The sequence below is a fragment of the Jatrophihabitans sp. genome (genome assembly GCF_036000465.1).
In the GTDB taxonomy this organism is placed as follows: Bacteria; Actinomycetota; Actinomycetes; order Mycobacteriales; family Jatrophihabitantaceae; genus Jatrophihabitans.
In genome coordinates this window covers 1-112,473 of the sequence record NZ_DASYFV010000006.1, presented here as the reverse complement: position 1 = coordinate 112,473, position 112,473 = coordinate 1, and the positions used below count along the sequence as shown (strand labels likewise).

At 72.0% G+C, this 112,473-nt stretch carries 110 protein-coding genes and 1 pseudogene (1 of these 111 only partly in view); 51 read left to right on the top strand and 60 right to left on the bottom strand.

The annotated features are described in order from the left end of the window. The 4 genes from VGN18_RS01860 to VGN18_RS01845 all read left to right on the top strand — a co-directional run. Positions 1-343: the 3' end of an ABC transporter substrate-binding protein gene (locus VGN18_RS01860; RefSeq protein WP_327537924.1), read on the top strand. 1,016 nt of this gene lie to the left of the window's left edge; 343 of the gene's 1,359 nt are visible here — the last part of the coding sequence; its start codon lies off the left edge, out of view; it ends in the stop codon at positions 341-343. 84 nt (positions 344-427) lie between these two features. Continuing rightward, positions 428-1,402 (top strand): sugar ABC transporter permease, encoded by a 975-nt coding sequence (locus tag VGN18_RS01855; protein ID WP_327537923.1) that lies wholly within the window; start codon positions 428-430, stop codon positions 1,400-1,402. Next, entirely contained in the window at positions 1,399-2,310 is a 912-nt protein-coding gene (locus VGN18_RS01850) for a carbohydrate ABC transporter permease (RefSeq protein WP_327537922.1), read from the top strand. Before VGN18_RS01855 ends, VGN18_RS01850 begins: the two co-directional genes overlap by 4 nt. Then, complete coding sequence (locus VGN18_RS01845) at positions 2,307-3,749, top strand: beta-glucosidase (protein WP_327537921.1); 1,443 nt, start codon at positions 2,307-2,309, stop codon at positions 3,747-3,749. Before VGN18_RS01850 ends, VGN18_RS01845 begins: the two co-directional genes overlap by 4 nt. A 3-nt stretch (positions 3,750-3,752) precedes the next feature. On the opposite strand, the gene VGN18_RS01840 is transcribed toward VGN18_RS01845, so the two are convergent. The 4 genes from VGN18_RS01840 to thrS form a co-directional block, all read right to left on the bottom strand. Next, on the bottom strand, positions 3,753-5,066 hold the full coding sequence (locus tag VGN18_RS01840) for an MFS transporter (RefSeq protein ID WP_327537920.1): 1,314 nt from the start codon (positions 5,064-5,066) through the stop codon (positions 3,753-3,755). A gap of 74 nt (positions 5,067-5,140) precedes the next feature. After that, on the bottom strand, positions 5,141-6,217 hold the full coding sequence (locus VGN18_RS01835) for an amidohydrolase family protein (protein ID WP_327537919.1): 1,077 nt from the start codon (positions 6,215-6,217) through the stop codon (positions 5,141-5,143). 4 nt (positions 6,218-6,221) lie between these two features. Next, the gene (locus VGN18_RS01830) at positions 6,222-6,695 is read right to left on the bottom strand and encodes an HIT domain-containing protein (RefSeq protein WP_349259810.1); all 474 of its coding nucleotides are present in this window, start codon (positions 6,693-6,695) and stop codon (positions 6,222-6,224) included. Between the two features lie 65 nt (positions 6,696-6,760). After that, the gene (thrS, locus tag VGN18_RS01825) at positions 6,761-8,806 is read right to left on the bottom strand and encodes a threonine--tRNA ligase (protein WP_327537917.1); all 2,046 of its coding nucleotides are present in this window, start codon (positions 8,804-8,806) and stop codon (positions 6,761-6,763) included. Positions 8,807-8,933: 127 nt separating this feature from the next. On the opposite strand from thrS, the gene VGN18_RS01820 reads away from it, so the two are divergent. After that, entirely contained in the window at positions 8,934-9,464 is a 531-nt protein-coding gene (locus tag VGN18_RS01820) for a gamma carbonic anhydrase family protein (protein WP_327537916.1), read from the top strand. A 50-nt stretch (positions 9,465-9,514) separates the two neighbouring features. Beyond that, the gene (locus VGN18_RS01815; RefSeq protein ID WP_327537915.1) at positions 9,515-10,342 is read left to right on the top strand and encodes a phospholipid scramblase-related protein; all 828 of its coding nucleotides are present in this window, start codon (positions 9,515-9,517) and stop codon (positions 10,340-10,342) included. A gap of 1 nt (position 10,343) precedes the next feature. On the opposite strand, the gene VGN18_RS01810 is transcribed toward VGN18_RS01815, so the two are convergent. Continuing rightward, complete coding sequence (locus VGN18_RS01810) at positions 10,344-10,934, bottom strand: nucleotidyltransferase family protein (protein WP_327537914.1); 591 nt, start codon at positions 10,932-10,934, stop codon at positions 10,344-10,346. A gap of 50 nt (positions 10,935-10,984) precedes the next feature. Between VGN18_RS01810 and VGN18_RS01805 the strand changes: the two genes are divergently transcribed. From VGN18_RS01805 to VGN18_RS01775, 7 genes are all read left to right on the top strand, one after another. Beyond that, complete coding sequence (locus VGN18_RS01805; protein WP_327537913.1) at positions 10,985-11,857, top strand: MoxR family ATPase; 873 nt, start codon at positions 10,985-10,987, stop codon at positions 11,855-11,857. A 10-nt stretch (positions 11,858-11,867) separates the two neighbouring features. Beyond that, the gene (locus VGN18_RS01800) at positions 11,868-12,992 is read left to right on the top strand and encodes a vWA domain-containing protein (protein ID WP_327537912.1); all 1,125 of its coding nucleotides are present in this window, start codon (positions 11,868-11,870) and stop codon (positions 12,990-12,992) included. Then, complete coding sequence (locus tag VGN18_RS01795) at positions 12,985-14,121, top strand: XdhC/CoxI family protein (RefSeq protein ID WP_327537911.1); 1,137 nt, start codon at positions 12,985-12,987, stop codon at positions 14,119-14,121. Before VGN18_RS01800 ends, VGN18_RS01795 begins: the two co-directional genes overlap by 8 nt. Positions 14,122-14,208: 87 nt before the next feature. After that, a complete protein-coding gene (locus VGN18_RS01790) occupies positions 14,209-14,697 on the top strand; it encodes a (2Fe-2S)-binding protein (RefSeq protein WP_327537910.1) in 489 nt (162 codons plus the stop codon). Next, positions 14,694-17,165 carry a xanthine dehydrogenase family protein molybdopterin-binding subunit gene (locus tag VGN18_RS01785; RefSeq protein WP_327537909.1) on the top strand — a complete coding sequence of 824 codons (2,472 nt, stop codon included), beginning with the start codon at positions 14,694-14,696 and terminating at the stop codon, positions 17,163-17,165. Before VGN18_RS01790 ends, VGN18_RS01785 begins: the two co-directional genes overlap by 4 nt. Next, entirely contained in the window at positions 17,162-18,019 is an 858-nt protein-coding gene (locus VGN18_RS01780; RefSeq protein WP_327537908.1) for a xanthine dehydrogenase family protein subunit M, read from the top strand. The genes VGN18_RS01785 and VGN18_RS01780 overlap by 4 nt, the downstream gene beginning before the upstream one ends. A gap of 8 nt (positions 18,020-18,027) precedes the next feature. Continuing rightward, positions 18,028-18,837, top strand: coding sequence for an SRPBCC family protein (locus tag VGN18_RS01775; RefSeq protein WP_327537907.1), 810 nt, complete (start codon positions 18,028-18,030; stop codon positions 18,835-18,837). A gap of 52 nt (positions 18,838-18,889) precedes the next feature. On the opposite strand, the gene VGN18_RS01770 is transcribed toward VGN18_RS01775, so the two are convergent. Further along, positions 18,890-19,594 carry an SIMPL domain-containing protein gene (locus VGN18_RS01770; RefSeq protein WP_327537906.1) on the bottom strand — a complete coding sequence of 235 codons (705 nt, stop codon included), beginning with the start codon at positions 19,592-19,594 and terminating at the stop codon, positions 18,890-18,892. Between the two features lie 67 nt (positions 19,595-19,661). Here VGN18_RS01770 and VGN18_RS01765 point away from each other — a divergent pair, with 67 nt between their 5' ends. After that, a complete protein-coding gene (locus VGN18_RS01765) occupies positions 19,662-20,015 on the top strand; it encodes an MmcQ/YjbR family DNA-binding protein (RefSeq protein ID WP_327537905.1) in 354 nt (117 codons plus the stop codon). A 4-nt stretch (positions 20,016-20,019) separates the two neighbouring features. On the opposite strand, the gene VGN18_RS01760 is transcribed toward VGN18_RS01765, so the two are convergent. Next, positions 20,020-20,742: a class I SAM-dependent methyltransferase gene (locus tag VGN18_RS01760; protein WP_327537904.1), complete on the bottom strand. Its 723-nt coding sequence runs from the start codon at positions 20,740-20,742 to the stop codon at positions 20,020-20,022. Positions 20,743-20,855: 113 nt separating this feature from the next. Between VGN18_RS01760 and VGN18_RS01755 the strand changes: the two genes are divergently transcribed. Next, positions 20,856-21,500, top strand: coding sequence for a helix-turn-helix domain-containing protein (locus VGN18_RS01755; RefSeq protein ID WP_327537903.1), 645 nt, complete (start codon positions 20,856-20,858; stop codon positions 21,498-21,500). A gap of 12 nt (positions 21,501-21,512) precedes the next feature. On the opposite strand, the gene VGN18_RS01750 is transcribed toward VGN18_RS01755, so the two are convergent. Genes VGN18_RS01750 through VGN18_RS01740 form a run of 3 tightly spaced genes read right to left on the bottom strand, consistent with a single transcriptional unit; the run spans position 21,513 to position 25,833 of the window. Next, complete coding sequence (locus tag VGN18_RS01750; protein ID WP_327537902.1) at positions 21,513-22,325, bottom strand: HAD family hydrolase; 813 nt, start codon at positions 22,323-22,325, stop codon at positions 21,513-21,515. Beyond that, positions 22,322-24,676 carry a phosphoribosyltransferase gene (locus tag VGN18_RS01745; RefSeq protein ID WP_327537901.1) on the bottom strand — a complete coding sequence of 785 codons (2,355 nt, stop codon included), beginning with the start codon at positions 24,674-24,676 and terminating at the stop codon, positions 22,322-22,324. The genes VGN18_RS01750 and VGN18_RS01745 overlap by 4 nt, the downstream gene beginning before the upstream one ends. Beyond that, positions 24,673-25,833, bottom strand: coding sequence for an HpcH/HpaI aldolase/citrate lyase family protein (locus tag VGN18_RS01740; RefSeq protein WP_327537900.1), 1,161 nt, complete (start codon positions 25,831-25,833; stop codon positions 24,673-24,675). Before VGN18_RS01740 ends, VGN18_RS01745 begins: the two co-directional genes overlap by 4 nt. Positions 25,834-25,889: 56 nt before the next feature. Here VGN18_RS01740 and VGN18_RS01735 point away from each other — a divergent pair, with 56 nt between their 5' ends. Together VGN18_RS01735 and VGN18_RS01730 are read left to right on the top strand one after the other, a co-directional pair. Continuing rightward, positions 25,890-26,204, top strand: a complete 315-nt coding sequence (locus tag VGN18_RS01735) for a TerD family protein (protein WP_327537899.1) — start codon at positions 25,890-25,892, stop codon at positions 26,202-26,204. 25 nt (positions 26,205-26,229) lie between these two features. After that, positions 26,230-27,501 (top strand): TerD family protein, encoded by a 1,272-nt coding sequence (locus VGN18_RS01730; protein ID WP_327537898.1) that lies wholly within the window; start codon positions 26,230-26,232, stop codon positions 27,499-27,501. A 10-nt stretch (positions 27,502-27,511) separates the two neighbouring features. Here VGN18_RS01730 and VGN18_RS01725 read toward each other — a convergent pair whose 3' ends face one another. Continuing rightward, positions 27,512-28,666: a glycoside hydrolase family 3 N-terminal domain-containing protein gene (locus tag VGN18_RS01725; RefSeq protein WP_327537897.1), complete on the bottom strand. Its 1,155-nt coding sequence runs from the start codon at positions 28,664-28,666 to the stop codon at positions 27,512-27,514. A 42-nt stretch (positions 28,667-28,708) separates the two neighbouring features. Between VGN18_RS01725 and VGN18_RS01720 the strand changes: the two genes are divergently transcribed. Further along, positions 28,709-29,251 (top strand): GNAT family N-acetyltransferase, encoded by a 543-nt coding sequence (locus VGN18_RS01720; RefSeq protein ID WP_327537896.1) that lies wholly within the window; start codon positions 28,709-28,711, stop codon positions 29,249-29,251. Here the strand turns inward: VGN18_RS01720 and VGN18_RS01715 are convergent. The 10 genes from VGN18_RS01715 to VGN18_RS01670 form a co-directional block, all read right to left on the bottom strand. Then, the gene (locus tag VGN18_RS01715) at positions 29,229-30,458 is read right to left on the bottom strand and encodes an LCP family protein (protein WP_327537895.1); all 1,230 of its coding nucleotides are present in this window, start codon (positions 30,456-30,458) and stop codon (positions 29,229-29,231) included. The two genes, VGN18_RS01720 and VGN18_RS01715, sit on opposite strands and share 23 nt — an antisense overlap. A gap of 108 nt (positions 30,459-30,566) precedes the next feature. Beyond that, entirely contained in the window at positions 30,567-31,580 is a 1,014-nt protein-coding gene (locus tag VGN18_RS01710; RefSeq protein ID WP_327537894.1) for a hypothetical protein, read from the bottom strand. A 27-nt stretch (positions 31,581-31,607) separates the two neighbouring features. Next, positions 31,608-32,171 (bottom strand): TerD family protein, encoded by a 564-nt coding sequence (locus tag VGN18_RS01705; RefSeq protein WP_327537893.1) that lies wholly within the window; start codon positions 32,169-32,171, stop codon positions 31,608-31,610. 23 nt (positions 32,172-32,194) lie between these two features. Then, entirely contained in the window at positions 32,195-32,683 is a 489-nt protein-coding gene (locus VGN18_RS01700; protein ID WP_327537892.1) for a hypothetical protein, read from the bottom strand. Between the two features lie 25 nt (positions 32,684-32,708). Then, complete coding sequence (locus VGN18_RS01695; RefSeq protein WP_327537891.1) at positions 32,709-33,980, bottom strand: toxic anion resistance protein; 1,272 nt, start codon at positions 33,978-33,980, stop codon at positions 32,709-32,711. A 75-nt stretch (positions 33,981-34,055) separates the two neighbouring features. Continuing rightward, positions 34,056-34,739, bottom strand: a complete 684-nt coding sequence (locus VGN18_RS01690; RefSeq protein ID WP_327537890.1) for a hypothetical protein — start codon at positions 34,737-34,739, stop codon at positions 34,056-34,058. 13 nt (positions 34,740-34,752) lie between these two features. Beyond that, positions 34,753-35,859: a DUF475 domain-containing protein gene (locus tag VGN18_RS01685; protein WP_327537889.1), complete on the bottom strand. Its 1,107-nt coding sequence runs from the start codon at positions 35,857-35,859 to the stop codon at positions 34,753-34,755. Between the two features lie 16 nt (positions 35,860-35,875). Beyond that, positions 35,876-36,454 (bottom strand): TerD family protein, encoded by a 579-nt coding sequence (locus VGN18_RS01680; RefSeq protein WP_327537888.1) that lies wholly within the window; start codon positions 36,452-36,454, stop codon positions 35,876-35,878. Between the two features lie 115 nt (positions 36,455-36,569). After that, a complete protein-coding gene (locus VGN18_RS01675; RefSeq protein WP_327537887.1) occupies positions 36,570-37,145 on the bottom strand; it encodes a TerD family protein in 576 nt (191 codons plus the stop codon). A gap of 46 nt (positions 37,146-37,191) precedes the next feature. Further along, entirely contained in the window at positions 37,192-37,809 is a 618-nt protein-coding gene (locus VGN18_RS01670) for a hypothetical protein (RefSeq protein ID WP_327537886.1), read from the bottom strand. A 269-nt stretch (positions 37,810-38,078) separates the two neighbouring features. Here VGN18_RS01670 and VGN18_RS01665 point away from each other — a divergent pair, with 269 nt between their 5' ends. Continuing rightward, a complete protein-coding gene (locus tag VGN18_RS01665) occupies positions 38,079-39,122 on the top strand; it encodes a peptidoglycan-binding protein (RefSeq protein ID WP_327537885.1) in 1,044 nt (347 codons plus the stop codon). A 4-nt stretch (positions 39,123-39,126) separates the two neighbouring features. On the opposite strand, the gene VGN18_RS01660 is transcribed toward VGN18_RS01665, so the two are convergent. Continuing rightward, the gene (locus VGN18_RS01660) at positions 39,127-39,336 is read right to left on the bottom strand and encodes a hypothetical protein (protein ID WP_327537884.1); all 210 of its coding nucleotides are present in this window, start codon (positions 39,334-39,336) and stop codon (positions 39,127-39,129) included. A 183-nt stretch (positions 39,337-39,519) separates the two neighbouring features. On the opposite strand from VGN18_RS01660, the gene VGN18_RS01655 reads away from it, so the two are divergent. Continuing rightward, on the top strand, positions 39,520-39,690 hold the full coding sequence (locus VGN18_RS01655; protein WP_327537883.1) for a hypothetical protein: 171 nt from the start codon (positions 39,520-39,522) through the stop codon (positions 39,688-39,690). A gap of 51 nt (positions 39,691-39,741) precedes the next feature. On the opposite strand, the gene VGN18_RS01650 is transcribed toward VGN18_RS01655, so the two are convergent. Then, entirely contained in the window at positions 39,742-39,948 is a 207-nt protein-coding gene (locus tag VGN18_RS01650; protein ID WP_327537882.1) for a CsbD family protein, read from the bottom strand. Continuing rightward, positions 39,948-40,205 (bottom strand): hypothetical protein, encoded by a 258-nt coding sequence (locus tag VGN18_RS01645; protein WP_327537881.1) that lies wholly within the window; start codon positions 40,203-40,205, stop codon positions 39,948-39,950. Before VGN18_RS01645 ends, VGN18_RS01650 begins: the two co-directional genes overlap by 1 nt. Before the next feature lie 122 nt (positions 40,206-40,327). On the opposite strand from VGN18_RS01645, the gene VGN18_RS01640 reads away from it, so the two are divergent. The 3 genes from VGN18_RS01640 to VGN18_RS01630 all read left to right on the top strand — a co-directional run bounded on the left by VGN18_RS01640 (position 40,328) and on the right by VGN18_RS01630 (position 43,303). After that, a complete protein-coding gene (locus VGN18_RS01640; protein WP_327537880.1) occupies positions 40,328-41,602 on the top strand; it encodes a competence/damage-inducible protein A in 1,275 nt (424 codons plus the stop codon). Positions 41,603-41,767: 165 nt separating this feature from the next. After that, positions 41,768-43,018: an EAL domain-containing protein gene (locus VGN18_RS01635; RefSeq protein WP_327537879.1), complete on the top strand. Its 1,251-nt coding sequence runs from the start codon at positions 41,768-41,770 to the stop codon at positions 43,016-43,018. Positions 43,019-43,087: 69 nt separating this feature from the next. Further along, on the top strand, positions 43,088-43,303 hold the full coding sequence (locus tag VGN18_RS01630) for a dodecin (protein WP_327537878.1): 216 nt from the start codon (positions 43,088-43,090) through the stop codon (positions 43,301-43,303). 9 nt (positions 43,304-43,312) lie between these two features. Here the strand turns inward: VGN18_RS01630 and VGN18_RS01625 are convergent, their stop codons facing one another. Beyond that, positions 43,313-43,858: a dihydrofolate reductase family protein gene (locus VGN18_RS01625; protein ID WP_327537877.1), complete on the bottom strand. Its 546-nt coding sequence runs from the start codon at positions 43,856-43,858 to the stop codon at positions 43,313-43,315. Positions 43,859-43,969: 111 nt separating this feature from the next. Here VGN18_RS01625 and VGN18_RS01620 point away from each other — a divergent pair, with 111 nt between their 5' ends. Beyond that, on the top strand, positions 43,970-44,329 hold the full coding sequence (locus tag VGN18_RS01620; RefSeq protein ID WP_327537876.1) for a YciI family protein: 360 nt from the start codon (positions 43,970-43,972) through the stop codon (positions 44,327-44,329). Between the two features lie 20 nt (positions 44,330-44,349). Here VGN18_RS01620 and VGN18_RS01615 read toward each other — a convergent pair whose 3' ends face one another. Genes VGN18_RS01615 through VGN18_RS01605 form a run of 3 tightly spaced genes read right to left on the bottom strand, consistent with a single transcriptional unit; the run spans position 44,350 to position 46,265 of the window. Beyond that, positions 44,350-45,060: a hypothetical protein gene (locus tag VGN18_RS01615; protein WP_327537875.1), complete on the bottom strand. Its 711-nt coding sequence runs from the start codon at positions 45,058-45,060 to the stop codon at positions 44,350-44,352. Continuing rightward, the gene (locus VGN18_RS01610) at positions 45,057-45,992 is read right to left on the bottom strand and encodes an aminotransferase class IV (RefSeq protein WP_327537874.1); all 936 of its coding nucleotides are present in this window, start codon (positions 45,990-45,992) and stop codon (positions 45,057-45,059) included. The genes VGN18_RS01615 and VGN18_RS01610 overlap by 4 nt, the downstream gene beginning before the upstream one ends. A gap of 45 nt (positions 45,993-46,037) precedes the next feature. Beyond that, positions 46,038-46,265, bottom strand: a complete 228-nt coding sequence (locus tag VGN18_RS01605) for a hypothetical protein (protein WP_327537873.1) — start codon at positions 46,263-46,265, stop codon at positions 46,038-46,040. Between the two features lie 74 nt (positions 46,266-46,339). Between VGN18_RS01605 and VGN18_RS01600 the strand changes: the two genes are divergently transcribed. Then, positions 46,340-47,518: an acyl-CoA dehydrogenase family protein gene (locus VGN18_RS01600; RefSeq protein WP_349259807.1), complete on the top strand. Its 1,179-nt coding sequence runs from the start codon at positions 46,340-46,342 to the stop codon at positions 47,516-47,518. Here the strand turns inward: VGN18_RS01600 and VGN18_RS01595 are convergent, their stop codons facing one another. From VGN18_RS01595 to VGN18_RS01565, 7 genes are all read right to left on the bottom strand, one after another. Beyond that, a complete protein-coding gene (locus tag VGN18_RS01595; RefSeq protein WP_327537871.1) occupies positions 47,519-48,700 on the bottom strand; it encodes a CaiB/BaiF CoA-transferase family protein in 1,182 nt (393 codons plus the stop codon). Then, positions 48,697-49,542 (bottom strand): FAD:protein FMN transferase, encoded by an 846-nt coding sequence (locus tag VGN18_RS01590; protein WP_327537870.1) that lies wholly within the window; start codon positions 49,540-49,542, stop codon positions 48,697-48,699. The genes VGN18_RS01595 and VGN18_RS01590 overlap by 4 nt, the downstream gene beginning before the upstream one ends. Beyond that, positions 49,539-50,297: a hypothetical protein gene (locus tag VGN18_RS01585; protein ID WP_327537869.1), complete on the bottom strand. Its 759-nt coding sequence runs from the start codon at positions 50,295-50,297 to the stop codon at positions 49,539-49,541. The genes VGN18_RS01590 and VGN18_RS01585 overlap by 4 nt, the downstream gene beginning before the upstream one ends. Before the next feature lie 25 nt (positions 50,298-50,322). After that, entirely contained in the window at positions 50,323-51,678 is a 1,356-nt protein-coding gene (locus VGN18_RS01580) for a ferredoxin reductase family protein (protein WP_327537868.1), read from the bottom strand. Next, on the bottom strand, positions 51,678-54,200 hold the full coding sequence (locus VGN18_RS01575; protein WP_327537867.1) for a fibronectin type III domain-containing protein: 2,523 nt from the start codon (positions 54,198-54,200) through the stop codon (positions 51,678-51,680). Before VGN18_RS01575 ends, VGN18_RS01580 begins: the two co-directional genes overlap by 1 nt. Position 54,201: 1 nt before the next feature. After that, positions 54,202-54,948 carry a hypothetical protein gene (locus VGN18_RS01570; protein WP_327537866.1) on the bottom strand — a complete coding sequence of 249 codons (747 nt, stop codon included), beginning with the start codon at positions 54,946-54,948 and terminating at the stop codon, positions 54,202-54,204. A gap of 124 nt (positions 54,949-55,072) precedes the next feature. Then, on the bottom strand, positions 55,073-56,524 hold the full coding sequence (locus tag VGN18_RS01565) for a glutamate synthase subunit beta (protein ID WP_327537865.1): 1,452 nt from the start codon (positions 56,522-56,524) through the stop codon (positions 55,073-55,075). Positions 56,525-56,629: 105 nt separating this feature from the next. Here VGN18_RS01565 and VGN18_RS01560 point away from each other — a divergent pair, with 105 nt between their 5' ends. Together VGN18_RS01560 and VGN18_RS01555 are read left to right on the top strand one after the other, a co-directional pair. Beyond that, the gene (locus VGN18_RS01560; protein WP_327537864.1) at positions 56,630-57,250 is read left to right on the top strand and encodes a maleylpyruvate isomerase family mycothiol-dependent enzyme; all 621 of its coding nucleotides are present in this window, start codon (positions 56,630-56,632) and stop codon (positions 57,248-57,250) included. Positions 57,251-57,336: 86 nt separating this feature from the next. Continuing rightward, a complete protein-coding gene (locus VGN18_RS01555) occupies positions 57,337-59,514 on the top strand; it encodes an ATP-dependent metallopeptidase FtsH/Yme1/Tma family protein (RefSeq protein ID WP_327537863.1) in 2,178 nt (725 codons plus the stop codon). A gap of 3 nt (positions 59,515-59,517) precedes the next feature. Here the strand turns inward: VGN18_RS01555 and VGN18_RS01550 are convergent, their stop codons facing one another. Together VGN18_RS01550 and VGN18_RS01545 are read right to left on the bottom strand one after the other, a co-directional pair. Then, complete coding sequence (locus tag VGN18_RS01550; protein WP_327537862.1) at positions 59,518-60,909, bottom strand: amidase; 1,392 nt, start codon at positions 60,907-60,909, stop codon at positions 59,518-59,520. 45 nt (positions 60,910-60,954) lie between these two features. Beyond that, a complete protein-coding gene (locus VGN18_RS01545) occupies positions 60,955-61,827 on the bottom strand; it encodes an alpha/beta hydrolase (protein ID WP_327537861.1) in 873 nt (290 codons plus the stop codon). Positions 61,828-61,861: 34 nt separating this feature from the next. On the opposite strand from VGN18_RS01545, the gene VGN18_RS01540 reads away from it, so the two are divergent. From VGN18_RS01540 to VGN18_RS01520, 5 genes are all read left to right on the top strand, one after another. Continuing rightward, positions 61,862-62,401 carry a 2'-5' RNA ligase family protein gene (locus VGN18_RS01540; protein WP_327537860.1) on the top strand — a complete coding sequence of 180 codons (540 nt, stop codon included), beginning with the start codon at positions 61,862-61,864 and terminating at the stop codon, positions 62,399-62,401. A gap of 21 nt (positions 62,402-62,422) precedes the next feature. After that, a complete protein-coding gene (locus tag VGN18_RS01535; protein ID WP_327537859.1) occupies positions 62,423-63,259 on the top strand; it encodes a GNAT family N-acetyltransferase in 837 nt (278 codons plus the stop codon). 76 nt (positions 63,260-63,335) lie between these two features. Next, the gene (locus tag VGN18_RS01530) at positions 63,336-65,702 is read left to right on the top strand and encodes a phosphoketolase family protein (protein WP_327537858.1); all 2,367 of its coding nucleotides are present in this window, start codon (positions 63,336-63,338) and stop codon (positions 65,700-65,702) included. A gap of 3 nt (positions 65,703-65,705) precedes the next feature. Beyond that, the gene (locus VGN18_RS01525; protein WP_327537857.1) at positions 65,706-66,809 is read left to right on the top strand and encodes an acetate/propionate family kinase; all 1,104 of its coding nucleotides are present in this window, start codon (positions 65,706-65,708) and stop codon (positions 66,807-66,809) included. A 14-nt stretch (positions 66,810-66,823) separates the two neighbouring features. Further along, positions 66,824-68,290: an AMP-binding protein gene (locus tag VGN18_RS01520; protein ID WP_327537856.1), complete on the top strand. Its 1,467-nt coding sequence runs from the start codon at positions 66,824-66,826 to the stop codon at positions 68,288-68,290. 1 nt (position 68,291) lies between these two features. Here the strand turns inward: VGN18_RS01520 and VGN18_RS01515 are convergent, their stop codons facing one another. Next, positions 68,292-69,119, bottom strand: coding sequence for a PIG-L family deacetylase (locus VGN18_RS01515; protein ID WP_327537855.1), 828 nt, complete (start codon positions 69,117-69,119; stop codon positions 68,292-68,294). Between the two features lie 73 nt (positions 69,120-69,192). Here VGN18_RS01515 and VGN18_RS01510 point away from each other — a divergent pair, with 73 nt between their 5' ends. Next, the gene (locus VGN18_RS01510) at positions 69,193-70,038 is read left to right on the top strand and encodes a class II aldolase/adducin family protein (protein WP_327537854.1); all 846 of its coding nucleotides are present in this window, start codon (positions 69,193-69,195) and stop codon (positions 70,036-70,038) included. Between the two features lie 4 nt (positions 70,039-70,042). Here VGN18_RS01510 and VGN18_RS01505 read toward each other — a convergent pair whose 3' ends face one another. From VGN18_RS01505 to VGN18_RS01495, 3 genes are all read right to left on the bottom strand, one after another. Beyond that, positions 70,043-70,453 carry an STAS domain-containing protein gene (locus VGN18_RS01505; RefSeq protein ID WP_327537853.1) on the bottom strand — a complete coding sequence of 137 codons (411 nt, stop codon included), beginning with the start codon at positions 70,451-70,453 and terminating at the stop codon, positions 70,043-70,045. Positions 70,454-70,934: 481 nt separating this feature from the next. After that, positions 70,935-71,129: a hypothetical protein gene (locus tag VGN18_RS01500; RefSeq protein ID WP_327537852.1), complete on the bottom strand. Its 195-nt coding sequence runs from the start codon at positions 71,127-71,129 to the stop codon at positions 70,935-70,937. Between the two features lie 113 nt (positions 71,130-71,242). Next, positions 71,243-72,427: an HNH endonuclease signature motif containing protein gene (locus tag VGN18_RS01495; RefSeq protein WP_327537851.1), complete on the bottom strand. Its 1,185-nt coding sequence runs from the start codon at positions 72,425-72,427 to the stop codon at positions 71,243-71,245. A 295-nt stretch (positions 72,428-72,722) separates the two neighbouring features. On the opposite strand from VGN18_RS01495, the gene VGN18_RS01490 reads away from it, so the two are divergent. Beyond that, positions 72,723-73,031, top strand: coding sequence for a hypothetical protein (locus tag VGN18_RS01490; RefSeq protein WP_327537850.1), 309 nt, complete (start codon positions 72,723-72,725; stop codon positions 73,029-73,031). 13 nt (positions 73,032-73,044) lie between these two features. On the opposite strand, the gene VGN18_RS01485 is transcribed toward VGN18_RS01490, so the two are convergent. Genes VGN18_RS01485 through VGN18_RS01475 form a run of 3 tightly spaced genes read right to left on the bottom strand, consistent with a single transcriptional unit; the run spans position 73,045 to position 76,001 of the window. Further along, positions 73,045-73,896: an ABC transporter permease gene (locus VGN18_RS01485; protein ID WP_327537849.1), complete on the bottom strand. Its 852-nt coding sequence runs from the start codon at positions 73,894-73,896 to the stop codon at positions 73,045-73,047. Next, complete coding sequence (locus VGN18_RS01480) at positions 73,883-74,860, bottom strand: ABC transporter ATP-binding protein (RefSeq protein ID WP_327537848.1); 978 nt, start codon at positions 74,858-74,860, stop codon at positions 73,883-73,885. Before VGN18_RS01480 ends, VGN18_RS01485 begins: the two co-directional genes overlap by 14 nt. 4 nt (positions 74,861-74,864) lie before the next feature. Further along, entirely contained in the window at positions 74,865-76,001 is a 1,137-nt protein-coding gene (locus VGN18_RS01475; RefSeq protein WP_327537847.1) for a LolA family protein, read from the bottom strand. 91 nt (positions 76,002-76,092) lie between these two features. Between VGN18_RS01475 and VGN18_RS01470 the strand changes: the two genes are divergently transcribed. The 3 genes and pseudogenes from VGN18_RS01470 to VGN18_RS01460 all read left to right on the top strand — a co-directional run bounded on the left by VGN18_RS01470 (position 76,093) and on the right by VGN18_RS01460 (position 77,990). Further along, positions 76,093-76,407, top strand: a complete 315-nt coding sequence (locus VGN18_RS01470) for a PadR family transcriptional regulator (protein WP_327537846.1) — start codon at positions 76,093-76,095, stop codon at positions 76,405-76,407. Continuing rightward, positions 76,407-77,267: a hypothetical protein gene (locus VGN18_RS01465; RefSeq protein WP_327537845.1), complete on the top strand. Its 861-nt coding sequence runs from the start codon at positions 76,407-76,409 to the stop codon at positions 77,265-77,267. Before VGN18_RS01470 ends, VGN18_RS01465 begins: the two co-directional genes overlap by 1 nt. Then, positions 77,264-77,990: pseudogene (locus tag VGN18_RS01460) on the top strand (uridine kinase). The gene VGN18_RS01465 and the pseudogene VGN18_RS01460 overlap by 4 nt, the downstream one beginning before the upstream one ends. Here VGN18_RS01460 and VGN18_RS01455 read toward each other — a convergent pair. The 4 genes from VGN18_RS01455 to VGN18_RS01440 form a co-directional block, all read right to left on the bottom strand. Continuing rightward, positions 77,991-79,223 carry a hypothetical protein gene (locus tag VGN18_RS01455; RefSeq protein WP_327537843.1) on the bottom strand — a complete coding sequence of 411 codons (1,233 nt, stop codon included), beginning with the start codon at positions 79,221-79,223 and terminating at the stop codon, positions 77,991-77,993. It abuts the pseudogene before it with no gap. Positions 79,224-79,319: 96 nt separating this feature from the next. Then, positions 79,320-82,706 (bottom strand): S8 family serine peptidase, encoded by a 3,387-nt coding sequence (locus VGN18_RS01450; RefSeq protein WP_327537842.1) that lies wholly within the window; start codon positions 82,704-82,706, stop codon positions 79,320-79,322. Between the two features lie 200 nt (positions 82,707-82,906). After that, positions 82,907-84,151, bottom strand: a complete 1,245-nt coding sequence (locus VGN18_RS01445) for an arginine deiminase (protein ID WP_327537841.1) — start codon at positions 84,149-84,151, stop codon at positions 82,907-82,909. After that, positions 84,148-84,816, bottom strand: coding sequence for a response regulator transcription factor (locus tag VGN18_RS01440; RefSeq protein ID WP_327537840.1), 669 nt, complete (start codon positions 84,814-84,816; stop codon positions 84,148-84,150). Before VGN18_RS01440 ends, VGN18_RS01445 begins: the two co-directional genes overlap by 4 nt. Before the next feature lie 139 nt (positions 84,817-84,955). On the opposite strand from VGN18_RS01440, the gene VGN18_RS01435 reads away from it, so the two are divergent. Beyond that, on the top strand, positions 84,956-85,243 hold the full coding sequence (locus VGN18_RS01435) for a GlsB/YeaQ/YmgE family stress response membrane protein (protein WP_327537839.1): 288 nt from the start codon (positions 84,956-84,958) through the stop codon (positions 85,241-85,243). Between the two features lie 146 nt (positions 85,244-85,389). Here the strand turns inward: VGN18_RS01435 and VGN18_RS01430 are convergent, their stop codons facing one another. Continuing rightward, positions 85,390-86,919, bottom strand: coding sequence for a nitroreductase family protein (locus VGN18_RS01430; protein WP_327537838.1), 1,530 nt, complete (start codon positions 86,917-86,919; stop codon positions 85,390-85,392). Here VGN18_RS01430 and VGN18_RS01425 point away from each other — a divergent pair. Beyond that, positions 86,909-87,817: a DMT family transporter gene (locus VGN18_RS01425; protein WP_327537837.1), complete on the top strand. Its 909-nt coding sequence runs from the start codon at positions 86,909-86,911 to the stop codon at positions 87,815-87,817. The two genes, VGN18_RS01430 and VGN18_RS01425, sit on opposite strands and share 11 nt — an antisense overlap. On the opposite strand, the gene hpnH is transcribed toward VGN18_RS01425, so the two are convergent. From hpnH to VGN18_RS01390, 7 genes are read right to left on the bottom strand one after another with little or no spacing between them, the layout of a single operon-like run. Further along, the gene (hpnH, locus tag VGN18_RS01420) at positions 87,780-88,793 is read right to left on the bottom strand and encodes an adenosyl-hopene transferase HpnH (RefSeq protein ID WP_327537836.1); all 1,014 of its coding nucleotides are present in this window, start codon (positions 88,791-88,793) and stop codon (positions 87,780-87,782) included. The genes VGN18_RS01425 and hpnH overlap by 38 nt on opposite strands. After that, positions 88,793-90,304 carry a 4-hydroxy-3-methylbut-2-enyl diphosphate reductase gene (gene ispH, locus VGN18_RS01415; protein WP_327537835.1) on the bottom strand — a complete coding sequence of 504 codons (1,512 nt, stop codon included), beginning with the start codon at positions 90,302-90,304 and terminating at the stop codon, positions 88,793-88,795. The genes hpnH and ispH overlap by 1 nt, the downstream gene beginning before the upstream one ends. Beyond that, positions 90,301-92,199 carry a squalene--hopene cyclase gene (gene shc / locus VGN18_RS01410; RefSeq protein WP_327537834.1) on the bottom strand — a complete coding sequence of 633 codons (1,899 nt, stop codon included), beginning with the start codon at positions 92,197-92,199 and terminating at the stop codon, positions 90,301-90,303. The genes ispH and shc overlap by 4 nt, the downstream gene beginning before the upstream one ends. A gap of 28 nt (positions 92,200-92,227) precedes the next feature. After that, on the bottom strand, positions 92,228-93,253 hold the full coding sequence (locus VGN18_RS01405) for a polyprenyl synthetase family protein (RefSeq protein WP_327537833.1): 1,026 nt from the start codon (positions 93,251-93,253) through the stop codon (positions 92,228-92,230). After that, complete coding sequence (gene hpnE, locus VGN18_RS01400) at positions 93,250-94,608, bottom strand: hydroxysqualene dehydroxylase HpnE (RefSeq protein ID WP_327537832.1); 1,359 nt, start codon at positions 94,606-94,608, stop codon at positions 93,250-93,252. The genes VGN18_RS01405 and hpnE overlap by 4 nt, the downstream gene beginning before the upstream one ends. Continuing rightward, entirely contained in the window at positions 94,601-95,491 is an 891-nt protein-coding gene (locus VGN18_RS01395) for a squalene/phytoene synthase family protein (RefSeq protein WP_327537831.1), read from the bottom strand. Before VGN18_RS01395 ends, hpnE begins: the two co-directional genes overlap by 8 nt. After that, positions 95,488-96,345 carry a squalene/phytoene synthase family protein gene (locus VGN18_RS01390; protein WP_327537830.1) on the bottom strand — a complete coding sequence of 286 codons (858 nt, stop codon included), beginning with the start codon at positions 96,343-96,345 and terminating at the stop codon, positions 95,488-95,490. Before VGN18_RS01390 ends, VGN18_RS01395 begins: the two co-directional genes overlap by 4 nt. A gap of 167 nt (positions 96,346-96,512) precedes the next feature. On the opposite strand from VGN18_RS01390, the gene VGN18_RS01385 reads away from it, so the two are divergent. Further along, positions 96,513-97,904 carry an aspartate aminotransferase family protein gene (locus VGN18_RS01385; protein ID WP_327537829.1) on the top strand — a complete coding sequence of 464 codons (1,392 nt, stop codon included), beginning with the start codon at positions 96,513-96,515 and terminating at the stop codon, positions 97,902-97,904. Between the two features lie 26 nt (positions 97,905-97,930). Here VGN18_RS01385 and VGN18_RS01380 read toward each other — a convergent pair whose 3' ends face one another. Then, positions 97,931-98,635, bottom strand: coding sequence for a DsbA family oxidoreductase (locus VGN18_RS01380; protein ID WP_327538036.1), 705 nt, complete (start codon positions 98,633-98,635; stop codon positions 97,931-97,933). Positions 98,636-98,753: 118 nt separating this feature from the next. Between VGN18_RS01380 and VGN18_RS01375 the strand changes: the two genes are divergently transcribed. The 11 genes from VGN18_RS01375 (at position 98,754) to VGN18_RS01325 (ending at position 110,123) form a co-directional block, all read left to right on the top strand. Further along, positions 98,754-101,186 carry a putative bifunctional diguanylate cyclase/phosphodiesterase gene (locus VGN18_RS01375; protein ID WP_327537828.1) on the top strand — a complete coding sequence of 811 codons (2,433 nt, stop codon included), beginning with the start codon at positions 98,754-98,756 and terminating at the stop codon, positions 101,184-101,186. A gap of 75 nt (positions 101,187-101,261) precedes the next feature. Next, entirely contained in the window at positions 101,262-102,467 is a 1,206-nt protein-coding gene (locus VGN18_RS01370) for a DUF6544 family protein (protein WP_327537827.1), read from the top strand. A gap of 54 nt (positions 102,468-102,521) precedes the next feature. Then, positions 102,522-102,977 carry an SRPBCC domain-containing protein gene (locus tag VGN18_RS01365; protein WP_327537826.1) on the top strand — a complete coding sequence of 152 codons (456 nt, stop codon included), beginning with the start codon at positions 102,522-102,524 and terminating at the stop codon, positions 102,975-102,977. Beyond that, a complete protein-coding gene (locus tag VGN18_RS01360) occupies positions 102,974-103,312 on the top strand; it encodes a metalloregulator ArsR/SmtB family transcription factor (protein WP_327537825.1) in 339 nt (112 codons plus the stop codon). The genes VGN18_RS01365 and VGN18_RS01360 overlap by 4 nt, the downstream gene beginning before the upstream one ends. 26 nt (positions 103,313-103,338) lie before the next feature. Further along, complete coding sequence (locus VGN18_RS01355; protein WP_327537824.1) at positions 103,339-103,782, top strand: SRPBCC domain-containing protein; 444 nt, start codon at positions 103,339-103,341, stop codon at positions 103,780-103,782. 104 nt (positions 103,783-103,886) lie between these two features. Then, the gene (locus VGN18_RS01350; protein WP_327537823.1) at positions 103,887-104,321 is read left to right on the top strand and encodes a T3SS (YopN, CesT) and YbjN peptide-binding chaperone 1; all 435 of its coding nucleotides are present in this window, start codon (positions 103,887-103,889) and stop codon (positions 104,319-104,321) included. A gap of 67 nt (positions 104,322-104,388) precedes the next feature. Then, the gene (locus tag VGN18_RS01345) at positions 104,389-105,210 is read left to right on the top strand and encodes an SDR family NAD(P)-dependent oxidoreductase (protein ID WP_327537822.1); all 822 of its coding nucleotides are present in this window, start codon (positions 104,389-104,391) and stop codon (positions 105,208-105,210) included. 333 nt (positions 105,211-105,543) lie between these two features. Continuing rightward, entirely contained in the window at positions 105,544-108,321 is a 2,778-nt protein-coding gene (locus tag VGN18_RS01340; protein WP_327537821.1) for an ATP-binding protein, read from the top strand. Between the two features lie 110 nt (positions 108,322-108,431). Then, on the top strand, positions 108,432-108,722 hold the full coding sequence (locus VGN18_RS01335; RefSeq protein WP_327537820.1) for a nickel-binding protein: 291 nt from the start codon (positions 108,432-108,434) through the stop codon (positions 108,720-108,722). Positions 108,723-108,732: 10 nt separating this feature from the next. Continuing rightward, positions 108,733-109,365: a hypothetical protein gene (locus VGN18_RS01330; protein WP_327537819.1), complete on the top strand. Its 633-nt coding sequence runs from the start codon at positions 108,733-108,735 to the stop codon at positions 109,363-109,365. Between the two features lie 125 nt (positions 109,366-109,490). Further along, entirely contained in the window at positions 109,491-110,123 is a 633-nt protein-coding gene (locus tag VGN18_RS01325; RefSeq protein WP_327537818.1) for a hypothetical protein, read from the top strand. A 96-nt stretch (positions 110,124-110,219) separates the two neighbouring features. Here the strand turns inward: VGN18_RS01325 and VGN18_RS01320 are convergent, their stop codons facing one another. From VGN18_RS01320 to VGN18_RS01310, 3 genes are all read right to left on the bottom strand, one after another. Further along, positions 110,220-110,354: a hypothetical protein gene (locus VGN18_RS01320; RefSeq protein WP_327537817.1), complete on the bottom strand. Its 135-nt coding sequence runs from the start codon at positions 110,352-110,354 to the stop codon at positions 110,220-110,222. After that, positions 110,351-111,010, bottom strand: coding sequence for a hypothetical protein (locus VGN18_RS01315; RefSeq protein WP_327537816.1), 660 nt, complete (start codon positions 111,008-111,010; stop codon positions 110,351-110,353). The genes VGN18_RS01320 and VGN18_RS01315 overlap by 4 nt, the downstream gene beginning before the upstream one ends. Before the next feature lie 196 nt (positions 111,011-111,206). After that, positions 111,207-112,448 carry a phosphatidylserine decarboxylase family protein gene (locus tag VGN18_RS01310; protein WP_327537815.1) on the bottom strand — a complete coding sequence of 414 codons (1,242 nt, stop codon included), beginning with the start codon at positions 112,446-112,448 and terminating at the stop codon, positions 111,207-111,209. Between the last annotated feature and the right edge of the window lie 25 nt (positions 112,449-112,473).

Here is a 112,473-nt window from a genome sequence, read left to right as displayed (position 1 = left end):
GCACCAGGCCGCGGCCGTGGCCTTCGTGAAGTGGGCGACCAACGCCACCCAGCAGGTCACCATGTGGACGGCGAAGGCGCAGGGCGGGCACTGGCCGTCGAACAAGCTGGCCGCCGAGCAGCCCGGCGTGCGCAGCGCGACGAGCGCCTACTTCAGCAACGCGCCCGTCGGCACGCTGTTCGGCTCGATCGCCGCGTCGATGAAGATCCCGCCGATCGGGCTGTACGACACCCCGATCCAGAACGCCTTCACCACCGAGCTCACCAACGTGGAGACGAAGGGCACCAAGGCCGACAGCGCGTTCAGCAGCGCTCTCGACCAGATCAAGCAGATCACCGGCTGATCAGGGACTGCGTCCGGGCCGGACCCGCCCATCCCCCGGCCCGGACGCTCCCCGCCCCTCACCCCGGCCCCACGGAGGATCCGCATGGCGATCACCGCAGCGCGACCGGCTCCGGTCCGGCGCCGCCGCCTGCCCGGCCAGCGCGCGGCCTACGCCTACATCGCCCCGTTCTTCCTCGTCTTCGGCGCGTTCAGCGTCTACCCGTGGCTCGACACCGCGTGGGTGTCGCTGCACGACGTCAGCCTGAGCACCTACGACCAGCAGACCTGGGTCGGGCTCGGCAACTACCGCAACCTGTTCACCAACGAGTTCTTCTACAACGCGCTGCGCAACACGATCACGATCGGGATCATCTCGACGGTGCCGCAGCTGTGCCTGGCGCTCGGCATCGCGCACCTGCTCAACCACTCGCTGCGCGGGCGCACGTTCTTCCGCGTCGCGCTGCTCATGCCCTACGCCACCAGCCTGGCCGCGGCGACCGTCATCTTCGTCGAGCTGTTCGGCTACGACTACGGGTTGATCAACTGGCTCGTGCACGACCTGGCGCACCTGCCGCGCATCGACTGGCAGGGCAACAAGTGGGCCAGCCAGATCGCGGTGTCGACGATCGTCACCTGGCGCTGGACCGGCTACAACGCGCTCATCTACCTGGCCGCGATGCAGACCATCGACACCTCGCTCTACGAGGCGGCGGTGCTCGACGGGTCCTCGCGCTGGCAGCAGTTCCGCTACGTGACGCTGCCCGGGCTGCGGCCGACGATCCTGTTCACCATCGTGGTGTCGACCATCGGCGCCTCGCAGCTGTTCGGCGAGCCGCTGCTGTTCGACCCGACGCATCAGCCCAACGGCGGGTCGTCGCACCAGTACCAGACCCTGGGCCTGCTGATGTACCAGCAGGGCTGGGCCTACGACCACCTCGGCCTCGCGTCGGCGACGGCCTGGACGATGTTCGTCCTGATCCTGCTCGCCGTCGGGATCAACAGCTGGCTGGCCCGGCGCCGCGAACGCCGCGACGGACGGACCTCGCCGCTGGCCGTCACGCCCGGAGCGAGCGCATGACCGCGACCGTCCGCGAGACCGCGAGCGCCGTGGTGGTCGCCCCGGCGACGAACCCGGCGACGCGTTCGAACCGCCGGCGGTCGAGCGTCGGAGCGCTGCGACCGAGCTGGGTCACCTACCTGCTCGTCTCGATCGTCACCCTCGTCTCGGTGCTGCCGCTGTACTACACGATCGTCATGGCCTCGCACACGAACGCCGAGATGGCGGCCAAGGTGCCGCCACTGCTGCCGAATGGCAGCCTGTTCACCAACCTCAAGGCCGCGCTCAAGCTCGCGCCGCTGAACCAGGGCCTGGTCAACTCGGTGCTGGTGTCGAGCGCGGTGACCGTCGCGACGGTGGCGTTCTGCACGCTCGGCGGCTTCGCCTTCGCCAAGCTCCGCTTCCGCGGTTCCCGCGCGCTGCTCGCGTTCTGCATCGCCACGATGATGGTGCCGACGCAGATGGGGATCATCCCGCTGTACATGCTGATGGCCCGCCTCGGCCTGGCCGGTCACCTGCAGTCGGTGATCCTGCCGACGCTCGTCACCGCGTTCGGCATCTTCTTCATGCGGCAGTACCTCACCGGGGCGATCCCGGACGAGCTGATCGAGGCCGCGTACGTCGACGGCGCCGGGTCGTTCCGAGTGTTCCGCTCGATCGTGCTGCCGGCGGCGCGACCGGCGATGGCCGTGCTGGCCATGCTCACGTTCCTGACGACCTGGAACGACTTCTTCTGGCCGATCATCGCGCTCAGCTCGCAGAACCCCACCGTCCAGGTGTCGTTCCAGAGCCTCGCGACCGGCTACGCCCCGCAACAGTCCGTGATCATGGCCGGAACGCTCTACGGCGTGCTCCCCGTCCTGATCGTCTTCACCCTGCTCGGCAAGCACATCGTCGGCGGCATCATGCAAGGAGCGGTCAAAGGATGACATCGACCCAGACGCGCGCGAGCGCCACACCGCAGCTCGCGTTCCCCCCGGGATTCGTCTGGGGCAGTGCCACCGCGGCCTACCAGATCGAGGGAGCCGCGACCGAGGACGGCCGCGGACCGTCGATCTGGGACACCTTCAGCCACACCCCCGGCCGCATCGTCGACGGCACGACCGGCGACCACGCCTGCGACCACTACCACCGCCTCGACGAGGACCTCGATCTCATCGCCGACCTCGGCCTGGGCGCATACCGCTTCTCGATCGCGTGGCCGCGCATCGTGCCGTCCGGGTCGGGTGCGGCGAATCCGGCCGGGCTCGACTTCTACCGCCGCCTCGTCGACGGCCTGCTCGAACGGGGCGTCACGCCGGTCGCGACGCTCTACCACTGGGACCTGCCGCAACCGCTGCAGGACGCCGGCGGCTGGACCAACCGCGAGACCGCCCACCACTTCGCCGAGTACGCGCACATCGTCGGCACCGCCTTGGGCGACCGGGTGCCGATGTGGACGACGCTGAACGAGCCGTGGTGCTCGGCGTTCCTCGGCCACGCCTCCGGGGTGCACGCGCCGGGCGTCACCGACAACGAGGCGGCCCTGACCGCGGCGCATCACCTGCTGCTCGCTCACGGGCTCGGCACCGCCGCCCTGCGCTCGGCGCTGCCGGGCGAGGCGAGCGTGGCGATCACGCTGAACCTGGCCGTGGTGCGGGCGGCGTCCGACTCGGCCGCCGACCGCGACGCGGCCCGGCACGTCGACGGGCTGGCCAACCGGCTCTTCCTCGATCCGGTGCTCAGCGGGCGCTATCCGGCCGACCTGCTCGACGACCTGCGCCACATCACCGACTGGTCGTTCGTCCGGACCGGTGACGAGTCGATCATCAACGCGCCGATCGACCAGCTCGGCGTGAACTACTACTCCCCCACGCTCGTGGCCGCGCCGACCGACGAGCTGCGCGCGCGCGTGGCCGGCGGCTGGGTCAACGACCCGCAGGCGGCCGAGGGCCCGACGCCCTACCCCGGCACCGACCTCGCCCTGTCGATCCCGCAGGCCGGGCCGTACACCGCGATGAACTGGCGGGTCGAGGCGCCGAGCCTGACCGAGCTGCTGCTGCGGGTGCACCGCGACCATCCCGACCTGCCGTTGATGATCACCGAGAACGGCGCGGCGTTCGACGACGTCGTGGCCGCCGACGGAGCCGTCGACGACCTCGACCGGCTCGACTACCTGCGCGACCACGTGGCCGCCGTGCACGCCGCGATCGAGCAGGGCGTCGACGTGCGGGGCTACTTCGTCTGGTCGCTGCTCGACAACTTCGAGTGGGCCTGGGGGTTGTCGAAGCGGTTCGGCATCGTGCACGTCGACTTCGCGACGGGCCGGCGGACGCTCAAGCGCTCGGCCCACTGGTACCGCGAGGTCGTCGCCGACAACGGGTGGTGAGCCTCAGACCGGCAGATCCCACCGATGCCGGATCACGGTGACCGGCACGTCGCGGCCGTGGCGCTGCTCGGTGAGCGCGAAGTGGCGCACCCGGCGCCACCAGACCGCGAGCCGGATCGCGCCGAGGAGCTGGACCGCGACGGCGACGAGCACGGCCCACCGCAGGTTGTGCGGGGTCGTGCCGCCCATCGCATCGAGCACCCAGCCGATACCGAGCGCGATGATCACGGTGGCGACGAAACCGCCGACGTTGACCACGCCCGACGCGGTGCCGAGCGTGCGGGCGTTGTTGTAGTCGCGGGCCAGCGCGAAGGCGGCCATCGACACCGGGCCGCCCACGGTCATGACCACGAACAGGGTGACGACGTACGCGCGTGGGGGGTGATCGCCGAAGGCGGTGGCGAGCACGACGAAGCCGGTGATGGTCAGGCCGCACATGGCGAGGCAGATCGGCACCCGCGCGATCGGGCGCACCCCGATGAGCCACCCGAACACCGGCGAGACGACCGCGGCCAGGATCACGCCGCACATCAGCACCGCCCCGGCCCCGGACGGGCTGAACCCGGCCGATCGGATCAGGTACGGGCTGCCCCAGAGCACACCGAACGCGGTGGCCGTGGACATGCTGGCGAAGTGCACCCAGAAGCCGAGGCGGGTGCCGGGCAGCGACCACGCCGACCGCACCCGGGTGCCGACGGCCCGCACCCCGATACGCAGCTCGGCGAACCCGTGCACCGCCCGCGGCGGCGGCGTCGAATCGGGCAGCAGGGCGAACACGGCCGCGGCCGCGACGAGCGACAGCACGGCGGCCGACCCGAACCCGTAGGTCCACCCGGCGCTGTGCAGCAGCAGTGCGAGCGGCAGGGTGGCGACGATGTTGCCGAGCGTGCCGAGCATGCCGGTACCGGCGACGATCAACGGGAAGCGGCGCGGATCGAAGTGCGTCGCGGCGAAGCGGACGACGCTGATGAAGGTCAGGGCGTCGCCCGCCCCGAGCAGGGCCCGGGCCACGAGGGCCGCCGGGTAGCTCGGCACGGTGGCGAAGATCAGCTGGGCCGAGCCCATGATCAGCGAGGCGGTGACGAGCAGCCGTCGCGGGCCGTAGCGGTCGACCATGATGCCGGTCGGCACCTGCATGGCCGCGTAGACGCCGAGTTGCACGAAGATGAAGACAGACAGCTGGGCCGGGGTGATGCCGAAGCGCTGCTGCGCGAGCAGCCCGGCCACGCCGAGCGACGTGCGATGCAGCAGGGCCAGGAAGTAGACCGACGACGCGAGCAGCCAGCCCGGGAGGGCGGAGCGCGGCTCGGCTGTCATGGCGGGTCGAGCTTAAGCCACCGCCTCCCCTCGGCCCGACCCCGGAAACGGGGCTGACGGGAGGGAAGGCGGGATCAGGCGACGACGGCGCCGCGCAGCACGGTGCGCTGCGGGCTGTACAGGGTGCCGAGGTCGCGCCGCGGGTCCGCGGCGTAGACGACGAGATCGGCCGGGGCGCCCTCGACGAGCCCGGGCAGCCCGAGCCACTCGCGCCCGCGCCACGAGGCCTGGGCGACGACGTCGGCCTGGGGGATGCCGGCTCCGACGAGGGCCCGGATCTCGTCGCGGATCAGCCCGTGCGGCAGGGAGCCGCCGGCGTCGGTACCGGTGTAGAAGGGCACGCCGGCCTCGTACGCGGTGCGGATCCGCTCGCGCGAGCTCGCGAACAGCGCCCGCATGTGCGCGGCGTAGGCCGGGAACTTGGCCTCGCCGCCGAGCGCGATCTGCGGGAAGTTGTCGATGTTGATCAGCGTGGGGACGACGGCCGCCCCGGCCGCCGCGGCGGCCGCGATGTTGTCGTCGTCCAGGCCGGTGCCGTGCTCGATGGAGTCGATGCCGGCGGCGATGAGGCCGGGGAGGGCGTCCTCGCCGAAGACGTGGGCGGCGACGCGCGCGCCCAGCTCGTGGGCCCGCCCGATGGCCGCGGCGAGCACGTCGTCGGGCCAGAGCGGCGCGAGGTCGCCGAGGCCGCGGTCGACCCAGTCGCCGACGAGCTTGATCCAGCCGTCGCCCTGAGCGACCTGCTTCTCGACCTCGGCTACGAGGTTCTCCGGCTCGACCTCGATGCCGAGCTCGCGGATGTAGCGCCGGGGCGCGGCGATGTGGCGGCCGGCGCGGATCAGGCGGGGCAGGTCGTCGCGCTGCTGGACGCCTCGGTTGTCGACCGGCGAGCCGGCGTCGCGCAGCAGCAGCGCGCCGGCGCCGAGGTTGAGCCGGGCCATCGCGGCCTGGTCCTCGTGCTCGGGGAAGAACCCGTTCGGGCTCATGCCGATGTGGCAGTGCGCATCGACGAGGCCGGGGATGATCCAGCCGCCGGAGGCGATCGTGTCGGCGTCCCCGCCCGGCCGGTCGAAGGTCAGCCGCCCGTCGACCACCCAGGCGTCGCGCTCGGTCTCGTCGGGCAGGAACACGCCGCGCAGGTGCAGGGCCACGTCGTCAGTCCTTCGCCCACTCGGCGCAGAGCTCGTCGCGGGCGTCGGCCAGCAACTGCGGTAGCACGCGGGTCTGCCCGATGACCGGCATGAAGTTGGTGTCGCCGCCCCACCGCGGCACCACGTGTTGGTGAAGGTGGGCCGCGATGCCGGCGCCGGCGACCGGACCCTGGTTGATGCCGAGGTTGAAGCCGTGCGGCGCCATCACCGCCCGGATCACCCGCATCGCCTTCTGGGTGAACTGCGCGAGTTCGAGGGTCTCGTCGTCGTCGAGTTCCGGATAGCCGGCGACGTGCCGGTACGGGACGGTCATCAGGTGCCCGGAGTTGTACGGGTACAGGTTCAACACGGCGTAGACGTGCGCGCCCCGCGCGACGATCAGGCCGTCCTCGTCGCTGCGCGCAGGTGCGGCGCAGAACGGGCAGTCGTCGCCGGCGTCGTCGTGCGAGGGCTTGCCCTCACCCTTGATGTAGACCATCCGGTGAGGGGTCCACAGGCGACCGAAGCTGTCCGGCTCGCCTGCGAACTGCCCGGCGTCCTCGGTCACGACTCCTCGGACGTCGCGGGCTCGACCGCCGGGGCGTAGTGCTCGGCGCTCGGCGACTCGTTGACCCGGCGGGCGACGATGTCGGCGACCTCGTCGATCGCCTGTGCGATCGGGATGCCGTTGCGCTGGCTCCCGTCGCGGTAGCGGAACGACACCGCGCCGGCCTCGACGTCGGTGGCGCCGGCGATGAGCATGAACGGCACCTTGGACTTCTGCGCCGTGCGGATCTTCTTCTGCATCCGCTCGTCGGAGGTGTCGACCTCGACCCGCAGGCCGCGGGCGCGCAGCTGGGCCGCGACGTCGGCGAGGTAGTCGTTCTGCTCCGAGCTGATCGGGATGCCGATGACCTGGACCGGTGACAGCCAGGCCGGGAAGGCGCCCGCGTAGTGCTCGGTGAGCACGCCGATGAAGCGCTCGATCGAGCCGAACTTGGCCGAGTGGATCATCACCGGCTGCTGGCGCGAGCCGTCGGCCGCCTGGTACTCCAGCTCGAAGCGGGCCGGCTGGTTGAAGTCCAGCTGCACGGTCGACATCTGCCAGGTGCGACCGATCGCGTCCCGCGCCTGGACCGAGATCTTCGGGCCGTAGTAGGCGGCGCCGCCCGGGTCGGGCACGAGTTCGAGGCCAGACGCGACGGCGGTGTCCTCGAGCACCTTGGTCGCGCTCGCCCAGTCCTCGTCCGAGCCGATGAACTTGTCCGACGCCGGGTCACGGGTCGACAGCTCGAGATAGAAGTCGTCCAGGCCGAAGTCGCGCAGCAGGCCGAGGATGAAGTTCAGCAGCTTGCGGATCTCGTCGGGCGCCTGCTCGGGGGTGCAGTAGCTGTGCGAGTCGTCCATGGTCAGACCGCGCACGCGGGTGAGGCCGTGCACGACGCCCGACATCTCGTAGCGGTACACCGAGCCGAACTCGAACAGCCGCAGCGGCAGCTCGCGGTAGGAGCGTCCGCGGGAGGCGTAGATCAGGTTGTGCATCGGGCAGTTCATCGCCTTGAGCCGGTACTCCGACCCCTCCAGCTGCATCGGCGGGAACATGGTGTCGGAGTAGTAAGGCAGGTGGCCCGAGGTGTGGAACAGGCCGTCCTTGCTGATGTGCGGGGTGTTGACGAACTCGAAGCCCTCGTCGATGTGGCGCTGCCGCACGTAGCCCTCGAGCTCGCGCCGCAGGATGCCGCCCTTGGGGTGGAAGATCGCCAGCCCCGACCCGAGCTCGTCGGGGAAGCTGAACAGGTCGAGTTCGACGCCGAGCTTGCGGTGGTCGCGCTTGGCGGCCTCCTCGAGCCGGGTGAGGTAGGCCTTGAGGTCGTCGCGACTGGCCCACGCGGTGCCGTAGATGCGCTGCAGCTGCGGGTTCTTCTCGCTGCCGCGCCAGTAGGCCGCGGCGCTGCGCATGAGCTTGACCGCCGGGATGCGCCGGGTGCTGGGCAGGTGCGGCCCGCGGCAGAGGTCGGTCCATACCCGCTCGCCGGTCTTGGCGTCGAGGTTGTCGTACATGGTGAGCCCACCCGCACCGACCTCGGTGGCCTCCTCGCCGGATGCGGTGGACTTCAGCCCGATCAGTTCCAGCTTGAACTTCTCGTGCGCGAGCTCCATGCGGGCCTGGTCGTCGTCGATCGGCCGCCGGTGGAAGCGCTGGCCCGCCTTGATGATCTCGCCCATCTTCTTCTCGATGGCGGCGAGATCCTCGGGGGTGAACGGACGGTCGGGCAGGAAGTCGTAGTAGAAGCCGTCCTCGATCGGCGGGCCGATGCCGAGCAGGGTGCCCGGGAAGAGTTCCTGGACGGCCTGGGCCATCGCGTGCGCGGCCGAGTGGCGCAGCACGGCCAGACCGTCGGGCGACTCGGCCGCGACCGCCTCGACGTCGGTGGCGGTGTCGGGCGCCCACTCGAGGTCCCGCAGCACGCCGTCGGGGTCGCGCACGACCACGGCGCCCTGCGCTCCGGTGAGCTCGACCCCGGCCTCGCGCAGCGCGTCGAGCGCCGTCTCGCCGGCCGCCACCGGGACGACTCGGGCGGATTCGGCTGGACTGACGCTGGCGGTCAACGGGGCTCCTTCGCGACGACAGCCGGTGGGCTGCGTGGTGGACTGATCTGTCCCCAGGGATGCTAGTGCGGGCGCCCGGGGCGCCCGACCGCTTATCCCCCGAAACCCCCGCAGCCGGAAGGATCCGATGAACCTCTTCGAGTACGAGGGCAAGCGTCCGAGCATCGCCGAGGACGCGTGGATCGCGCCCACCGCCACCATCATCGGCGACGTGACGATCGAGTCCGGCGCGTCGATCTGGTACGGCGCGACGCTGCGGGGCGACGACGGCCCGATCATCGTGCGCGGGGGCGCGAACGTCCAGGACGGCACGGTCATCCACACGACCCCGGACGTCACCACCGAGATCGGCCCGCGGGCGACGATCGCGCACCAGTGCATGGTGCACGGCGCGTTCGTCGAGGAGGAGGCGCTGGTCGGCAACGGCTGCGTCGTGCTCGACGGGGCGCGGATCGGCGCGCGGTCGATGATCGCGGCGATGTCGCTGGTGCCGCCGGGCAAGCAGATCCCGCCCGGCGTGCTGGCCATGGGCGTCCCGGTCGCCGTCAAGGGCCCGATCGACGGCACACCCGCCGAGTTCTGGGTGAAGATGAACCCGGTCTACTACCCCGAGCTGGCCAAGCGGCACGCCGTCGGCACGCACCGGATCGAGAACTGACCCGGCAACCGACCCAGTGCACGGCTATCAGCGGGCCCTAAGGTGTGCGCATGACGCAGCCGACGCCCGCCGGGTGGTACGCCGACCCGTCCGGAAGACACGAGAAGCGCTACTTCGACGGGCAGCAGTGGACCGAACACGTCAACTCGCACGGTCGCCCGGGCATCGACCCGCCGGGCGCCCCGAGCCACGTGCCGACGGTGCAGCGCGCGCCGGAGAAGATCCAGCGCGACGTCCAGCGCGCCGGCACCGCAGGAGTGGCCGCCTTCGCGGGCGGCGGTTCGCTGTTCACCGAGCCGGTGCTCGTCGTCAACCAGAAGGCGAAGCTGCTCGAGATCAACAACGAGTACGCCGTCTACGACCAGCACTCGAACCAGATCGGGGCGGTGCGCGAGGTCGGGCAGAGCAATCTGAAGAAGGCCGCCCGCTTCCTCACCTCGCTCGACCAGTACATGACCCACAAGCTGCAGATCGTCGACATGCAGGGCACGCCGGTGCTCGCACTGACCCGGCCGGCCAAGTTCGTGAAGTCGCGGATCATCGTCGAGGACCCGGCCGGGCGCGAGATCGGGCAGATCGTGCAGCAGAACGCGATCGGCAAGATCCGCTTCGGCCTCGAATCGGGCGGCCACACCTACGGGATGATCCAGGGCGAGAACTGGCGCGCCTGGAACTTCTCGATCAAGGACCACACCGACACCGAGGTCGCTCGCATCACCAAGACGTGGGAGGGCCTGGCCAAGACGATGTTCACCACGGCCGACAACTACGTCGTGCAGATCCACCGCCCGCTCGAGGAGCCGCTGCGCTCGCTCGTCCTCGCCGCCGCGGTGTCGGTCGACACGGCCCTCAAGCAGGACTCGCGCGGCTTCGGCTGAGTCACTCCCCCGCGTCCGCCTCCCCTCTCGTCGACCGCGTATCCGGGGCAGACGAGAGGAAGTGGGCGAGGTCGTCGGGGGTGTCGAGGTCGGACGGGTCGCCCGGCACCGCGATCTCGTCGACCAGGTGATGCTTGATCCGCATCAGCAGCCGGGCCCCGGAATCGTCGACGGCGTGCCCCAGCCCCTCGCGCCAGAGGGCCCGGTCCATGACGATGGGATGGCCCCGGCCGCCGCGGTACCTCGCCCGAGCGATCCGCCCGGGGCGCCAGCCGGCCAGCACGGTCCGCACGGCTTCGGTACCGATGCCGGGCGTGTCGACGAGCAGCACGGCGAGGGCGTCGCAGCCGGCCGAGGCGTCGACCGCGAGTTGCAGTGACGAGCGCTGCCCCCGGTCGGGGTCCGGGTTGACGACGGCGTTCGCGCCCGCTACCGAGACGCCTTCGCGGACGACCGCGATCACCGGGTCGCAGCCGGCCTCGACGAGCGTCCGGACCGCCCGGTCGAGCAACCGCTCGCCGGCGACCACGAGCTCGCCCTTCGGCCGGCCCATGCGGGTGCCCGAACCGGCGGCGAGAACGGCTCCGGCCACGCGTATCACGCTCGGAGTGTAGGTAGGCCACCCGTCAGTACGCTCGAAGGATGCAGGCCGCCGCGTTCGCCGATCCCACCGCCGTCTCCGAGGCGCTCGACGCCGCGGGCTACCTGCCCGACAGGGGTCTGGCCACGGCGGCGTTCCTGGCGATGCGGATGAAGCGGCCGCTGTTCCTCGAGGGCGACCCGGGCGTCGGCAAGACCGCGCTGGCCCAGGCGCTGGCGAAGATCACCGGAGCGACCCTCCTGCGGCTGCAGTGCTACGAGGGCATCGACGCCAGCCAGGCCCTCTACGACTGGGACTTCCCGCGGCAGATCCTGCACCTGCGAGCTGCCGGCGACGCCGCCGACCGCGCCCAGCTCGAGGCGTCCCTCTACGACCGCAGGTTCCTCGTCGCCCGGCCGATCCTGCAGGCCCTCGAGCAGCACCCGGCCACCCTGCTCATCGACGAGATCGACCGCGCCGACGACGAGTTCGAGGCGTTCCTGCTCGAGGTGCTGGCCGAGAACTCGGTGACGATCCCCGAGCTGGGCACCATCACCGCCGAGGTGCCGCCGCTGGTGATCATCACCTCGAACCGCACCCGCGAGGTGCACGACGCCCTGAAGCGCCGCTGCCTCTACCACTGGGTCGCGCACCCGGACTTCGCCCGCGAGGTCGCGATCGTGCGCCGCCGCCTCCCCGAGGTCACCGAGCAGCTGGCCCGCCAGGTCGCCACCGCGGTCGGCCGCCTGCGCGAGTCCAACCTGCTCAAGCCGCCGGGCATCGCCGAGACGATCGACTGGGCCCAGGCGCTGCACGTGCTCGGCGCCGCGCAGCTCACCGCCGAGAACGCCGAGGAGACGCTCGGCGCCGTGCTGAAGTACCACGAGGACATGGCCCGGGTGCAGCGCGAGCTGGCCTCGCTGCTGGGCGGCTGAGGTCCGCCCGGTGACGCAGGTCGAGGTGCCGGATCCGGTCATCACCATGACCGGCTTCGCCCGCGCGCTTCGGGCCAACGGCATCGCCGCCGACGCGACCCGGCTCACGACCGCACTCGACGCGCTGACGCACGTCGACCCGATGGACGCCGAGCAGGTCTACTGGGCCGGCCGGGTGACCCTGTGCGCCGAGCCCGACGACCTGCCCCGCTACGACGCCGTCTTCGACGCCTGGTTCCGCGGGCGCGTGCCGCCGCTGCCCGGACCGTCGTCTCAGGGGCCGCCGGCCCAGGTGCTGCAGCTGCGCCCGATCGGCGGCAACGATGGGCAGGGCGACGACGCCGAGCCCGACGACGAGCAGCTGCGCACGGCCGCGAGCGACACCGAGATCCTGCGCCACCGCGACGTCACCGGCCTCACCGAGCTCGAACGCGACGAGATCAACCAGCTCATCGCCCTGCTCGCCCCGAAGGTCGGCTCGCGCCGCACCCGGCGGCGCCGCCCGCGCGGCCGCGACCACGTCGACATCTCGCGCACCGTGCGGACGATGCTCCGCGACGGCGGGGAGCCGGCCACGCTCGCTCGCTTCCGTCCCCGCGTCAAGCCGCGCCGCCTCGTCCTGCTGCTCGACGTCAGCGGATCGATGTCGCCCTACGCCGACGTGCTGCTGCGCTTCGCCCACGCCGCCGTGCGGGTCGCCCCGAACAGCACCGAGGTCTTCACGGTCAGCACCCGCCTCACCCGCATCACCCGGCAGCTGCGGCTGCGCGATCCCGAGCAGGCCCTGGCCGCCGCCGGCAGCGCGGTGCCCGACTGGAGCGGCGGCACCCGGCTCGGCGAGTCGCTGCGGGCGTTCCTCGACCTCTGGGGGCAGCGCGGCACGGCCCGGCGTGCGGTCGTGGTGCTCGCCTCGGACGGGTGGGAACGCGGCGACGCGGAGCTGCTCGGCGAGCAGATGGCCCGCCTGGCCCGGCTGGCTTACAAGCTGATCTGGGTCAACCCGCACCGCGGCAAGGAGGGCTTCGCGCCGGCCACCGCGGGCATGACGGCCGCCCTCCCGCACCTGGACGAGCTGCTGGCCGGCCACACCCTGGACGCGCTACATACCCTGGCGGATGTGATTGCTGATGCGTGACGTGCTGAGCGACCTCGAGACCTGGTGGCAGTCCGGCGACACGGTCGGGCTGGGCACCGTGGTGGGCACCTGGAAGTCGGCGCCGCGCCAGCCCGGCGCCTCGATGCTCGTCGGCCCCGACGGCACGGCCGTCGGCAGCGTGTCCGGCGGCTGCGTCGAGGGCGCGGTGTACGAGCTCGCCGAGAGCACCCGCGAATCGGGCGAGGCGGTCCTGCAGCGCTACGGCGTCAGCGACGACGACGCGTTCTCGGTCGGCCTCACCTGCGGCGGCATTATCGACATCTTCGTCGAGCGCGTCAACCGCGAGACCTTCCCGGAGCTGGGCGCGATCGCCGAGGACATCCGCGAGGGGCGCCCGGTGGCGGTGGCCACCGTGATCAGCGGCCCTGCTGCCGACCGCGTCGGCCGGCGGCTCGTCGTGCGCCCCGACGCCGTCACCGGCACGCTCGGCAGCGACCGGCTCGACGCCGCCGTCGGCGACGACGCCCAGGGCCTGCTGCGGCAGGGCAACACCGGGGTGCTGCACTACGGCCCCGACGGCGAGCGGCGCGGCGACGACATCGCGGTCTTCGTCGCCAGCTACGCCCCGCGCCCCCGCATGATCGTGTTCGGGGCGATCGACTTCGCTGCCGCCGTCGCCCGCATCGGCTCGTTCCTGGGCTACCGGGTGACGGTCTGCGACGCCCGCCCGACCTTCGCCACCAAGAAGCGGTTCCCGGAGGCCGACGAGGTCATCGTCGCCTGGCCGCACCGCTACCTGGAGAAGACCGAGGTCGACGAGCGCACCGTCGTGTGCGTGCTCACCCACGACCCCAAGTTCGACGTGCCGCTGCTCGAGATCGCGCTGAAGATGCCGCTGGCCTACCTCGGCGCCATGGGCTCGCGCCGCACGAACGACGACCGCGCCGCCCGGCTGCGCGAGCTCGGCTTCACCGACGACGACCTCTCCCGCCTGCACGCCCCGATCGGCCTCGACGTCGGCGGGCGCACCCCGGAGGAGACCGCGGTGTCCATCGCGGCCGAAATCATCGGTTCCCGGTGGGGCGGCACGGGCACGCAGTTGCGGTTCATCGAGGGCCCGATCCACCGCAACGTCGGAACAGCAGATCTGGCCCTGGAACGTAACTAGCCGTTTGGCCAGGAAAGTCAGACTCCCGCGTGACGGGCCGTCACGGTAGCGTCGAATTTCGTCGTTGATCCTTTGCGTGGAGGCAGCATGACCAAGATCGATGTCACGGTTGACGGAGTCAAGTACACCGACGACGTGGAGCCGCGAACCCTGCTCGTGCACTACCTGCGAGAACAGATCGGCAAGGTCGGCACGGTGGTCGGCTGCGACACGAGCAACTGCGGTGCCTGCACCGTCGATCTCGACGGGCAGAGCGTGAAGAGCTGCACCGTGCTGGCCGTGCAGGCCGACGGCAGCGAGGTCACCACGATCGAGGGCCTGGCCGACGAGGACGGCAACCTGCACCCGATGCAGACCGCGTTCCACGAGCAGCACGCCCTGCAGTGCGGGTTCTGCACGCCGGGGATGATCATGGCCTGTCGGGACCTGTTGAAGAACAACCCCAACCCGTCCGAGGAAGAGATCCGGGCGGGCATCGAGGGCAACCTGTGCCGCTGCACGGGCTACCAGAACATCGTCAGGGCCGTGCAGGCGGCGGCCGGCAATGTCACCACAGGAAGCGGAGTGTCGGCATGACCGCAGTCGAAGAGAAGCCGGCCACCCTCCAGATCGGCCAGCCGCGCAAGCGCAAGGAGGACCGTCACCTCATCACCGGGCGGACCACCTGGTGCGACAACATGGTGCTGCCGGGCATGCTGCACCTCGCCATCCTGCGCAGCCCGATGGCCCACGCCACCATCACCTCGATCGACACCACTGAGGCCAAGACCCGTCCGGGCGTCGTCGCGGTCTACACCGGCCAGGACTTCAAGGACACCCAGGGCAACCTGCCCTGCGCGTGGCCCGTCACCCCCGACATGGTCAACCCGGGCGCGCCGTCGCTGGCCGTCACCCAGGTGAACCACGTCGGTGAGTGCGTCGCCGTCGTCGTCGCCCGCACCAAGGCGGCGGCGCAGGACGCCCTCGAGGGTATCGACGTCGAGTACGAGCCGCTGCCCGCGATCCTCGACATGGAGGACGCGATCAAGGAGGGCTCGCCGCTCGTCCACCCGAACACCGCGTCGAACAAGTCCTACACGTGGGCCTTCGAGGCCGGCGCCGCGGGCACCGGCGCCCCGATCGACGACGCGCTGGCCAACGCCGAGGTCACCGTGAAGCGCCGCTTCATCCAGCAGCGCCTCATCCCGGCGTTCATGGAGCCCCGCTCCACCGTCGTCCAGCCGATCGGCGAGGGCGTGCTCGTGCACTCGGCCACGCAGATCCCGCACATCCTGCGCACGATGCTCGCGCTGACCCTCGGCATCGAGGAGCAGAAGGTGCGCGTCGTCGCGCCCGACGTCGGCGGCGGCTTCGGCGGCAAGATCCCGGTGACACCCGAGGAGGTCATCACCACCCTCGTCGCCCGCAAGCTGAACAAGCCGGTCAAGTACACCGAGTCCCGCTCCGAGTCGCTGATGTCGGCCCACCACGGCCGCGACCAGATCCAGGACATCACGATCACGGCCAAGCGCGACGGCACGGTCACCGGCCTCGACGTCCACCTGCTCGCCGACATGGGCGCCTACCTGCGCCTCGTCGGCCCGGGCGTGCCGATCCTCGGCGCGTTCATGTTTCCGGCCATCTACAAGATCCCGGCCTACCGTTTCGTCTGCGACGGCATCTTCACCACGAAGACGGCAACCGACGCCTATCGCGGCGCCGGCCGGCCCGAGGCCACCTACGCGATCGAGCGGATCATGGACGAGCTCGCCGCCGAGCTCGGCATGGACCCGATGGAGCTGCGCCGCAAGAACTGGATCACGCACGAGGAGTTCCCGTACACGATGGTGGCGGGCCTGACCTACGACAGCGGCAACTACGAGGCCGCCACCGACAAGGCCCTCGAACTCATCGGCTGGGACGAGTTGCGCGCCGAGCAGAAGCAGCGCCGCGAGAGCAACGATCCGGTGCAGATCGGGCTCGGCATCTCCACGTTCACCGAGATGTGCGGCCTCGCGCCGTCGCGGGTCCTCGGCTCGCTGGCCTACGGCGCCGGCGGCTGGGAGAGCGCGTCGGTGCGCATGCTGGCCACCGGCAAGGTCGAGGTCGTCACCGGCGCGAGCGCGCACGGGCAGGGTCACGAGACGGCGTTCAGCCAGATCGTCGCCGACCAGCTCGGCGTCGCCTTCGAGGACGTCGAGATCATCCACGGCGACACGCAGTCCTCCCCCAAGGGTCTCGACACCTACGGCTCCCGCTCGCTGGCCGTCGGCGGCATCGCCATCGTCAAGGCCACCGAGAAGGTCATCGAGAAGGCCAGGAAGATCGCGGCCCACCTGCTCGAGGCCAACGAGGACGACCTCGACTTCGCCGCCGGCTCCTTCTCGGTGAAGGGCTCCCCCGGCTCGGCGGTGTCCATCGGCGAGGTCGCGTTCGCGACGTTCATGGCCCACAACCTGCCCGACGGCGTCGAGCCCTCGCTCGACTCCGACGCGGTGTACGACCCGGAGAACTTCTCCTTCCCGCACGGCACGCACCTGTGCGCCGTCGAGATCGACACCGAAACGGGCTTCACCAAGATCCGCAAGTACGTCTGCGTCGACGACATCGGCAACCCGATCAACCCGATGATCATCGAGGGTCAGGTGCACGGCGGCCTGGCGCAGGGCATCGCGCAGGCGCTGTTCGAGGAGGCCGTCTACGACGACGACGGCAACCTCACCACCGGCACCTTCGTCGACTACACGCTGCCGTCGGCGGCCGACCTGCCCTCGTTCGTCACCGATCGCACGGTCACGCCGTCGACATCGAACCCGCTCGGGGTGAAGGGCGTCGGCGAGGCCGGCACCATCGCGTCCACGCCGGCGGTCATCAACGCCGTGGTCGACGCGCTGCGCCAGTACGGCGTGAACGACATCCAGATGCCGGCCACCCCCGAACGGGTCTGGCGGGCGATCCACGGCGGCGACACCGCCAGCGGTGGCGGCGGCGCGCACCGGGCCGAGGGCGGCACGAACGCCTACGGCGGAGCCAGTACTTCCACCTCGGACGGAGCCAACTCATGATTCCCGCGGCCTTCGACTACGCCCGGCCGACCACGGTCGCCGAGGCCGTCTCGGCCCTGGCCGAGGCCGGCGAGGACGGCAAGATCCTCGGCGGCGGCCAGTCCCTGATCCCGGTGCTGCGGCTCCGACTGGCCTACCCGTCGACCATCGTCGACGTCAGCCGGGTCGAGGAGATGCGCGGCGTGAGCGACGACGGCGACGCCATCGTCATCGGCGCGATGACCACGCACCACGAGGTCATGCACGACGCGCTCGTGGCCGAGCACGCACCGCTCATCGCGCAGGCCACCGGCACGGTGGCCGATCCGCAGGTGCGGCACCGCGGCACCTTCGGCGGCGCGCTCGCGCACGCCGATCCGGCGGGCGACCTCGGGGCCGTCGCGCTCGCGCTCGGCGTCGAGTTCGTGGCCACCGGCTCGGGGGGCGAGCGCCGCATCCCGGCGAGCGAGTTCTTCCTCGACTACCTCACCACCGCGCTCAGCCCGGACGAGGTGCTGACCGCCGTCCGGGTGCCCAAGCTCGGGGCGGGCTGGTCGTCGCACTACGAGAAGTTCAACCGGGTCGCGCAGGCGTGGTCGATCGTCGCGGTGGCCGCGCTGGTCAAGCGGGAGAACGGCTCCATCTCCGAGGCCCGCATCGGGCTGACGAACATGGGCTCGACCCCGCTGCGGGCGGCCGCGGTCGAATCGGCGCTCGCCGGCGCCGACGCGAGCGCCGCGGCCATCGGCGCCGCGGCCGAGCACGCCGCCGAGGGAACGTCGGCACCCTCGGACCTGTCCGGCAAGTCGGACTACCGTGAACACCTGGCGAGGGTATTGACCAAGCGGGCCGTTCTGGCCGCATCTGGAAGTTAGGGGAACACGTGAAACTCGAGCACTCCTTCACCGTCCCGGTCGGCATCGACGAGGCGTGGAAGATCCTGCTCGACATCGAGCGCATCGGCCCGTGCATGCCCGGCGCGGCCATCGACTCGGTCGACGGCGACGACTTCACCGGCACGGTCAAGGTGAAGCTGGGGCCGATCGGTCTCACCTACAAGGGCAAGGCCAGCTTCATCGAGAAGGACGAGGCGGCCCACCGCGCGGTGATCGACGCGCGCGGTCGCGACGCCCGGGGCAACGGCACGGCGGCGGCCAAGGTCACCGCCGTGCTCACCGAGCAGGGCGGCGGCGAGACGAAGGTGCTGGTCAACACCGACCTCGACATCACCGGCAAGCCGGCCCAGTTCGGCCGGGGCGTCATGGTCGACGTCGGCAACAAGCTGATCGGGCAGTTCGCCGACCAGCTGGCCGCCACCATCACCGAGGGCGACGGTGCGGCCGAACCCGCGGCCCCGGTGAAGGCTCCTGCCCGCAAGCGGGCGGCCAAGGCCCCGGCGGCAGCGGCCGAGGACGCCGGGTCGTCGACGGTCGGGGCGGCCCCGGCCGGCGCCGACCAGCCGATGGTCGAGGAGGCCGCGCTCGAGGCGGTCGCCGAGGCGCCGGCGGCGTTCTCGGCCCCCTCGGAGCCGGCGGTCGACGGCCAGCCGAAGCGGGCGTACACCCCGCCGCGGGAGGTCGAGCCGATCAACCTGATCGAGCACGCCGGCCCGGCGGTGGCCAAGCGCCTGGCCCCGGTGGTCGCGGTCCTGGTGCTGATCCTGATCGTCATCCGGCTGCGCAAGCGCTCGTAGGTCCGCACGTCCCCGACTGCCCCCGCTCGCTCGAGCGGGGGCCGTCGGCGTCTCAGCGCCCGGGCAGCGCCCCGATCGTCGCGGTGAACCGGGCATCGATGACGGCCCGGAGCACCTGCGGCACCGGGTCGAGCGTGAGGTCGTCCGGGCTCCTCGAGCCGCTCGTCAGGCTGAAGGCGGCGGCGCGCTCCGGCCGGAACCCGCCGGTCTGGTCGCCACCGAGCAGCCCGGCGTCGGCCACGTGCTCCACCGAGATCACCGACCCGCCCAGCGCGGCCGCGTAGTCGTCCCCCTTGCGCAGGGCGGCCTCGATGGCGTCGGCCCGCACCAGGGCCCACGTGGCGTTGTCGTCGTCGACGCTCCAGTGCACCGAGTTGACCCGGGTGAACTCGGAGCCGGTCAAACGCTCCGTCACGGCGGCGAGGACGTCGAAGTCGCGGGCGAGCACCTGCAGGGTCAGCTCGCAGACGTGCCGCCCGGTCGGTCCCGGCCCGGACTTGTCCCAGTCCTCGTGCGTGTTCATCGACGGCACCGACCAGGCCAGCGGAGCGCGCAGCGTTTCCAGCGTGAGGGCGACGCCACCGAGGTCGGCCAGCGCCCGCAGCAGTTCGGCCGCCGCCTGCCGGGCCGCGGCGGTGGCCTCGGTCCTGGATCCGCCGATGCGGACGACCGTCGTGTAGATCTGCGCCTGGTCGGGCGCGACCGTGCGCTGGGCGTCGCCGCGCACCGAGATCGTGGTGGTCGTGGGTGCCGTCATCGGGACACTGTAGGCGCGCTGTCGGTGCCGCCGCCTAGCCTTTTCGCCATGGGCGAGAGGCAGCGCGATGGCTGACGCCGACGACATCCGCGGCGTGGCCCTTGCGCTGCCCGAGGTCGAGGAGGTCGAGAGCGACGGCTTCGACTTCCGCGTCGCCGGCAAGGGATTCGTCTGGTCGTATCCCGAGCGCGCCCCCGGGCGGCGGCGGGTGATCCGCACCGATGTCGCGGTGCTCTACGTCGGTGACGAGGCCGAGAAGCAGGCCCTGCTGCTCGGCGAACCCGACCTGTTCTTCACGACGCCCGGCTACGACGGTTGGCCGCTGGTCATGCTGCGACTGCCCGCCGTCACCGTCGACCGGCTGGCCGAACTCGTCACCGACGCCTGGCGCATGCGGGCGCCGCAGGAGATCGTTCCGTGAGGCGTCACCGGCGGGCCACGAACACGAACTCCTCACCCGGGCGGTCGGGGGCGTCGCGGACGTCCTCGACGACGAACCCGGCGGCCTGGAGATCGGCCTCGACCTCGTCCCGCTCCCGGAAGCGCAGCGTGGAGTCCGACGTGAGCACAGCGCCGTCGGCGACGAAGGCGAAGGTCCAGCGGAAGGTGACGAGGGGCAGCGCGACGTCGATCAGTTCGACCCAGCTGCGCACCGGGCCGACCCCGGCGATCTCGGTGCGGGCCTCCGACGCCGCCCGGTTCCAGCGCTCCCACGCCCGCGCCGCCGGCACCCGGGTCTCGAACACCAGGTGACCCACGGGGCGCAGCGCGTCATGCACCCCGGCGAGCGTGCCGGCCCAGTCGCCGGGTTCGACGATTGCCTGGGCGACGTTGGCCGTCATCGTCGCGAGATCGACCGCCGGCGGCGGCAGGTCGGTGGCGTCGCCGTCGATCCAGCGGACGTGCTCGGACCCCGGTTTCGCCCGCGCGACGTCGAGCGAGGCGGCGGCCGGGTCGACGCCGATGACGTCGAGCCCCCGCGCGGCGAGCAGCAGCGCGAGGGTGCCGGTGCCGCAGCCGACGTCGAGCACCCGCCGGGCCCCGAGCTCCGCAGCCAGGGCCAGGTAAGGCTCCAGATCGCTGCGATCGGGGTCGAGCGCGTCGTAGATCGCGGCGAGACGGGCGTCGGCGAAGATCGGGTCGGGCACCACCGAGACGGTAGGCGGCGCCGCATCGCCGGTCGACCGCATTCGTCGCGACTTCGCGGCCGCGCCCGCGGGGCGACGTCGCGGTCGGGCGCGCCGTGAGCGACGATGGGCGGATGACCGCCGCACCGGGCAAGCGCGCCCTCGCCAAGGACAACACCCGGCGGCGGCTGCGCCGGGCCGCGATGGGGCTGTTCCTCGAGCGCGGCTTCGACGCGGTGACGACCGTCGAGATCGCCGAGGCGGCCGAGGTCTCCGCCGCCACCCTGTTCAACTACTACGCGACCAAGGAGGACCTGTTCTTCGGGCAGGTCGAGGAGCTCGAGCACGCCCTGGTCGAGGTCGTGCGCGCGTGCCCGCCGAACGAGTCGATCCTGCGCGCCCTGCAGAAGCACGTCCTGTTCGAGCTCACCGCCGGGCGCGACCGCACCGATCCCGCCTCGGTCGCCCCGTTCCACCGGCAGGTCATGCTGAGCCCGCGGTTGCAGGCCCGCGAGCACGAGATCTACGACCGCCGCGAGCTCGTCCTGGCCGATGCCATCACCCAGGCCCAGCACCTCGAGCCCGGCACCCTGCGGCCGAGGGTGGCCGCGCGGCTCTACGTCGCGGCCGAGAAGCTGATCGCCGACGAACTCCGCCGACAGCTGACCGAGGTCGACACCGCCACCGCCCTGCGCGATGCCCGCAGGTTCATCGACGACGTCTTCGCGATCCTCATCTCCGGGCTCGGCCACCTGCCCGCGGCGGCCCCGCCGACCTGACCCTGATCGGCGTCAGCCGGCCAACCGCTCGCGGGCCGTCTCGCTGAACCACGCCACGATCTCGGCACCGGCGCGCACCCCGCTCTCGGTCGTCACCTCGACGTGCGACGCGCTCCACCCGCTGCTGACCAGCTCCCCGTGCCGCGCGGCGATGCCGGCGTCGGCCGCGAGCAGCAGGTCGGCGTCGAGCAGCGAATCCCCGGCGGCGAGGACGGTGCCGGCGCCGGTGCGCCGCGCGATCTCGGCCACTGCGGCGCCCTTGGTGAGCGAGCGCGGCACCCAGTAGAGCTTGCGGCCCTGCATCGACAGCTGCCAGCCGCGGGCGTCGGCCCAGGCCGCCGCCTCGGCCAGGAAGCCCTCAGGGATGCGGCGCCGATGCAGCACCGCGTAGCAGAACAGGCCGCGGGCGTTGCGCAGCTTGACCGTCCACTCGGGGCGGCACACCTGGCCCATGTGCTCCCACACGTCGTCGAGCGGCGCCGACCAGGCGAGCTCGGCGGTGACGGCGCGCTGCCAGTCGCGGTCGATAACGCCGTCGACGAGCAGGATGCCGCCGTTGGCCGTGATCGCGTAGCGCGGCGCCGGGCCGGGCAGCGTGATGCGGTGCCACTGCTCGGGCGTGCGGGTCGTCGTCGGCACCACCAGGGCGTCGCGGTGCAGGGCGGCGAACTCGGCCGCGGCCGCGGCCGTCATCCACGACGCGTCCTTGTTCTCGTGCCGCTCGACCGGCACCAGCGTGCGGCGCTCGTCGCCGTGGGCCTCGATGGCCCCGCGGGAGTAGATGAGGGTGCGGTCGAGGTCGGTCGCCACGATCACCGCGGTCACGAGACGGCCTGCCCGTCGGCCCCGGTGGCGCCGCGGGTGAAGCGCGGGTGGATCAGCCCGACGCAGCTGAACGCGAGGCCCTCGACCTCGTGCACCGCCACGCCGCGCCGCCGCGCCAGCAGCCGCACGTGGTCGAGGTCAGCGCCCGCGTCGGGCGCCACCAGCACCGCCCACGGCACGCGGCGCAGCAGCACCCGGGTCGTCTCCCCCACCCCCGGCTTGACGAGCGTGACGTCGCCGATGCCGTAACGCTCGCTGATCCGCTCGACCTCGGCCCAGCCGCTCCAGGTCGGGGTGCGCTCGCCCTGCTGCACGAGCGGCCGGTCGCGGGCGACGCCGTCGGCCACCTCGGCGAAGCGCCCGGTGACGGCGTCGAGGAAGGCGTTCGAGACGTCGGCCGCGGCGAGCTCGCGGTAGAACTTCGCGCCGTGGAACTGCCCCGGCGCGAGGATGCGCGGGTTGAGCACGGTGCGCGAGACGAGGCCCGAGACGGTCGAGTTCAGGCAGGCCGAGGGCACGAGGAAGTCGTCGCGGGTGCCGAACGTGCGCACGCACGAGCCGGGGTCGGCCAGCACCGCGAGGGCGGGGTCGAAGGCGACGCCGAGCTCGGCATTGACCGCCGCGACGGCCGCGGCCAGCTCGCGGGCGATCGCGCCCTTGCCCGTCCAGCCGTCGACGAACACGACCGTGCGCGGATCGTGCCGGGCGGCCAGGTGGCGCAGGGCGACGGTGTCGATGCCCCGGCCCCGGACGATGCTGACGGCGTAGTGCGGCAGGTCGAGGCCGTGCACGCGCTGGGCCCAGCGGCGCATGAGGATGCCGACCGGGGTGCCGGCCCGGGCCAGTGAGGCGAGCACGACGTCGGTGCCGCGCTCGGCCAGCACGATCTCGGTGACCACACCGACGGCGTGCGCGATGCGGGCCGCCGACGCGTCCAGGGCCTGCTCGAACAGGCGCTGGTAGTCGGCATCGGGCTGGTACTCGACCGGCAGCGACTCGGCGTAATGCGCCCCGCCCGACTGGATCGCCTCCTCGCGCTCCTCGGTCGGTGCCTCGAGGGCGACGTCGGAGAGATCGGTCAGCAGCCAGCTCACCTCGTCGGCGGCGTAGGAGCCGAACGCCGGACCGTGCAGCGCCGGCGGCAACGGGCGATGGGTGGGCAGCACGACGACGTGCACGCGGCGGCAGACGCCACGCAGCTGCCCGACCAGACCCTCGCGCAGCGGCCGGGTGTCACCGTCGGCGTCGACGACCAGCACGATGTCGCTGAAGCCGGCGTCGACGTTGTAGACGTAGCGCGGGCCGGGGCCGTCCTGCGCCGGGTCGTGGGCGGCGAAGGTCAACGCCGTGCGGATCGGATAGCCCGGGTCGTCGACGGCCGGCACGGGCGAGCGGGTCGTCGAGGACACCCGCACCTCGGCCACGCCGTCGGCCAGGCCGAGCGCGATCAGCAGCGGCGCGTACATGAGTTCCTCGGTGCCGAGCACGAGCACCCGCTCACCCACCACGCCGTCGGCAACCACCTTGGCCGTGAGGGCGGCGGCCTCGCGGGCCGCGGCGGTGTCGGCCGGGCCGAAGCCGTGGCGCCCGCTCTCGCGCACGCCGGCCGGCCAGACGTCCCGGAGAACGACGAGCTCGGCCGACGGGTCGCCGGCCGGTGCGGCCGGGTCGCCGATCGTCGCCACGGTGCGCGCCGCGTGCTCGGGGAAGCCGGCCGGCCAGGTGACCGTGCCGGCGGCGAGCGCGACGGCCTCGATCGTCGCCCCGAGCCGCTCGCCGAACGTGTGCATCGCGGCCTGGTCGGCGTCGCTGCGCAGGTCGACGAGCGCGGCGATCAGGTAGCGCCGGTGCGGCGCCACCGCGTGCAATGCCGCGATGGTGTTGAGCGCGGTCCGCCCGGTCGAGAGCTCGTCGTCGACCAGCACCAGGACGTCACCGGCGGTGAGGAGCGCTGGGTCGTCGGGCAGCAGCTGGTGGCCGGTGGCATGGCTGTGCTCCTCCTCGAAGCCGGCGTAGGCCACCGCGGTCGGCACGAGCCGTCGCGTCGAGTGCAGGTACGGCGCGGCCAGCGCCTCGGCGACGCAGTGGCCCAGACCGGTGGCCGTCTCGGCGAAGCCGAGCACCACCGCCGGCGCACCACCGAGCCGTTCGCGCACCCGCTCCCCGAGCCGCAGCCCGGCGCCGTGCACCTCGCGCGGATCGGCCGGCACGTGCTTGCCCAGCACGCTCGACACGAGCAGGTGGGCCCGCCGCGGGTTGCGCCGCAGCGCCAGCCCGACCAGGTCTTCCAGGGGTGCGCCCGGATCGGCCGGACGCAGCTCGACCCCGAACCGGTCGCCCACCCAGCTCACGATTGCAGCCCGGCCGCCAGCAGGTCGACGAAGGACACCTTCTCGTGCGACACCCCGAAGACTCGCGCCCGCTGCACCGTGCGGTGCGCCCAGGCCGTGTGCGGCTTGCTCTCGTTCATCTTGTTGCCGAGCCGCGAGGCCGAGGCGCCACCGGCACCGTTCGTGGCGAGCACGTCGCACGCGTCCTCCCACTCCTCCTCGGCGACGACCGACAGGGCGTGCACGGCGGCGACGTGAGTGGGGTGGATGACGGTCTTGCCGGTGAGGCCGTTGGCGCGGTCGAGGACGACCTCGCGGATCAGGCCGTCGAGGTCCCTGGCCAGCAGCTCGGCGCGCATCGTCGGCTCGGCGTGCCGGACGAACGGCGACTCGCGCAGCTGTGGTTTGAAGATGCGCTCGGTGGCCGAGTAGTACTCCCAGACCGGACCGGCGACCACGTAACCACCCGGCCCGACGCGTCCGAAGACGTTGACGACGGCGCTGATCACGTCCGACACCACTCGGACGTCCCAGACGGTGAACTCGCGGGCGCGGCGCAGGCCGTAGGCGCCGGACAGGTCGGTGGCCCCGAGCCGCACGGCGACGACGTGGGCGCGGTACTCGTCGAGCAGGCGGCGCGCGCCCACGAGGCTGTCGACCCGGGTCTCGATGTAGCCGATGTCGGCCGATTCGAGTACCGGCATCACCAGCATGCGGCGCCCGATCGCGTGACCGGCGGCGACGACCTCGTCGAGGTAGGCCCGGCCGGTGTCCGCGGTGAACTTCGGGACGACGAAGCCGGTGATGACCCCGGCGTGCTCGGCGAGGGCGTCGATGAGCATCGGGATCTGGCCGACCGCCCGCACCCGCACGAAGACCATCGGCCGGGCGTACTCCGACACGGCCAGCTTGCGCAGCTGCAGGATCGCGTTGACCTCGGCCGCGCCCAGCTCGTCGTCGGCGACGGAGTCCTCCAGGCACACGACGACGCTCATGACGCCGTGGGCGGCCCGCTTGATGATGTCCTGGGCGAGGGCCGGCCGGGTGGCCGGGCAGTACAGCGTGGCGCCCAGCGCGACCCCGAGCAGATCGGGGTCGTCGTCGACGGTGAAGGCCTCGGGAGCGCGGTGGAACAGCCGCTCCTGGTCGTCCGCGTCGAGGTAGTCGAAGTGCCGCATTCGCGCATGGTGCCACGGCCACGTGACATCTGAGATTTTCTGGCACGATCCCCGGCATGAGTTTGATGAGTATGGGCGGCAACAGCGAACTGACGGCGCACGCGGTGCGCCCCTCCCTGCGCTGGAGCGGGGGTCCCGGCGTCCCTGACGTCGATGCCTCCGCCCTGCTGCTGGGCGCCGACGGCGAGGTCTCCTCCGACGCCGACTTCGTGTTCTACAACCAGCAGCCCAGCACCGCCGTGCTCATAGCCGAGCTGCGCCGCACCCCGACCGGCTCCTGGACGGTGCGGGCGATCGGCGAGTTCCACGACTGCCGGACGGTGAAGAAGCTCGTGCCGTCGGCCTCGCGCCAGGTGCTGCTCGGCCGCTGACCCCGGCATGGGCCACGATGGACGCATGACGACGATCTCCAAGGGTGCCAACCTGCCGATCGACGCCGCCGCCGTGCGGGCCGAACTCTCCTGGACGGGAGGGCCCGGCGTGCCGGATGTCGACGCCTCGGCCCTGCTGCTGCAGGAATCGGGCCGGGTGCGCAACGACGACGACTTCGTGTTCTACAACCAGCCACGGCACCCCAGCGGCGCGGTGCGGCACGCCGGCAAGAGCGGCACCCGCGACACCCTCGAGGTCGACCTCGCCGCGCTGGGCGCCGACATCGACAAGGTCGTGCTCGCCGCGTCGGCCGACGGCGGTCCGTTCGGCCAGGTGCCGGGGCTGCGACTCGTCATCACCGACGCCGGCAGCGGGGTCCCCCTCGCCGACTTCGCCATGACGGCCGGGCCCGAGACCGCGATCGTCGGCGGTGAGCTGTACCGGCGCAACGGGCAGTGGAAGTTCCGCGCCGTCGGGCAGGGCTACGCGAGCGGTCTGGCCGGCATCGCCGGTGACTACGGCATCTCGGTGGCCGCCGAGCCTCCCGCCGCGGCCCCGCCGACCCCGCCTCCCGCCGCGGCCCCGCCGACCACCAGCCTCGATCTCGGTGGTGGCACGCCACTGCCGCCCCCTCCGCCGCCCGGCGCGGCCCCGCCGCCACCGCCGGGGGCGCCGGCGTTCCCGGGCGCGCCCGCCGCGGCACCGGCCGGGCCGGCGACGCTCGACGCCGGCCGGGTCAGCCTGGTAAAGGGCGCGCGGGTCAGCCTGGTGAAGCGCGGCGCGCCCGCTCTGCGCCAGGTCACCATGGGCCTCGGCTGGGACCCCGCCCCGGGCCGGCGCAGCGTCGACCTCGATGCCTCGGCCATCGCCTTCGACGCCTCGGGCTCGCGCGTCGGGATGGTCTGGTTCACCAAGCTCAACGACCTCAAGGGCGCGCTGCGCCACGGGGGCGACAACCTCACGGGTCAGGGCGAGGGCGACGACGAGCAGATCCACGTCGACCTCGATGCCCTGCCGCCGCAGGTGAGTGCCCTCGTCTTCACGATCACCTCGTTCCGCGGGCAGAAGTTCACCGAGGTCGTCAACGCGTTCTGCCGCCTGGTCGAGGCCGGCAGCGGGCAGGAGCTCGTGCGCTACAACCTCTCGGACTCCCAGCCGACCAGCGGCGTCATCATCACGATGCTCAAGCGCATGCCCGACGGCACCTGGGAGATGCGGGCCATCGGCGACTTCCAGAACGCGAAGACGGTCAAGGGGCTTGTCGATCCCGCGGCGCGCTACGCGATGATGCCCTGACGTCTCTCACCTAGAACAGCAGGCCGCGGGCCAGCTTGGCGGTGAGCACCCTTCTGGTGGCGGCGTAGACGAGCGCGCGGAAAGCCGGGTCGGTCCGCATGTGGGCCAGCAGGGCGGTGCTCATCGCGGCGGCCCGCGTCGCGTCGACCGTGAGGACGATGTCGCCGCCCGCGCGGATGAAGCGGACCGCGCGGTCGCCGACCGGGTAGGCCGCGACCTGCCGGGCAACGCCGAGGTCGTCGCTGATCACGACGCCGCGGAACCCCAACGTTGTGCGCAGCAGGCCGGTCACGATCCGGGTCGAGAACGCCGCCGGGCTCGTCGCGTCGATGCGTGAATAGACGGCGGTCGAGACCATCACGAACGGCGCACCGACCCGGATCGCGGCCGTGAACGGCGCCAGGTAGGCATCCGTCACCGTCGTCGTCCGATCGGTCACGCCCGCGCTGGTGTCGGTGTTCGCGGTCACCCGTCCGAGGCCGGGGAAGTGCTTGACGGTCGCGACGATCCCGGCCGCGGCGAGGCCACGCAGCACGGCCACCCCGTGCGCGGTCACCGTGGCCGGGGTGTGCCCGAACTCGCGATCCAGCTGACCGATCGGCGGGTTGCCCGCGTCGCCCGCCGGCACCGTGTCCAGCACCGGCGCCAGGTCGACGTCGATGCCGGCCGCGCTCAGCTGCCGCCCCCACGCCGTGGCCTGCGTCTGCAGCCACCACGGCGACCAGGTGCCCTGCACGACCGCGGACGGGATGGCCGAGAAGCCGGCTCCCCTCATCCGCCGGACGAGACCGCCCTCCTGATCGGTCGCGATGAGCAACTGCGTCCGGGGCGGCGCCGCGGCCCGGAGCGCGTCGGTCACCGCACGCTGCGCCCCGACGCCGAGGAAGCTGTCGCCGTCGAGGATCACCGACCCCACGTGGTACCGGCGGATGGCCGCCAGCGTGGCCGCGCCGGCGCCGGTGCTCGGGCAGTCGACCATCAGCAGCTGGCCCACGCGCTGGGCATCGGACAGCGAGTCGAAGACCTGATCGACCCACGACACGGCCGGGCCGTGACCGGCGGATGCGCCGCCGCCCGGCGCCGGATCCGCCGCGCTCGGAGCCGCCGCCGTCGTCGTCAGCACGGCCAGCGCGGCGATCACCGAACGAAGCGCCCTGCGCGTCATCACGTCTCCTCGAGTTGTAGGGCTCCACGGTAGCTTCGGATCATGCGATCGACCGCCATCCCGCCGCCGACCGCGCCGCTCACCGACGGCGTGATCCGGGTGCGCACCCGGCGCGCCGACGACATCGCCGCGGTAGCCGAGGCGAGTGCCGACCCGATGACGCAACGCTGGCTCGGCGACGGGCCGATGGACGTGATCGAACGGCGGACGAGCCTGGCGCGGGCCGAGGAGGCGCTGCGGTCGGGGCGATCCGCCCCGTTGCTGATCGCCGACGCGGTGACCGATGCGCCGCTCGGTGTGGTCAACCTGCAGTTCCGCAGCGACGAGTTGGCCACCATCGCCTATTCGGTGTTCCCCGTCGCCCGCGGCCGTGGGCTCGCCGCCCGAGCCGTGGCCCTGGTCTGCGAGTGGGCGCGCGGACTCGACGTGCACGAGGTACGGCTCGAGATCGATCCGACGAACACGGCATCGCTGCGGGTCGCCGGGAAGTGCGCCTTCGACCCGCTCGACGAGATCACCGACGACGGCAAGGCGGTGTTCGCCCGCCGGCTCGCACGAGCCGTCAGTCGACGCAGTGCGCCGTGACCGGCACGCTCGTCGACGGGTGCGGGATCGGTGCGGTGGGCGTGGTCGTCCGCACCGGGCCGGAGGTGGACGGGGCCGCCGTCCGCGACGGCGCCGGCGAGCCGTAGAACGCGCGGTGCACGGCCAGCTGCACCTTGGCCGGATCGACCATGAGCACCGAGCCGACGCCGGAGACGTCCTGCGCGCCTCCGGTGGGAACGGTCGCGCCGGTGATGCCGCCCGCGCTCAGGCTGGCCATCTGCTGGGCGAAGGAGACCAGACTGAACCCGTCGTCCTTGACGAACGCGCCGGCGATCGCCTGCACGGTGTCGTTGAGCTTCAGCGGGTCGAGCAGGATGCGCGCGGACAGCACCTGCTGGAACGCGGCGCTGAGGAAGTAGCGCTGGCGCTTCTCGCGGCCGAGGTCGTCCCCGATGCCGGGCAGGTTGTGCCGCTGCCGCACGAACTGCAGCGCCCGCACCGGGTCCAGGTGGTGCAACCCGGCCGGGCTGACGAATCCGGACCCACCGTTGCCGCCGTGCTCGCGGTTGTAGGCGACGGTGTCGTCGACGGCGTGGCAGAGGTTGACGTCGATGCCACCGATGGCGGTGACGACCTTCTCGAAGCCGGCGAAGCCGATCTGCACGTAATGGTCGATGGGCACGCCGGTGAGCTTCTTGACCGTGGCCACGAGGAGGTCGACGCCGGCGGCCTGCCGCTGGGCCGGTGTCGTGGCGCCGTCGGTGTAGTAGTAGCCGTCGGCGTAGGCCGCGTTGATCTTCGCCCTCGGGTGGCCCGGGATGTCGACGTAGGAGTCACGCGGGATCGAGATGAGGGTCGAGCGGCTGCCGTCGGCGGGCACGTGCACCAGCAGCAGCGTGTCGGTGCTCGTCGTGCCCTGCGCGGTGCCGGTGCTCAGCTTGCGTCCCTCGGCCGCGGTCAGGCCGGCGCGCGAGTCGTCGCCGACGATGAGGATGTTCTGGTCCTTGCCGGCGGGACGGGCCGGACCGGAGCCGCCGTCACCCGGTGTCACGGGGCCGCCGAGGCCGTCGATGTGGATCGACTTGATGCCGCTGTCCAGGGCGCGGTAGTTGTACCAGGCGATCGCGCTGCCGACGAACAGGACGAGCGACACGACCGCCGCCACCGCTTCGACGCCGCGGCGCGCGGCCCGCGCCCGCGACGTGGCGCGCCGGGGGTGGCGATGCCGGGCACGGGTGTCTGACACGATCAACTCCAGCAAGGACGGGGGCCGGGCCAGGATAGAGGGGCTCCAGCGCTGCCCCGGCCCCGTACTCAGCGGGCGGTCACCGGAGGTGGACGCTCACCACGGCGATCAGTCGACCGGGGCGCGGTCGTCGCGCCAGGTGATCCGGTCGTAGCCGTAGGCGCGGGCGGCCTCGCGGACGTCACCCGCGACGGTCTCCATCTCGGCCCGGATGACGAGCTCGCCGTCCAGGTTGTAGAGCGACATCAGCATCGCGATCCGGCCGGCGTCCAGCGTCTCGAGCGGCAGCTCGACGCGGGCGCCGCCGAAGGTCGAGAGCACCAGCGTGCCGCCCCACGTCAGCTCGGCGCGTGACTCGGAGTAGGCGTAGATGCCGACCCGCTCGATGTCGCGCACCTGGCGCAGGTCGACGCTGATCCGCTCGTACTCCTCGCGGGTGGCGACGAGCACCGGTCGCCGGGACGACGGCGGCGCGAAGCGGTGGCCGTCGGCGTGCTGCACGGTCGACGAGCCGCCGGAGCGGAACTGGTACGCCGCGCCGAGCCGCAGGTCGCCGACCTCGGGCGAGCACACCGCCTCGATCGACAGCTGCCCGATGCCGGACTGCGCCCGGGTGAGCGTGACCGTCGGCTTGGCGATGCTCAGCAGGTACTGCTGGCGGGCCCCGACCCGCACGTCGCGCCGCACCCGCAGCGCCGGACCGTGCGGCGCGGACGGTGCCGGCGCCGGCGCCGCAGCGGTGGGCGCGGCGGACAGGTCGAGCGAGCCGGCCGACGCGGGTGGTCGGGATCGAGGTGCCGTCGGTCGGGCCGGCGCGGACAGGTCGAGCGAGCTCGACGACGGAGCCGGCGACGGCGGCACAGCGGGCGGGGCCGGGGCGCGATCGGGCCGGCGGTAGTCGACGTGCGTCGCCGGCGACGAGAGATCGAGCGAGCCGGTCGCGGGTGGCGGACTCGCCGGAGTGCGCGCGCGATCGGGGCGGGAGTAGTCGATCGGTCGGGCCGGCGCGGGCGGGGGCGCCGTCGCGCGCGGCGGCGGCGCCGCCGCCGGACGGGACCGCCGGCGCAGGAAGGTCAGATCGGCCCGCGGCGCCGCCGCCGCCGGCTCCGGCAACGGACTCACCGCGCCACCGTCACAGCGCCACCGTCGTCATAGCGGGATCCCGTAGTCGGACGCTATGCCGGCGATGCCCTTCGAGTAGCCCTGCCCGAGCACCTTGAACTTCCAGTCGGCGCCGTGCCGGTACACCTCGCCGAGCGCCACCGCGGTCTCGGTGTTGAAGGCCGAGGCGAGCTCCTCGGAACGGACCAGCTCGGAGTTGCCGTCGGCGTTCAGCACCCGCACGACGCACGAGCGCAGTTGGCCGAGCGTGCGGCGCTGCGCCGGGCCGTCGTTGACGTAGAGGACGAGCACGAGGCGGTCGATCTCCGCCGGCACGGCAGCCAGGTCGACCTCGATCTGCTCGTTGTCCGGGCCGAGCGCCTGCTCGAGTTGCTGCACCGATTCGTCGGCCGAGCTGATCTGGTTGAAGAACACGAAGTCCTGGTCGGAGCGGGCCCGGCCGTCGGCGCCGCACAGGATCGTCGCGAAGACCAGGTTGTCGTCGAGAGCGCGCTCGGAACCGGCGTTCCAGGTCACGCCCAGCACGAGTGCGCGCAGCCCGGGGATCTCACGGGTGAGGGCGACGTTGGCGCCCCGCTTCATCTCAGCCATCTCGCTGTCGAGATTAGTCGGGCTCAGAGATCGAGGTCGGAGCGGCTGAACTTCGTCGACAGGAAGTTGCCCTGCGAGAACAGCGCGTCGACGTCGTGCGAGCGGGTCGCCTGCAACAGGTCGTCGGCCGCGATGGCCAGCGAGTCGAGCTGCTCCCGCAGCGCCGCCCGCGGGGTGCGCCCGCGCGGCCCGGGTCGCTCGGTCAGCGCCGGGTCGAGGTTCAGGTACGCCTTCATCGTCGTCGGCAGGTAGTCCTTGACGATGCCGTTGATCGACACGACCGCGTATATGTCGAGCTCGCGGTCGTCGGAGGTGTCGATCACCTCACGGATCTTGTCGGTGATGCCGCGGGCGACGACCACCGCCTCGACCGGCAGCTTGCCGGCATTGCGGTTGATGAACTGCACGAGCTCCCGCTGCCGGGCCACCAGCGCCGCCGGCGAGTCGTCGTCGGTCGGCGCCGGGGGCGGCGGCGCGTCGTCGCGCTGGGCGCCGCGCCGGAACCAGGTCATGAGCGGGGGGTCACGAGCCGGGGGGTCACGAGCCGATCTGGCGCGGGTCGGCCGTGCCGCCGAACTGCGCGCCGCCGACCTCGCCCCTGCGGGTGCGTTCGAGGTAGGGCTTGGCCCGCTCGATCTGGCCCTCGAGCGCGGTGACGGTCTGGGCCATGCTGTCGACGGCCTGGGTGCGGAAGCTGTCGATCGCGTCCATCGTCGCGAAGACGTTGTCGAACGCGGCCTGCAGCTTCTGGACGTCGATGGTGCTGCTGGCGGCCTGCTCGTTGATCGCCGCACCCTGCACCTTGAGCTGCTGCGAGGTGGATTCGATCAGGTTCGACGTCGTCGTGTTCAGCGCGCTGATCTGGTCGAGGACCAGCTTCTGCCGGGCAAGCGCCTGCGAGACGATGACCGCGGTGCGCAGCGCCGAGATGGTCGTGGTCTGCGCGCGGTCGACGCCCTTGATCAGCTCGAGGTTGTTCTTGCGCACGAGGTCGAGGGCCATGTACCCCTGCACCGACACGGCCATCTGGGTCATGATGTCCTGCCGCCGCTGGCGGATCGCGAACAGTGCGTCGGACTTGAGCGTGTTGGCCGCCTCGGTGTTGCCGGCCGCCTCGAGCTCGGCGACCTTCTGGGCCACGGCGTCGTCGAGCGCGCCGGCGAGCTGGTTGTACTCGCTCAGCTTGCCCATCGTGGTCCACATGTTCTGCTTCTCGGTCTCGATCGCCGCGTTGTCCTTGCGGAGATCGTCCTGACCGGATTCCAGGGACTTGATGATCGCGTTGAGCTGGGTCTGCGCCGACTCGTACTTCTGGAAGTACTTCTGGATCTTGTCGCCACCCGGCAGCCACTTCAGCACCTTCTTGACCCCGGCGAGGTCGGCGCGGTTCGGGTCGAGGTCGGTGACGGTGTTGCGCAGCTCGTTGAGGGTGCTGGCGACGCGGGTCTGGGCGTCGCCGCCACCCCCGCCCTTGCTGGCCCGGATCACCGCGGCCGGGCGGTCGAGCATGCGGTTCGAGACGTTGGCCGACGCCCGCAAATCCTTGTCGCCCATCGAGGCGATGGTGTCGACCTTCTGCGAGAACTCCGGGGTGCGCGGGTCCATGGCGGCCAGCTCGGCGGCGAAGGCCTCGGCCCGCTGCGCAAGCTCGGACTTCTTGGCGTCGTCGACCGGGATCGCGCCGGCGGCCTCCTCCTCCTTCACCACCGACACGGGCGCGGGCGGGGTCAGCACCAGGCCGCCGGCAGCGGGTGCCGGCGCGGCGGCGGCAGCGGGGGTCGAGGTGGCCCCCAGGTCAAGCTCGGACATGGCGTCAGACTCCTCGCGGACGGATCGGATGCGTCGTGGGTGTGCAGGGTATTCGGCGCGGGATGAAAATCGGCGCTACTTGCGCCCGGCCGTCCAGTTCATGCCCCAGCCGTAGGTCTCGTCGAGCTTGCGCTGCGCGCCGTTGAGGTAGTTGACCTCGCGGCGCACGGTCAGCTCGCCGCGCTCGTTGGTGAGCAGCGCGATCGCGCAGATGCGGGCACCGTCGCGCGGGTCGTCGAGGTGGATCTCGATCGGCGGCGCACCGAGCGGCAGGATCGTGGTGATCCCGTTGGCCGCGGCCCAGTTGGCCGCCCCCTCGTAGATCAGCGCGAACACGAGGATGCGCTTGATCTGGGCCAGCCCCTCCAGATTGACGAACAGGTTCTCGCCACCGGTGTTGGTGCCGGAGCGGTCGTCGCCGTCGAGCCAGATGAGGTCCTGGCTGCTGCCCCGCGGCCGGGCCCGGAACGAGTTGCCGAGCGCCTGGACGACCCCCTTGCTGCCGTCGGCGAACTCGTAGAGGCAGCCCAGGTCGAGGTCCAGCTGGGTGTTCTTCTTGAACAACCCCCTGGCCGGCGCCTTGGCGTCCCAGTTGAGGTTGACCCGCATCAGACCCTGGTTGCCGCCGTGCTTGCTCAGCGAGACGGTGGGCGCGGACTTGGTGAGCGTCACCTTGCTCAGGGACACGCCGCCGGCGGGCGGCGCGGGCGCCGGCGCCGGTTCGGGGGCACCCGGTCGCTTCGTGTAGTCGATTCCCATGGCGCTACCTCTCTCAGACTGCGGCCGGAGCCGGCGCCGGTTCGGCGGCGTCACTCGGCTCGTTGCGCCGGTTGCGCACGATCGACGACGCGAGCGCGGCGCCGATGAAGGCGACCCCGATGAGGCCGGTGACGACCTCGGGGACGTCGTACTCGATGGTGACGAGCAGCAGCACCGCCAGCGCGCCGATGGCCCACAGGGCGCCGTGCTCGAGGTACACGTACTCGGCCAGCGTGCCCTTGCGGACCAGGTACACGGTGAGCGAGCGGATGAACATCGCGCCGATGCCCAGGCCGATCGCGATGATGATCGGGTCGGAGGTGATCGCGAACGCGCCGACCACGCCGTCGAAGCTGAACGACGCGTCGAGCACCTCGAGGTAGAGGAAGAGGAAGAACGCGGCCTTGCCGACGACGTGCATCGTCTTCTTCTTGTTCACCAGCTCGGCCTCGACCTCGTCGGCGTCGTCGTCGTCGGAGGCCTCGTCGAAGAACTCACCCAGACCGTTGACCAGCAGGTAGGTGGCGATGCCCAGCACGCCGGACACCAGCACGGTCGAGATCTTGTGCGCGGGCGCCAGCGTGTAGGCCGACACCGCCAGCGCGGCGAGGGCGATGACGACCGAGAGCTGGTCGAGCTTGCCGATGCGGGCCAGCGGCCGCTCGATCCAGCCCAGCCAGGTGATCTCGCGCTCCTCGAACATGAAGTCCAGGAACAGCATCAGCAGGAACAGCCCGCCGAACGCCGCGATCGCCGGGTGCGCCTGGTGCAGCAGGTAGCCGTAGGTGCCGGGCTTGTTCGGGTCACCCTTGTCCAGCGCGAGCCGGATCGCCTCGACCGGGCTGAGCTTCGCGGTGATGCCGACGATGAGCAGCGGGAACACCAGCCGCATGCCGAACACGGCGATGGCCACGCCCACGGTCAGGAAGATCCGCTGCCAGAACGGGCTCATCCGCACCAGCACCGTCGCGTTGACGACGGCGTTGTCGAACGACAGCGACACCTCGAGGACGGCCAGGATCGCGGCCAGCGCGAGCCCGGTGCTGCCGCCGTAGAGGAAGCCGGCCGTCAGGCCGACGACAGCGACAACGAGGGAACCGCCGAATGTCCGAAGGAACACGTGGTGTCCGGCCCGCTCAGCCGACGTTGACGCCGTAGTCGCGGGCGATGCCCGCGAGCCCCGTGCTGTAGCCCTGGCCGACGGCCCGGAACTTCCACTCCGCGTTGCTGCGGTACAGCTCGCCGAAGATCATCGCCGTCTCGGTCGACGCGTCCTCGGAGAGGTCGTAGCGGGTCAACTCCTTGTTGTCGGCCTGGTTCACGACGCGGATGAAGGCGTTGCGCACCTGGCCGAACGATTGGCCGCGCGCCTCGGCGTCGTAGATCGACACGGTGATGACGATCTTGTCGACCTCGGCCGGGACGCCGGCGAGGTTGACCTTGATCGCCTCGTCGTCGCCCTCGCCCTCACCGGTGAGGTTGTCGCCGGTGTGCTCGACCGAGCCGTCGGGGCTGGTCAGGTTGTTGAAGAAGATGAAGTGCGCGTCGGACAGGATCTTGCCCGACGTGCCCACCATCAACGCCGACGCGTCGAGGTCGAAGTCGGCGCCGGTCGTCGTCCGGACGTCCCAGCCGAGGCCGACCAGGACGGCGGTGAGACCCGGTGCCTCCTTGCTCAGGGAGACGTTTCCGCCCTTGCTCAGGCTGACACTCATCGGTGGTTCCTCTCGTGCCGAATGATCGAGAAAATCTTGTGAATCGACTGTAGTGCCAACGTGCGACAGCCCGGAGTTGGTTCCGCAGCCGGCGCAGAACTACCCGTGAACCGGCTCAGACGTTGACGCCGAAGTCCCGGGCGATACCGGCGAGGCCCGCGCTGTAGCCCTGGCCCACGGCGCGGAATTTCCACTCGTCGCCGTTGCGGTAGAGCTCGCCGAAGACCATCGCGGTCTCGGTCGAGGCGTCCTCGGACAGGTCGTAGCGGGCGAGCTCGGCGTTGTCGGCCTGGTTCACCACCCGGATGAAGGCGTTGCGCACCTGGCCGAACGTCTGGCCCGCGGTGTCCCCCTCGTAGATGGAGACGGGAAAGACGACGCGGGCCGCCTCGGCCGGCAGGCTCGACAGGCTGACCTTGACCTGCTCGTCGTCGCCGCCGCCCTCGCCGGTGAGGTTGTCGCCGGAGTGCTGCACGGCACCCTCGGGCGAGGTCAGGTTGTTGAAGAAGATGAAGTGCTTGTCCGAGATGACCTTGCCGTCGGCGTTGCACACGATCGCGCTCGCGTCGAGGTCGAACGCCTTGCCGTCGGTCGTGCGGGCGTCCCAGCCGAGGCCGACCACGACGGCGTTGAGCCCGGGGGCCTGCTTGGTCAGCGACACGTTGCCGCCCTTGGTGAGACTGACAGTCATCGTTCCCTCGCTCCGATCGGTGGCCTGACTGATCGAGCTTAGGGGGTCAGCCGTTGCGCACCACCGCGAAGTAGTAGCTCTTGCTGCCCGGGTCGTAGGCCCAACCGACCCCGAAGGACTTCATCGCCGGATCGAGCAACTTGGCCAGCGACTCGATCTTGGCCACGGCCGTGGTGCCGTCCGGACCGGGCACCTGCGACTCGGCGAAGGCGGCGGGGCAGTTGTTGCCGTCCGTCAGCGCGCACTGGGCGGCGACGGCGGCGACGGTGCCGGGCAGGGCCGGCTTGCCGTGCTGCGTGCGGTAGGCGTTCACGGCGGCGACCGCGCCGCCGATGTCGCCCGTCAGCGCGCACTTGGCCGAGGTCGGGCAGGTGGCCGAGCCGCGCGGAACGGCGGGCGTCGAGGGCGCGGACGACGAGCTCGTGGCCGGGGTGTTCGGGGCGCCGGCGGCGGTCTTCGTCGAGGGGGGCGCCGAGGTCGAGGGGGGCGAGGACGTCGTCGGGCCGACCGGCCCGGCGTTGTGGTTCCCACCGCCGCCCGAGGTGGAGACGAAGGTGATCATGATGCCCACGAACAGGGCAGCGACCAGAGCCAACATCCCCAGCAGCCAGGCGGCGCGTTTGCGGATCTCGGAGTCGCCCTCGTCCGGCAACTCATAGCTCACGGTGGCGTCTCCTCAATGTCGTGCGTTCGTCTCGTCCATGATCGCGACCGGTCAACTGCGCGACGGGTCCGGACGTGTTCCAGGCTAGTGCAGAGCCGTGAACCGATTCGCCCACCGCGATCGCGCGATTAGCACGGATCAGCGATTCCACCGCTCCGACACGCCCGACGATGGCGAATCAACCGGGACTTCGGGTTGTGATTTTGGTGTTGTCTGTGTGACGGTTGGTGCAGTTGGGACGAAGTTCGGCCCTCGGAAGGACGCCTGCCATGAGATGGAGCCGGTCGCGCTCTGCCCCCGGATCCGCCTCGTCGTTCTTCGATGAGTGGACCCTGCGCAACGCCACGGCCGCACCCGGTCAGGACCCCCGCCCGCACCGCCGGCCCGCCGTCGCCGGCGCGATCCTGCTCGTCGCTGCGGCGGTGACCAGCGCAGTGCTGCCGGGATCGCTCGCCTCGGCCGACCCGTCGGCGTCCACCTGGTACCGGCTGCGGATGTGCGAGTCGAGCAACGACTACTCGACCAACACCGGTAACGAGCACTTCGGCGCCTACCAGTTCGACCTGTCGACCTGGCGCAGTGTCGGCGGATCCGGCTACCCCAACCTCGCGTCCAAGGCCGAGCAGGACGCCCGGGCGCTGATCCTCTACCGCGAGCGCGGCTGGCAGCCCTGGCAGTGCGCCGGCATCCTCGGCCTGCGCGAGGACGCCGACGCGCGCTCGGGGCGCATCAGCGACATCAAGGTCGACCGCGGCGGCTCGACCGGTACGTCGGCCGTCCCGGGCTTCCCGGGCGGCTCGCGCTGGTACCGCTACGGCGACGTGAGCAGCCGGATCAAGGTCTGGCAGGACCAGATGCACACACGCGGCTACTTCCCGGTCGGCACCGGCCAGTACGGCCCGCACACCCTGGAAGTGGTCCAGCAGCTCCAGCGGCTCAACGGCCTGGTGCCGAACGGCTACATCGGCCCGAACACCTGGCGCCTGGCCTGGACCGGCCGCTACAGCACCCCGACCACCCCGACGCCGGCCCCGCCGGTCAAGGTCACGCCGAAGCCGCCGGTGCGGACGACGATCCCGGCGTTCCCCGGCGGCTCGCGCTGGTACCGCTACGGCGACGTGAGCAATCGGATCAAGGTCTGGCAGGACCAGATGCACAAGCGCGGCTACTTCCCGGTCGGCACCGGCCAGTACGGCCCGCACACCCTGCAGGTGGTCGAGCAACTCCAGCGGCTCAACGGCCTGGTGCCCAACGGCTACATCGGCCCGAACACCTGGCGGCTGGCCTGGACGGGCAAGTACCGAAACCCGTAGGCCGTCAGTCCGCCTCGGCGCGGCGCTCCGCGCCCGTCTCCCCGGCGTAGCCGACGTCGTCACCGGCGATGCGCCCGACGTACTCGCCGTCCGGCGTCGTGCTCGTCGTGCTGCCCTGGTTCGGATCGGCGTCGTTCTCGACACCACCGGTGTCCCGGCTGTCGGCGCGGTTCGGGTCGGTCTCGACGTCGGGCTCGGACTTCTCGGATGCCATGCAGGGTGGGTTCCCCGACCCGGCCCGCGACTATCCCGATCGGGACGCACCCGGCCGATGTGTGTCGAAAGTCCCGTCGCGGTCGGCGCCCTACGCCCCTCCCCTCGGGACCGGTCCTGGACGACGCTGGGTCCAGGGACCGACGGAGCCCCCGGCGGCACCGCGACCGATACGGAGGACCCCATGAGCGCACCGAGCATCGCGTCGATCGAGCTCACCGACGAGGAACTGCAGGTCGTCAAGAACGCCCTGCACGCCTACATCTCCGGCTTCGGCCACGACGAGGCCGAGATCCTGCACGCCGCCCAGAAGGTGCTGGGCAAGATCGAGCGCGTCGACCCGACCCGCACGTGAATGCGACGAAGCCCGGACGGTGTCACCGTCCGGGCTTCCGTGCTGCGCAAATTACTGCTGCTCGAGGGCTTCCTGCTCCTTCTCGAGCGCGTCGGCCTTCTTCTCGTGGGCCTGCGCCTCGGCGCGGGCCTTGTTGGCGTCGCTCTCGGCCTCGCCCTTCGTCTGCTGGGCCTCGCCCTCGGCCTGCAGCGACTCGTCGTCGGTCAGGTCGCCGGCCTTCTCCTTGAACGTGCCCTTGATCGTCTCGCCGATACCCATCAGCTGTTCACCGCTTCCTTCGTCTTCTGCGCGCTCTTCTGGGCGCGACCGGCGGCCGCCGCCTTCGACTCGTGGGCGTCGGCCTCGAACTGGGCCTGGACGGCCTTCAGGCGCTCGGTGCCCTTGTCCTGCTGGATCTGGCCCGCCTTCTTGAGCCGGTCCTGGTCGGTGATCGTGCCGATGATCTCCTTGCCCAGGCCGACGATCTTGTCGACGAGACCCAGCGCGTTCTTGGGATCGATGCGGGGAATCTGCACTGAACTCTCCTTCGGTGCTAGGTGACTGTGGTGCGCTGTCCAGTGGGTACCCGTCCCGCCGTCGATCTTCCCCGCGTGTGAGCGGGCGCACCCGGCGTCGGCGCGCTGCCTACGATCGTCGGATGGGCACCCGGGCCGGAGTCGTCGTCACTGGCACCGAGGTGCTGACCGGGCGGGTGTCGGACCGCAACGGTCCGTGGCTCGCCGAGGAGCTGCGCCGCCTCGGCGTCGACATCGGCCAGATCGTCGTCGTCGGCGACCGGCCGGGGGACCTCGCCGGCGCGCTCGAGCACCTCGCCGCCTCCGGCGTCGATCTCATCCTCACCTCCGGCGGCCTCGGCCCCACCGCCGACGACCTGACCGCCGCCGTCGTCGCCGAGTTCCAGGGCCGGCCGAGCGAGCTGGACGAGGCCCTCGAGCAGCGGATCGGCGAGATCGTCGCCCGGCTCAGCGCCGGGCGGGGCTGGCAGACCGACCCGGCCGCCACGGCCGCCGCCACGCGCAAGCAGGCGCTGGTGCCGGTCGGCGCCGACGTCCTCGCCCCCGTGGGCACTGCACCGGGGCTCGTCGTCCCGGTCGCCGACGGCCGCACCGGTCCCCCGATCGTCGTCCTGCCCGGCCCGCCGTTCGAGCTGCAGGGCATGTGGCCGGCGGTCACGACGAACGCCGTCGTGCTGGCCGCGATCGAGGGTCGTCGCGAGCTGCGCCAGCGCACCGTCCGGCTGTGGCGCACCCCGGAATCGGAGCTCGCTGCCACCCTGCGGGCCCACCACGACCGCCTCGACGGGCTCGAGATCACCACCTGCCTGCGCAGCGGCGAACTGGAGATCGTCACCCGCTTCGCCCCCGAGGCCCAGCCCGCCTACGACGCGCTGCACGCGGCGCTCACCGAGGCGCACGGCGAGGTGATGTTCTCCCCCGACGGCCGCACCATCGACGAGATCGTCACCGACGCGCTGCTGGAGCAGGGCGCCACGATCGCGACGGCCGAGTCGTGCACGGCCGGTCTGCTCGCCGCCCGGCTCACCGACCGGCCCGGATCGTCGGCCTACGTCCTCGGCGGCCTCGTCGTCTACTCCAACGAGGCGAAGCACGAGCTGGCCGGCGTCGACCCGGCGCTCATCGAGCGCGTGGGCGCCGTCAGTCCGGAGGTCGCCGAGGCGCTCGCCCGAGGCGCCCGCGCGCGGCTGGGCGCCGACATCGGCGTCGGCATCACCGGGGTCGCCGGGCCGGACGGTGGCACCGACGACAAGCCGGTCGGGCTCGTGCACCTGTGCGTGTCGCGCGACGGCCGCACGATCCCGCGCCGCGCGATGATCCCGGGCGGGCGGGCCGATGTCCGGGCCCGCTCGGTGCTCGTCGCGATGCACATGCTGCGCGAGCTGCTGCTCGGCTGACGCCCGGCCGTCGCAACACGATTCGGACACGCCCGGCGGGGTACCGCCGAGCCGGCTCGAACTGATGTCACCATCGGCCTCGTTGCACGATTCGTGCAGAGGACGGTGCGCGACTATCCTGCGCACACCGATGCTTCGCGATGCGGGACGGTCATGGTCGAAAAGGTGCGTCCGGGACCGGCCGAGATGGACGTTTCGACGCTCCTCGACGGCCTGGACATCGTGCTGCAACCGGTCGTGGAGATCGCGACCGGTTCGGTGGTCGCCGTCGAGGCCCTGGCCCGCTTCGCGCACGCGGGCGACCTCCCGGTCGAGGAGATCATCGCCCGGGCCCACAACGCCGGTTTCGGGTACGCCCTCGAGGCCGCCTGCCTGCGCGCCGCGCTGGCCCGGCGGGGCGACGTGCCCGACGGCGTGCGGCTTGCCATCAACCTCAGCCCCGACGTGCTTCACCACCCGGCGATCGCGCGCAGCTGGGACGCAGACCTCGACGGCGTGATCGTCGAGGTGACCGAGAGCGAGGCCAGCAGCCCCGGCGCCCTGCACGACCACTTCTCGCACCTGCGGGTGCGGGGTGCGCAGATCGCCGTCGACGACGTCGGCACCGGCTACGCCGGGCTGCTGCGGCTCGCGTCCGTGCGACCCGACTACGTGAAGATCGACCGCACCGTGGTGACCGGCGTGCGCGACAGCGCGGCGCAGCGGTCGGTACTCGAAGCCCTCGTCACCTTCGCGCACCGGATGGACGCGGTGGTGATCGGCGAGGGCGTCGAGACGCTCGACGACCTGATCGCGCTCGCCGAGTTCGACGTCGACCAGGGGCAGGGCTGGGCGATCGGCCGGCCGTCGCAGGTGCTGCAGCCGATCGGCCGCCTCGTCGTGGCCACCTGCCAGCAGACCCGCTCGTACCTGCTGCAGCGCCGCGCCGGCACGAGCGTCGCCACGGCGTACACGCACGGCATGCACGCCGCGACCTCCGCGCTCACCGCCGCCACCGGGCTGGCCGAACTGCGCGCCGCGGCCGCCCAGGCCACGGCCGAGATCGGCATCGACGCGATCGGCGTCTCGGTGCTCGGCCGGGACGGCTACCTGCGCGAGATCCTCTCCACCGACACCCTGCTGGACAGCGCCGAGTACGCCCTCAGCGAGTACCCGGCGACCCAGATGGTGCTGCAGACCGTCAACACGGTCGAGGTGCACCTGAGCGACCCGGACGCCGACGCCGCGGAAGCCGAGATCATGCGGCGCAACGGGCATGCGAGCCTGCTGATGATCCCGATCACGATCGCCGACCAGCCGATCGGCGTTCTCGAGTTCACCCACCGGACCCACCGCCGGTGGACCACGCACGACATCGCCAACGGCCGGGGCCTGGCCGCCCACCTCGCCCAGGCGCTGCGCCGCATCTCCATGTGACGGGGCCTTGCGTGGGGCGCCCGCGACCGATCTGATCGACGGCACCGTTACCCGTCGTCGGAGGTCGCCATGTCGAACCACACGTACCGAGTCACCGAGATCGTCGGCAGCTCGCCCGAGAGCGTGCACCAGGCGATCCGCAACGGGGTGTCGCGGGCCGGGCAGACCCTGCGCAACCTCGAGTGGTTCGAGGTCACCGAGATCCGCGGCCAGATCGAGGACGGCGAGGTCGCGCACTTCCAGGTCGGGCTGAAGGTCGGCTTCCGGCTCGAGGACGCGGACTGAGCGCCCGGCTCAGACCGGCCGGTACTCCATCAGCACCACCCCGCAGCCGAACCCGCGGGCCTCGGTGAGCTCGAAACGCTGGGCCAGGCCGTCGGGCAGCAGCCGCCGGCCGTAGCCCTGGACCGCGGGGAACACCCACATGCGGATCAGGTCGATGAGGCCGGTGGGCCACAGCGCGTGGACGAGCGAGATGCTGCCGGTGATCTCGATGTCGAGACCGGGCGCCGCCTTGAGCGCGGCGACCTCCTCGTCGACTGGTCCTCTCAGGATCGTCGAGTTCTGCCAGTCGGTGCTCTCGAGCGTCGTGGAGAAGACGTACTTCTGCACGTTGTTCAGGTACTCGGTGAAGCCGGTCGGGTCGTCGACCTGGTTGGGCCAGAAGCTCTCGAAGTCCTGGAAGGTCGTGCGGCCGAACAGCATCGCGTCGGACTCGCCGTCGTAGGCGTTGATGGCGGCCACGACCTCCTCGTCCTGGGCGGACGGGTCGAACCAGCCGTCCATGGGGGCCACGACCCCGTCGAAGGACATGTTCTCGGTGACGATCAATCGGCGCATGATCGCAAGCATGCACGTAGGGTCCGACAGCGCGGTGTCGGATCGGCGCCCGGTCGTTCGTGGACATGATGGGAGCAGCCGTCCGGGCTGCCGAATAGTGAGGAGTTACCCATGGCGCCGTACCTGATCGCCTTCAACGACGAGTGGACCCCCGAGCTGACGACGGACGAGATGCGCGAGCGGGGTGCCGCCGCCCGCGCCGTTATCGCCGAGATGACCGAGCAGGGCGTCTTCGTCTTCAGCGACGGCGGCCTGGACGCATCGACCGCAATCTGCAATGTCGTCCCGACCGACGGCGCGCCGGTGTTCAGCGACGGCCCCTACGTCGAGACCAAGGAGCACCTCGGCGGCTTCGCGGTCGTCGACGTCGCCGACGACGAGGCGGCCCGCTACTGGGCCGGCCGCATCGCCGTCGCGGTCGGCTGGCCGCAGGAGGTGCACCGCTTCCCGCATCGCGTGTCCCGCGGCTGACCGGCACACCCGGCCCCGGGTCAGAGCACCACGCGGAGTCCGTGCAGCCGCTCGTAGTGCGGGCGGCTGCGCTCGGCGGCCACGAGGGCGTCGCCGCTCAGGTGCACGTCACGCGGGCGGTACGGCTCGAAGCCGGTCGAGGCGAGGACGGCGTCGTACCAGTGGGGCGCCCACACGCCGTCCGAGTCGCGTGGGCCGGGCGGCCAGTGCAGCATCGCGTCGGTGAACTCGATGCCGACGAAGGCGCACAACCACCGCAGGTAGCCCTCGGGGTCGCGGAGGAAGTCGGCGGCGTCGATGACCGGCGTCGCCGGGCCGAGCTGGTCGAAAAGCTCGGCCTGCTGCACCAGGCCGATGTCCTCGGCCACGATGTCGGTGCGCGAGCGCACGTAGGACGCCGCCACCTCGTGCGGGTCGCGGATCAGCAGCACGTTCGTCAGCTGCGGGATCCACTCGCGCGGCAGCTGCGGGATCAGGTGGTGGGTCATGTGCTTCTGGTAGTAGACGCCGTCCTGCGGCGCGGTCAGCTCGGCGACCACCGCCTGCCAGTCGGGCTCCCCCGCCGCGACGACCTCCTCGCGCGCCGGATGGTTCAGGCCGGTCTGCTGCAGGTAGTAGGCGTAGAGCGGCTCGTCGACGACCCGGGTGTCGGGCCGGTTCTCCCACGAGCGCATCAGCGCGGTGGAGATGTTGCGCGGCCCCGACCACATCGCCAGGCGGACGTCAGTCATCGCGCACCTCGCGCCGCGACGTCGGCCCGGACGAGCTGCTGGTAGAGCCCCTGCAGCCGCTCCACCATCGGGCCGCGTCGCCCCGTCCCGATGCGGCGGCCGTCGACGGTGTGCACCGGGACCAGCCCGGCGAAGGTGCCGGTCACGAACGCCTCGTCGGCGCTGTAGACCTCGGTGAGGCTGAAGCTGTGCTGACGGGCGGTGATGCCCGCGTCGCCGCACACGCGCAGGACGTTGCTGCGGGTGATGCCACCGAGGCAGTACATGCCGCTCGAGGTCCACACCTCGTCCCCGCGCACGATGAAGAAGTGGGTCGAGTTGCAGGTGGCGACGAATCCGTGCGGGTCGAGCATCAGCGCCTCGTCGGCGCCGGCCGTGTAGGCCTGGATGCACGCGGTGATGTCGTTGAGCTTGCTGTGCGCGTTGAGCTTCGGGTCGAGCGTATCCGGCGCGGCGCGGCGCACGTGCACCGTGAACAGCGAGAGCCCGCGCTCCACCGTCGCCGGCAGCGGGTCCTTGTGCTCGGCGATGATCACGACGGTCGCCGGGCCGGCCGACATGCGCGGGTCCTGGTACGGCGTCGACTTCGGGCCGCGGGTGACCATGAGCCGGATGTGCACGCCGTCGCCGGTCATGTCGTTGGCCGCGAGGGTGGCGTAGAGCCGCGCGGTCAACTCGTCACGGGTCAGCCCGATGTCGAGCATGATCGCCGCCGCACCCTCCCACAGCCGGTCGAGATGCTGGTCGAGGAAGGCGGGGTGGCCGTCGGCGACGCGCAACCCCTCCCACACCCCGTCGCCGAGGACGAAGCCCGCGTCGAACACGCTGACGACGGCCCGGGCTCGCGGCACCAGCTCCCCGTTGACGCTGATCAGGATCTCGGCGTTGCGGGGATCGTCCAGGTAATCGTGCGTCCCGTGCGTGTCGGCCATGGCGCGATCATCGCGCATGGCACCGGACGGCGGGCACCGGGAGGTTCAGCGCACGGCGCGGACGGCCGCCTCGGCCAGCAGGCTCGTGCCGACCATGCCGGTGAGCAGCAGCGCGTGCGGGTTGCGGGCCCACGAGCGCCACGACCAGGCCTCAACCGCCGCGCGGTGCGGCCTTGACGGCGTCGGCACGGGACGCGCCCACGCCGCTGGATCGGTCGGCTCCGACCAGCGCGCGCACAGCCGGGTGGCGTCGAGTGCGCCGAGCACGGACATCGGATCCCCCGGGGTCCAGGATGGGTGTGCGAGGTAAGGAACGCGACGGGCCGGCGGTGATACGTCCGGCGGCGATGTCCTTCGTGGAGGCAGATGTGGTGAGCGCGCTCAGCGCCGAGGAGCAGCAGATCGTCGACGTCGTCGCCGACTTCGTCGACGAGCAGGTGCGGCCGGTCGCGGCCGGGCTCGAGCACGCGAACACCTACCCCGGGGCGCTCGTCGAGCAGATGAAGCAGCTCGGCGTGTTCGGCCTGGCCATCCCGGCGCCGTACGGCGAGTTCGGGGTCTCGACCTCGTGTTTCGCGTTGGTCACCGAGGAGCTCGCCCGCGGCTGGATGAGCCTGGCCGGCGCGTTCGGCGGCCATGCCGTGGTCAGCCGGCTGCTGCTGCGCTTCGGGACCGACGAGCAGCGCGAGCGCTACCTGCCGCGGATGGCCACCGGCGAGCTGCGCGCGACGATGGCGCTCACCGAGCCGGGCGGCGGCTCGGACCTGCAGGCGCTACGCACGCTCGCCCGGCGCGACGGCGCCGGCTGGGTGGTCGACGGCGCGAAGACCTGGATCAGCAACGCGCGGCACGCCGACCTGTTCGCCCTGCTGGTCAAGACCGACCCGGCGGCCGAGCCGGCGCACCGCGGCATCAGCATCCTGCTGGCCGAGCCGGGCGACGGCTTCACCGTCTCGAAGGACCTGCCCAAGCTCGGGTACAAGGGCGTCGAGAGCTGCGAGCTGCACTTCGACGGCTTCCGGGTGCCGGCGGCCGCGGTGCTCGGGGCCGAGCCCGGGCACGGCTTCGGGCAGATGATGAACGGCCTCGAGATCGGACGCATCCAGGTGGCCATGCGCGCGGTCGGTGTCGCCCGGGCCGCCTTCGACGACGCGCTGCGCTACGCCCAGGAGCGGGAGACGTTCGGTCGGCCGATCTGGCAGCACCAGTCGATCGGCAACTACCTGGCCGACATGGCCACCCGCATCGACGCCGCCCGGCTGCTGACCCTGCGCGCGGCCGAGGTGTACGACACCGGCGCGCGCAGCGATCTCGAGACCGCCATGGCCAAGCTGTTCGCCTCCGAGATGGCCGCGACGGTCACCCTCGACGCGGTGCGCATCCACGGCGGGTACGGCTACTCGACCGAGTACGACGTCGAGCGCTACTTCCGCGACGCGCCGCTCATGATCGTCGGCGAGGGGACGAACGAGATCCTGCGCACCGTCATCGCGCGCCGGCTCGTGCAGCGCTCGCGGGCCCGCTGATCAGACGGTGCCGGCGTCGCGCCAGGCGGTGATCGTCGCGGCGTCGAAGCCGAGCTCGGCGAGCACCGCCTCGGAGTGCTCGCCGACGTCCGGGACGGCGCCCAGCACCGGCTCCATCCCGGCGATGCGCACCGGCGGGGGCAGCGCCCGCACCGGACCGGACGGGGTGTCGACCGACGTCCACTGCAGCTGCGGGTGCTCGAGCAGGTCGGTGACGGTGTTGTACGCGCCGTTGGCGATGCGGGCGCCGTCGAGGCGGCGCAGCACCTCGGCGGTGTCGAGCGTCGCGAACGCGGCCTGGATCGCGGCGGTCAGGTCGTCGCGGTGGCGGGCCCGCAGGTCGTTGGAGGCGAAGCGCGGATCGGCCGCCAGCGCCGGACGGTCGAGCACCTGCGTGCACAGCCGCGCCCACTCGCGTTCGTTCTGCACGCCGAGCTGCACCGCTCCGTCCGCGGTGCGAAAGGTGCCGTAGGGGGCGATGGTGGCGTGGTTGGTGCCGGTGCGCGGCGGCGCCGAGCCGGTGTACATCGCGTAGTACATCGGCTGGCCCATCCACTCGGCCAGCGAGTCGAACAGCGACACCTCGAGCGCCGCGCCGACCCCGGTGCGTTCGCGGGCGTAGAGGGCGCCGAGGATCGCGGAGTAGGCGTACATGCCGGCCGAGATGTCGGCCACCGAGATGCCCACCTTGGCCGGCTGCTGCGGGGTGCCCGTCACCGACAGGACACCCGTCTCGCACTGCACCAGCAGGTCGTAGGCCCGCCGCCCGGCGAAGGGTCCTGAGGTGCCGTAGCCCGACACGTCGCACACGATCAGCCGCGGGTCGCGCTCGCGCAGGCGTTCGGCGCTCAGCCCGAGCCCGGCCGCCGCACCGGGAGCGAGGTTCTGCACGAACACGTCCGCCGTCGCGAGCAGCCGGTCGAGCACCCCGGCCGCGGCGGGGTCCTTCAGGTCGAGGGTCAGCGACTCCTTGCCGCGGTTGAGCCAGACGAAGTGACTAGCCAGCCCCTTGACCGTGCGGTCGTAGCGGCGGGCGAAGTCGCCGGCGCCGGGCCGCTCGATCTTGACGACCCGGGCGCCGAGGTCGGCGAGCTGGCGGGTGGCGAACGGGGCCGCCACCGCTTGCTCGACCGACACCACGGTCACGCCGGCGAGGGGCAGGGGGCTCGGCTCAGGGTTCACCCGTCGGATTGTCCAGAACCGGTGGCCCCTTCGCGACGGCCCTCGAAGGCCGGTCCGAAGAACGACGCCTGGCCGTCCTTGATGAAATAGACCGACCAGCCGGGCAACCGCGCGAACCACGCGGCCGCCGCCGGGCCGGTGACGAGCGCGGCGGTGGCCAGCGCGTCGGCGAGTCCGGCGTCCGGACCGACGATCGTGGCCGAGTCGTACCAGACGGTATGGTCGCCTGTCGCCGGGTCGACGATGTGCGCTCCGCGCTCGTACAGGCCGCTGGTCGCGACGGCGCCGTCCCCGATGTGCACGACCTCGACGATCTGTTGGGTGTCGTAGGGGTTGAGGACGCCGATGGTCCACGGCTCGCCGGGCGCCTGCGCGCCGCGGCACGCGATGTCGCCCGCCGCGTCGACCGCGACGTTCGGGATCCCGGCGCGGACGAGCCGGTCGGCGACCTGGCCGGCGGCCCACCCCTTCACGTAGCCCGACGGGTCGACGCCACCGGCCACGGCCCACGGGTCGAACGCGCCACCGGTCAGCTCGCGCGCGAACGCGCAGGCGTCGAGCACCTCGCGGACCACGCGCGGCGCGACCTCCAGGGGCATCAACCCGTTGCGCAGCAGGGCGATCGGGGTGTCGAGGCGGTAGGTCGAGAACCAGGCGTCCACCTGGTGCAGGTAGGCGACCGCCGCGGCCAGCACGTCGTCGTAGTCGTCGGCGAACGACGCGGCCCGCAGGTCGAAGGTGACGACGGTGCCCCACACGTGCTCGACGTGCACCCGCCGCTCCCACGGCCCCGGCCCGGCCAGCGTGACGGTCGGCGCGGCGGCGGGCGTCGATGTCGTCAACGCAGGCCCGCGGCGGTCAGGGCCGCCGTCAACGAGGTGATCCAGGATGCTGAGGTCAGGCTGGCGCCGGTGGCGCCGGAGATGTGCGCCGACTGCGCGGCGATCGTCTGCGACCGCAGGATCGGGATCGCCATCTCCGAGTAGGGCTGCGACGAACCCTGCGGGTAGGTCACCGCCCAGGCATCGGTGATCCGGCCGCCGACGACGCGGATCGCCATCTGCAGCGTGCCGTACTTGTAGGTGACGGCCGAGCCGGTGTAGTCGTGCGGGCCGGCGGGGGTGGGCGGCGGCGTCGGTGTGTGGGTCGTCGGCCGCGGCGCCGGAGGCCGGCTGCTGGTCTTCCGGACGGGGGGCGGCGTCGGCCGCGCGACGACCCGGCTCGGTGCGGCCGACGTCGTCGGGGTCGCCGGTGCCGGGAGCGAAGTCCGGGCCGCGGTGCCGGTGCTGCTGGACGCGGCGGCCGGGTGCGACGTCGCCGGACGGCTCGCCGGCGGTTCGGGACGCGCCGACGGACCACTCGCGGGCCCGGCCGGTCGGCCGGAGCCCGATGTCGCCGGCGGCCCCTGCTGCGACGCCGAGGCGGCATCGGGAGCGGCGGCCCCGGCGCCGGCCGGCGCGGCCGGTGGGGCGCCGAGGCCGGCGGCGTTGGCGGACCCCTCCGACAGCACGGCGGTGGCCTGGTCGAGGGGCGAGTACGCCAGCACGGAGACGAGTCCGGCAACGGTGCCGGCGGTGACCAGCAGAGCGCGTTTCATAGCGGGGTCCTTACTCGGTCGGCCATCAGAACGAGAACGCTTCGTGGTGCACCCGTCGCGCGTCGACGCCGGCGTCCACGACGGCTCGCCGGACGGCGCCGGTGAACGCGTCGGGGCCGCAGACGTAGACGTCGGAGCGGGCGAGGTCGGGGGCGAGCGAGGTGAGGTGTTCGGCTGTGATCGGGTGCCGCTCCCGCGCGCCGTCCAGGTAGTGCAACGTCCAGCCCCGATCGCCGACGAGCCGCTCGAGCTCGTCGCGCAGCGGGGCGGCGGCGGTCTTGGCGACGCGGTAGAGCACCGTGACCGCGGTGTCGTGCGGCAGGTCGTCGAGCACGGCCCGGATCGGCGTGATCCCGACGCCGGCCGCGATCGCGGTGACCGTCTCACCGTGCCGGGCCGACGCGGTGAACACGCCGTACGGGCCCTCGGCCCAGACGCGCGTGCCGGGGTGCAGCCGGTGCAGCAGCGACGACTGGTCGCCGAGGTCCTTCACCGTGATCCGCAGCCAGGCCGGGTTCGGGCTGGCCGAGAGCGAGTACGGGTGGGCCTGCCACCACCACTCGCGGGTGAGGAAGCGCCACTGGAAGAACTGGCCGCCGCGGGCCTTGAGCAGGTCGAGATCGGTGCCGCTGAGATAGACCGACAGAACGCCGTCCGACTCGGGCACGATCGCCGCCACCCGCAGCCGGTGCCGCAGCGAGGTCGTCAGCGGCCGCAGGACGCGCGAGTACGCGATGGTCGCCGCGACCACGACGTACAGGCCGGCCCAGAAGTTCCGCACGCTCGCGTGGCCGACGAACATCGGGCCCAGCACGACCTGGTGCCCGAACGACAGCGCGACCGCGATGTAGAAGTAAAGGTGCGCGACCCACCAGGTCTCGTACCTCATCCGGCGCCGGATCGCCCGGACCGACATGACGCCGAGCGCCGCCATCAACCCGAACGCGGCGGTCGCGGGCAGCATCCACCGCGAGTGGGTGACGAGGTGCCAGGCCTCCGCGACGACTCCCCTGGACGCCGCCTGGGCGTAGCTCAGGGTTGTGAACACCACGTGGCCGAGGATGAGCACCAGCGAGTACGGCGCGACCTTGCGGTGCAGCAGCACCATGCGGTCGTGGCCGATCTCGCGCTCGAGCCACGGCACCCGCGAGATGAGCAGCAGCAGCACCAGGCACAGGTAGGTGCCGGCGAGGGCCGACAGCGTGCCGGCGGCGAGCAGCTTCCCGCCGGGCGCGGCGATGCCCGCCTTCACGCTGAGGACGCCGAGGCCGACGCCGGCGCCGAGACCGAGCCCGCCGATCAGCAGGACGCCGTCGCCGCGGCGGGTGCTGCGACCGCGCGCGGCCAGGCCGGTCCGCGCGGGTGGGCTCTGGGTGATCATCACAGGCCTGCCTGGGTGAGGGCGGATTGCAGCGACGTCTTGTACGCCGCCCACGTGAGCGTCGCGCCGGTGACCTTGGAGATCGCGGCCGAGTTCGCGGCCACGGTCTTGGTGTTGTACTGCGGCAGCGCGTTGCGGTTGATCGACACGGTGTCCGAGCTGTCGTAGGTGAGCAGCGTGCCGGTCGCCGAGGTGATGGCGTTGCTCGTCACGACGATCACGACCCGCAGCGTGCCGTGGCCGTTCGCGATGGACGCGACGGCTCCGGTGAAGGTGCCCGACACCGGCGGCTTGACCGGCGTCGCGGTCACCGGGGCGGACGCCGCCGACGGCGTCGTCGTGTTCATCGCCACGACCGAGTAGGAGTAGGTCGTCCCGTTGACCAGGCCCGTGTCGGCGTAGCTGCTCGCGCTCGGCGAGCCGACCAGCGTGCCCCCGCGGTAGACGCGGTAGGACGTCGCACCCGACACCGCGGTCCAGTTCAACGTCACGGCGCCGTTGCCGGCGGTGGCGACCAGGCCGGTCGGGGCGGCCGGTGCCGGCGCCATGGGAGTGGCCGTCGCCGGGGCCGAGGCCGCCGAGACGGCGGTGCCGTTCACGGCCACGACGGTGTAGGCGTAGGCCGTGCCGTTGGTCAGGCCGGTGTCGGTGAGGGTCAGGCCGGTCGGCGACGCGACGAGCAGGCCGTCGCGGTACACGCGGTAGGACGCGGCGTTCGCGGACGCGTTCCAGGTCAGCGTCACCTGCGCGTCACCGGGCGCGGCGACCACGCCGGCGGGGGTTCCGGGTACGACGGCCACCGGGGTCACGCTGACGGCCGACGACGCGGCCGACTCCACGCCCGACTTGATCGCGGTCACGGTGTAGGCGTAGGCCGTGCCGTTCGTCAGGCCGGTGTCGGTGTACGAGGTCGGGCCGACCGTCGTGCGCAGCACGCCGCCGCGGTAGACCCGGTAGGACGTCGCCCCGGTCACCGGCGCCCAGGTCAACGCCGCGGTGGTGTCGCCCGCCTGTCCGGTGAGACCCGTCGGGGCCCCGGGGGCCGCCGCGGCGGGCGTGGCGCTGACCGGGGCCGACGCCGCCGAGCTCGAAGCTGCCGACACCGCCACGACGGTGAACGAGTAGGTCGTCCCGTTGATCAGGCCGGTGTTCGTCAGCGTGGTCGCGGTCGGGCTGCCGACCAGCGTCGCCCCCCGGTAGACGCGGTACGAGGTCGCGCCGCCGACCGGGTCCCAGGACACGCTCACCTGACCGTCCCCCGGGGTCGCCCGCACGCCGGTCGGGGTCGACAGCGGCGGGGCCACGGGGGTCGCGGTGACCGTCGCCGACGGCGTCGACGCCACCGAGTTCGCCCGGTAGGCGACCACGGTGTACGCGTAGCGCGTGCCGTTGCTCAGGCCGGTGTCGGCGAACGTGGTCGCGACCGTGCTCGCCAGCCCGACGCCGTCGCGGAACACCCGGTAGGACGTCGCGCCGGGCACGGGGCTCCAGGACAGCCCGACCTGCCCGTCGCCGGGCGCGGCGATCAGCCCGGTCGGTGCCGCGGGGGCCACGGCCACGGGCACGGCCACGACGGCGGCCGAGGGGGCCGACGACACGTCGGAGTTCAGGGCGGCCACGGTGTAGGCGTAGGACGTCCCGTCGGTGAGCCCGGTGTCGGTGAACGCCGGGGCGCTCGGGGACGACACGAGCACGCCGTCGCGGTAGAGCGCGTAGCCGCTCGCACCGCTCACCGCGGTCCACGCGATCGAGACCTGGCCGTCGCCCGGGGTGGCGGCCAGGCCGGTCGGCACCGCGGGTGCATCGGGGGTCGGCACGGCGGTGACCTCGACCGAGCGCGGGGACCAACCGGCCACGTTGACCGCCCGGACCTGGTAGGCGTACGCCGTCCCGTCGACGAGACCGGTGTCGAGGAACGACGCGACGAGCGTCGTCGCGATCTGGGCGCCGTCGCGGAAGATGCGGTACTCGGACGCGCCGGGTACCGCCGCCCAGGACAGCGAGACCTGGCCCGAGCGACCCACGGCGGTGACCCCGCTCGGCTGCGCGGGTACCGCCACGTACGGCGCCTTGATGTAGCGGTGCGAGCGCACGATCGCCTCGACGGCGGCGCGCGTCCTGACCAGGGCGAGCTGCGAGGCGACGACCTCCGACGCGGCCGGGTAGACGCGGGCCTGATCCGCGGTCAGCGCGTGCTGCGCCGCCGCGTCGTCGGACGCGGTGGCCGTCGTGCGCGCCCGCGCGAGCGCGGCCTGGTCGTCCCGCACGTGCTGCTTCACCGTCGCGTACGCGACGAGCGCGCGTTGATAGCGCAGCTGGGCCGCGACGACGCGCGGGTCGGCCGCGACCTGGGCGGCGATGTCGGCGGCGATGTCGGCCGCCGTCCGGCCCCAGTCGTTGTCGAGCTCCTGGCCCGGCGCCGCCGCGGCACCGGCTGCCTCCGCGCCGAGCAGCTGGCCCACGGGCGAGGCGAGCGCGCCCAGCCCGGCGGCAGCGGCGGTGAACCGTCTCAGGGTGGACATGTCAGAACTTGAAGCCGCCCTTGACCAGGGCCGACTTGAGCGACTGCGCGAACGCGCCGCTCGTCTCGGATGCCCCGGTCACGCCGGCCACGCTCGCCGTGTCGTGGGCGGTCATGGCCTCCTCCAGCAGCGTCGGGATCGCGGAGCTGTTGTAGCCGCCCGAGTCGCCGGTCTGGACGTACACCGGCGCCGTCACGTCGCTGACGTGACCGCCGTAGACGGTGATCCGTACCTGCACCGGCTCCAGCCCCGTATCCGGGATGAAGTACTGCGCGACGTCACCGGTCCACGTGCCGTCGACCGGGCGGTAGTGCCTCGCCCGGATCGCGGCGGTGACGACCGCGACGGTGTTGGCCAGGGCGGCGCGGGCCGCCTTCTCGACCGCGGCCGCGTGCCCGGTGCGGGCGCGAGCGGCGTAGTAGGCGGTGCGGGTCTGCGAGATGCGGGTCGCGTTCTTCGAGGCCACGGCCAGCAGGTGCGCGCGCCGGGCGATGGCCTCGGCCCGCGCGTAGTACAGCGTCACCGCGTGGTCGTGGGCCAGCAGCTGACGGGCCCGGATCACCGAGGCGTTCGCGTTCACCGCCGTGGTGATCTCGACCGTCACCTCGGCCGCGGACTGCCCGTAGTCGTTGTAGACCGACTGGCCCGGGTTCGCCGCGGCGTGCGCCGGTTGGGCGGCGACGGCCGGCGCCAACGTGGCCGCCGTTCCGGCGAGCAGGGCGGTGCCGGCACGGACACGACGGCGCATGGGAACTCCTCGTCAGGGGCAGCAACCAGTCGCCTGCCCCCACACCGCACAGCCGACGTTCTCCCCTGCATCGGCTGGCCGGCGGCCGACTTGAGCCGTCGGCGTCGAATTCCTCGCGGACGCCTCAGCGCAGCGCGACCGCTTTCGGGTGGATCGGCGCCGGCAGCGCGGTGCTGCCGAGCAGGAACGCGTCGACCGCGGCAGCCGCGGCGCGTCCCTCGGCGATGGCCCACACGATGAGCGACTGCCCGCGGCCCATGTCACCAGCGACGAACACGCCGTCGACGTTGGTGGCGAAGTTCGTGTCCCGCCGCACGTTGCCGCGCTCGTCGAACTCGACGCCGAGCTCGGTGAGCAGGCCCGGCTTCTCCGGCCCGACGAAACCCATGGCCAGCAGCACGAGATCGGCGTCGAGCTCGAAGTCGGTGCCCTCGACCTTCTGGAACCGGCCGTCCTTCATCTCGACCTCGTGGGCCGACAGGCCGGTCACTCGGCCGTCGGCTCCGAGGAAGTGCGCGGTGTTGACCGCGAAGACGCGCTCGCCGCCCTCTTCGTGGGCCGAGCTGACGCGATACATGAGCGGGTAGGTCGGCCACGGCGTCGAGGCGGCCCGCGTCTCCGGCGGGCGCGGCATGATCTCGAACTGGTGGGTGCTCGCCGCCCCCTGGCGCAGGGCGGTGCCGAGGCAGTCGGCGCCGGTGTCGCCGCCGCCGATGATGACGACCTTCTTGCCCTCGGCCGTGATCGGCGGGGCTTCGAGGTCGCCCTCCTGCACGCGGTTCGACCACGGCAGGTACTCCATGGCCTGGTGGATGCCGGCCAGTTCGCGGCCGGGGATCGGCAGGTCGCGGGCCGCGGTGGCGCCGCCGGCGAGCACGATCGCGTCGAACCCGGCCCTCAGCTCCTCGACGGTGACATCGACACCGACGTTCACGCCCGGACGGAACAGCGTGCCCTCGGCCTCCATCTGCTCGAGGCGGCGGGCGATGTGGCGCTTCTCCATCTTGAACTCGGGGATGCCGTAGCGGAGCAGTCCGCCGATGCGGTCCTCGCGCTCGAAGACGGTGACGGCGTGGCCGGCCCGGGTCAGCTGCTGGGCGGCGGCGAGGCCGGCCGGGCCCGAGCCGACGACGGCGACCTTGTAGCCGGTCTGCATCTCCGGACGCTGGGCGTCGACCCAGCCCTCGTCGAACGCGCGGTCGATGATCTCGACCTCGACCTGCTTGATGGTGACCGGGTCCTGGCTGATGCCGAGGACGCACGCCGCCTCGCACGGCGCCGGGCAGAGGCGCCCGGTGAACTCGGGGAAGTTGTTGGTGGCGTGCAGCCGCTCGATGGCCTTGCGCCAGTCGTCGGCGTAGACCAGGTGGTTCCACTCCGGGATCAGGTTGCCGAGCGGGCAACCCCCGTGACAGAACGCGATTCCGCAGTCCATGCAGCGGCTGGCCTGCTCGGCCAGGGTCTCCCTCGGCAGGTCCTCGTAGACCTCGTGCCAGTCCTGGATGCGGACCTCGACCGGTCGGCGCTGCGGCGTCACACGCTGCCGGTGCTTGAGGAATCCGTTCGGGTCACCCACGAGTTGCCGCTCCATTCGCTGTACACGCATTTCCGTACGGGCGAACGGCACCGGTCGCCACGGAGCATGGTAACCGGGCGGCCGGCGTGGGACGATTCACGCGCCATGAGCACCGACATCTGGCCGACCGTCCACGCTGAGCGCAAGGCCCTCGCCGACGACCTCGCCGACCTGACCGGCGAGCAGTGGGCGACGCCGACCGCGTGTCCGGAGTGGAACGTGCACGGTGTCCTGGCCCACCTGCTGTCGGCGGCGAAGATGACACCGCCCAAGTTCTTCGGGAAGTTCGTGGCCGCCGGCTTCGATTTCGACCGGTACGTCGGCAAGGAGGTCGAGCGGGAGAGTGCCGGCGGACCGGCCGCCACCCTCACCGCCTTCCGGGCTGCGGCCGACCGCACCTCGGCGCCGCCGGGTCCGAAGGACACCTGGCTCGGCGAGGTGCTGGTCCACTCCGAGGACATCCGGCGGGCGTTGGGAATCTCACACGCCTACCCGCTCGACCAGGTCGCCCGCACGATCGCTTTCTACGCCGGCAGCCAGCCCGTCATCGGCGGCCGCGACCGCGTCGCCGGGCTGACCCTCGAGGCCACCGACACCGACTTCGCGGTGGGCTCCGGCCCCCGGGTCGAAGGCCCGGCGGTCGCACTCATGCTCGCCGCGACGGGACGCAAGGGCGCCCTCGACGAGCTCGCCGGGCCCGGCGTCGAGATCCTGCGGCGTCGCTGAGCCACCAAGGTCGATTTCACCCGGCGGTAACCCCGGTCGGGCAACCTGCCGTTCATGCTCGTCCTCCCGCTGCCGAATTCATTGGCGTGAGCCCCCGCCGACCCGCTGCGCTCCGATCGTGGCGCCGCTACCTCAACGCGCTGACCGCGCTGGGCGTCTCGCTGCTCGCCGGCGCCGGTCTGCTGTTCGTGCTGTCCGCCTCCATGACCTCGTCCGCGCCGGCGAAGGCCCCCGGCGCGCACCCGGCCGCCCCCGTGAGCACCACCCTCACCGCGCTGAACAACGCCCTGCACGGCGGCGCGATCCGCGCGGCCACCCTCGACGAGGCGGCGCAGACCATCTCCTTCACGACGGCGAGCGGCGCGCGCATCGTGCAGGTACCGGCCGTGTACCTGCACGACGCCGTCACCCAGTTCCTCACCGCCGACGTGCCACTGACCGTCGTCCACTCCGTCACCAGCCCGGCCGCGACGTCGTCCGCGCGCCCCGGAGTGCTGAACCCCGGCGGCGCGCAGGCGGCCGGCCAGGGCGGCGGCAACGCCACCGCCGGCCTGCAGGCGCTGGCCTTCCTGCTGGCCCTGGCCGGCGCCCCGGTGCTCGTCGCCGGGGTGCGCCGGGGCCGGCGCGACGCCCGCCCGGCCCTGGCGACCCCGAACGCCGAGCCGGCCGGCGAGCCGGGCGAAACGGTCACGGGCGGCCCGCGGCGCAAGAAGGCCGCGGCCGGGCCCGGAGCCGGCGACAACGCGCACCTGACCGTCGAGGTCGAGCGGCCGGACACCCGCTTCAGCGATGTCGCGGGCTGCGCCGAGGCGGTCTTCGACCTCACCGAACTCGTGCTGTTCCTGCAGGATCCCGACCGCTTCACCCGGCTCGGCGCGACCCAGCCGAAGGGGGCCCTGCTGTGCGGGCCGCCCGGCACCGGCAAGACGCTGCTCGCCCGCGCGGTGGCCGGCGAGTCCGGCGTGCCGTTCTACGCGGTCGCCGGCAGCGACTTCGTCGAGAAGTACGTGGGCGTCGGCCCGCAGCGCGTGCGCGCGCTGTTCGAGGCCGCCCGCAAGCAGGAGAAGGCGATCATCTTCATCGACGAGATCGACGCCATCGGCGTGCGCCGCTCGGGCGGCGACAACCGCGACCCGGAGACCGAGAAGACCCTGCTCGCGCTGCTCAAGGAGATGGACGGCTTCGACCGGTCCAGCTCGGTCATCATCATCGCGGCGACGAACCGGCCCGACATCCTCGACCCCGCGCTGGTGCGGCCCGGTCGCCTCGACCGCCGCGTCGAGGTGCCGAACCCCGACGCCCGCGGCCGACGCGAGATCCTCGACGTGCACGTGGCCGGCAAGCCGATGGCCGGTGACGTCGACCTCGACGCCCTCGCCCTGCGTACCCCCGGCTTCTCCGGCGCGCAGCTCGCGGCGCTCGTGAACGAGGCCTGCCTCGACGCCGTGCGCCGGGACGAGGACGAGATCAGCCAGGACGCTCTCGACCACGCCGTCGCCACCATCGCGATGGGCCGGGCGCGCACGTCGGCCGTCGTGACCGACCACGACGCCCGCGTCACCGCCTGGCACGAGGCGGGCCACGCGCTGTCGGCCTACCTGCAGCCCGAGGCCGACGACCCGGTGCAGGTGACGATCGTGCCGCGCGGCCCGGCCGGCGGCGTCACCTGGATGTCCGGCTCGGACGACATCTTCCTGACCCGGCTCAAGGCCCATGCCCAGCTGGTCACCGCGCTGTCCGGCCGCGTCGGCGAGGAGTTGCTGCTCGACGGCGAGTACACGCAGGGCGCCTCGGGCGATCTGCAGTCGGCCACCGAGCTCGCGACGCGGATGGCCACCCAGTACGGCATGACCCGCCTCGGCTACCAGGTGCGCGACAGCCGCGGAGACGACATCAACGGCGTCGTCGAGGAACTGTTGGCCGAGGCCTACGAGACCGCCACCGGCCTGCTCACCCGGCACCGCCGGCTGCTCGAGGCGATGGCCCGCGAGCTGCTGGCGCGCAAGACGATCACGCTCGCCGACATCGACGCGCTGGCGATCGAGCACGGCGTACCGCGGCGGGCCACGCTCCCCCGCCCGTCGCTGCCGCTGCGGCCGAGGTCGCTCGTCGCCGCGGCCATCACCGCCGAGCCGCGGCCGACCGCGGCCCCGCGTCGCGGTGTGCTCGGCCGGCGCCGGCCCGAGCTCGTGGCCGCCGCCGCGCTGCTGCTCAGCCGGCGTCCGCGCCGCGACACTCCCGAGCGTCCGGCCGCGACCGCCTGACGGTCAGGCCTGGATGCGGGGGAACGGCGCCTCGGCCTCGATGAGGAACGCGGTCTCGAGCAGCGTCCGCTCGTCGCCGTACGCGGCCGACAGCTGGACCCCGATCGGCAGGCCGTCGTCGGTGAGCCCCATCGGCAGCGAGATGCCCGGCGTCCCGGCGATGTTGTTGAACGGCGTGAACGCGACGTAGCGCTGCAGCCGGTCGATGAGCTGGTCGAACGGCACCCGCGGGCTGAGGTGGCCCAGCGGCGGCGTGGTGTGCGCGAGCACGGGCGAGAGCACCAGCTCGTGGCGCCCGAACATCCGCGCGTAGCGGGAACGGATCCCGCGCAGGCGGTGGATCGCGCCCGGGGTGCGCAGCAGGTTACGCCGGTGGTGGCGGCGCAGGCCTGCACTCAGGCCGTCGAGCTTCGCGGTGTCGAACGACCGGTCGAGCATGAGCTTGCCGGTGTCGGCGGCGAGCTCGGCCAGCAGCGCCCAGTACTGCAGGAAGTCGGTGGCGAACTGCTCGCCGACCGGCAGCTCGATCGGCTCCACGACGTGCCCGGCCTTCTCGAGCAGGGCCGCGGTCCGCTCGACGGCGGTGCGGGTGGCCGCGTCGATCTCGGTGGCGTTGACCGACTCGAGCACGAGCCCGATCCGCAGCCGGCGCGCGGCCGGGCCCTCGATGACGCCGACCGGCGGCAGCGCCGGGTTGCGCCAGTGGTCCTCGGCCGCGGCGAGGAAGGCCGCGGTGTCGCGGACGCTCCGGGTGACGACCCCCTCGGAGATCATGTTCACCGGCAGGTGGGCGGCCTGCTCGCCGTCGATGTGGCGCCCCCGGCTGGGCTTGAGGCCGACGAGCCCGGCGCAGGCGGCCGGGATGCGGATCGACCCGCCACCGTCGTTCGCATGCGCGATCGGCACCACGCCGGCCGCCACGAGCGCGGCCGAACCGCCCGACGAGGCCCCGACCGAGTAGCCCGGGTTCCACGGGTTGCGGGTCGGCTCGCCGGTCATGAACTCGGTGCTGGCGTTGAAGCCGAACTCGGGCAGCCGGCTCTTGCCGAGCACGGTGAGCCCGGTACTGAGGTACTGCGTGGCGTAGGCGCCGTCGGTTCTGCGGGGCGACGCGGTGAACGCCTCGCTGCCGTGCGTCGTCGGCATTCCGGCGAGGTCGGTGTTGTCCTTCACGAACGTGGGGACGCCGGCGAGGGCACCGCCCGGGTTGAAGCGGGGCGCGTCGTAGGCCTCGAAGGCGACGGCGTTGAGCTCGCGGACGGCACCGGCCCGGGCGATCGCGGCGTCGGCGAGCTCCTGGGCGCTCACCTCCCCCGAGCGAACCAGGGCGGCGAGCGCGACGGCGTCGTGCTCGCCCAGGGCGTCGTCGGTGAAGGCGTGGATCCGAGAGGTCATGCCGACATCCTTACCGACGGGTAAGTTCCCGTCGAGCCGGAGGCGTCACACGAACGAGCGGGCCTCGGCGAGCACCTGGTCGAACCGCCCGAGCGGGATCGAGAGGTGGCCCTCCCCCGGCAGCAGGTGGGCGCGCACGTCGGGCAGCCGCTCGACCTGGTACGAGCCGTGGCTGTAGGGAACCATGCGGTCCTGGTCGCCCTGCCAGACGCCGACCGGCACCCTCACCGCGGCCAGGTCGAAGCCCCAGGGCCGCGCGAACGCGAGGTCGTCGTCGATCCAGCCGTCGGCACCGACCCGCAACCCGTCGCGGAACGACTCGGCCAGCGCCTCGGCGAACTCGCCGGTCAGCACCCGGCGGTCGGCCTCGTCGATCAGGCCGCCGAGCGAGGCGGCGACGTCGGGCCCGGTGATCGCCACCAGGCCCTCGCGCTCGGGTTCGAGGTAGGCCCGAACCGCAGCCTCCCCCTCGACCGCCGCGCCGAACTCCGCGTGGTTCTCCGGCCCCATGCCGTCGAACCAGTCGAACCCGGCCGCGTCGGCGCCGTCGAAGGGGGCCACCCCGGCCAGCGTGATCACGCCGGCGCAGCGCGGGGCCAGCAGCGCGCCGCAGGCGAGGGCGTGCGGGCCGCCCCCGGACCACCCCACCGCGACGAAGCGCTCCACGCCGAGCTGGTCGAGGACGGCCGCGACGTAGTCGCAGTTGTCGGCGACCGAGCGTCCGGGCCGCCGGGTCGAGCCGCCGTAGCCGGCGCGGCTCGTCGCGATCCAGCGGAAACCGGCGTCGACCGCCGCGGCGACCATCGGTTCGTAGCGCCAGTACGCGCCGGGCGTGCCGTGGTGGAAGACGATCGCGACGTCGCCGTCGCCCCGGTCGAGCAGGTCGAGGGTGCGGCCGTCGGGCAGCGTAATTGACATGATCCGGACGCTACCGCGCTCTACCCTCTCGGCCATGGGTGATGAGGGGTCGAGCGCGCTGGTCGTCGAGGTTCCCGAGGCCGAGGCGGTGGTGTCCGAGCACCGCGCCGGCCTCGATGCGAGTGCCTCGCTCGGCGTGCCCGCACACGTCACCGTGCTGTACCCGTTCGTGGCGGTGACGCGGCTCGACGACGACCTCCTCGCCACGCTGCGCGGGCTGTTCGCCCGGTGCGCGTCCTTCGACTACCGCTTCTCGGCCACCGCGTGGTTCGACGAGGCGGTGCTGTTCCTGGCGCCGGACGATCCGGCCCCGTTCAGTGCGCTCATCGACGTCGCCGCCACGGCCTTCCCGGAGCACCCGCCGTACGGTGGCGAGTTCGACGAGGTCGTGCCCCACCTGACCATCGGCGACCGTGCCGACCTCGCCCGGCTGCGCGCCGCCGAGGCCGCGGTGCGGCCGCGGCTGCCCGTCACCGGGGTCGCGACCGCGGTGACCCTGCTGCACCAGGAGGCGGCGGGGCGGCGGTGGGAACGGCATACCCGATTCGCGCTCGCCGACGGTCAAACTACTTGACCGATGTGGTCGTCTGGGCGGGTGATCGAATCGGCCCGAGGCCTCAATGACGCTGCCCTGACCGCCATCGCCGACCTGGAGCGGCGCGTCGTCGCCGCCGACGGCGGGCGGCTGAAACTCGAGTGGGGCACGCTGCGCTCGCGGCGTCCCGACGAGGTGAACGACCTGCTCTGGTGGGACGGCGACCGCCTGCTCGGCTTCCTCGGCCTCTACGCCTTCGGCGGGCCGCCCAACGTCGAGTTCGGCGGCATGGTCGATCCGGATTCGCGCAGACAGGGCATCGGTACCGCGCTGCTCGACGAGGCGATGTCGCTCGTCCGGTCCCGCGGGTTCACCAACCGGCTGCTCGTCGCGCCGGCGACGACGCCGGCCAGCGCCGCCTTCGCCCGTGCGCGGGGCGGCGTGCTCGACCACTCGGAGCACGCGATGGTGCAGCGTGAACCGGTCGACGGCGACGACGACCCGCGCGTCACCAGCCGTCTGCTCGAGGTCGACGACCTCGACTTCCTGCGCCACGCGCTCAAGGCTGGTTTCGGCTTCGACGTCCCCGACCTCGGCAACCGCATCAGCTCCGACGACGCGAACACGGTGATCATCGAGTTCGAGGGCGAGCGGGTCGGCACCGTCCGGGTCAGCCTCGAGGGCGATGTCGGCGGCGTGTACGGCTTCGTCGTCGTCCCCGAGTGGCAGGGGCAGGGCATCGGCCGTACGGTGCTGCGCCGCATGTGCCGGCAACTGCGGGCCGACGGTGCGCGCGAGGTTCGGCTCGAGGTCGCGGTCGACAACCCGAACGCGCTGCGCCTCTACACGTCACAGGGCTTCGCTCAGGACGCCGCCGAGGACTACTACCGGCTCTGAGGGGGGCGGAAGGTCCCGTCCGATCCGGGACGTCCCACACCTGTCGACGGGCCGATCACCGGGCCATGATCGATCGGTGACCTTCGACCCGCCCCTGACCGAGGACCAGCTCACCGCCATCGACGCCTACTGGCGCGCGGCCAACTACCTCTCCGTCGGCCAGATCTACCTGCTCGACAACCCGCTGCTGACCGAGCCGTTACGCGCCGAGCACGTCAAGCCGCGACTGCTCGGCCACTGGGGCACCACCCCCGGGCTGAACCTGCTGTACGTGCACCTGAACCGGCTGATCCGCGAGCGCGACCTCGACACGATCTTCGTCACCGGCCCGGGCCACGGCGGCCCTGGGCTCGTGGCCAACGCCTACCTCGAGGGCACCTACAGCGAGGTATACTCCTCGGTCGGCGAGGGCACCGAGGGCCTGCGCGCCCTGTTCCGCCAGTTCTCCTTCCCCGGCGGCATCCCGAGCCACGTCGCGCCCGAGACGCCGGGCTCGATCCACGAGGGCGGCGAGCTGGGCTACGCGCTCGTGCACGCGTTCGGCGCCGCCTTCGACAACCCCGACCTGCTCGTCGCCTGCGTCGTCGGCGACGGCGAGGCCGAGACCGGCCCGCTCGCCGCGAGCTGGCACTCGAACAAGTTCCTGAACCCGGTGACCGACGGTGCGGTGCTGCCGATCCTGCACCTCAACGGCTACAAGATCGCGAACCCGACCGTGCTCGCCCGCATCGGCGAGGACGAGCTCGCCGAGCTGATGCGCGGCTACGGCTACCACCCGTACTTCGTGGCCGGCGACGACCCGGCCGACGTCCACCAGCAGCTCGCGTCGACACTCGACACGGTGGCCGACGAGATCGCCGCGATCCAGCGGGCCGCCCGCGACGAGGGTGTCACCGACCGGCCGCGGTGGCCGATGATCGTGCTGCGCACGCCCAAGGGCTGGACCGGCCCGGCGCAGGTCGACGGGGTGCAGGTCGAAGGCACGTTCCGGGCCCACCAGGTGCCGCTCGCCGCCACCCGCACCGACGAATCGCACCGGGCGATGCTCGAGCAGTGGCTGCGCTCCTACCGGCCCGCGGAGCTCTTCACCGCCGACGGCCGGTTGCGGCCCGAGCTGCGCGCGCTGGCGCCCGCGGGGCCCAAGCGCATGAGCGCGAGCCCGCACGCGAACGGCGGCACGCTGCTGCAGGATCTCGTGCTCCCCGACTTCCGCAGCTACGCCGTCGACGTCCCGACCCCGGGGAAGGGGTTGAGCGAGGCGACCCGCGTGCTCGGCGAGTTCACCCGTGACGTCATCGCGGCCAACCCGACCAACTTCCGCCTCATGGGCCCGGACGAGACCGCCTCCAACCGGCTCGGCGCGGTCTTCGAGACGACCGACCGGGCGTGGGACGCCGAGACGGTGCCGGGCGACGACCACCTCGCGCCCGACGGCCGGGTGATGGAGGTGCTGTCCGAGCACCTGTGCCAGGGCTGGCTCGAGGGGTACCTGCTGACCGGCCGGCACGGGATGTTCACCTGCTACGAGGCGTTCATCCACATCGTCGACTCGATGTTCAACCAGCACGCGAAATGGCTGAAGGTCACCCGCGGCATCCCGTGGCGGCGTCCGATCGCGTCGCTGAACTACCTGCTGTCGTCGCACGTGTGGCGCCAGGACCACAACGGCTTCTCCCACCAGGACCCGGGCTTCATCGACCATGTCGTCAACAAGAAGGCCGAGATCGTGCGGGTCTACCTGCCGCCGGACACGAACACGTTGCTGTCGGTGGCCGACCACTGCCTGCGCAGCCGGCACTACGTGAACGTGATCGTGGCCGGCAAGCAGCCCGCCCTCACCTACCTGACGATGGACGAGGCGATCGCGCACTGCACCCGTGGCCTGGGCATCTGGGACTGGGCCGGCAACACCGAGGGTGAGCCGGACGTCGTGCTGGGCTGCGCCGGGGACATCCCGACGCTCGAGGCCCTGGCGGCGGCGCAGATCCTGCGCGAGCGGCTGCCCGACCTGAAGGTCAGAATGGTCAACGTGGTTGACATCATGCGGCTGCAGCCCGACACCGAGCACCCCCACGGCCTGCCCGACCGCGATTTCGACACGCTGTTCACCGCCGACAAGCCGGTGATCTTCGCCTATCACGGCTACCCCTGGCTGATCCACCGGCTGACCTACCGGCGCGCCAACCACCACAACATCCACGTCCGCGGTTACAAGGAGGAGGGCACCACCACGACCCCGTTCGACATGGTGATGCTCAACGACCTCGACCGCTTCCACCTGGTGATGGACGTGATCGACCGCGTTCCCGGGTTGGGCAGCCGCGCCGCGTCGCTGCGGCAGGAGATGGCCGACGCCCGGTTGGCCGCGCGGGCCTACACGCGCGAGCACGGTGAGGACGACCCGGCCATCGCCGACTGGACCTGGTCGGCCGGGCCGGCCTGACCGATGCTGATCCTGATCGTGAACGCCGGGTCGTCCAGCCTGAAACTGCGGCTGCTGGACGACGCCGACGAGGTCGTCCATCGCACCGACCTGCCCGCGAACGCGGGCGGCTTCGACGTGTCGGCGCTGCACGACGCCATCGCCGACTGGCCCCGGCCCGACGTCGTCAGTCACCGGGTCGTGCACGGCGGGGAGCGGTTCCGCTCGGCCGTGCGCATCGACGCCGAGGTGGAACAGGCGCTGCGCGACCTCACCGACCTCGCGCCACTGCACCAGCCGAAGTCGCTCGCCGGGTTCGACGTGGTCTCGGCCGCGCTGCCCGACATCGCGGCGGTGGCCTGCTTCGACACCGCTTTCCACGCAACGCTGTCCCCCGCCGCGTACACCTACGCCGTGCCGGCGGAGTGGCGCGAGAAGCACGGCGTGCGCCGGTACGGGTTCCACGGGCTGTCGCACGGCTACGCCGCCCGGCACGGCGCCGGGCTGGCCGGGCTGGACGTCTCGACCGCCCGCATCGTCACCGCCCACCTCGGCGCCGGGGCGTCACTGACCGCGGTCGTCGGGGGGCAGAGCGTCGACACCACGATGGGGTTCACCCCGCTCGAGGGGCTGGTCATGGCCACGCGTTCCGGCAGCGTCGATCCCGGTCTGGTGCTGTGGCTCGAGGAGCACGAGAACCTGTCGCCGCACGAGGTCGCGGTCGGTCTCGAGGAGAAGTCCGGCGTGCTCGGGCTGACCGGCACGGCCGATCTGCGCGAGGTCGAGGAGCGGGCCGCCGCCGGTGACGCCGACGCGCAGCTGGCGGTGGAGATCTACGTGCACCACCTGATCGCCGGCATCGCGGCGATGGCGGCGTCGGCCGACGGCATCGACCTGCTCGTCTTCACCGGTGGCGTCGGGGAGCACTCCGTCGGCATCCGGCGCGCGGTCGCCGAGCGGCTGGCCTGGTTGGGCCTGGCCGTGGACGACGCGGCGAACGCGGGCGTCGACGGCGACGCCGACATCAGCGCAGCCGGCGCGAGCGTCCGCTGCGTGGTCGTCGAGGCGCGCGAGGACATCGCGATGGCCGACCAGACGCGCCGCCTTGTCCGAGGCGGGCCGGAGTAGCAGGCTGTCGCACTGTGACGGGCATCCACTGCGGGACGGTCGAGCGGACCTACGACGAGGTCCGGGGCCGCGCGGCCCGGATCGCGAGCGGGCTGGCCGGGTTCGGCGTCGAGGCGGGCGACCGCGTGGCGATCTACCTGCACAACGACATCGCCTTCGTCGAGGCGAGTCTCGGCGCGGGCATCCTCGGCGGCGTCCCGGTGCCGGTGAACTGGCACTGGAAGGGCGCCGAGCTCGCCCACCTGCTCGACGACAGCGGGTCGAAGGCGGTCTTCGCGCACACCGATCTCGTGCCGGTGGCCGAGGCGGTGATCGGCGACCGTCCGCTCATCGAGGTGGAGCAGGACGGTGTCGCGCCCACCGGCCGGCACCCGCTGTTCGAGGACTGGCTGGCCGGGCACGGGCCGTGGGCCGAGCCGCCCACCCAGGCGCCCCAGAGCATGATCTACACGTCGGGGACGACCGGCCGACCGAAGGGCATCATCCGCAACCGGACGACGCCGGAGCAGAGCCAGGCCATCGCGCAGCTGGTGTTCTCGATGTTCGGGCTCGACCCGGCGATGCGCACGCTGGTGCCGGCGCCGATCTATCACACCGCGCCGAACGTGCACTGCCTCGTCAGCGCGGCGGCCGGGGTCGACCTGACCATCATGCCGACGTTCGAACCCGAGGAGATGCTGCGCCTGATCGAGAGCCAGCGCATCGAGCACTTCCAGGCCGTCCCGACGATGTTCGTGCGGCTGCTCGCCCTGCCGACGGAGGTGCGGGAACGCTACGACCTGTCGTCGCTCAAGGCGATCGTGCACGCGGCCGCCCCCTGCCCGGTCGAGGTCAAGAAGCGGATCATCGCGTGGCTCGGGCCGATCGTCCTCGAGTACTACGGCGGGTCCGAGACCGGCGGCGTCGTCACCTGCACGAGCGAGGAGTGGCTGGCCCACCCCGGCACCGTCGGGCGCGCCTTCGGCGGTTCCGCCATCCGCATCTACGACGAGTTCGGCGACGAGCTGCCCGTCGGCGAGTCGGGCCAGGTCTACGTCAAACCCCCTGCGTCGTGGCCCAACTTCACCTATCACAACGACGCCGCGAAGAGGGCCGGCATCGAGCGCGACGGTTTCCTGCACATCGGCGACGTCGGCTACCTCGACCACGACGGCTTCCTCTACCTCAACGACCGCAGCATCGACATGATCATCTCGGGCGGCGTGAACATCTACCCGGCCGAGATCGAGGCCTGCCTGCTCGAGCTCGACGGCGTCACCGACGTCGCGGTCTTCGGCATACCGGACGACGACTTCGGCGAGGCGGTGGCCGCGCACGTCGAGGCCACCGGCATCACCGAGGACGACGTGCGCGAGCACGTGCGCGCGAACCTGGCCGGGTACAAGGTGCCGAAGCTGGTCGTGTTCGACGACCACCTGCCGCGCGAGGACACCGGCAAGCTGTTCAAGCGCAGGATCCGCGCCCGTTACTGGCCGGCCTGACTCACCGCAGCCCGGCGAACAGGTCGTCCTCGGGCAGCGCGGCGCCGGTGGTGTCGTGCACCCGCAGGAACGTCTCGACCCCCATGACCTGGGTGAACAGTTCCTTGCCCATGCGCAGGAAGAAGATGTTCTCCTCCTGGCTGGAGTGCGCGGCCAGCGCATCGAACTTCTGGCTGCCGAAGGCCGAGGTGTCGACCCAGGTGGTGATCTCGTCGTCGGGCAGTCCGATCTCCGGGCCGGGCTCGGCGCCTTCCGGCTCGTCCCAGTCGCCGCCGAGATCGCGGATGATCTGCCCGAACTCCTCCATCTTCGAGCGCGGCGCCGTCGTCCAGTAGACCTTCGCGGCGGTGCCGGTGGCCTGCAGCGCCGCCATGGTGATGCGGTGGGTCTGGATGTGGTCGGGGTGGCCGTAGAAGCCGTATTCGTCGTAGGTGACGACGACGTCGGGCCGGTAGTGCCGGATCAGCTCGGCCAGCCGGGCCGCGCCCTGGTCCACCGGGGTCGACCAGAAGGAGCCGGGGGCCTCGTTCTGGGGCCAGCCCATCATCCCGGAGTCGCCGTACCCGAGCAGTTCGAGGTGGTCGACGCCGAGCACGGCGCAACTCTTCTCGAGCTCCTCCTTGCGCATCGCCACGACGGCGTCGACGTCGTGCCCGGGCTCGCCCGGCTTCACCCCGCCCGGCGCGTCGCCGCAGCCGCCGTCGGTGCAGGTGACGAGAACGGTGCGGATGCCCTCGGCCGCGGCACGCGCGAGCACACCCCCGGTGCCGGTGGCCTCGTCGTCCGGGTGGGCGTGCACGGCCATCAACGTCAGGGGGCGCTCGGTCATGGGATCCACCCTACGGAGCGGGAACGACAACGTCGGGTACAGACTGGGGGCACCGATCGAGAGGAGATCAATCGTGACGACGACTCAGGACTCGACCGCCCAGGACGAGGCCCCCGCGCGGGCCGCCGTGACCGACCGCGCCGGGCGAGAGCTGAAGATGGCCCGTCCGCCGGTCTTCGACTCGGTCGAGGACGAGCGTGCCCACCGCAAGGCCAAGCTCGCGGCCGCGTTCCGGATGTTCAGCAAGGCCGGGCTGGACGAGGGTGTCGCCGGGCACATCACCGTCCGCGACCCCGAGCACCCGGAGACGTTCTGGGTGAACCCGTTCGGACGGCACTTCAGCATGATCCGCAGCAGCGATCTCGTGCGGGTCGACGAGGACGGCCAGGTCGTCGAGGGCGATCACGCGGTCAACGGGGCGGCGGTGGCGATCCACTGTGCCGTGCACGCCGCCCGGCCCGACGTCCTCGCCGCCGCGCACGCCCACGGCCCGTACGGCAAGACGCTGTCCTCGCTCGACGTCACCATCGAGCCGCTGACGCAGGACTCGTGCGCCTTCTACGACGACGTCGCCGTCTTCGACTCGTTCACCGGGGTCGTCCTCGACAAGGAGGAGGGGCGTCGGATCGGCGCCGCGCTCGGCAGCAAGAAGGCGATCATCCTGCGCAACCACGGCATGCTCACCGTCGGCACGTCCGTCGACAGCGCGGCCTGGTGGTTCCTCACGCTCGAGCGCACCGCCCAGTCGCAGCTGATGGCCTACTCGGCCGCGGCCGGCTACGGCATCAAGCCGCGGCAGATCGGGCCCGGGGAGGCCGAGCTGACCCGCTCGCAGGTCGGCTACGAGTTCGCCGGCTGGTTCCAGTTCCAGCCGATCTGGGAGCGCATCAGCAGCGACTTCCCCGACATCTTCGAGTAGACGGTCAGGCGGCGACGAGATCGGCCTGGGCCAGCAGTCGCTGCAGCGCCGCGCTGCCGCCGTTGAACGCGACCCGGCCGCTCATCGCCGAGCGGGCCCGGGTCAGCGCGCCGACTCCGGCCGCGTCGATGTGGGTGACGTTCGCGAGGTCGATGGTGAGCTCGCTGATCGCCGAGCGGGCGAACTTCGAGACGGCCGTCGTCAGGCAGCGGGCCGTCGCCACGTCGAACTCGCCCAGGACGGCGATCTGGCGGCCCGGGAAGTCGATCCGCAGGTCGAAGTACAGGCCGTCAACCGAGTTGCCCACCATCGCCGCCACCCTCTCGCCCGACCGTCCCCTGACCCGGACGATCCTGCCGAGGTCGGGCCTGCGCCACATCAGGCAGCAGGCCCCTTCGCCCGCGTCGTTTGTCATGGTGATCATTGGTGCAGTTGCACTGCCGAGGTCGCCGTGGACACCCACGATCAGGGCAACCGGGCTAGCGACGGTGTGTGAGCAGCCGTCGCATTGGTGAGGGTTTGGCAGCCGCCGCGAAGTCGCGCTGCCGCTGCTCGCCGGTATCCGGACAGGTGCAGGCCCGGGGCATCTCGGCCAGGGCGACCGACGCCGACGGGCAACTCCAGTGGCAGGGGCACGAACAGATCGTCACGAACGCCCTGATCCCGAGCAGCCCGACGCTGCGGCTCGAACCCAGGTGCCGGCACTGGCGGTGGCGGAGGACCCGGCAGTCCTCCGTCCACTCGTGCAACGGGCGCGCTGCGCGCTGCTTCGCCATGGCCAGATCGTAGAACGAGCCGGGTGGAATTTCGGTCGGCTCCCGCGACGCCGTGATGGACCGTGATTGCGCTCGGGGCAGGTCTGGCGTGCTGCCCCGAGCGAGTTGATCATCGCGGAGTCAGCCGTTCCGACCCTCGGAGCACGATCCTGTGCGGATGCGGCGCAGCCATGGTTCCTGGCGCGTGCCGCGCCCGACGAATACCAACCGAATCATGCCGTCGGCATCGAGCATCCAGATCGCGACGCCGCCGACTGCGTAGCTGAGCACGAGAGCGCCGCCCAGAATCGCGAACGCAACCGTTCCCTGATCCACGCGCAGATGATGACAGAGGTACCGTGCACGCGCTCCGGTTGCGCAACCGCAACGTCTTCACATGCCGCTGATTCAGCCGATGCAATCACGCCCCCGCTGCCGAGAAGTGATATTCAGAAGGGCGGGGGTTCGAAGACCGCCATCGTGGCGTCGACGGGTTGTTCGTCGGGAGGCTTGTCGTGGACGCGCCCGGTGGGGGCGGTCCAGCGGGTGACACCGTCGGCGAGCCGTCGCACGCTCCAGCCGGCCTCGTGTTTCAGATGATGATGACGCAGGCACAGGCCCTGCAGATTCGACGCCGTCGTCGGTCCCTTAGGCCAGGGCACGATGTGATCGATCTCGGCGATCTTCGCCCGGCAGGAAGGGAAGCGGCAGGTGCGATCACGGGCCTTCACCAACCTGGCCAGGGATGTCGGGGGCCGGTACTTCTTGCTCACGCGGAGCACCCGACCGTGGTCGTCGGTGAGAATGCGTCGCCACGTGCCGGTCGGGTCGTGGGCGATGCGGCGGGCCACCTCGGCCGGCACGTAGCCGTGCTCGCCGAGCTCGGCGGCCTGGTCGTCGAGCCCGAGCAGCGTCGAGAGCGCCACCACGACGTGCGTTGCCGGTGCCTTGCGGCGCGCGATGTCGCCGCGCATCAGATCGACGAACGCGTCGGCGCGACGCTGGTCGGCCGTCCGGTCGTCCAGGCCCTTGGTGGTCGCGGCGGCCGCGTTGATGTCGGCCATGATCGCCGCGCCGTCCTCGGGCGAGATCAGCGCGCGGAACTCGACCAGGCCGTCGTTGCGCGGCGCGACTCCGCAGCACCGCTTGAGCAGCGGGTCGGGCGGCGGCTCCAACGGGCGCGGTGCCAGTGCACGGACCGCCCGTAGCGCGCAGGCCCGGAACTGGGCGGGCGTCCTGCCGATCGCCCGCTCGAGAACGCGCCGCTCGACTCGGGCGGCCGTCGCGTCGTCGACGCCCAGCGTCACGTCGGACAGCGCCCGCGCGTGCGCCAGGGTCAGCTCGCCCCGCTCCAGCGCCGCGACCGTGTCGGGGAAGCGACCGACCAGGTCGACCGCCGTGATCAGCCGGTTGCTCATCGTGCGCGAAGCCTGATGGAGGGCGCACGCGATCTCGTCGATCACGTACTGCTTGTCGGCCGAGTCGAGACACGTCGGCAGAGGCTCGGCCGCGAGCCGGGCGAGGATGCGCTGCTCCTCCGCATCAGCCACCGCTCGCACCCTTTGCAGCTCGACAAGACGGTCGAACATCACGCCGCGATCGAGCGTCGCGATGCTGCTGGCCCCGTCGTTCACAGATCAGATTCTAGAGCCGGGGTCTGACACAAATCGGGCCGAGAACCCCTGCTACGTAAAGGATTCCGGTCAGGGTGACGACAAGCTCAACCGTATGGACGGGCGCGATGAGTGCGACGAGGATCGCTCGTCCCGCGGGCGCACTCGTTCGTGAGGCGGCCCAGATGCCGCTGGACCGGGCATCGGCCCGGACCACATGCGATGTCGATGCCGCCGACCTGTCGATTCCCCTCTCCCCTGTCCGTCGAAGTGAATGTCAACCGCGGGAGACACCCGCCGAAGCGAGGGAGCGATCATGACCAAGTTCGTCTACGCCTACACCGGCGGCCAGGTGGCCGAGACACCCGAGGCACGGGAGCAGTCGATGCAGCAGTGGGGCGCGTGGTTCGCGACCCTCGGCAGCGCCGTCACCGACATGGGCGCGCCGTTCGGCGCCTCGGCGACGGTGAAGTCCGGCGGCGGGTCGGGCGGCGGGCAGTCGGGTCTGACCGGCTACACCGTGCTCGAGTTCCGGACGCTCGACGACGCCGTGGCCCGGGCCGACGGCTGCCCGATCCTGGCGACCGGCGGCCAGGTCGAGGTCTACGAGGCGCTGGAGATGTGACGACGCGCGTCGATCAGCTGGTGACGTCCTTGGTGGTCATCCGCGACCACGCCAGGCTCAGGAACACTGCGGCGTAGGCAAGGTGCAGCAGGGTCCACCGGGCGAGGTCGACCCAGCTGATCGACGAGCGCAACAGCTCACCGAAGCTCAACCAGTGGTCGGTGAGCAGACCCGGGTGGATCGCCGACAGCTGCGGCACGGCGTCGAGCAGGGCCGAGAACACCGCGATGCTGACGGTCGTGGCCATGGCGGCGATCGCGTTCTCGGTCAGCGTCGAGATGAAGACACCGCCGGCCGCGAGACCGAACAGTGCGATCGTCACGTAGACGACGACCCCCAGGCTGCGCAGCAGACCGCTGCCGAGACCGACCGTGTCGCCGGAGAGCAGCACCAGCGAGTGCAGCCCGAACAGGATCGAGCCGGTCAGCAGGCCGACGAGCGCCACCACGAGCACGGCGATGAAGGTGAACGACGCGACCGCCAGCGTCTTCATCGCCAGCAGCCGGCCCCGCGACACGGGGACGGTGAGCAGGTAGCGCAACGTGCCGAGGCCGGCCTCGCCCGCGATCGAGTCGCCGGCGATCACCCCGATGACCAGCGGCAGGAAGAACGGCATGGACACCGTGATCGCCGTGAACACCAGGAACAGCCCGTTGCCGGTGATGCGGCCGAGGAACTGCGGTCCGTCGCCGGCACCGGGGTCGCTGACCTTCACCGCGACCCCGATGAGGACGGGGACGAGGGCCAGCACGCCGAGCAGGATCAGGTTGCGGCGCCGCCGCAGCACCAGGCGCATCTCGGCGAGGTAGAGGCGACGGAACGCGCCGCGGTACCGCGTCGGCGGGGCCAGTTCAACGGAGGACATCGAAGCCCTCCCCGGTGATCGACACGAACAGTTCCTCGAGGTCCGGACGCTCGACCGCGAGCCCCTGCAGCCGCACGCCGGCCCGGACGAGGGCGGCGGCGACGTCCTCGACCGCGACGGACGTGAGCCGGGCGGTGATCGCGTCGTCATGCGTGACCGGGTCGAGGCCGAGCCCGCGCATCGTCACCGCCGCCGGTTCGACGTCGGGCGTGTGGACCCGGATGCTCGGCAGGCCGTCGGCCAGCACCTCGGCCAGCGTGCCCTGCCGCACGAGCCGGCCGCCCGACATCATGCCGACGTGCGTGGCCACCTGCTCGATCTCGCTGAGCAGGTGGCTCGAGACGAGCACGGTCGTGCCGTCCGTGGCGAGCTCCCGGATGAGCTTGCGGACCTCGCGGGTGCCCTGCGGGTCGAGCCCGTTCGTCGGCTCGTCCAGGATCAGCAGCTCGCGCGGCTGCAGCAGCGCGGCGGCCAGACCGAGACGCTGCTTCATGCCGAGTGAGTAGTTGCGGTACTTCTTGCCGGCGGCGGCGGTGAGCCCGACGCGGGCCAGCGCGGCGGTGATGCGCTCGGGCGATGTCGCCGGGTCGGCCGTCGCGTCACTGCGATCGAGGCGGCGCAGGTTCTGCTCGCCGGTGATGTAGGGGTGGAACGCCGGGCCCTCGATGAGCGCGCCGACCCGCGGCAGCACCTGCGCCGCCGCCCGTGGCATCGCGTGGCCGAGCATCTCGACCTCGCCGGAATCGGCCGCGATCAGCCCGAGCAGCACCCGGATCGTCGTCGTCTTGCCCGAACCGTTCGGCCCCAGGAAGCCGTACACCGCGCCGCGCGGAACGACGAGGTCGACCGCGTCGACGGCGACCTGGGTCCCGAACGAGCGCGTCAGGGCGGCTGTCCGCAGCGCAACCGGCGCGGTCGGTACCGCGGGATCGGCCGCGGGCTCGGCCGTCACGAAGGCGGACATCGCGTCAGCGGGGAGCGCTCGCGGCAACGCCCTCGAGGTACTTGGGGCTCACCGCGCCGACGAACGTGCGACCGTCGGAACGGACAAGCACGTTGACCAGTGCCGTGTGCAGCAGGCGGTCGCCGGACGAGCCGACCGACGTCGTCGCGTCGCGCAACATTCCGCCGCCGACCGCCGGGAGGCCGCCGGACAGCTCGACCACCGACGTCCAGCCCGAGCCGATGACCGAGGTCGTGCCGGTAGGCCGCGTCGACGGCGCGGGCGACGGTGCATACCGGGCGTGGCGCCGCTCACCGAAGTGCCGCGTCGTCCCGAACGGGTCGTTCGAGACGTTGGCGCCGGACGGATTCACGAAGCGGAAGGTCGAGGCCGCCGGTCGCCCGAAGGAGATGTCGGTGAACCCGATGGAGAACGCGGGCGAGGACCCGGCCCCGTAGATCTGAAGCGCGAGCGGGATGTGGTGCTTCGCGTCGATCGCGATCGTCACCTTCTGCACGGTGGAGCGCGGGTCGTGCGGGCTGACGACCAGCGTGTAGGCATCCTCGCCGTCGACGGTCTGGGTCGGGTCGACCGTCACCGCCGTGGTCCTGTCGATGGCCTTCAGCACCCGGTCGGCGATCGCCGACGGGGTCAGGTCGCGGGCGTCGGGCCGCGCGGGATCGGTGCTCGTCCGCGTGCCGTGCCGGCCCTGCGGCAGGGCCGCGTGCGTGACGGTATTGGTGTCGGACGTGTAGGTCCAGACGTCGGCGCCGTCGTGCACGGCATCGGCCTCGGAGAGCTCACCGAGCAGCGCAACCCGCTGCCGCTCCGGCCCGTCGACCCAGACGCGGGCCGAGTGGGTGCCGGTGACGAAGGTCTGCCACGACAGCGATGCCCTCGCGCTGTCGCCGGGCAGGCTGGGCAGCCCGAGACTCGCCGACTCCGAGACGGTGCCGGAGAAGTGGGCGGTGTTACTGCCCAGGACCTCGGCGATCAGCTGGGCCGGCGTGCGCGTCGGCAGGGACGGGCTGGCGTCCGAGGACGACGCGCCGGTGACCATCACCCCTGCGACGACCGCTCCGGCGACGACCAGCGGCGCGGCCCAGGCCAGCCGCCGCCGGGTGCGATCGGATGCGTTCCCGAGCGGATTCGACATGGCCATGTGTCGATAGTGCGCCTCCCGCACTGAGAACGCACTCATCGACCCCATGCATCGCCTACCGATGTATCGCTGGGCGTAGTACTCTCGCGGCATGGACGAGAACTCCCGCCGGGCCGACGCGCCGGTCCTGGTCCTGGCCAGCCTGGCCGCCGGCGCGAAGCACGGCTACGCGATCACGCAGGACATCGCCGAGCAGGTCGGCGTCACGCTCGGCCCCGGCACGCTGTACGGGATCATCGCCCGTCTCGAGGAACGCGGCCTGATCCGGGCCCTGCCGAGCGACGACCGGCGCCGGCCCTACGAGCTGACCGCCGCCGGTGCCGACGCGCTGGCCGAGCGATCACGCCAGCTCCGCAAGGTTGCCGACCTCGGGCTCAAGCGGTTGCGCACGGCGGGGACAGCGTGATGCGCGGCCTCGCCCGCCTCTACCCGCCGAGCTGGCGCGAGCGCTACGGCGCGGAGCTCGACGCGCTGCTCGACGACACGCCACCCTCGACCCGGCAGACGCTCGACGTGATCGCCGGCGCGGCGCGCGCGTGGCTGCACCCGGCCCGCCAGCTGCACTCCCCCGGCGCTCGGATGCGCACGACGATCGGCGTCGCCCTGTACGCCTGGGTGACGCTCGCCGCCGGCGTGGCGGTGTTCGTCCAGTTCACCGAGGATCCCGGCTTCGGCGCCGTCGACGCCGCGCACGCCGGGGCCGGGGCGGCGCACGGCGTGTTCCGCGTCGCGGCGGCCGCGTCGCTGGGCCTGGTCACGCTCGGGTTGCTGCCCCTCGCCGGCTCGCTGCTGCTCACCGCCCGGCGGCAACACCGCAGCGACGTGCTCCGGCGGCTGCTCTCCCCCGTCGTCGCGATCGCGGCCTTCGGCCTCGTGCTCGTGCTCGTCGTCACGCTCGCGCCGCGCAGTCGGGTGCCGGGCGAGGGCATCGGCAACTGGTTCCTCCTGCTGCTGGCCGCCGGCCTCGTCGCCGGCTTCGGCTGCGCTCACGGTCCCGCTGTTGCGGTGCGCCGGCTCGCGGTCGGCGCGGCACCGACACGCGTGGCCGTCGTCGCCCTCGCCGGCGCGATCGTCGCCCTGGCGGTGGCGACGGTCGGCGCCGCCCTGTACTCCGCCGAGCTGCACACCTGGATGCCGGGCGCGGGCGTATCGCGGCCGGCGTTCGCGGTGCCCTTCGTGGCGCTCATGGCTCTCCCGGCGGCGATCGCGGCGATCAGCCTGTCCCGCGGGCTGCGCGCCGCCCGCTCTGCCACGCTCGAGGGATGACCGCGCAGGCCTTCGAATCGGTGTCGACCTGGCGCCGGCCGCGGCCGGAGACCCCGTCGCCTGCCCGGACCGGACTCGTCGACTCCCTCGCGCGTTCGATCGCCGCGCGCTCGCCCGGGCGACTCCGTGTGGCCGTCGACGGCTTCACCGCGTCGGGGAAGACGACGTTCGGTCACGAGCTGGCGGCCGCGCTGCGCGACCTGCCGGCCGACCCTGCGGGCGAGTTTCGACGATTTCAAGCGGCCGTGGGCCGAGGCGCGCGAGCTCGGCTACGACCGGCGCAGCGGGGCGGGGTACTACCGCAACGCCTACGACTTCGCCGCCGCGCGCGAACTGCTGCTCGCCCCCGCCGGCCCGGACGGCGACGGCGTGGTGGTGCTCTGCGCCCGCGATCCGCTGACCGGCGTCGACCACCGCGGGGTCACCGTGACCGCGCCGCCGGACGCCGTGCTGGTCGTCGACTCCGTGTTCGCGTTCCGGCCCGAGTACGACGAGTTCTGGGACGTCCGCATCTGGCTCGAGGTCGACGCCGGACTCGCGCTGCGCCGGGGCATCGCCCGCGACGCCGAGCGCGAGGGACTGGCCGGGGCCACTCACCTGCACCGCGACCGGTACGGCGCCGCCGAGGCGATCTACCTCGACGAGGTCGACCCCCGCTCGCGCGCCGACGTGATCGTCGACAATGCCGACTTCAGCCGGCCCGGGCTGCTCCGGTCGCTCTGATCAGAACGCGACCGGCTGGAAGGTCGCGCCGGCGTCCTGGCTGAGGTAGAGCCCGTGGTCGAGCGAGACGACGACGGCCTGCGTCGGGGTGGTGAACCCCAGGTCGGCCCACGGGACGCCGCCGCCGGGCGCGATCACGCTCGCGCGCTGGAAGCTGACCCCGTCGTCGGTGGTGCGGAACACCGCGCTCGCGCCGCTCGCCGCGGCGACGAGCAGGACGCCCCGGGTGCTGTCGGCGATGCCGGTGACCGAGCTGTACCCGAGGTAGGGACCGCCGGCCCGGACCCATGTCCGGGCGCCGTCGACCGTGCCGTAGAGCTGCCAGCGCGCGCTCCCCGCGGCGCCCGGGCCGACGCACAACGCGTCGAGGTGCGACGCGTCGGCGACAGCCAGCACCGGACGCGGCCGCACCGGCCGGCCGTCGGCCGCGCACGGACTCGAGACCCGTCGCGGGGCGGTGAATCCGGTGCCGATGGAGATGCCGGTCGGGGTCGGCAGGTACCAGGTCGCACCGTGCACGACGAGGCCCGCGGCGCCACTGCCGCCGCCGAACGCGGGCGAGACCGCTCGCCACTGGTCGAGCCCGGTCCGCGACGCGTAGACCTGCACCGAGGCGGCGCAGCTGTTGCCGCCCTGCGACGGGCAGCCGTCGACGGTGGCGAAGACGTAGCCGCCGCCGGTCTCGATGTTGCTCACGACGCTCGACGCGGGACCGAGCTGCCGGAGCTGCCACGTCGATCCGCCGTCATGGGTCGAGTACAGCCGGCCGACGCCGGCCCACCCGTCCCGGGCGGTGGCGAAACGCACCACCGACACGTCGCCGTTGCGGCCGCTGTCGGGCTGGCCGAGGGTCGCGGACGGCGCCGGGATGCCCTGCCAGCTGTGCCCGCCGTCCCGCGTGCGCAGCACCGACGTGCAGACGACGCCGGTGCACGGCGCCGTCCCGAGCACCCACCCCTGGGTGGCGCTGACGAACGTGGCCGAGACCGGAGTGAAGCCCGACGGCACCGGGCCGCCGCCGGGCAGGCCGGCCCCGGCCGGGGGCGTCGCGGACGGCGTCGTGGAGGGCGGCGTGGTCGATCCGGCCGGCGTCGCCCCCGACGTCGACGCCGAGGAGGAGGCCGGGGCCGCCGGGCTCGACGGCGCGGCGGCGGAACCGCGGCCGGTGGTCGCCGACGACGTGCAGCCCGCGACGGTCAGGGTCGCGGCCAGGGCGACGAGCACGGTTCGCATGATCCCAATCCTCCCTTGCCGGCTCGTGACACGACGAGAGCCTGTCCCCGCCGCCGGAGCGACGGGGACAGGCTCTCGCCTTCGAGCGGTCGTTGCTTACCGGGTGTGCGCCCCGCTGCCGGCCGACCCCACCGTGTAGCTGTACGGGATCTTCGCGATCACGTCACCGGTGGTGTTGAACGTCGGGTAGGCGAACGACGGCGGGGTGTAGACGTAGAGCTGCCCCGTGACCGTCTTACCGGGCCGCGCGCTCGGCGTGATGGTCACGGTGATGGTGGCCGTCTGACCCGGCTGGATCGTGACCGGCGAACCCAGGTCGGCGTTCGGGTCGGTCGCGACCGCCCAGAAGTCGCCGGTCGACGACGTCACCGCCGGATCGAAGTCCGGGGTGACCGCACTCAGGCTGACCGACGAGTTCGCCGTCGGCGCGCCCTCCGGGCCCACCGCACCGATCTCGTTCACGTCGGTGAACCAGATACCCGTGGATACCGTGCTCGGCGCATCGTTCACCGTCGCCACCGAGATCGTGCTGCCGCTCTGCCCGCTCTTCAGGTCACCGACGACGTCGATGCCCTGCGCGCTCGGGGTGAGCTCGACGAGCGCCGGGACGTCGGAGACGGCCGCCGCGGTCAGCGTCTGCGTGCCCGGCGGGACCAGGAACGTCGGCGCGGCGTGCGCGGGCAGCTTGAACTCCTGCGGCCCGAACGGCGAGGTGAGCTGCAGCGTCTTCGGTTGAGCCGTCCGCGGGTCGACCTGCACGTTGATCGGCGCGACGCCGGTGTTCTTCACGACCACCTGCGCCGTCGTCGGGGTGCCCTGCGGCAGCACGGTCTTCGTCGAGTTCGGCAGCCCGGTGGCGGTGACCTGGTTCGTGTTCAACCCGATCGTGCCGCTGAACTGCTGCTCGAACGCCGTACCCGGGACCGGGTTCACGACGAGGATCACGACGCGCCAGAGCCCGGCCTTCGGTGCGGCCGTCGTCATCTGCAGCGTGAGCCCCTGCGCGCCGGTGGTGCTGATCCCGGTCGGGTACAGGTTGCTGTCGATCGCCTGCGTCTCGTCGTTCGGGTCGACCAGAACGCCTTCGAGCAGGTACTTCGGGTCGCTCGCGAGCGACACCCCGACGCTGAGATCACGGCGCCCGGCCGGGACCTTGAAGGCGTAGGTGAACGTCTCGGCCGCGGAACCGCCCCGGGCGTTGCCGCCGGTGATCGATCCACTGAACGCGCCGCTACCCGCCACGATCGGGACGACCGCGCGCACCACCACCGGGATGGCCGTCTTGTGCCCGTCGGAGCTCGCCACGGTGATCGCGTACGAGGTGTCGCCGCCCGACTTGGGGACGGTGAAGTCGACCTTGACCGACCTCGACTGCCCCGGCGCGAGGGTGAGCACCGGCGAGGCGATCCGGCCCACCGGCGTCGACTGCTGGTCGGTGATGCGCAGGCTCACGTTGCCCGTGTAGCCCGCCGCCCCGGCCGGCGTGTAGAGCACGGCCGTCCACGTGCCGGCCGCGGGGTCACGGACGTCGAAGTTCGCGTAGTTCGCCGACACCGCCCCACCCTGCGGACGGCTGTTCGCGACGTAGGCACCCGACGGGTCGAACACCGAGATACGGACGACCGGGGTGACGGTCGACGAGCCGACCTGCTTGCGCGCCCCCTGCCAGATCATCTGCGCGGCGTAGCGCTGCGTGCCGGCCGGGACCGAGAACGTGACCTTCTTGTAGACCCACGGCGCCCCGGTTGTCGGGTACGGGAAGGTCTGCGTCGACGTCGAGTCGAGCGCCGTGTTGACGGTCGAGACCCGCGTGGCGGCGAAGTCACGGCCGCTCGACGCGACGGTCAGCGTCTTGGTACCGACGTTGCGCACCGTGAACGACGTGTGCTGGCTGCTGCCGGGAGCGCCGGACAGGTTGAGTTGGCCGGTCGGCACGGCGATGTTGGACTTCACGCCGGCCGGGGCCGGGGTCTTGGCGCCCGGGTAGGTCAGCGCGGCCTCGACGGCGGAGCGGGCGTTCAGCCGGCCCGCGCCCTGCTCGAAGGTCGGCAGCCCGAGGTCGTCGGCGGTGCTGGTGAGCAGCGTCTTGACGACGGCCGGGGACGGCGACGTGCCGCCGTGGGTCGAGCGGTAGGCCGAGATCACGAGCGCGGCAGCACCCGCGGTCAGCGGGGCCGACTGGCTGGTACCGCCGAACAGTTGGAAGTCCGACCCGCCGCCGCGGTAGTTGGCGCATTCCGGCGCGCGCGCGTCACACGCCGCCCAGCCCGACTCACCCGGAGCCGAGAGGTCGACCGTTCCGCCCCGCTGGGTGAAGCCGCCCGAGGACAGCGACGAGACCTCGTCGTTGACCCACTTGCCGTTGCCGAACGCGCGCGCGCCGGCGTAGCCGGTCTGCTGGTAGCCGCGCGAATTGGTCGTGGCCGCGACGGAGATGACGTTCGGGTCGGTCGACGGGTTGCCGATCGTGCTGGTCGTGCCGGCGTCGCCCGACGACACGGTGACCGTGGTCCCGGCGGCGACGGCGGCGTCGTCGAACTCGGAGATCGCGCTGCGCGCGGCGGAGTCCGGAACCGGGTTCCCGCCGAACGACTCGTTGATGACGTCGACGTGATCGGTGCTGACCGCGTAGTCGATGGCCTGGACGATCGACGTCGTGTAGAAGTCGATCTTGAGGGCCACGATGCTCGCCCCGGGCGCCATGCCCAGGATGCGGATGTTGCAGCCGGCCGGCAGCGGGTAGGCCGGGTTCACGAACGTGGACAGGTCGTGCGGGACGAGGCCCTGGGCCGCGATCGACGAGGCGTCGCCGTAGGCCTCGGCGCCGCCCTCGGCCGGCGTCGGGCCGTCGGCCGAGAAAGCCTTGTAGTCGGTGATCACGTGGTCACCGTTGGCGCGGATGAAGTCCGGGTTGTTCGGGTCGATGGCGTCGGCGATGTAGGCGACCTTGACGCCCGAGCCGTCGGTGAGCTGCTGGGCCGTCTTGGCGGCCGGGTCGTCGGAGGCAGTGCTGGTGTCCTGCAGCGCCTCGGGCTCGAGCAGCGGCTTGCTCGGATCGGTCGGGCAGATCGACGGGCTCGGTGTGACGAGCGCGGCCCGCGGGCCGTTCGAGGCCGTCGACGTCGCGGCCGCCTTCGGCACGAACGCCACCTTGGTGTCCGGGATGACCGCGGCCACCGACGGGTCGGACGAGAGCAGCGCGGCCTGAGCCGGCGTGACCGTCATCGAGACCGCATTGGCCGCCGTGTAGTGGTGCACCTTCGCGGCCGCCCGGCCGCTGCGGCGGTCGAGCCGCGCCAGCACGGCGTTCTGGTCGGAGGTGTTGTCGGCACGCCGCTGCGCGACGTGCGCGCGGGTGGCGGGGGTGTTCGGGTGCTGGTCACGCAGCAGGACGATGACCGACTTCGCCGGCCCGCTCGTCGACGGGGCGGGCGCGGCCCCGGCGGGGCTCACCCCACCCTGGGTCAGCACGAGGGTCGTCACCGCAACGACGACACCGCCTGCAACTGGGTACTTCCGCCAGGCCAGATTCATGCAGATCCCCACGTTCACACCGTGATCAGAGCCTGATGCTCGTGATCATCTGCACATACCTCTCACACAGTGACCATCTGCGCAAGACGGCGGGACCGGTCACTTCTGCGGAGCACGAACCTGCCACACAGCCAGGGCACGGCGGTCTCTCAGAACGGGTCGCGGACCACCGGGCAGGTCATGCACCGAGCGCCGCCCCGCCCGCGGCCGAGCTCGCCGCCGGACACCTCGAGCACCTCGATGCCGTGCGCGGTGAGCAGCGCGTTCGTGACGACGTTGCGGTCGTAGCCCACGACCACGCCCGGTTCGAGCGTGAGGTAGTTGTTGCCGTCGCTCCACTGCTCCCGCTCGGCCGCCCGGGCGTCGTCGCCGGCGCGCAGGATCGTCACGGCGTCGAGCTGCAGCGCCTCGGCCAGGGCGACGGGCAGCGTGCCCGCGGCCGACACGTGCACCGGCTCGCTCTCGTCGGCGCCCGGGGTGATGCGCCACGCCCGCACGCCGTCCAGGTCGAGGTTCGGATAGGCCACGAAGGTCGCGACGTCGACCATCGTCAGGACGGTGTCGAGATGCATCATCGCCCGGGTGCGGGGGATGTCGACCGCGAGCACGATGTGCGCGCTGCCCGACCCGAACAGCCGCCGGGCAAGGAGTTCGACCGCACTCGCGGTCGTGCGCTCCCCCATGCCGATCAGCACGACGCCGGGGGCGAGCACGAGCAGGTCGCCGCCCTCGAGCGTGGCCGGGCGGTGGTCGCGGTCGTCGTCGCCGTAGTAGAAGTCGAACGTCGCGTCGCGGAACAGCGGGTGGTAGCGGTAGACCGCGCGGGTGTGCACGGACTCGCGTTGGCGGGCCAGCTTGGCCATCGGGTTGACCGTGACGCCGGCCCCGATCCAGGCCGAGTTGTCGCGCTGGAACAGCGTGTTGGGCAACGGCGTCAACACCAGGTCGTCCGGGTCGAGCCGGGCCCAGCGCAGGCCGCCCCGCGACACCCGGCCGAGGTCGGACTTCAGCAGCCCGCCGATCAGCATGCGGGCCAGCCCCGGCGCGTCGACGTCGTCGAGGAAGACCCGCATCGAGCGCGCGAGCTGCTCGCCGAACCGCTCGGGCGTGCAGGTGCGCTCGAGCACGAACTGGCGGCCGTCGGTCGTGTCGAGCGCGCCGGCCAGCAGGTCGGCGAAGCGGTGCACGACGGCGCCGCGGCTGCCCAGCACCTCGACGAAGTGGTCGTGCTCCTCCCGCGCCCGCGAGGCCCAGGGCACGTCGTCGAAGAGCAGGTCGTGGATGTTGCTCGGCGTCAGTCGGTCGAGCTCGAGGCCGGGCCGGTGGGTGATGACGTGGCGCAGCGGCCCGATCTCCGACTCGATGCACGGTCGGACGACGGCGGGTTGGCTCACGGGCCGCCCTTCCAATGGTCGATACGGTGGTGGTCGGGCTGGAAGCCGTGCTTGACGCCCCAGAGCACGGCCTGGGTCCGGCTCTCCACCCCTATCTTGCGGTACAGCGTGCGGATGTAGGACTTCACCGTGTTCGGACTGAGGTAGGTCAGCCGGGCGACGTCGGCGTTGTTCATGCCCTGCGTGATCAGCGCGAGGATCTCGGCCTCGCGATCGGTCAGCCCCTCGGCGCGGCCCGGCCAGTCGAGAGGGTCGGCCCGCTTGCCCCGGCTCGGCGGATCGCTGACGACCACCTCGCCGCCGTGCACCCGCTCGAGGGACGTCACCAGCTCCTCGGGCGAGAGCGTCTTGGACAGGTAGCCGCTCGCGCCGCGCTCCAGGGCGTCCTCGACGAGGTGGGGGTCGAAGTTCCAGGTGTAGACCACGACGCGGCGCGCCCGCGGGCTGTCGACCAGCACGCCGATCTGCTCGTGGTCGGACTCGGGCTGGGCGAACGAGTCGTAGAGCGCAATGTCGACCTGGTCGACGAGCGGCTCGTTGGCGTCGATCTCGGCGACGAGCACCCGGTGCCGGTGGTCGTCGAACATGTGGGCCAGTCCGATCAGCACGACGTCGTAGTCGTCGACCAGACCGACCAGGATCGGACTCTGCGGGCCGGAGGTCATGACCGCCAACGTAAACCCACCTAGGGGTGTGTTGGCACCGCCCTAGGGGTGTTTCCGTGGAGGGACGACGCCGCGAAACCAGCCGGCCTCGCAACCAGGACGGCCGGGCGACCCCCGCGCTGTCCGGAAAGGTTCGACCATGCTCGGACTCATCGTCACCCTGATCGTCGTCGGCCTGATCGCCGGCGCCCTCGCCCGCCTGCTCGTGCCCGGTAAGCAGCACATGTCGATCCTCGCGACCATCGTGCTGGGCATCGTCGGTTCGTTCGTCGGCGGCTTCCTCGGCTACGTCCTGTTCCATAAGGACGGCCAGGACGGCTTCCTGCAGCCGGCCGGGCTCGTCGGCTCGGTCATCGGCGCGATCATCGTGCTGCTGATCTGGACGCGGGTCGGCTCCGGTCGCCGGCACGCTGGTGCGCGCTACTGATCTTTCCCGTCCCCGCACACCGCGGTGCCGGTCGACAACGACGTCGGCCGGCACCGCGGCCTCCCACCGTCACACGGCGCACAGCTCCCTCTGGTCGTCCGGGACACGGCGAGAAGTCCCGGCCGAGCGGTACCGGGTCCGGATGCTCACCAGCTGAGCCGAGGTGTCACCGGTTTGACCTCGGCCGGAGCACCCGGGCCGCCCCCGGGTCGGGACGCGTACTCCCCGACCCCGACACAGGTGAACAGCAGCGCCACGATGTCGTCGGGCTCCCGGAGGAGTTCGGGGATCTCCGAGTCGTAGAACGTCATCCCGGTGGCCGCCGCGCCGAGGGCGTAGGCGGCCAGGTGCAGCCGCCCCTCGACGATGCCGGCGGCGAGTTGGGCCGCCCGGTAGCTGCGGTCGTCCAGGCGCGCCGGGTCGATCGCCGAGATGGCGACGAACGCGGCGTCGGCGCCGAGGGTCTGGCCGAGGCAGACGAAGTCGAGCCGCTCGCGGTGGTCGCCGGCGACCACCGGTCGGTCGAGGTCGGGCCAGCGATACACGCCGGGCGCGACGTCGTCGACCCCGTGCGCGACCACCCAGTGCGGGACGTCGATGCCGCGCATCGCCACGGCGGTCATCCACTCGACGTCGCGGCGGGGCAGCGTGGCCGACCGGTCCATCAACCGCTTCGACCCGCGGCGCAGGATCACCTCGTCCAGCGGGGCCGATTCCGGGCTGCTGGTCACGGCCGGGCCGTCCGGCCACGGCGCCCCCAACTCGTCCCGGTCGCCGGCGCGCTGGGCCGCGGTGTCGAGCGGGAACTCCACGGGCGGCAGACCCCCGCCGGGGGCGGCCGGGCCGGTGGCGTCGATCGCGGGGGGGCCGTCGCCGAACGTCACGAGCGCGACCGGGAACTCGTGGACTCCGTCGGCCCCGACCAGATGGCGCACCGCGGCGTCGGGGAACTCGCTGCGCAGGCGCGGCTGCCGGCCGGCACTCGCCGCCGCGGCCAGCACCTGCGACAGCATCGTGCCGGCGTCCCAGTAAATGTGCCGCCAGCCGCGCTCGGCGTAGCGCCAGCCGGTGCGCCACGGGATGCCGGTCACTACGAGGGTCGTGGCCTCGCCCTCGGCGGCCGGCCCGACCTGGACGAGCGCGTGCTCGACCGGGTCGTACCAGTGCACCCCGTCAGGGACTCCGGCGACGCCGCGGGTGCTGGCGTACACCTCGAGCGGGAAGCGGGCGCCGGCGCTGCCGGCGGCCCGGAACAGCATGGTCACGCCGTTGCGTTCGGCGCGGCGCACTACCCCGGCCCCGAGGAACAGGATGCGGCCGAGCTGGGCGGCGTCGAGCGGTTCGGGATCGACCGGCTGCCCGGCCAGCACGGCCGTCGCCTCCGTCGCCACCGGCACCAGCTCGCGCGGCAGCGCGATCCGCGACAACCCGGCGTCGGCGTACTCCTTGACGGCCGGCGGCCGCGTCGTGACGTCGTTCGCCGTCAGGTCGTGGCGCACGCGCGGATCGTCGATCGGGACGTCCCACTCGCGTTCCGGGGTGTATGACGTGAGCCGGTGCAGCAGCCCGGCGCCGCTCTCGAAATCCATGCCGATCATCTTGCTGCACGTGCGGCCGGCGACGAGCGGATAATTGCCGGGTGGGTCGACGACTTCGGCGTCCGCGATGCTGAGCATCGTGTGTGCCGTGCTGGCGGCGGGCGGCAACGCCACCGCCAACGTCATGTTGCGCAAGGCCAGCCTGACGCAACCCGCGGGTGCGCGCTTCGACGCCGGCATGCTGGCCAACCTGATCCGCCGCCGGGTCTGGCTGTACGGCTTCGGCGGCATGGTGGCCTCGTTCCTGCTGCAGGCGGTGGCGCTGTCCCGGGGCCAGCTCTCGGCCGTCGAGCCGATCATCACGCTCGAGGTGCCGTTGACCCTGCTCGTCGCGTCGCGCGTCTTCCGCACCCGCCTCGGACGCGCCGAGTGGCTCGGCATCCTCGCCATGACGGCCGGGATGATCGTGCTCGTCGGCTCGCTCGACCCGAAGGTCGGGCACGACTTCGACGTCAGCCACCAGACGTACGTGCTGGCCGGCGGCGCCACCGCGGCCACGATCGGCCTGCTCGTCGCGGCCTCCCTCCGCGGCCCGACCGGTTGGCGCACGGCCTGCCTCGGCGCGGCCACCGGCACGAGCTTCGGGCTCACCGCGACGCTGATCAAGGAGACGATGTCGCAGCTCACCGACCGCGGCTGGTTCGGCGTCGTCAGCACCTGGCAGACCTACGCGGCGATCGGCTTCGGCATCCTCGGCGTGCTCGTCATGCAATGGGCTCTGCACACCGGCCCGCTGCTCGCCTCGCAGCCCGGCTTCACCCTCATGGACCCGATCGTGTCGATCCTCTGGGGCGTGCTGGTGTTCGACGAGACCACCAACACCGGCCTCTGGCTGGGGGCGGCCACGCTCGGCGCGATGGGCATCGGCGCGGGCGTGGTGGTGCTGGCGCGCTCACCGCTGCTGGGCGACGAGAGCGCGAACGACGGCCCGGGCCCGGTCAGCCCTGCTCGCGCAGCGCCCGCAAACCTTCCCTGAGCGAGCCCATCGTCGCGAGCACGGCGGTCGGTTCGTAGCCGCAGTGCGCCATGCAGTTGTTGCACCGGGCGTCCTTGCCGCGGCCGTAGGCCGCCCAGTCGGTCGTGTCGATCAGCTCGCGGTACGTCTTCGTGTAGCCATCGGCCATCAGGTAGCACGGCCGTTGCCAGCCGAGCAGCGAGTACGAGGGGATGCCCCAGGCGGTGCACTGGTAGTCGACCTTGCCCTCGAGGAAGTCGAGGAACAGCGGCGAGTGGTTGAGCCGCCACCGCTTGCGGTTGCCACCCGAGAACGCCTTGGCGAAGAGCTCCCGGGTCTCGGTGACCCCGAGGAAGTGATCCTGGTCGGGAGCCTTCTCGTAGGCGTAGGCGGGCGAGATCATCATGCTGTCGACCTGCACCTCGTCGTTGAGGAAGTTCAGCACGTCGACGATGGTCTGCGGGGTATCGGTGTTGAAGAACGTCGAGTTGGTGGTGACCCGGAAACCCTTGTCCTTCAGGAACCTGATCGCCGCGACGGCCTCGTCGAACACGCCCTCCTTCGCCACCGACTCGTCGTGCCGCTCGCGCAGGCCGTCGACGTGGATCGCGAAGGAGAAGTACGGCGACGGCGCGAACTCGAACTTGTCCCACCGCTTGCGCACGAGCTCGGCGTTGGTGCACAGGTAGACGTACTTCTTGCGCTTGACGAGCTCGTTGACCATGACGTCGATCTGCGGGTGCATCAGCGGCTCGCCGCCGGCGATGGAGACCATCGGGGCGCCGCACTCCTCGATCGCCCCGACCGCCTGCTCGACCGGCATCCGCTGCCGCAGGATCTCGTGCGGGTGCTGGATCTTGCCGCAACCGTTGCACTTGAGATTGCACGCGAACAGGGGTTCGAGCTCGACGATGAGCGGGAACTTCTCGCGGCGGCGCACCTTCTGCGAGAACAGGTACCACCCGATACGAGCGCCTTGACGAAGTGGAATGGGCATCAGCCGACAACTCCTCGGGGAAGGGTGAAGGTCAGGGTTTCCGTGGCGACGACGCGCTCGGCGACGTCGACCGGGCCGAGCGCGCGCAGCGTGGCCACGAACTCGTCGACGAGCCGCGGCGGCGCGGACGCGCCGGCGGTGACGGCGATCGACCGCGCTCCGGCGATCCACTCGGGCAGCACTCCCGTCGCGTCGTCGACGAGGTGCGCCGGTGTGCCCAGCCGCTCGGCGACCTCGACCAGCCGCAGCGAGTTCGACGAGTTCGACGATCCGAGCACGATCATCACGTCGGCGTCCCGGGCGATGGCGCCGACCGCCCGCTGCCGGTTGGTCGTGGCGTAGCAGATGTCGTCGGTCGGTGACATCTCGATGGCCGGGAACCGGCGGCGCAGGACGTCGATGGTGTCTTGCGCGTCGTCGATCGCGAGCGTCGTCTGCAGCACGTACGCGACGTGGTCGGGATCGGCCACCACGACCGCTTCGGCCTCGCCCGGGTTCTGGACGAGCTGGATGCGCCCCGGCTCCTCGCCGAGCGTGCCCTCGGTCTCGTCGTGGCCGGCGTGCCCGACGAGGAACACGGTGTCACCCCGGCCGACGAACCGCTTGGCCTCGCTGTGCACCTTGGTCACCAGCGGGCAGGTGGCGTCGATGATGTTCAGCCCGCGCCGCTGGGCCTCGAGGCGCACCGCCGGCGCGACCCCGTGGGCGGAGAAGACGACGGTGGTGCCGTCGGGCACCTCGTCGAGCTCGTCGACGAACACCGCACCCTGCCGCTGCAGGTCGGCCACCACGTGGGCGTTGTGCACGATCTGGCGCCGGACGTACACCGGCCGCGGATAGCGCTGCAGGGCGAGCTCGACGATCTCGATGGCCCGCTCGACGCCCGCGCAGAAGGATCGGGGACTGGCGAGCAGCACCTGCCGGGGGCCGGCGAGCCCGGCCCAGTGCGGCAGGGCCGGCCCGACCCGGCGCAGCACCTGCAGCGCCTTCGCGCCCGCCCGCAGCGTGGCCAGCCGGGCGATCGGCGTGTAGGCGGTGTCGACGATGACGCGGACGACGGCGGTCGGCGGGGCGGCGTCGGAACCGAGCGCCCGGACGACGGCCGCGGACTCCATGTCCACCGCCAGCGCGCCGGTGGCGGCGAGCTTCTCGCGCTCCGCGGCGCTCGTGACGATGTGATCGGTGCTGACGACCGGACCGTGGTGCACCTGCAGCCCGAGACGACGCAGTTCGGCGACCAGCGGGCCGGCGCCGCGCAGCACGCGGCGGCCCTCGGCGTCGCGCACCTCGCTGGCGACCACCACGTCCCCGGCCCGCACCTTCGGGTCGAGGCCGCCGCCGACCCCGGCGACGGCCACCGCCCCGGGCGCGAACCGGGCCAGCTGCGGAAGCCAGTTCTGCACCCGCGCCGGACCCATGCCGCAGCGGGTGACGGTGGCGGAGCCGACCTGGCCGCGCAACGCGGCGTACTCGCTGCGCAGGGCGGTCACGATCAGCAGCTCGCCGCTCATGTCGCCCCCCGGGCCGTGATCGACAGGTAGCGCCCGAGCGCGCTCAGCGGGAAGACCAACCGGTACATCTCGTAGTTGATGTAGAAGTCGCCCGGGAAGCCGGTACCGGTGAACTCGTCCTCGTCCCAGCCCCCGTCGGCGCGCTGCGCCCCGACGAGCCACCGCACCCCCTGCTCGACGGCGGCCCGGTCGGGATCGACGGACAGCAGGGCGAGCAGCGCCCAGGCCGTCTGCGACGGCGTCGAGGTGCCCCGCCCGCGCCACGAGTCGTCGGTGTAGGAGCGCAGGTCCTCGCCCCATCCGCCGTCGCCGTTCTGGTGCCCGACCAGCCAGTCGACGGCGCGGGTGATCGCATCGTGCGACGGGGGCAGGCCGGCGGCCACCAGGGCCGGGACGACCGCGCCCGTGCCGTAGACGTAGTTGGCGCCCCACCGCCCGAACCACGAACCGTCGCTCTCCTGGTTGTGCAGCAGCCACGCGATGCCGCGGCGCGTTGCCGGGTGATCGGCCAGGCCCCGATGGGCCAGCATCTCCACGGCGTGGGCGGTGACGTCGGCCGAGGGCGGATCGATGACGGCACCGAAGTCGCAGAAGGGCAGCTTCTCGACCAGGCGTCGGGTGTTGTCCGCGTCGAACGCGGCCCAGCCGCCGTCGGCCGACTGCAGCGCCAGCACCCACTCCGTCCCACGACGCGCCGCATCGGCGGCGCCGGGCACCGCGTTCTCGTCGAGCCGGTCGAGCGCGAGCACGACCTCGGCCGTGTCGTCGATGTCGGGGTAGCCGTCATTTGCGAACTCGAAGGCCCAGCCGCCGGCAGCGACCCCGGGCCGCTTGACCGCCCAGTCGCCCGGCACCCGGATCTCCTCGTCGAGCAGCCACGTCCCGGCGCGGACGACGGCGTCGTCCCGATCGTTGCCGTCGGCGTCGAGCAACGCGGTGACGGCGAGGCAGGTGTCCCAGACGGGCGACTGGCAGGCCTCGAGGCGGCGCACCTCGCCGCCGTCGCCCGGCTCGCGGACGAGGAAGCCCTCCAGCCCCTCGATCGCCGCCACCATCGCCGGGTCGTCGAGCGGGCGACCGAGCAGGTGCAGCGCGAGGATCGAGTAGACCCAGGGCGGCTGGATGCCGCCCCAGCCACCGTCGGCCTCCTGACGGTCCAGGATCCACTCACCGGCCCGGCGCAGCGCCCGCGCCCGCGCCGGCTTGACGGGCGAGCGCTCGTAGAGCTTGAGCCCGCGATCGAGCAGGCCGAACGCGGAAGCGACGAGGCCATGACCGTTGCGCGGACGCGGTGCGCCGGTGCGCAGCTCGTCCAGGGTGAAGGGCAGCGGGCGCACCGGCCGCAACGTGGCCACGACCGTGATCGGCACGACCGTCTGCCGGGCCCAGCAGGCCCAGTCGTAGACGTTGAGGGGCACCCACGCCGGCAGCAGTACGAGCTCGGGCGGCATGGCCGGCAGGTCGTCCCACGACCACTCCCCGAACAGTGCCAGCCAGATGCGCGTGAAGACGCGGCTCTTCTCGATGCCACCGGCCGACACGATGTACTCGCGGGCGCGCGCCAGGTGCTCGTCGTCCGGACGGTCACCGGCCAGCCGCAGGGCGGCGTACGCCTCGATCGTGGTGGAGAGGTCGGCCGGACCGCCGTGGAAGTTGGCCCAGGTGCCGTCGTCACGCTGCTGACTGCGGATCCACCGCGCCGCCGCGGCCAGGTCGTCCGGGTTCAGGATGTCGAGGAACTGGCGCAGCAGGAGGTCCTCGGCGTCCATGGTCACGTTCGTGCGGAGCTCGCCCTTCCACCAGCCGGCCGGCGACTGCCGCTCGATCAGGTGCTCCCGCGCGCGTTTCACCGCTCCGGCGACATCGGCGAGGTCGGATCGGTGCTGGGTGGTCACGTCGGCTCCTTCCAGGACGGCATCGACATCACCGGTCCCGCCCCACGATGTAGCGGGCGACGGCGGCGAGTTCGTCGGCAGCGGGACGAGCGAGCGGCAGCGCCTCGAGGTGGCGCAGGGCCGCCGCGAGATGGTCGTCGGCCGCGCGGACGGTCCACTCCAGCCCACCGGCGTCGATGACGAGTCCGGTGGCGCGTTCGACGTCGCTCTCGGTCCCGGGCGGCCCGGCCGCGAGCATCCGGGCCAGCTCCGCCGACGCGGCCGAATCTCCGGCGAGGGCGGCGACGACGGGTGCGCTGCGCTTGCCGGCCCGCACATCGGACGACGATGACTTGCCGGTCACGGCCGGATCGCCCACGACACCGAGGACGTCGTCGACCAGCTGGAAGGCCACGCCCAGCTCGTAGCCGAAATCGGTGAGCCCGGTCAGGACCGGCACGGGTGCGCCGGCGGCGAGCGCGCCGATCGCCGCCGAGCAGGAGAGCAGGGCGGCCGTCTTGCCCGCCTCCATGGTGAGGACCTCCGCGAGCGTCGCGTCGTCACGACCCTCGAGCAGGAGGTCGCGGGACTGCCCACTGATCAGCTGCTGCACGGTGGCCAGCAGCAACGGCAAGCAGCGCCGCGAATCGGGGCTGTCCTCCATGAGCACCTGGACGGCCTGGGTGAGCAGCGCGCTGCCGGCAAGGATCGCCTGCCCCTCGCCGAAAGCGACCCATCCGGTCGGGCGGTGCCGGCGCTCGAGATCGCGATCCATCACGTCGTCGTGCAGCAGCGAGAAGTTGTGCACGAGTTCGACGGCCACCGCCGCGGGAACCCCGGCCGCGGAACCGCCGCGCACCGCCTCGGCCGACAGGACCGCCAGGGCCGGGCGGATCGCCTTCCCTCCGGTGCCCCCGGTCGGCGCCCCGTCGACGTCGCACCAGCCGAGCTGATAGCGCGCGATGAGGCGCATCTGCGGGTCGTCGAGACGATCGACCGCCGCGACGAGCGCGGGCTGCACGAGGTCGCGGATACGAGCGAGCGCGGCCGGGGCGCGGGTGATCTGCTGGGTCATGACGCGGCCTCCGCAAGCGATCGGGTCGAGGCGCCGAGCACGGCCTCGGCGGCGCTGACGCCGCTGCGTACGGCGCCCTCCATGGTGTCCGGCCAGCCGGTGTCGGTCCACGCCCCCGCCAGCCGGATCCCGGGCGGCCCGTCGACCGCCCGCGGGCGCAGGGCCCAGGTGCCGGGCGACTGGCGGAACGTGGCGTGTCGCTCGCGGGTCACGAACGCGTCGAGCACCTCGGCGCGAGCGGCGGCGGGAACCAGGCGGCCCAGCTCGGCCACGAACCGAGCGGTGATCTCGCCCGCGGGCCGGTCGACAAGTTGGCCGGCCGCCGACACCGTGACCGCGAGGTACTGCCCGCGCGGCACCCGGTCGGCGAGTCCCGAGCTGAGCGTGCGGTCGAAGAACCATTGCACCGGCGACTCGACGGCGGCCGCGAACGGCAGGTCGGTGACCCGGCGGTCGTAGACGACGTGGACGTTCACGATCGGTGACGTGGCCAGGCCGGCCGCCGGGGCCGCGGGGGCGGCGGCCAGAGCGGGGCAGGCCCCGAACGCGGCGCGGGGCGGCACGGCGAGCACGATGTCCTCGACCGTCCACTCGTGCGGGCCGGAGGCGGTGTGCCCGAGCACCCGGCCGGCCTCGACCAGGTCGACGGCGCAGCCGGTGCGGACGTCGACGCCGGCAGCCGCGAGAGCGGTCCGCGGTGCGCTGGAGTGCAGACGACCGAGCGGGACGGCCGCGTACCCGACGTCGGAGGCGTCGGCGCGGTCGAGCAGCCCGGTGCGGAAGACCTTGGCGGCGAGCGCCAGCGACGCCTCGTCGGGGGGGAGGTTCAGCGTGGCGGTGGCGATGATGCCCCAGAGCGCGCCGATGGTGGCGTCGTTCTGCCCGTGCCGCCGGAGGAACGCCCCCAACGCCTGCCGGTCCAGGCTGCGGTCGGTCGGGTCGAGGCGCCGCAGGGCGGCGGCGCCACGAGCCACCCGCAGCCGGTCGCGGGCGGAGAGCAGGCCGTAGCCCGCGAGCGACGCACCGAGGTGGGCGGGGGCGGGCACCGCGGGCAACCGGCTCAGGCGGGCCTGTCGACCGTCGGGCCGCAGCACCGGGATGTCGAGATGCGGCTGCAGGACGACGTGGTCGGTGACGCCGAGCCGCGTGAGCAGCGTGCGGTACGCCGTGCAGCACCGCAGGAAGACGTGCTGGCCGTTGTCGACGGTCAGCCGGTTGCGGGAGAAGGAGAACGCCATGCCGCCGAGGCGGGGACGCCGTTCGAGCAGGACGACCTCGCGCCCGGCGTCGGCCAGGCGCAGGGCGGCCGCGATGCCGGCGAGGCCACCCCCCACGACGGCGACGCGCTCAGCCATGACGCCGCCCCCCGGCCAGCGCCCGGATCGCGACGCGCACCTTGTCGCGGCCGGGCAGTGACATGCGAGCGGTCATGACCCCGCTCGGGTCGGCGGCGATGCGCTCGAGCAGCTCGCGGTAGATGCCGGCCATCGCCGCGCAGCACGCGGCGCTGCGGCGATCGAGGAGGTCGAGCAGCGCGAGCCCGCGGTCGTACCAGCCCCACGCCCGCACCGCCTCGAAGCGGATGACCTCGGCGAGCGCGCCGTCGTACGGGTCGAGGGCGCCGTCGGGACGCAGCCCGATCTCGCAACCGAACAGCTGCAGGTCGCGCGCGGGCAGGTAGACCCGCCCGGTGATGAAGTCCTCGCGGATGTCGCGCAGGATGTTGGTCAGCTGCAGGGCCACGCCCAGGGCGTCCGCCAGCTCGGCGGCACGGACGCGGTCGGCCTCGGCCAACCGCGGGTCGAAGACCCCGAGCGACAGGCGTCCGATCGATCCGGCGACGCAGCGGCAGTAGGTGACGAGCTCGTCGATCGTGTCGTAGCGGCGCCCGCGCACGTCCATCTCGCAGCCGTCGACCAGCTCGCCGAACGCGGCCACCGGTACCGGCAGCCGCCGCGCGGCGTCGGCCAGCGCGACGAGGACCGGGTCGTCCGGGTGAGCCGCCGGGTCGGTCGCCGACGCCCGCTCCCCCGCGAGCCGGGCCAGCTTCTCCTCGGGCGGCAGCGTGCCGTCGCCGATGTCGTCGATGCGGCGAGCCACGGCGTACACCGCCGACAGCGCCGTGCGCTTGGGTTCCGGGAGCAGGCGGATGCCCCACGAGAAGTTGCGGGCCTGCTCACGCACGATCTGCTCGCAGGTCCGGTAGGCCGCACTCAGCTCGGGCGTCGCCCCGCTCACGGGCGCACCGCCAACCGCATTGCCTGCCCCACGGTTGCGATCTTCCCCGGTCGCACCGCCGCGGGGACGACGTCGAAATCGGCTCGCCGCAGCGCGCGCACCGTGGCGAGCCCGCCGGCGACGTAGCCCGTGACGGCAACGCGGCTCCACCCCGACAGGCGGCGCAGCAGCGGACGGCCCCGGTGCAACAGCTCCTCGGCCCGCCCGACCTGCCGGCCGACCACCGCGGCGAGCGCCGGGGACGTGCGATCGGCGATGAGTTCGTCCTGGTCGACGCCCGCTTCCGTCAGGTCGTCGAGCGGAAGGTAGATGCGCCCGGCGCGGGCGTCCTCGGCGACGTCCTGGCAGTGCTCGAGCACCTGCAGGGCGGCACAGACGGCGTCGGACTCGGCGCCGGCCACCTCGTCGTGGACCCCCGCGAGGTGGAGCACCAGGCGCCCGACCGGCGCCGCGGACAGCGAGCAGTAGTCCAGGAGGTCGTCGAAGGAGGCGTAACGCGTCACGGTCTGGTCGCGCCGGTTGGCCTCGATGAGGTCCAGCAGCGGCTGTTGCGGCAGTAGGTCGGGCCCGAGCGCGGCGACAGGTGCCAGTGTCGCCTGTCCCGGCAGGCGCCGGACGTCCCGCTCGACGAGGTCGAGCAGGGCCGGCCGATCACCCGGGGCGGTATCGCCGATGTCGTCGACGAACCGGGCGTACGCGTACAGCCGGGCGAGCTTCTCGCGAGGGGTGCGGGGCAGGATGCGCAGCGCGACGGGGAAGTTCTCGGTCGCGTGCTGCTCCATCGCGGTCGCCGCGATCGCGGCGAGCGTCCCGGTCGCGGCAGTGTCCGTCCGCGTCTCGAAGTCATCGACCATCTCGAGCTCTCGTCCCCGCACACAACCGGTCCTGGGTACCGGCCATACGTTTTGGTTAGCCTGACTAACAACTCTTGCTACCGGTATATCAGATCTTGGTTCTCGCCGGTAACGTCGTGTATATCGCGAGTCTCCGCACCATCGGAAGCAGATAACCGGGAGCCGCCGTGTCCGGAGCCACCGACGAGCCCTTCGAGCTCAAGCGGCTGGTCGAGACGCGCGGTGCCGAGCGTTACGCGCTGGCCGCGAAGCACGGCAACCCGCAGCTCGCCCGCACGTTGCACGCGATCGGGTTCGACAAGATCTACACCGCCGCGGCCGGCCCCTACCTCTACGACGGGGACGGACACGACTACCTCGACATGCTCGCCGGCTTCGGCGTGTTCGCGCTCGGTCGCCACGACCCCACGGTCCGGCAGGCCCTGCACGACGTCCTGGACGCCGGGCTCGCCGACCTCACCCAGTTCGACGCTCCCCCACTGGCCGGCCTGCTCGCCGAGCGCCTGCTGGCCGAGGCCCCGCACCTCGACCGCGTCTACTTCGGGAACAGCGGCACCGAAGCGGTCGAGGCCGCGCTGAAGTTCGCCCGCCGCGCGACCGGGCGCGGGCGGGTCCTGTACTGCGACCACGCGTTCCACGGCCTCACGGTCGGTTCGCTCTCGGTCAACGGCGCCAAGGAGTTCCGCTCGGGCTTCGATCCGCTGCTGCCCGACACCGCGATCCCGTTCGGCGATCTCGCCGCGCTGGCCCGGGAGCTGCGCCGCGGCGACGTCGCGGCGCTGATCGTCGAACCGATCCAGGGCAAGGGCGTCGCGGTCGCTCCCGCGGGTTACCTCCCCGCCGCCCACGACCTGCTGAAACAGCACAAGGCCCTGCTGATAGTGGATGAGGTGCAGACCGGCATCGGACGCACCGGAGACTTCTTCGCCTACCAGCACGACGGCGTCGAGCCCGACATCGTGACGGCGGCCAAAGCGCTGTCCGGCGGCTACGTCCCCGTGGGCGCGACCCTCGCCAAGGACTGGATCTTCCGCAAGGTCTACTCGTCGATGGATCGCGTCCTCGTCCACGACTCGACCTTCGGCTCGAACGCCCAGGCGATGGCGGCGGGCCTGGCCACGCTGCACGTGCTGGAGCGTGACGCGCTCGTGGTCAACGCCCGGATCGTGGGCGAGCGCCTGCAGCGACGCCTCTGCGAGGCGGCCGAGCGCTACGAGATGATCAGCGACGTACGTGGGCGCGGGCTGATGATCGGCATCGAGTTCGGCCGCCCGGAGTCGTGGCGGCTGCGCGCCCCGTGGTTCGCGCTGCAACTGGCCCGCAAGGGCCTGTTCGCGCAGACCGTCGTGCACGGCCTGTTCCAGCGGCATCGCATCCTCACGCAGGTCTCGGGCGATCACCTGGAGGTCATCAAGCTCATCCCGCCGCTGACGCTCACCGAGGCCGAGGCCGACCGCTTCCTCGCCGCCTTCACCGACGTGATGGACGAGGCCCAGCGCGGGTCCGGCCTGCTGCGCGACTTCACGCGCACGCTCGCCACCCGGTCCCGGCACGGCTGAGCGTCCGCGGCAGGGCGCAGGCCCGTTCAGATCGCGCAGGCGTCGCCCTCGCAGCTGTCGGCATCGCCGGTCGCGACGACGGTGATCGGCGCGCGGTCGGACCACGCCTTCTCGAGCGTCTGCGTCACGACCTCGGCGGGCTGCGCGCCGGAGATGCCGTAGCGCTGGTCGATCACGAAGAACGGGACGCCGTTGATGCCGTACTCGCGGGCCTGCTCCTCGTCGGCGCGCACGGCGTCGGCGTAGCGGTCCGAGGCCAGCACGGCGTCGACCTCCTCACCCGGGATGCCGACCTCGCGGGCCAGCACGCGCAGCGCGTCGTGATCCGACGGCGGCGAGCCCTCGGTGAAGGTCGCGTGGTCAAGGCGCTCCTTGAGCGCGTCCTGCACGTCGTGGGCGCGGGCGAGATGGAGCAGCCGGTGGGCGTCGAAGGTGTTGCCCGGGCGGGCGAGGTCGAAGCGGAAGTCGAGGCCCTCGCCCGCGGCCGTCGCCGTGATCTGGTCGATCATGCCCTGGGCCTGCTCGACCGTGCGGCCGTACTTGCTGGCCAGCCGCGCCGCGTACTCCCCCTGCCCGGCGCCGCTCGGCGCGGCGTTCGGGTCGAGCTCGAAGCTGCGCCACACGACCTCGACGTCGTCGTGGTGGGCGAACTGCGCCAGCCCCGCCTCGAAGCGTCGTTTCCCGATGTAGCACCAGGGACACACCACGTCGGACCAGATCTCCACTGTCATCGTCACGTAGGCCCCAACCATGCCCCGGCCCCGTGGATTCCGGCCTCAGGTTTCCCGGCTCGCGGCCGATCTTGACCTCGACCGCACTTCGACGGACGGGCAGCGGCAGGGGCAGCGCATGAACGACGCACCAGGGGTGGACCTTCCCGCGCGTTCGCGCGCGCTGTGGGTGACGGCGTCCCTCGCCTGCCTGCTGACCGCGGCCTTCGCCGTCCTGCTGGTGCTGCGCGCCGGTGGCGCGGAGCGCGTGCGCCAACTCGACGACCTCACCCAGCTCGGCGCGGCCGTCGCCGCGGCGGCCGGCTCGACGTGGGCCGCGTGGCGCACCGGCGGGCGGGTCCGCCGCGCCTGGAGCGCGGTCGGCGGCGGCGCCGCCATGTGGGCCGCCGGCCAGGTCGTCTGGTGCTACTACGAACTCGTCACCGGCTCGGGCACCCCGTTCCCGTCCGTCGCCGACGCGGGCTACCTGCTGTTCCCGATCGGGGCGGCGATCGGCCTGTGGCTGCTGCCCTCGACCGACGGGACGCAGGGCCGGGCCCGCTGGCTGCTCGACGGCGGGATCGTCGTGTCGTCGCTCATCACCATCTCGTGGGCGACCACGCTCGGCGCCGTCGCCCGCAGCGGCGGCGACACCCCGTTCGCGTTCGCGGTCTCGCTCGCCTACCCCATCGGCGACATCCTCATCCTCAGCCTGGCGATCATGGCGCTGTGCCGGCCGCAGGCCGATCGCCGCCAGCTCGTCCTGCTCAGCGTCGCCATGACCGCGATGGCCGTGGCCGACTCGAGCTTCGCCTACCTCAACGCCGTGGGCCGTTACTCGACCGGCAGCCTCACCGACATCGGGTGGGTCGCGGCCTTCCTGCTGCTCGCGCTCGCCGGCGTCGACGCGGGTGCGCGCCGCGTGGCCGCACCGACCACGCTGACCGGCCGGGCCGCGACGGCGACGATGCTGCCCTACCTGCCGCTGCTGGCCGCGGCCGCGACGCTGGGGGTGCGGCACGCGCAGGGCCACCGCCTCGACGGACCGGAACTCGCCGGCATCTCGGTCGGGCTCGTGCTGGTGCTGACCCGCCAGTACCTCACCGTGCGCGAGAACCGGGCGCTGCTGCTCGTCGTCGCCGCCCGCGAGGCGCAGCTGCACGACCAGGCCTTCCACGACCCCCTGACCGGACTCGCCAACCGGGCCCTGTTCATCAACCGGGCCGACCACGCGCTCGAGCTGCACGGGCGCGACCTGCGTCCGGTCTCGGTGCTGTTCGTCGACCTGGACGACTTCAAGACCATCAACGACACGATGGGGCACGCGGCCGGTGACGAGGTGCTGATCCGGGTCGCCGACCGGCTGCGCGGCGCGCTGCGCAACGGCGACACCCTGGCCCGTCTCGGCGGCGACGAGTTCGCGGTGCTGCTCGAGGACGGCGGCGAGCCGGCCAACGTCGGCGACCGCCTCGTCGAGTCGCTGCAGGCCCCGTTCCGGCTCGAGGGCGGGCTGGTCACCATCCGGGCGAGCGTGGGCCTGACCCAGCTGCTGCCCGAGGAGAACACCCCTACCCTCGACGTCCTGCTGGCCCACGCCGACATCGCCATGTACTCGGCCAAGCGCGCCGGCAAGGGACGGCTCGCCTGCTACGAGCCGACCATGACCTCGCTGCACGCTGACGACGTCGCGCTGCGGGCCCCGCTCGTGGGAGCGATCGAGTCCGGCGCCATCGACATCGCCTACCAGCCCATCGCCGACATCACGACCGGCGAGATCGTCTGCGTCGAGGCCCTCGCGCGCTGGGAGCACGACGGGCGGGCGGTGCCGCCGGTCGAGTTCATCCCGATGGCCGCCCGTGCCGGCGCCCTCGGCGACCTGACGGTGCACATGCTCGACCGGTCGACCGCGCAGGTCGCCCGCTGGACCCGCCAGTTCGGCCGTCCGCTCCAGGTCTCGGTGAACGTGCCGCCGAGCGCCATCGTCGACCGCGCCTTCCCCGACGTCGTCGCCGACGTCCTCGCCCGCAACGAGCTCGACCCGACCCAGCTCGTCCTCGAGATCACCGAGGAGGCCCTGCTCGACGACCTCGCGACGGCGACCGACGTGACGCAGCGGCTGCGGGCGCTGGGTGTGCAGCTCTCGCTCGACGACTTCGGCACCGGCTACTCGTCGCTGCTGCACCTGCAGAACATCGAGCTCGACAGCCTGAAGATCGACCGCGGCTTCATCAGCAACCTCGACACCGAGCCCGCGGCCGAGCGGCTCGTCGACGGCATCCTCTTCCTCGCCACCCGTCTCGGGCTCGAGGTCGTCGCCGAGGGCGTCGAGCGCAAGAGCCAGGCGGACGTGCTGCAGCGGCTCGGCTGCACGCTCGTGCAGGGCTACCTGTACACGCCGCCCGGCACCGTCCGCGACATCACCCGCACGCTGCTGAGCCGCACCGGCCACCCGTCGCTCGGGTCGAGCGTGTCGCCCGCCCGGGCGGTCGAGCGGCGCGATCACGCCCACCGGCCGCACCGCACGGCCCGGCTCGGCGCTCCGGCCGAGCTCCGCCCGCTCCGCGGTAGCTGATCGAGGCCGAACGACCCGCGGGGCGGCGCTCGTTCGCCCCTGCCCCGGGCGTCGGGCGGACGGTCTGCTGGAGGCATGGCCCCGCTCCTGCCCGCCCGCGCCTCCCGCTCGCGCACGTTCCTGCGCCGCGCCGTCATCGCCCTCGCGATCGGGCACGGTGCGCTCCACCTGATCGGCGTGGTCAAGGCGATCGCGCCGGCGGCCGTACCGCAACTGCGCGAGCCGGTCGGCCCGCCGGCCGCCGCCGCCTGGTCGACGGCCGCGCTGCTGTGCGTCGCCGGCGGCGTGCTCCTGGCCCGGCGTGATCCCCGCTGGTGGGCCGCCGCCGCAGCGGGAGCACTGCTCTCGCAGGGCCTCGTCGTCGTGCGCTGGTCCGACACGTGGGCGGCGACGGCACCGAACGCCGTGCTGCTGCTGGCGGCCGGTTGCGGCTGGGCCCGCGACGGTCGGCTCGGGTTGCGGGCCCGCTTCGCGCGGCGCGTGGAGCAGGTCGCCCCGCCCGCCGACGGTCGCGCCGTGGTCGACCGCGATCTCGCGCACCTGCCGCTTCCGGTCCAGCGCTACCTGCGTCGCGTCGGCGTCGTCGGTGCGGCGCACGTGCATACCATGGACGCGCGGCTGCGCGGCCAGATCCGCGCCGACGCGGCCAAGCCGTGGATGCCGTTCACCGCCCGCCAGGTGAACACGTTCACCGCCGCCCCGAGCCGGTTCTTCCTCCTGGACGCGACGATGGCGGGGGTGCCCGTCGACGTGCTGCACGAGTACACCGGTCACGCCGCGCGGATGCGCGGGCGGTTGGCCTCGGTCGTCCCCCTGTTCGACGCCCGCGGACGCGAGCTCACCCGCTCGGAGACGGTGACGCTGTTCAACGACATGTGCGTGCTCGCCCCGGCCACGCTCGTCGACGCCGCGGTCTCCTGGCACACCCTCGACGACCGCCACGTGCGCGCGACGTGGAGCACGGGCGGCGAGGCGATCACCGCCGAGCTGGTCTTCGACGCCGACGGCGATCTCGTCGACTTCGCCTCGGACGACCGGATGCGCGCGTCGGCCGACGGCCGGACGTTCACCCGGCTGCCCTGGTCGACGCCGCTCTCCCGGTTCCGCGGCATCCGCGGCCTTCGGCTGCCGACCTACGGCGAGGCCCGCTGGCGTACCCCCGACGGCGACCTGGTCTACCTGGAGATCGAGATCGTCGACGTCCGCTACAACGTCGACCATCGCGCGGTCGTCGGCGCGGGCGGCGAGATCACCCTGAAGCAACCAACGGTTGCGCATTGACCGAACGGCGCCTATCGTGATGTGCAACCAAACGTTGCGATCACGGGAGACCCCATGGACTACGCCAGCATCGAGCGCGAGCTCTACATCGACGCCTCCCCCGAGGTCGTCTTCGAGGTGGTCAGCCGGCCCGAGCACATCCGCGATTGGTGGAGCGCCGAGACCGACGTCGAGCCGTCGCCCGGCTCGTCGGGCACGCTCGTCTGGCGCGACGAGGCCACCGGCCGCGAGGACACCGTCCCCATCACGGTCGTGCACTCCGACCCACCCCGCGTGTTCTCCTTCCGCTGGGCCTACGCCGAGCGTGGGCTCGAGGACGCGCTGCTCGTTACCTTCGAGCTCACGCCCTCGGGCACCGGCACGCGCCTGCACCTGACCGAGACCGGCTTCCGCGAGCAGGGCTGGGACGCCGCCGTACTCGAGGCGCAGTACAACGATCACGCGCAGGGCTGGGACTTCTACGTCCCGCGCATCGCCACCCGCGCCGCCCACCTGGTGGCGTCGCGATGAAGGAGCCGCTCGACGACGAGCTGTGGTCGGCGATCGGCGACCCGACCCGACGCCGGATGCTCGACCTGCTGCTCGCCGGCGGCGAGGAGACCGCCACGCGGCTCAGCGAGCAGTTGCCGGTCACCCGGCAGGCCGTCGCGAAGCATCTCGGCGTGCTCGACCGTGTCGGGCTCGTGCACGTGCGGCCGGCCGGCCGCGAGATGCGCTACCGCATCGACGACGCGCAGTTCGCCCGCGCCGTGGCCCAACTGGCCGCCGTCGGCGCCACCTGGGACGCCCGCCTGCGGCGCATCAAGCAGCTCGCCGAGGCCATCGAGACCGAGAAGCAGAAGTGACACCATCCGAGAAAGAGGTACGAACGATGAACGACATCCTGCACCGCATCGGCATCGAGGCCGGGCAGTCGGAGGTCTGGTCCGCGCTGACCACGATCGACGGCCTGTCCGGCTGGTGGACCGAGGACACCGAGGGCGAGAGCGATTCGGTCGGCGGCACCGTCGCCTTCCGGTTCCCCGTCGGTGGCTTCGACATGCGCGTCACCGAACTCGACCCCGGCACCCGCGTCGTCTGGCAGGTGACCGACGGTCCGGACGAGTGGGTCGGCACGACCGTCGAGTGGGAGCTGCATCGCGAGGACGAGTACACGGTCGTCACGTTCGCCCACCGCGGCTGGCGCGAGGCCGTCCCGTTCATGCACCACTGCTCGACCAAGTGGGCGATCTTCCTGATGAGCCTGAAGGCGTTCGTCGAGACCGGGAAGGGCGAGCCGGCGCCGCACGACGTGCGCATCAGCAACTGGCACTGAGTGTCCCGAATCCCGCGACATCTCCAAAATGTCGCACCCGAGTGGCAGTCTGGGGGTGTCTTGGGAGGGACGCTATGACGGATGTGATGTGGATCAGGTCGCACGTGGAGCTGTTGCTCCAACGCGAATGGGAACTCGGCCAGGTGCCGACGGACCCCGACGGCGATTTCGCCTTCCGGCGCGGGACGGCCATGTGCTGGGTGTCCGTGCTCGACTGCGAGCCGCCGATGGTGCGGGTCTTCGCCCACGCCGCCTTCGGCCTCAAACCGTCGATGAAGCTCTACCGCGAGCTCAACGACATCCAGGGCCACTCGCTCACGGCGCGGGTGCAACTGGTGAACGATCTCGTGCTGGTGTCGCAGACGCTGAGCCCGATCGGCCTGACCCAGGGCGCCCTGGCCCAGGCCATGGAGGCGGTCGGGTCGGTCGCCGACGAGTGCGGGTTGATGCTCGCGATCGCCTACGGCGGCAACGTCCCGTTCTCCTGTGACGAGGAGGACCAGGACGAGGACGTCTCTACCGAGGACACCCGGGAGTAGACGGGCCCGGGCCCGGTGAGTCGTTGGCCTCTGGGCCGGTGAGGACGACCGCGCGACGCTGGCCGGCATGAGGTCGGTCGAGGGCAAGGTCGTGCTGGTGACCGGCGCGGCGATGGGGCTGGGCAGGCTGTTCGCGCAGACCGCGGTGGCCGAGAACGCCGCCGAGGTCGTGCTGTGGGACGTCAACGAGAGCGCGCTGAAGGACACCGCGGCCGAACTCGAGGCCGAGGGCGGTTCGGTGCACGTCGATGTCGTCGACGTCGCGTCCCACGCCGCCGTGGCCCGGGCCGCCCGCACCGTCCGGCAGGAGGTCGGCGACGTTCACGTGCTGGTGAACAACGCCGGCATCGTGCGGGGCAACGGGTACTTCTGGGAAGACCCGATCGGTGACGCCACCCGCACGATGTCGATCAACTCGCTCGGCCCGATGTACGTGGCCCACGAGTTCCTGCCCGCGATGATCAGCGGCGAGGCGGAGTGCCGCGTCCTCAACATCGCGTCGTCGGCCGGGCTGAACGCCGTCCCGCGGATGGCCGTCTACGCCTCGTCGAAGTGGGCCGTGGTCGGCTGGTCGGATTCGCTGCGCCTCGAACTCGAGCAGGCCGGCCACGAGCACGTCCGCGTCACGACGGTCTGCCCGACCTACATCGACACCGGCATGTTCGAGGGCGCGAAGGGCATCCTGCTGACGCCCATGCTCGAGCCGCACGAGGTCGTCGCGAGCGCCTGGCAGGAGATGAAGCGCGGCCGCCCGTTCGTGATCGTCCCGTGGACCTCGCGGCTGAACAAGGTGCTCAGCGGCGTGCTGCCGGTGCGCCTGCGCGACGAGTGGATGCGCCGGGCCGGGGTCTACGACTCGATGGCCGGCTTCACCGGCCACGACGCCTGACCCGGGTTGGGCGCCCGGGTAGCCGTCATCCCCCCGATCCACGGCCGTCCGGGCGTCCCGTCGGAACCCGACGGCTCCGGCGTGCCCGCCGAAACGGTGGCTGCCTTCGCGTTCCCGACGTTATTGAATACGCAACGATTCGCAACTCGAGCTTGCTTACGAATCGCGGAACGCGGCGTTCCGACCGCACCGAGCGTGCTCGTCTTCGGCCATCGATGCCTGGTCGTGCACGCCGTTCGTAACGAGTCCGCGGAGCTGCCCGTGGGGGCTATCGTTCGCGCTGAGGGTCATGACGCCTTGGGCGGGTGCACCCGAGCTGGCGAGGACCTCCGCGTGCACCTTCCCCTTGACTCGATCGTCGGCCGTGACCCGGAGTTGGGGATCGCTCGACAGTTCATCCTGGACGCTGCCGCTGCCGGACCGGGTTCCCTCGTGCTGGAGGGCGTGGCCGGCATCGGCAAGTCGGCCATCTGGTCGCGGGTGGTGCACGATGCGCGCGCCGAGGGCGTGGCAGTCCGGGTGTGTCGTTGCAGCGAATCCGACCGGGCCTTCGCCTTCGCCGGTCTGGGGGATCTCCTGGACGGACTGGATGGTGACGTGTTGTCCGGGCTGCCGCGCGTGCAGGGTCAGGCGCTGTCGGCAGCGTTGTTGCGCTCCGGCGATTCCTTCGAACCGGTCGGGACCCGGGTCGTGGGCGTAGCTGTGTTGAGCGTCCTGCGAGGGTTGGCGCGTTCTGGGCCGCTGGTCCTGGCCGTCGATGATGTGCAGTGGCTGGATGCGAGTTCGCGGAGCGCGCTGTCGTTCGCGCTGCGGCGGTTGGCGGACGAGCCGGTGCGCCTGATCGTTTCGTGCCGGACCGAGCCTGGCGGCACCGGAGCCGCGGAGGCGGACCTGGGCATTCGGGGGCAGCGGCTGACCGTCGGTCCCGTGAGCGTCGGGGTTCTCCAGCGCATCGTGTCCGCCCAGCTGGGCCGCACCTTCTCCCGACCGACGTTGACTCGGCTGCACGAGGCCACGGGCGGCAACCCGATGATCTGCCTGGAGATGGCGCGAGCCCTGCACCGACGCGGACGAGATCCAGACGTCGGCGAACCCCTTCCCGTGCCGGCCGACCTCAGGCTGCTCGTCACCGAACGACTGGAGGGATTGAGCGAAGCGGCTCGCCAGTTGCTGCTCGTCACGGCCGCGTTGGCCCATCCGACGGTGGCTTCGGTCCTCGCGGCGTTCGATGATTCCGAGGCATCCTCGCGGGCGCTGACCGAGGCATCGGCGGCGGGCCTGGTGGAGTTCGAGGGCGAGCGGATCCACTTCCTCCACCCGCTCCTCGCGTCCATCCCGTACGCCGCACTCGCCCCTGATGACCGCCGGCGACTGCACCGGCAACTCGCAGCTTCGGTAACCCAACCCGAAGAGCGTGCCCGGCATGCGGCGCTCGGTTCCCTTGAGCGATCCGCCGTGATAGCCGATGCCCTTGACGCCGCGAGCCGGCACGCCCGGGCACGCGGGAGCTTCGACGCCGCCGCTGAACTCGCTCACCTCGCCGTCAGTCGTACGCCGGTGAGCGAGCCCGACGCACTCGTGCGGCGGAGCCTTGACGCAGCCGAGTACCAGTTCCTGCTCGGCGACACCGCCAAGGCACACAGCGTCATCGAGGCCTGCCTCGACGAGGCGCCTCGAGGGCCGCTGCGTGTTCGGGGTTTGCTCATGGCGGCGACGATCGCGTCCTGGGAGTCCGGAGACGCGACCGTCGCCGCCTTGTGCGCGCGGGCCATGACCGAGGCCGGTGACGATCCGCTCCTGCGGGCACGCTGCTACGTCACCCTCGCCGACACGAGCCCGTCCGGGGCAACCACAGACCTCTCTCACGCCGAACGCGCGGTGGAGCTGCTGGAGTCCATCGACGCTCCGCCGACCGAGCTGCTTGCCGCCGCCCTCACGAACGTTGCGCTGCACGCGTGCCGGCTCGGCCGCGGCCTCGACGTGACGGGGCTCGAGCGTGCCGTCGCCATGCAGGTCGCCGGGCCCCTCGTCCCGGTCAGTGACCGGGCTGCGCCGGTGCTCGGGATGTACCTGAAGGTGGTGGACCGTTTCGACGAATCGCGGACGTGGCTCCAGCAGGTGCAGACCTCAGCCGTCGATGAGGGAGATGACAGCGCGCTCCCGAACACGCTGGGACACCTCGCCACGCTGGAATGCTGGGCCGGCCGGTTCGAGCCGGCGCTGGAGTATGCGGTCGAGGGGCGCGAGCGAGCGGTCCGGACCGGGATACGTGCCCCGATGGCCGCGTCGGCCCACGTCCTGATCCTGGCCCACCTCGGCCGCCTGGATGAGGCCCGCGCGCTGGGCGAAGCCGACCTCGCCGCCGACGACGCCCTGGACTTCGCCTCCGCCGTCGCACTGCACAGCCGCAGTCTCGGCGTGACCGAGCAGATGGCCGGCAACACCGAATCGGCGGCCGCTCATCTCCTCCGCGCGGTGCGCATCTCCACCGAGGAGGTGGGCATCCGCGAGCCGGCCATCCTGCGGGCGCACCCGGACGCCGTCGCCGTGCTCCTGACCCTCGGCCGGCTCGCCGAGGCAGAGACGTTGATCGAACAGCTCGATGTGAGCACCCGGACCAATCAACTGCCGTGGTCGACCGCACTGGCCGGGCGCTGTCACGGACTCCTGAGCGCCGCGACCGGTGCGAGAGCCCCGGCGCTCGCGCTGCTCGAGTCCGCCGTCGCAGATCACCAGCACCTTCCGATGCCCTTCGAGCGGGCGCAGACGCGCCTGATCTTCGCGGACCTCCTGCGCCGCTGCGGGCATCGTCGAGATGCCCGACGGCAACTCGTCGCCGCCCGAGCCACCTTCGTCGAGCTGGGCACTCCGGGGCCGGCAGCGAGGGCGGACGTCGAGCTCGCCAGCCTCGGTGGCCGCACCGCGACGACTGCCCTGACGCGCGTCGAGCAGCGCGTCGCCGACCTGGCCGGTCAAGGACAGACCAACCGGGAAGTCGCCGCCACCCTCGTCATGAGCGTTCGCACCGTCGAGAGCCATCTGGGCCGGATCTACCGCAAGCTCGGTGTGCGCTCACGCACCGAACTCGCGAGTCGTCTTCACGCCCAGTGAGCAAGGTTGCGTAGTTCCACCGACGCGCTCCGGTAACACTCGCTCCTAGCGTCTCGGGCATGATCTCGCCCCCTCCCGACTGCCGAGATGAGCCTCAGCGGACGTACTTCGTGGAGCGGTACGTCACGCCGGCTGCGGCGGGCGAACTCGCCGCATTCACTGCGCGGACCTCGGGTCTTTGCGCCGAGCGGGGGCAGATCGACACCGGTACGCGCTACCTGTACTCGGCGTACCTGCCCGACGAGGACACCTGCTTCTGCCTCTTCCAGGCACCATCCTCCGACGCCGTCCGCGCACTGAACAACCTCGCCGGATTCCCCTTCGACCGGATCACCGACGCGAAGCTACTCATCCTCCACGGCGCCGACGCCTTGCTGTCGCGCCGGCCAGACACCCCGTGACAGTCGATCAATGGAGAGCCCGATGATGATGACGACCCGCACCCAGCACCGGGTGGTTGCCCTGGCGAGCGGCCTGACCGCGTGCACGCTGCTCGCCGCCTGCGGTAGCGGCAGCTCACCCGGCCGAACCGTCACGCCCCCGCTGTCGTCGACCGCCGGCTCGCCCAGCTCCGCGCTGTCCGCCATGCCCACGACGGCTACAGCTGACCTCGCATCGACATCGGCCGCCGGCACCGCCTCAGCAGGAAGTGGCAGCGCCTGCGCGCTGGTGACCGAACACGACGCCGCGACCGCGCTGGGCAGCGACCCCGGCCGCGGAAGCGCCTTCTCCAGCTACGGGTCGACCCAATGCCAGTACGGCACGTATCAGACCCAGTTCCTCCTCGTGAACCTCACACCCTCGCGCGGGCGGGCCGGGTACGACATCGTGCACAGCCACCAGAGGGCCGGCCAGAACGTCCGCGCCGTCGACATCGCTGGAGTGGGTGATCGGGCCTTCGAAGTCACCGCACCGCACACCGCTGGGATCTACGCCAACAAGGGCGACGCCCTCCTCGTCGTGACGATCACGAAGCAAGCCGCACTCGACCCGCCCACGGTGCCGGTACTCGCCCTCGCCCGGCTCGCCGCCGGCCGTCTCTGATTCCCACTCGCCGGTCCGACCCGGATGCCCGACCCACCACCACAGGAGAGACCATGAACATCAACTCGCCGCATCTCTCAAGACGGCTCACTCGACTCGCCGCGCTACTCGCCACGGCGACTCTGATGGGAGGTGGAGCGCTGGCCTGGGCGAGTACCAGCAGCGGAATCCCCGGCTCCGACGGAGTGATCCACGGCTGCTACAACACCACGTCGCCGTTGAAGATCCTGCACCTGCTCGATCCCGCCGCCGGAACCGGATGTCCCACCGGCACCACGGCCATCGCGTTCAACCAGACAGGGCCCGTCGGCCCGGCCGGCCCCGTCGGCCCGCAAGGGGCCCAGGGAACCCCGGGCGTCCAGGGACCGCAGGGTATCCAAGGTGACACCGGCTCGCAGGGGCTCACCGGCGCAACCGGCCCGGCCGGCCCTACCGGAACCTCCGGCGTCACCGGCTACGAAATCGTCACCACGACGACCAGCGGCATGAACACCGGCGACACCGCGACCGCTACCTGCCCCGCACACAAGCACGCCCTCAGCGGCAGTGGCGAGATCCTCAGCGACGGACTCAATGGCGGCAGCGTCAAGATCAGCGGCGGAGCGCCGACGATCGGCGGAGTCGGCTGGGAGATCACCACGACCGTCGACATGACCCCCGCCTGGGTCGACGCCATCAGCCGCGGCAACGACTTCTTCACCGACGCCAACCAGTTGACACTCCAGGTCTGGGTCGTCTGCGCCACGACCACCCCGTAAGCACCGACGTGGGTGCCGCTGAACCATCAGCGGCACCCACTCATCGCGACACCCCCAATGTCTGTCACGCGTTCGCGGCGACCCTGCGATCGCGATCTACGAGGTCACCAGCCTCTTGCGCGCGAGCACCGTCGCGGCCACAAAGCCGGTGACGGCGGCTCGGCGTGACGCCGCGCGCAAAATAGGAGGAGTCTCGGCGCGATCGGGACGGACCTCGATGCGCTGCGTCACCGCTCGAAGGTGAACAGCCGCCGACCCGGGACCAGCGCGACGGGTGGCCCGTCGTAGCGGACGACGCCGATTGCCGGCCGGCTGCCCCGGTCGAGCGTCACGTAACCGATCTCGGTGAAGCCGGCAGCGCCGAACCAGGATCGGACCTCCTCGTTTCGATCAACCAGGCCGCCACCCCGTCCGCGGCTCCAGATCAACGTCGCGCCGGCCGTGCACAGTTGCGGGCCGGCGGCGACGGTGGCCCTCATGTCCTGGTCACTGATGTTGCCGAAGATCCCAACCAAGAGAACCAGATCGGCAGGTGCGATGTCGGCGTAGGCGTCACTGGATCCCGCGTCTACGCAACGGACCTCGACGCTGTCCGCCAGGTTGCTGATGACAGCCGCCGCACGCGCCCGTTCGGCGACAACAGGGTGGAGCTCGAGCAACGTCGCGCGTACCCGGGCGGCGTCGTCGCGTTGGGACAGCACACCCACGATGTCGCGCCCGTCGCCAGCGCAGGCACTGACCATCCGAATCGGACCGTCCGTAGTGTCCAACACCCTGCCGATCACCGTCTGCACTCGCTGCAATCGCCACGACAGCGTCGAATTGGGATCGTCGTAACCTGCATGCCAGACGTCGTAGTCCCGGAGATCACCCGCCACCTGCGTCACGCTATCTGCGCGCTCGGGAGCCGTCGATCGGTGCGGGCTGCCCGGGCGAGCACGGCTGCGCAGATGGTTCGTTCCGGCCCGGTCCAGGCCCTCGGATGAAGGGACGCCGAACTGGACAGTTCACGCTGGCGGAGGACTACCCGGTGTGGGAGGGGCGAGTGATCGTGGCGCCGCGCGGTGACGGCATGTCGCGCCGCTAGTTCGCGGTGGCGATCCGGGTATGGACGCGCACCAGCGGCGGGTCGGCCAGGTGGGGCTGGGGGATGGCGTCGAGGCTGAAGTCGGCGATCACACCGGGGCGGAAGACCAGGCAGTGGGTCGAGCCGCCGAACTGGAAGTAGCCGAGTTCGCCGCCCTTGGCCACGTGTGTGCCCGGCGCGATGGCGGGGTCGATCACGCAGGACGAGACGTCGGACATGCCGACGGCCACGAAGGCCATCAGACCGATCACCGGGTCGTCGGCCTGGATGATCACGATGGCGCGGGCCGCGACGTGGGCGAGGTAGGCCTGAGAGTTCGGGGATTCGTGCGCCTCGGCGCCCTCGGAGTCGGCCTCGGAGTAGTAGGTGCCCTCCTGCACCCAGGCGCGCACGATCGTCCCGGCGACCGGGCTGTGCCAGCGGTGGTAGTCCGTCGCGCTCAGGAACGCCTGGTAGACAGTGCCACCCACGAACTGGTCGACCGACTCGTCGTCGGCCAGCATGTCCTGCAGGGAGTAGGGCTGGCTCTTGATCCAGAAGCGGTCCTTGCGCTGCACGTCGGTGCTGATGCCATACGGCGTGGACTCGCAGGCGCTGACGATGACCTTGTCGTCGTCCGGCGAGGCCACCGGACGCGCGCCCGGGGCCAGGCGGCGGGTGAAGAAGTCGTTCCATGAGGTGAAGCCCCAGTACGGGTCGTCCGTGTCGTGTTGGTAGTCCTCGATGCCGATCGCCTGTCGTGCCCCGTCACTCTTCCACCCGGTCGGTGAGTCGTTGAGGACGTAGCGAGAGTCGGCGCTGTCGAGGAACCCGCACCACACTGTGAGAATCTTCTTCAGCATCGCGTTGATCCGCGGATCGCGGTACGCGGCGAAGCCGGCCGGGGTACCCATCGTCCAGTCCAGGATCGCACCCAGCGGCAGCGTCACCGCCTGGTCACCGAACTCGGGCGCGACCGTCAGCACCTCGTTGATGAGCCGCAGCATCTGCTCGACACCGGTCAGGTGCCGCTGGCTGTAGTTCCGGTTGCGCGGAACCTGCTCGATCATGCGCTCGAGGTACATGCGCACGACCGGGTCGCTGTCGACGAGCTCCTGGAACTCGACGATCACCGGGTGCAGGCCCGCGTCCTCGCCCCGGGCCTCGGCCCGATCCCGGTGCCCCTTGAGCCAGGCCTCCAGATCGTCCTGGGAGTCCGGGAACCAGCCGGCCCGCCGCCGGACATCATCAGCACCCATAGCGTTTCCCATGGCCGCCAATCTG

What these genes read in the sequence shown, in the direction of transcription:
- VGN18_RS01855 (WP_327537923.1), top strand. Translation starts at nt 428, where the DNA reads ATGGCGATCACCGCAGCGCGACCGGCTCCGGTCCGGCGCCGCCGCCTG.
- VGN18_RS01850 (WP_327537922.1), top strand. Translation starts at nt 1,399, where the DNA reads ATGACCGCGACCGTCCGCGAGACCGCGAGCGCCGTGGTGGTCGCCCCG.
- VGN18_RS01845 (WP_327537921.1), top strand. Translation starts at nt 2,307, where the DNA reads ATGACATCGACCCAGACGCGCGCGAGCGCCACACCGCAGCTCGCGTTC.
- VGN18_RS01840 (WP_327537920.1), bottom strand. Translation starts at nt 5,066, where the DNA reads ATGACAGCCGAGCCGCGCTCCGCCCTCCCGGGCTGGCTGCTCGCGTCG.
- VGN18_RS01830 (WP_349259810.1), bottom strand. Translation starts at nt 6,695, where the DNA reads ATGGTCTACATCAAGGGTGAGGGCAAGCCCTCGCACGACGACGCCGGC.
- VGN18_RS01820 (WP_327537916.1), top strand. Translation starts at nt 8,934, where the DNA reads ATGAACCTCTTCGAGTACGAGGGCAAGCGTCCGAGCATCGCCGAGGAC.
- VGN18_RS01815 (WP_327537915.1), top strand. Translation starts at nt 9,515, where the DNA reads ATGACGCAGCCGACGCCCGCCGGGTGGTACGCCGACCCGTCCGGAAGA.
- VGN18_RS01805 (WP_327537913.1), top strand. Translation starts at nt 10,985, where the DNA reads ATGCAGGCCGCCGCGTTCGCCGATCCCACCGCCGTCTCCGAGGCGCTC.
- VGN18_RS01795 (WP_327537911.1), top strand. Translation starts at nt 12,985, where the DNA reads ATGCGTGACGTGCTGAGCGACCTCGAGACCTGGTGGCAGTCCGGCGAC.
- VGN18_RS01790 (WP_327537910.1), top strand. Translation starts at nt 14,209, where the DNA reads ATGACCAAGATCGATGTCACGGTTGACGGAGTCAAGTACACCGACGAC.
- VGN18_RS01785 (WP_327537909.1), top strand. Translation starts at nt 14,694, where the DNA reads ATGACCGCAGTCGAAGAGAAGCCGGCCACCCTCCAGATCGGCCAGCCG.
- VGN18_RS01780 (WP_327537908.1), top strand. Translation starts at nt 17,162, where the DNA reads ATGATTCCCGCGGCCTTCGACTACGCCCGGCCGACCACGGTCGCCGAG.
- VGN18_RS01770 (WP_327537906.1), bottom strand. Translation starts at nt 19,594, where the DNA reads ATGACGGCACCCACGACCACCACGATCTCGGTGCGCGGCGACGCCCAG.
- VGN18_RS01765 (WP_327537905.1), top strand. Translation starts at nt 19,662, where the DNA reads ATGGCTGACGCCGACGACATCCGCGGCGTGGCCCTTGCGCTGCCCGAG.
- VGN18_RS01755 (WP_327537903.1), top strand. Translation starts at nt 20,856, where the DNA reads ATGACCGCCGCACCGGGCAAGCGCGCCCTCGCCAAGGACAACACCCGG.
- VGN18_RS01740 (WP_327537900.1), bottom strand. Translation starts at nt 25,833, where the DNA reads ATGCGGCACTTCGACTACCTCGACGCGGACGACCAGGAGCGGCTGTTC.
- VGN18_RS01735 (WP_327537899.1), top strand. Translation starts at nt 25,890, where the DNA reads ATGAGTTTGATGAGTATGGGCGGCAACAGCGAACTGACGGCGCACGCG.
- VGN18_RS01730 (WP_327537898.1), top strand. Translation starts at nt 26,230, where the DNA reads ATGACGACGATCTCCAAGGGTGCCAACCTGCCGATCGACGCCGCCGCC.
- VGN18_RS01725 (WP_327537897.1), bottom strand. Translation starts at nt 28,666, where the DNA reads ATGACGCGCAGGGCGCTTCGTTCGGTGATCGCCGCGCTGGCCGTGCTG.
- VGN18_RS01720 (WP_327537896.1), top strand. Translation starts at nt 28,709, where the DNA reads ATGCGATCGACCGCCATCCCGCCGCCGACCGCGCCGCTCACCGACGGC.
- VGN18_RS01705 (WP_327537893.1), bottom strand. Translation starts at nt 32,171, where the DNA reads ATGGCTGAGATGAAGCGGGGCGCCAACGTCGCCCTCACCCGTGAGATC.
- VGN18_RS01700 (WP_327537892.1), bottom strand. Translation starts at nt 32,683, where the DNA reads ATGACCTGGTTCCGGCGCGGCGCCCAGCGCGACGACGCGCCGCCGCCC.
- VGN18_RS01695 (WP_327537891.1), bottom strand. Translation starts at nt 33,980, where the DNA reads ATGTCCGAGCTTGACCTGGGGGCCACCTCGACCCCCGCTGCCGCCGCC.
- VGN18_RS01690 (WP_327537890.1), bottom strand. Translation starts at nt 34,739, where the DNA reads ATGGGAATCGACTACACGAAGCGACCGGGTGCCCCCGAACCGGCGCCG.
- VGN18_RS01680 (WP_327537888.1), bottom strand. Translation starts at nt 36,454, where the DNA reads ATGAGTGTCAGCCTGAGCAAGGGCGGAAACGTCTCCCTGAGCAAGGAG.
- VGN18_RS01675 (WP_327537887.1), bottom strand. Translation starts at nt 37,145, where the DNA reads ATGACTGTCAGTCTCACCAAGGGCGGCAACGTGTCGCTGACCAAGCAG.
- VGN18_RS01665 (WP_327537885.1), top strand. Translation starts at nt 38,079, where the DNA reads ATGAGATGGAGCCGGTCGCGCTCTGCCCCCGGATCCGCCTCGTCGTTC.
- VGN18_RS01660 (WP_327537884.1), bottom strand. Translation starts at nt 39,336, where the DNA reads ATGGCATCCGAGAAGTCCGAGCCCGACGTCGAGACCGACCCGAACCGC.
- VGN18_RS01655 (WP_327537883.1), top strand. Translation starts at nt 39,520, where the DNA reads ATGAGCGCACCGAGCATCGCGTCGATCGAGCTCACCGACGAGGAACTG.
- VGN18_RS01650 (WP_327537882.1), bottom strand. Translation starts at nt 39,948, where the DNA reads ATGGGTATCGGCGAGACGATCAAGGGCACGTTCAAGGAGAAGGCCGGC.
- VGN18_RS01640 (WP_327537880.1), top strand. Translation starts at nt 40,328, where the DNA reads ATGGGCACCCGGGCCGGAGTCGTCGTCACTGGCACCGAGGTGCTGACC.
- VGN18_RS01630 (WP_327537878.1), top strand. Translation starts at nt 43,088, where the DNA reads ATGTCGAACCACACGTACCGAGTCACCGAGATCGTCGGCAGCTCGCCC.
- VGN18_RS01625 (WP_327537877.1), bottom strand. Translation starts at nt 43,858, where the DNA reads ATGCGCCGATTGATCGTCACCGAGAACATGTCCTTCGACGGGGTCGTG.
- VGN18_RS01620 (WP_327537876.1), top strand. Translation starts at nt 43,970, where the DNA reads ATGGCGCCGTACCTGATCGCCTTCAACGACGAGTGGACCCCCGAGCTG.
- VGN18_RS01615 (WP_327537875.1), bottom strand. Translation starts at nt 45,060, where the DNA reads ATGACTGACGTCCGCCTGGCGATGTGGTCGGGGCCGCGCAACATCTCC.
- VGN18_RS01610 (WP_327537874.1), bottom strand. Translation starts at nt 45,992, where the DNA reads ATGGCCGACACGCACGGGACGCACGATTACCTGGACGATCCCCGCAAC.
- VGN18_RS01605 (WP_327537873.1), bottom strand. Translation starts at nt 46,265, where the DNA reads ATGTCCGTGCTCGGCGCACTCGACGCCACCCGGCTGTGCGCGCGCTGG.
- VGN18_RS01600 (WP_349259807.1), top strand. Translation starts at nt 46,340, where the DNA reads ATGTCCTTCGTGGAGGCAGATGTGGTGAGCGCGCTCAGCGCCGAGGAG.
- VGN18_RS01585 (WP_327537869.1), bottom strand. Translation starts at nt 50,297, where the DNA reads ATGAAACGCGCTCTGCTGGTCACCGCCGGCACCGTTGCCGGACTCGTC.
- VGN18_RS01580 (WP_327537868.1), bottom strand. Translation starts at nt 51,678, where the DNA reads ATGATCACCCAGAGCCCACCCGCGCGGACCGGCCTGGCCGCGCGCGGT.
- VGN18_RS01575 (WP_327537867.1), bottom strand. Translation starts at nt 54,200, where the DNA reads ATGTCCACCCTGAGACGGTTCACCGCCGCTGCCGCCGGGCTGGGCGCG.
- VGN18_RS01570 (WP_327537866.1), bottom strand. Translation starts at nt 54,948, where the DNA reads ATGCGCCGTCGTGTCCGTGCCGGCACCGCCCTGCTCGCCGGAACGGCG.
- VGN18_RS01560 (WP_327537864.1), top strand. Translation starts at nt 56,630, where the DNA reads ATGAGCACCGACATCTGGCCGACCGTCCACGCTGAGCGCAAGGCCCTC.
- VGN18_RS01550 (WP_327537862.1), bottom strand. Translation starts at nt 60,909, where the DNA reads ATGACCTCTCGGATCCACGCCTTCACCGACGACGCCCTGGGCGAGCAC.
- VGN18_RS01545 (WP_327537861.1), bottom strand. Translation starts at nt 61,827, where the DNA reads ATGTCAATTACGCTGCCCGACGGCCGCACCCTCGACCTGCTCGACCGG.
- VGN18_RS01540 (WP_327537860.1), top strand. Translation starts at nt 61,862, where the DNA reads ATGGGTGATGAGGGGTCGAGCGCGCTGGTCGTCGAGGTTCCCGAGGCC.
- VGN18_RS01525 (WP_327537857.1), top strand. Translation starts at nt 65,706, where the DNA reads ATGCTGATCCTGATCGTGAACGCCGGGTCGTCCAGCCTGAAACTGCGG.
- VGN18_RS01515 (WP_327537855.1), bottom strand. Translation starts at nt 69,119, where the DNA reads ATGACCGAGCGCCCCCTGACGTTGATGGCCGTGCACGCCCACCCGGAC.
- VGN18_RS01505 (WP_327537853.1), bottom strand. Translation starts at nt 70,453, where the DNA reads ATGACAAACGACGCGGGCGAAGGGGCCTGCTGCCTGATGTGGCGCAGG.
- VGN18_RS01490 (WP_327537850.1), top strand. Translation starts at nt 72,723, where the DNA reads ATGACCAAGTTCGTCTACGCCTACACCGGCGGCCAGGTGGCCGAGACA.
- VGN18_RS01485 (WP_327537849.1), bottom strand. Translation starts at nt 73,896, where the DNA reads ATGTCCTCCGTTGAACTGGCCCCGCCGACGCGGTACCGCGGCGCGTTC.
- VGN18_RS01480 (WP_327537848.1), bottom strand. Translation starts at nt 74,860, where the DNA reads ATGTCCGCCTTCGTGACGGCCGAGCCCGCGGCCGATCCCGCGGTACCG.
- VGN18_RS01475 (WP_327537847.1), bottom strand. Translation starts at nt 76,001, where the DNA reads ATGGCCATGTCGAATCCGCTCGGGAACGCATCCGATCGCACCCGGCGG.
- VGN18_RS01470 (WP_327537846.1), top strand. Translation starts at nt 76,093, where the DNA reads ATGGACGAGAACTCCCGCCGGGCCGACGCGCCGGTCCTGGTCCTGGCC.
- VGN18_RS01465 (WP_327537845.1), top strand. Translation starts at nt 76,407, where the DNA reads ATGCGCGGCCTCGCCCGCCTCTACCCGCCGAGCTGGCGCGAGCGCTAC.
- VGN18_RS01455 (WP_327537843.1), bottom strand. Translation starts at nt 79,223, where the DNA reads ATGCGAACCGTGCTCGTCGCCCTGGCCGCGACCCTGACCGTCGCGGGC.
- VGN18_RS01440 (WP_327537840.1), bottom strand. Translation starts at nt 84,816, where the DNA reads ATGACCTCCGGCCCGCAGAGTCCGATCCTGGTCGGTCTGGTCGACGAC.
- VGN18_RS01435 (WP_327537839.1), top strand. Translation starts at nt 84,956, where the DNA reads ATGCTCGGACTCATCGTCACCCTGATCGTCGTCGGCCTGATCGCCGGC.
- VGN18_RS01425 (WP_327537837.1), top strand. Translation starts at nt 86,909, where the DNA reads ATGCTGAGCATCGTGTGTGCCGTGCTGGCGGCGGGCGGCAACGCCACC.
- VGN18_RS01430 (WP_327537838.1), bottom strand. Translation starts at nt 86,919, where the DNA reads ATGCTCAGCATCGCGGACGCCGAAGTCGTCGACCCACCCGGCAATTAT.
- hpnH (WP_327537836.1), bottom strand. Translation starts at nt 88,793, where the DNA reads ATGCCCATTCCACTTCGTCAAGGCGCTCGTATCGGGTGGTACCTGTTC.
- ispH (WP_327537835.1), bottom strand. Translation starts at nt 90,304, where the DNA reads ATGAGCGGCGAGCTGCTGATCGTGACCGCCCTGCGCAGCGAGTACGCC.
- VGN18_RS01405 (WP_327537833.1), bottom strand. Translation starts at nt 93,253, where the DNA reads ATGACCCAGCAGATCACCCGCGCCCCGGCCGCGCTCGCTCGTATCCGC.
- hpnE (WP_327537832.1), bottom strand. Translation starts at nt 94,608, where the DNA reads ATGGCTGAGCGCGTCGCCGTCGTGGGGGGTGGCCTCGCCGGCATCGCG.
- VGN18_RS01390 (WP_327537830.1), bottom strand. Translation starts at nt 96,345, where the DNA reads ATGGTCGATGACTTCGAGACGCGGACGGACACTGCCGCGACCGGGACG.
- VGN18_RS01380 (WP_327538036.1), bottom strand. Translation starts at nt 98,635, where the DNA reads ATGACAGTGGAGATCTGGTCCGACGTGGTGTGTCCCTGGTGCTACATC.
- VGN18_RS01375 (WP_327537828.1), top strand. Translation starts at nt 98,754, where the DNA reads ATGAACGACGCACCAGGGGTGGACCTTCCCGCGCGTTCGCGCGCGCTG.
- VGN18_RS01370 (WP_327537827.1), top strand. Translation starts at nt 101,262, where the DNA reads ATGGCCCCGCTCCTGCCCGCCCGCGCCTCCCGCTCGCGCACGTTCCTG.
- VGN18_RS01365 (WP_327537826.1), top strand. Translation starts at nt 102,522, where the DNA reads ATGGACTACGCCAGCATCGAGCGCGAGCTCTACATCGACGCCTCCCCC.
- VGN18_RS01360 (WP_327537825.1), top strand. Translation starts at nt 102,974, where the DNA reads ATGAAGGAGCCGCTCGACGACGAGCTGTGGTCGGCGATCGGCGACCCG.
- VGN18_RS01355 (WP_327537824.1), top strand. Translation starts at nt 103,339, where the DNA reads ATGAACGACATCCTGCACCGCATCGGCATCGAGGCCGGGCAGTCGGAG.
- VGN18_RS01345 (WP_327537822.1), top strand. Translation starts at nt 104,389, where the DNA reads ATGAGGTCGGTCGAGGGCAAGGTCGTGCTGGTGACCGGCGCGGCGATG.
- VGN18_RS01330 (WP_327537819.1), top strand. Translation starts at nt 108,733, where the DNA reads ATGGAGAGCCCGATGATGATGACGACCCGCACCCAGCACCGGGTGGTT.
- VGN18_RS01325 (WP_327537818.1), top strand. Translation starts at nt 109,491, where the DNA reads ATGGGAGGTGGAGCGCTGGCCTGGGCGAGTACCAGCAGCGGAATCCCC.
- VGN18_RS01310 (WP_327537815.1), bottom strand. Translation starts at nt 112,448, where the DNA reads ATGGGTGCTGATGATGTCCGGCGGCGGGCCGGCTGGTTCCCGGACTCC.